Origin of the sequence: Nocardia gipuzkoensis, from assembly GCF_021183645.1 — a bacterium.
GTDB lineage: Bacteria > Actinomycetota > Actinomycetes > Mycobacteriales > Mycobacteriaceae > Nocardia > Nocardia abscessus.
In genome coordinates, this window is sequence record NZ_CP089225.1 from 1149087 (window position 1) to 1258662 (window position 109576).

Here is a 109576-nt window from a genome sequence, read left to right on the forward strand (position 1 = left end):
ATGAACACCGTGGAGGCGGTCCGCACCTACTTGCAGACGTTCCAGCCGTCCTCGATATGCCCGACTCCGCGGATTTCGATCAGTGTGGCGGTGATCGTCGCCGCAAGCGACGAGCAAGCCCAGTGGCTGGCCGGATCGCTCAGAATGAAGATCGCCCGGCGACGGCAGGGCCAACCGATACGGCTACCCAGTCCGAAAGTCGCTGAGGCACATGGGTATTCGAAGAATTGGAACGCACAGCACGAGTTGACCGGCGTGTTCGTCGGGGGAACCGCAACCGTGCTGCCGCAGTTGCGGGCACTCGTTCGTGAGACCGGCGCCGACGAGCTATTGATCAAGACCGACCTATACGATCCGAGCGACCGATGCAGATCCTACGAACTGTTGATGGACGAGAAGCTCACCACCTGCGGTGGGTAGGTAATCGCCAGTGGTGGAGCGCAATCGCGCGTCAGGAAGTCAACCGCGTTGCTCGTCGTGGCGGTGCTGGGCGGCCACGACATCGGCCGTGTGCTGACGGATCCACTCCAGGAACTGCAACAACGACTCGGTGAGCCCCTGGCCGAGGGAAGTGAGTTCGTAGCTGACCCGCGGCGGTGTGGTGGGCTCCACGGTGCGCGCGACAAGCCCGTCCCGTACGAGCGTGCGCAGTGTCTGCGACAACATCTTCTCGCTGATTCCGCCGATCATGCCGTGCAACTCGGAGAACCGTAGTGGACCGCCGCCCAGGGCGGTCAAGATCAGCATGCCCCAGCGGCTGGTGATGTGGTCGAGCACCTCGCGCGCCGGGCACTCACTGTTGAATGCGTCACTCGTCATGGGCCAGGGAGGGTTTCGGACCTGCGAACGTACTGCCATATCCGGAGCTTACCCAGAGGTATGTCCTTACTGATAGTAAACCCGCAGGGCCTACGCTGCCGCCATGGTCACAGTCGTTTTCGGAGCAAGAGGCAATGTCGGCCGCCACGTCGCGGCGGGCCTGATCTCGAGGGGCGAACAGGTCCGTCTGACGAGCAGGGAACCCGAGGGGGCGGACTTCCCGCCGGGCGCTGAGGTCGTCGCGGCTGATCTGGAGCGCCCTGAAACGCTGCCCGCCGCACTCGAAGGCGCGGAGCGCGTGTTCCTCTATGCCAAACCCGACGGGATCGACGGTTTCGTGGCGGCAGCCGAGACCTCCGGAGTACGGCACGTGGTACTTCTGTCGTCCGGGGCAGTCCTGCAAAACGATGCCGACAACCCGATTGCCCGAATGCACACCATCGTCGAGTCCGCCATCGAAAAGTCCGGTCTGGAATGGACATTCATCCGGCCCGGGATGTTCGCCACGAACGCACTCTGGTGGTGGCAGAAGTCCATTCGCGACGAGGGCGTCGTTCGCATGCCGTACGCCGATTCGCGAACAGCGCCGATCCACGAGCAGGACTTGGCAGCAATCGCGGTGACCGCTTTGACCGAGCCGGGGCACCACGGCCACGCCTACTCTGTGTGGGGGCCCGAGTCACTGACTCTGCGTCAGCAGGTGCGGCACATTGGTGAGGCCATCGGCCGCGAGATCGCCTTCGAGGTGGTCTCCGTCGAACAGGCGCGTGCGGCACTGAGCGAGACCATGCCCGCGTTCGCCGTCGAGACCGTCTTGGCCGGATGGAAAGCCGGAACAGTTGCACCGCCGCAGGTGTCGACGATCATCGAGGAGATCACCGGGCGCCCTGCGCGCACTTTCGCGCAGTGGGCGAAGGACCACGCGACCGGCTTCCGCTGACCGGTCGTGCATGCCGGAAGTGTGATCGCCTTGGCTACGCTCGGTCGGCACTCGCGAGGTGACGGCGGAAAGCTCTCTGAATCCGCTTGCTGAAGGGTCGCTACCGACTGCGGTGGCGAGCAATCGGTCGGGAGAGGGCAATGCGGACAATGTCGTGCCACGCGGAACGCCGCAGTGGATTCGCCGCGCGGCCGACCCGCAAACCGCTACCGTCCGAGGTGGGTACAGGGTGCCTACCCCCTGAGGGCACCCCACCCACACCCGGGGGGTGGGCACCCTCCACCCCCCGGGGCTCGGGACCAGCCCATCTCCGTATCCGTGCGGCCAACAACGCTCTATGCGAGATGAGGCCCGCTCCGAGTTCGGTCGTTGCGACGGAACCGCACGGTCGGAGCGAGTCGCTGCCTGGAGGGGTGCCCGTGCATAGCTAAGGCCGCGTGTGCGAAGTGGTCAGGGTCACGGCCGTGGCGGCTGTGATGGCCGCGGCGGCGAGGGCGGCGGTGGCAGGCCAGCCGAACCAGCCGACAGCGGCGGCACCGGCGGCGGTGCCCAAGCTGCCGCCGATGAAGTAGACGACCATGTAGGCGCTGTTGAAGCGGGCCGGTGCGGCCGGCTCGATGGCGAGCACCGTGCTCTGATTCGCCACCTGCGCTGCGAACAGTCCGGCGTCGAAGAGGCCCAGGCAGATGAGGGTTACGACGGTGCGCGGCAGGGAGACGCTCAGGACCACGGCGGCGGCGATGGCGAGCACGAGCCCGGCCAGGATCACTCGATGCGCGCCGATGCGATCGGTCCACGTCCCCGAAATGCGGGTGGCGATAACGCCGAGGAGCCCAGCTGAGGCGTACATGCCGATCCGTTCGGCGGAATACGAGAACGGCGGCTGGGACAGCGCGACCGCGAGTCCGGCCCAGATCGTGCAGAAGGCGAAGAACCAGAGGGCGCCGCGACCTGCCGCCACCCGGAGCGCCGAAAACCGGGTGTACAGTCCGGGAATCTCGCGCAGCGTCGCCAGATAGCCGACGGTGGCACTTCCCGCCGCGGCGGGTAGGACGAAGCGAGCGATGGCAGCGATAGCGGCGCAAGCCACTGCGAAGACGAACAGCATTCCGCGCCAGCCGATCGAATCCGTCAGCCACCCTCCGGCGATCCGGCCCACGAGAATCCCCGCCGAAATGCCCGCTGTCACGATTCCCAGTGCCGTGGCCTGCCGCGATGGTTGCGCGAAACGCCCGGCGATCGAACTCAATTGGGCGCCCGCCGAGGATCCTGCCCCGATCAGGCCGACGACGAAGCCGAGCAGCCAGGGCGAACCGACAACCGCATTCAACGCCAATGCGACTGCCAACGCGCCGAATTGGGCCGATATCACCAGGCGCGGCGCGAACTGGTCGACCAGCGGTACCAGAAGCGCGAGTCCGGCCAGATAGCCGATCGGTCCGCATGCCAGGGCCGTGCCGACCGCCGCGAGTGAGGTGTGCAGCGAACCAGCCACCTCGGCGATGGCCGGTTGCAGCGGATAGATACTGGCGGTACCCAGCGCGGCCGCGAGCGCCATGAACCAGACGACGGGCGTCCGCAACGCGGTGGCGCCCCTTGCGCCGGGAAAGAGATCTGTTTCCATTGCACCGACGCTAAGAACGCCGAGGCTCGGATTCCGGCGGGAAAAGGACGCGATCGTCGCAGGCACAGCGCGGGTCCGGCGCTCTTTCGGCCGCGAACGACGCTCGGCTCAGCCCGCGGGTTCCGCCGATCCGACGGCTTTGTCGTACACCTGGCCCGCGTCGCGGACCTTGGTCGCGAGGAACCGCATACGCTCGGCGGTGAGGTAGCCGCCACCGAAAGCGGTTCGGTCCAGCTCGGCGGCCACCTGGTCCAGCGCCAACCGCGCAAATCGGATCTGATCAGGCATGATCAAGTTCTACCGGCGATTACCGACGAAAACACCGCCCCACGCCGGTGAATCTCGGCGCACATCGACGGATTTACGCCGGACCCGAATATTCCGCTGCGCCGATTCGGAATGCCGGTGACCGATACCGGCGCTTGTGGGCCGCGCTATCAAAGCGTTCACTGCGACACACAAATGGCCTACTACTCGTCACTGCTCAAACCTGAGCCGCACGGCGTTGTGCGTATGCGATGACGTTCTCTGCATAGGCCGACGTGTCCGGCTCCGCGAAGCATGCCTGGTAGCGGACCAGCGCGTCCTCCAGTTGCGGTCCTGGTCCGCGAGAGGCGAGCAGGACGACAATCGCCTCCCAGGTTTCGATCCGCGGGTCCGGGAGGGCCAGCAGTTCGTCGAGGTAGCGGCCCGGTTCGAGCAGTCGCAGCGCCCGGCGCGCGTAGGCGTGCACCCGCCGGGGCAGCTGGGCGCGGATGGCGTCGACGTCGGCCTGCAGCACTTGGCCCGGTCGGGCCGGGTCGACCCGCAGGGCCCACAACTCGGTCAGATCGTCCGGCATACCGTGGTCGTCGATCAGCCCGGGGCCGGTCGCCTGCTCGAGCGGCGCTATCGGGAGACCCAGCTCGGTATTGCGCCGGTTACAGAATTCCCACCAGGCGGTCGGTGTGGCACTCAGGTTCAAACCGAATTTCAGCTCTTGTTGCCCGCCTGTCCAGGTACGCAGGGTCCGGGTGCGGCCGACGGACGCCACACCGCCCGGCACGACCCGCGTCCATCTGGCCTCGGAGCCATCGAAGCCATACGGCTGCAGCAGCTTTCCCGCTTCTCGCGTCAGTCGGCGCAGCGCCGCGTCCGGTCCGACCATGCGAGCAGATTAGCGGTACGCACCGACACGAACAGACGAGCACGCGCCCCATCACCGCTGCGGTCGCCAAGCCCGCGACCGGACTCGCTGACCGCGTCGGGCGGCCGGTGACAGCCGGAACTCGGTTCAATCATTGATTGAATCAATTCTTGAAACATGTTTTACTTCTATGCCGAGCGGGCCGGAGTCTCGCTGATGTAAGGAGGCTCGATGACCGAGAGAACCGTGCTGATCACCGGCGCCGGTGGCGGGCTGGGCGGCGCGACCGCGGCCCTGTTCGCCCGCCGCGGCTGGACGGTGCTCGCCGCCGATCTGCGCCCGCCCGCACCCGCGCCCAACACGATCCCGCTCACGCTCGACGTCACCGACACCGCCTCGGTCGCCGCGGCACTGACCAGCGCCGAAGAGCACGCGCCGGGCGGGCTGGACGCGGTGGTGACCTTCGCCGGGACGATGTTCGTCGGCGCCCTTGTCGAGGTCGACGACGCGGACCTGCAACGCATCTTCGAGGTGAACGTGCTCGGTACCCACCGCGTGGTGCGAGCCGCTTTCCCGCTGGTGCACCGGCGCCGGGGGCGAGTGATCACCATCAGCTCCGAGACCGGGTGGCAGAAGGCCCTCATGCTCAACGGGCCCTACGCCATGACCAAACACGCCATCGAGGCCTACTCCGACGCACTACGGCGAGAACTGATGTTCCTCGGCATCCCGGTCAGCATCATCCAACCGGGCCCCTTCCGCACCGACATGGTGCACGGCATCCGCGCCACCTTCGAACGGGCGCGCGAGCGGTCCACTCACTTCGCCGAACTGACCGGCAAGGTCGCAGCCCTCGCCGAAGGCGAACAGCGCCGTGCCCACCACCCGGATGTCCTCGCTCGCGCCGTATGGAAGGCCGCCACCGCATCCCGGCCGCGCAGGCGCTACTCGGTCCGGCCCGACCCACGGCGGGTGCTCATGCACCGGCTCCCCGACGCACTGCTCGATCCATTGCTCGAGGCGGCGCTGCGACCTCGATGATCGGCTGATAAACGACTGTCAGTCGTTTGCGCGGGCCATCCGGTCACTCCCTTCCATGAGCGAGTTCCAGCGTCCTGGCCCGGTGTTCCAGCGAGTAGATCGCCGACAAGACCTCCGGTATGCGGTGCGCGTTCGCTCGGCTTGTGCACGACCGTGTTTCCCGTGGCCAGGGCCGCGCCGAGCAATCCGCAAGGCACGGCGACAGGATCGTTCCAAGGCGTCAGGGCGACGACGACGCAGCGCGGTTCCCACACCATGAAGTCGGTCGCTTCGTAGTCACCCTGCAAGCTCTTTCCTCGTTGCACCGGTCCCAATTCGGCGTATTGCTCCAACGTCGCGGCACCGGCCAGCACGCCCTCTTTGCTCTCGGACTGCGGGCGTCCGGTTTCGGCATGGTTCAGCTCTGCGAGTTCGTCGGCATGCGCGCGCAGCGCGACGGCGCCGGCACGCAGCGCGGCGGCCCGCTCGGCCGCTGGAGTTCGCGCCCATTCGGACTGAACACGATTGGCCAGTTCTCCCTGGCGCTCGATCTCCGCGACACCGGTCATGGGCACCTTGCCGACAGGGGCACCGGGCATGGACCGGCGATAGGCCATGTCCCCGGAGCGCGGACGAGGTAGCGGCGAAGCGGAGGTGCGCGCTCGCGGGGACATGGTGACCACCCTCGTGATCGCGGAATCACAGCACGAGGCGGTCGAGGAGCAGTTTCTTCTGGCCCGAAATCCGGCGGAACGTCCCGGAGGGCAACGATCTCGCTGACCAGGCGATCACCCAGGAGGGCGAAGCAAAGCGGTTGCTGCAGCGATTGAAGGATTGCGAGCCGGGCAGCGACGTGTTCGAGGATGCGCTGACCCAGTTCATTCCGGCGGCCCGCGCGCACATCGAGTTCGAGCAGTCTCAGGTGTGGCCGCGCTTCGCGGACGCGATATCACCGGAGAAGTCGAACGAATTGGGCCGCAAGATGGCCGCGGCCAAGGCCATGGCCCCGACCAGGCCCCATCCGGGCACCCCATCGAGCCCCGGCGCCCTGAAAACGGTGGGCCTGGTGGCCGCCGTGGTGGACAAAATCCGCGACCTGGTCACCGGCAGGCGCTCGCACTACCCGCCGACTCCGCCCGCGGGCTGAAGCTCGCGCCGCCGGACGGGGCCGCCGCGCCGAAAGCGACGGCGCGCCCCGTCCGCGCCGTCGCTCAGGTTCTCCGGACCGCCCGCAGAGTCGGTGCGGTACGCGCGGCTTCGTGCCGCCGAACAGTGTTCAGCCCTTGACCAGTTCGGGAGTCGTGGGCTCGGGCTCCTCGGCGGCTTCCGGGTCGGCGGACCGGCTCGGCAACAGCACCGCCATGACGATCACGATCAGTGCCAGGGCCGCCGAGACTCCGAACGCCAGGCGCATGCCGTCGAGGTGGGCGGAGACGACATCGACACCGTCCGCCGCGAGCGTGGTGGCGCGCGCCGACATCACCGTCACCACCAGGGCGGTGCCGAAAGCGGCCGCGACCTGCTGCAGGGTGCCGAGCATGGAGCTGCCGTGGGAGTACAGCTGGTGCGGCAGCGCGCCGAGGCCGAGCGTGAAGACCGGGGTGAAGGCCGCGGCCAGCGCCACCATCAGCAGGATGTGCAGGGCCAGCAGTTGCCAGTACGGCATGGTCATCGAGATCTGGGTGAACCCGGCCAGTGACGCCGCGATCCCGATCGAGCCCGGGATCACCAGCCAGCGACCACCGAACCGGTCGAACAGACGCCCGACGGTCGGTCCGAGCAGGCCCATCGCCAACCCGCCCGGCATCACCAGCAAGCCGGTCGCCAACGGGCTCAGGCCGCGCAGGTTCTGCAGGTACAGCGGCAGCAGGATCATCGACCCGAGCATCGCCATGAACGCCACCGACATCAGGATCAGCGCCTTGGTGTAGGTGCCCGACAGCAGGACCCGCAGGTCCAGCAGCGGAGTGCCGGTGCGCTGCAGGCGCAGCTGACGCAACACGAACGCGGCGATCAGCGCCGCGCCCACGGCCACGATCAGCGCCGGGCCTGCCAGGTTGCCGCTCTCGAATCGGCTCAGCCCGAAGACCAGGCCGCCGAAGCCGAGCGCCGCCAGTGCCACACTGGCCACATCGATCTGCCCGGCCTGCGGTTCACCGACGTTCTCCAGCTGACGCAGACCCAGCCAGGCGATCACACCCGCGATCGGCAGCACCAGCACGAAAAGCCAACGCCACGAGGCGATCTGCAGCACCGCACCGGAGATCACCGGACCCATCGCGGGCGCCACCGAAATGGCCAGGGTGACATTGCCCATCACCCTGCCACGGTCGCGCTCGGGGACCACGGTCATCAGCGTGGTCATCAGCAGCGGCATCATCACCGCCGTACCGCCGGCCTGGATGATCCGTCCGATCAGCAGCACCGCGAACGACGGCGCGACCGCGGACAGCGCGGTACCGGCCAGGAAGACCCCCATCGCCGCCGTGTACGCCGTCCTGGTCGAGACACGCTGCAGGAACCAGCCGGTGGTGGGGATGACTGCCGCCATCGTCAGCATGAACGCCGTCGATACCCATTGCGCCGCACGGTCGGTGATGGCGAGATCCTCCATCAGCCGCGGGATGGCGTTGATCATGATGGTCTCGTTCAAGATCACCACGAACGTCGCGAGGACCAGCACCCGGATGACGGTCGGTGTCCGCCCTCCCGAGGCGGGAGCGGATGGTTCGGCGGACATCGGTTACCTCCGGAGTGTGGGTCGTCGTCAGGATTATGTGGCCCGTTGCCCAGTCATCGATTCGCGTCCCGGCGCCACAGTGGTGCAGACGCCGTCAACTGCTCGAACTCATCGGGCGCGGGTCAGTATTCCGGCCTGCACCGACACAAATCACTCGATTATTCCGCCGCCGCACCGCACACAACGACCGCGAACTGCTGGTCAGGACCACTTCTCACAAGCCGCCGACAGCTAATCGTGAGCCTGGTCACCCCTCCTGAACGGCGTCGCGGCCGCCGCTATTTGGACTGCACCAGTTGCTTGGCGGGGTTGGCGTCCGGCGCCACACCGTCGTGGGCGACCATCGCGTCCTGACGGCCGAGGGCGGGGCCGCCGGGCAGCAGACCGACGATCGGCCACGGCGCGGGTTCCGGCGTAGCGTGTTCGGAGTCCATGCCGAGAGCCTTCTGCGCGTCGGCGTCCTTGATGCCGTATCGGACTCCGGTATCCGCGATGTAGAACAGGCTGTCCTTGCGTTGGCTGTCGGGTTCGATACCCGTGGTCTGCACGAACATGCCCGACCCGGGCTTGGTGTAGAACTGGGCCACGTTCGCGCCGGTGCCGTCGGCTTGGGCCAGTTGCACCGGCCGAGCGTTGTCGGGGATCGGCAGCGCGCGCCCGGTGATCAGCGAGAGCTCGGCACGGCGGGTGCCGTCGGCCTTGTCCGATGCGACCGGCAGCGGTTTCCACGAAATGCACTGCACCGGCTGGTCCTTCATGTCCACGATGGCCGGGGCGGTTTCGGGGTAGTCCTGCACGGGCAGCGTGCCGACCAGGTCGGTGTGGGAGCGGGCGTAGTCGGTGATCTCGTAGTTCCCCGCGGTGGGATTGGAATTGCGAATGATGTCGGCGGTCAACGGTGAAATCGGTTGCAGCCCGGTGCTCAGCACCACGTAGTGCTGGTTCACGCTGATGACGCGAACCACGTCGCCGTTGCGACGGTTATCGATGGGCTTCAGCGGGAACCCGCCAGGATCATCGATCTTGGGGCGCTCGATGGGCGGCACTTCGGGAATCGCGTTCAACAGACCCGGGCTGATCGGGCGCGGGGTCATGCCGCGGATCTTCAGCGCGTCGGTGATCGCACGGTCGGCCATGTCCACGCGGGCACGGCGGTTGGCATAGATCAGATAAGCCGAGTCCTTGCCCTGCACCAGCAGGGCGCGCTCCTGCGCCAGCACGCCCACCTTCTCACCGAGGCTGGGATCGCCGGCGATGACCGTACTGCTCAACGCGTTGGAGCCGTCGGTCTTCAGCTCGTCGCACACCGTCCAGGAACGGCCCTTGCCGCTGGTGTCGAATCCCAGCGCGGAAGGCGCGCCCGGGATGCCGATCAGCGTGCCGCGCGGCCGCTTCGACAGCTCCGACTCTTTGACGATGACCGCCTTGGCCGCATCGCCGACCGCCAGGCGAGCCGACGCGAGGTTGAGCGCCGGATGCACCACACCGTCGATCGACGCGTAGACCTGACCGGAATCCTTGCCGATGAGGATCTTGCTGTCGCCGATCTTGTCCTGCGGGCGCAACAGCGCAAGTACGCCGCAGCCCGCGAGCACGACACAGCCCAGGATCAGACCGGCCGCGTACGCGCGCGACTGCGAGCGCATCGGGTCGTGCAGCATGCGCACATCCCGGCGCACCAGGGCATGCTCCATCCGCCGGACCAGAAAGCGGTAACCGCTCACCTGCCAACGCGTAGTGGGTTTTGAAGGCATCAGCGCTCCCCCGAACCAGTGTTCATGACTTGCCGAGCCAACCCTACAAGTTGCCACCCGGCCGAGCGGCCGCGACGCGGAACAGACAGCGCCCGCGCGGCCGATGACCTGAATCCGCCAGTGCCGTCGGGCACACATGGGCAAAGCCGGGCGTGTGGCCGATGACGGCGAACTATGGTGAGGCGGTGCCGCTCGAACCAGGTGACCAGTTTGCGGGATTCATCGTCCAGGCCCGCCTGGGGCATGGCGGCAGCAGCGAGGTGTATCTGGCGCGGGACCCGGACGGATCGCGGCCGGTCTCGCTGAAGATCCTCGGACCCGAGGACAGCCGATCGCCCGAGGCGCGGGCGAGATTCGTGCACGAGTTCGACATCCTTTCGGCGCTGCGGCACCCCGACATCGTGCGGATGTACACGCATGGGGAGAGCGGCGGCAGGCTGTGGTCGGCACACGAGTACGTGGCGGGTGCGACAGGTTCGACTGCGGTGCCGGCGCCGCACCGAGCCCCGGATCTGCGACGGGCGCTGCGCGTCTTGACCCACGTCGCAGCAGGATTGGATTTCGCGCACGCCAACGGCGTAGTCCATCTCGACGTGAAACCGGCGAATGTCCTGGTCGGCACGGACGAGCCCGCGACGGTCAAGATCTCGGACTTCGATTCGGCCCGATGGTTGCACCGGCCCGAACCGCCTTTGGCGACCAACGGTTTCGTCGTGGTATCGGTGCCGTACGCCGCGCCGGAACTGCTCCGGGCGGGCACGGTGTCCCCGGCGACCGACCAATACGCGCTGGCCTGTTCGGCTGTCGAACTGCTCACCGGCCACACGCCGTTCGCCCGCGGCACCCTCATGGCCACCGCGGAGGCCCAGCTGCACGATCCACCACCCGAGATCTCCCGCCGTAGGCGCTGGATCCCGCCGGAAGTGGACGCGATCCTGCACCGGGCGCTCGAGAAGGAGCCCGGTGCCCGCTACGACTCGTGCGCCGACCTCATCGGCCTGCTCACCGAGGCACTTCAGGACGTTGATCCTCGCCCCCTCTCCCCCGTACTGGACCGCGTGAAAGCGGCGTTTCGCCGAGCGCCATCGATGAATGCCACCTTGGGACGGATAGGCGGTACGAAGTTCGGCTCTCGCGTCATACGCTGACGAAATTGTGGCCATCGCCGTCATCCGCTCGGCCGCGTAGGCCGGGTCGAGCAGCGCCACCAGAAATGCGGCGGCCGTGCTTGCCCGAATAAGCGTTCGGACGCCGATTGTGAACCGGGCGGCTGCCCCGCCGGTGACCCAGCGCAGCCAGGTGACGAGTGCTCACACCGGCGGTCCGATCCAGCCCGGCGTCGGCGCGCAGGCGATGCGATAGTCGGCCACCGGGCTCGACAGCCGGTCCGATCCGGGCGAGCGCTGGGACACAACCGCGCTGTACCTGGACGACGCCACCCTCCGCACAAGCTGGGTGAACGTGCTGCGCCGTCGCCTACCCCCGCGCCTGCGACCGCCCACCGAGCGACGTGCTCGACCGCTGCGCAGCTGGGGCGCTTGATTTGCCGGTTTCCTTGCGAGGGAGCCGGTGCGCCGTCACGCTGAAAGTATGCGGACCCGCGATATCGAGGTCGGGTGCACCTATATGGTGCTGGTCCCGCAGCGTCTACCGCGCAGTCGGTACCCCGACTGCGACCAGCCGGGTTCGCTCACCTGGGCATGGTCGTGGCTGCGGGGCGGCCGGTTCCGGCTCACCGTGACCGAGGTCGACGGCACCAGTGATCCGGCCATCGTCGAAGGCTTGCGGATCACCGCGAACTCGCGCATCGCGGTGGTGTTGACCGCCGAGCAGGCCAACGAGCTGGGTCTGCCGGTCGGGGTGTTCCGAGTGCGCGGGACCCTGTTCGACGGCGAGGACCGGCCGGTGCGCCTGCCCGAGGTCGAACCACTACGGGTTCCCGCCCGCTGGTTGCGACCGGTCGAGCAGCCGTGCTTCACCCACCGCGACATCGATTGCTTCCCCTACCTCTGACCGATCGCGGGCCGAGCACCCCTTGGTGGGCACGGTCGGCGCCACCGTTTCAGCGGATACGCGCAGCAGACCATCCACGACAGGCCGGGTAGGCGGCGGCGGCCGATGTCGCTCAGGCGGTGTAGGGCGCGATAAGACGTTCTGCCGCGGCCCAGAGTCCGGCTTCGCGCCGCTGGTCGTAGGACTCCTGCGACGACCGGGACACGCGGCCGCGATCGACGTAGGAGCCGGTGGGGGCCACGGTGGCGCCGAGGACCACGTCCGCGAGGTATCGCCCTGCGGCGGCGCGGCTGGTCGCCAACGGCGTGCCGGCCAGCACCGGCAGGATGCGGCGCATCGCGAACCGGGAGACCGGCCCCGCATTGCGGGCGAGGTCGGTGCCGGGGACGAACCCCGGGTTGAAGCCGATGGCGTCGATCCCGGCGGGCAGGCGCCGCGCGTACTCGTGCACCAGGTAGATGGCGGCGAGTTTGCTCGTCGAGTACGCGGTGCGTCCGGCGGCGGTGGTGCCCGGCTTCGGAAACGCGCCTGGGCGGGCGAGCACGGCCGGTGACTGCCAGACGGGGCCGGGCACCATCCCCAAGTTGTGCCGGAGATCACCGAAATGGGTGTCGCTCACGGTGACCACGATCCGGGCCGGGGCGCGGAAGCGATCCTCGAGCAGGCGGACGAGCAAATGGTTCGCGAGCACATTGACGACAAAGGTGGCCTCCAAACCGTCGCGCCCCGCGGTCAGCGCGTTCGTGTACTGCATTCCCGCGTTGCCCACGAAACCGTGCAGCGGGGGCAGATCGCCACCGTCGAGCCGGGCGCGGATCTCGTCCGCGGCCGACCGCACGCTGTCCAGTGCGCCCAGGTCCACTGTCACGTGCGAGACCCGGCGCCCATCCCCGCCGAGTTCGGCGGCCAGCCGCGCGCCGGTGGACCCGCGGGCGGCGACGACGAGATGCGCCTCCCGCGCCTGGCGAAGGATGTGCTCCGCGGCGACCCGGCCGATCCCGCGACTCGCCCCGGTCATCACGATGGTCGACCGCATGAGGTCCTCCTTCACTGGCATGTGGCAGCGCCCCGGTCGGGCATATCGACCTTCGTCGCCGACCCCCGTCGGCTGCCAGTGCCGCGCCGGTCACTAGGACCGGCAGTACCCAGGCCGGCCGGGCCCGCAGAGGCGAGAATGAACGGGTGGCTACCTCTCGCTCCGCTTTCGGCGAGCTCCTGCACGCCTGGCGCGATCGGCTGTCGCCTGCCGACGCGGGCTTCGCGGTGACCGCCGGCCGTCGCGCCCCTGGACTGCGCCGCGAGGAGCTCGCGCAGCTGGCCGGGCTCTCGGTCGACTACATCCTGCGCTTGGAGCAAGGACGCGCGCGCAACCCTTCGGCTCAGGTGGTCGGCGCCCTCGCCCGCGCCCTGCAACTCTCCCGGACCGAGCGCGACGAGTTGTACCGCAGCGCCGGGCTGCTGCCGCCCCGAGACGGGACGATCGGCACGCATGTGCCCGCGGGCATCCAACGGCTCGCCGCGCGGCTCGGCGATGTCCCGATCGGGGTGTTCACCGCCGACTGGACGCTGGTGTGGTGGAACGGCATGTGGAGCGCCCTGCACGGTGACCCCGCCCTGGTCCCGGCCGCGGAGCGGAACCTCGCGCGCGCCGTTTTCGGTAACGGCGCGGCTCGCGCCGCGGTCCGCCCCTTCCGGTCCGACCGAGCGGAAGACGCCTTCCCGGCGTCGATCGTCGCCGATCTCAAAGACGCGGCGTCGCGCTACCCCGCCGACGACGGGCTCGATCGCCTCGTCCGAGAGCTTCGCACCACGTCCGTCGCCTTCGCCCACCTCTGGGCGACGGCGACGGCGTCCCAGCACACGAGCGACCGGAAGACGATCCGGCATCCGGAGGTCGGTGAGATCACCCTCGACTGCGACGTGCTCGTCGTTCCCGGCGCGGATCTCCGCATGGTCACCTACACGGCGGCAGGCGCGAGCAGCGACGCGGGGAAACTCGACCTCCTGCGCGTCACGGACGGCCGCGCGGCCACCCCGCTCCCCTGAGCCACGGCGCGTCACCGAATTCGTCAGCGGGCCAATCGGTCTCGCCACTCGGACGAGAGCAAGGCGGATCGTCCGGCAGCCGGTCGATCCCATGGCGCCGGATCAGTGGACGAGCTGGTCGGCCCAGGCCTGCGGCAGGGCCGCACTCGACACGTCTGCGATTTCGCGCAAGCGCTGCACGGGAGTTCCCAAGCGGCTCAACTGAATCAGCCCCTGCGCGACCACGACGACCGTGGCGCTGAGGGCGGAGAGCGCGGCTTCGTCGTGGTCTCCGGCGTCGTGCATCGCGGGCCGCAGCCGGTCGGCGACACCGTGCTCCATCGCCGTGGTGGTCCGGGCGCCGATGGCGGCGACTTCGGGGATCCGGGTGCCGAGATGGGCGATGCTGTTGATCATCAAGCAGCCGCGCCGATCCGGCTGCGCGGCACAGTCTTCGATGATCGCCTGATAGAGCGCGCGCACCGCGGATCGCGCCGAACCGCCCGCCGCACCGATGGCCTCGCGGACCAGGCGCGCCCGACCCTCGCAATAGCGTTCGAACGCGGCGAGGAACAGGCCACGCTTGCTGCCGTAAGCGGCGTAGATGCTCCCGTTCCCGATGCCCGTGGCGAGCGAGACATCTTCCACCGAAGTGCTGTCGAAACCCTTCGACCAGAACAGCTCGGTCGCGGCGTCGAGCAGGTTCGATTCATCGAACTGTCGCGGCCGTCCCATGTGCTCACCGTACCAATCGACCTGCGAGGTATCCCACACCCCTTGTTCTGGAGGTGTGCCTCCACAATACTGGTGGACATGTCTTCCAATTTCGCCACCCGGCCCCGCAGACGGGTGGGCGTTCTGGTCTTCGACGGCGTCAAGATGCTCGATTTCGTCGGGCCCGCGGAGGTGTTCGTCGAGGCGAACCAGTCGGTGGCGGGGTACGAGGTGGTCGTGGTCTCGGCCGACGGCAAGGACGCCCAGACCTCGATCGGCGCGCGGGTCGAGGTGAGTTGCGCGGCCGCCGACGCGGGCCGTTTCGACACGGTGGTGATTCCGGGAAGTGAGCTCTCCCTGGGGAAATTCGTGACCCCGGAGGTCTTGGCGGCCGCGCGGCATCTGTCCTGCAACACACGGCGGGTGGCCTCCATCTGTAGCGGCGCGTTCGTCCTCGCCGAGCTGGGGCAGTTGGACGGCAGGCGTGCGACCACACACTGGAAATTCGCGACCGAACTCGCGCGGCGGTACCCCTCGATCGAGGTGGACCCGGATGCGATCTTCGTGCGGGACGGCAATCTCTACAGCTCGGCCGGGGTGGCCGCGGGCGTCGATCTCGCGCTGGCACTGATCGAGGAGGACCACGGGGCCGATGTGGCGCGGCAGGTGGCGCAGTCGATGGTGGTCTACATGCAGCGCGCGGGCGGTCAGTCACAGTTCTCGGCGTCGCTGAGCGGACCGGCGCCGCGCACCCCCCTCGTCCGCGGCGTGGTGGACCTGATCTGCGCCGACCCTGCGTATCCACACACGGTGCAGACCCTGGCCGCCCATGCGCGAGTCAGCGTCCGGCACCTCACCCGGCTGTTCCGTGCGGAACTCGAGCGCTCGCCCGCGGAATACGTCGCGTTCATCCGCTTCGGAACGGCCAGGGACATGCTGCACGCCGGATACAGCGTGACGGAGGCCGCCATGGCGGCCGGGTACGGCACCAGCGAGGCGCTGCGCCGGGCCTTCGTGACCCGCCTGGGCATCTCCCCGCGCAAGTATCAGCAGCGCTTCCGATCGACCGGATCGACCGGCGGGCCGGAGCAGACGATGGCGCGGGCCGTGTCCTGATCAGAGGCTTTTGTGGCCCGTGGGGAGGGGCGCCGGGCGGGCCTTCCGGCCGAGACTGAGTCATCCCCAGCGCCCACCCATCGAGCGCTGGAGAAAGGAACGCCATGTCCGCCCCGGCAAGTCCCACCGTCGTTCTGGTGCACGGCGCGTTCGCCGATGCCTCGAGCTGGTCCCCCGTCACCGAACGGCTGCTCGCTCAGGGCCATCGGGTCGTGGTTCCCCCGGTGTTCAATCGCAGCCTGTCCGCGGACGCGGCCTACATCGAGTCGTTCGTACGGCAGATCGACGGCCCGGTGCTGCTGGCCGGGCACTCCTATGGCGGAGCCGTCATCACGGTCGCCGGTGTCGCCGAGAATGTCGTCGGGCTGGTCTACGTGTCCGGCTACGCGCTGGAAGAAGGCGAGAGCCTGGGGCAGTTGCAGGGCGGATTCCCGGATTCCGACCTGGCCGCCAATCTCGTCTACGCGCCCTACCCGGTCGCGGGCGCCGAGCCCGGCACGGACGTCTCGGTCGACGTCGACGCCTTCCCCGAGGTCTTCGCCGCCGGTCTCGATCCGGCGAAAGCCAAGGTCCTCGCCGTCTCGCAACGGCCGTTGTCGGCGCTCGCGTTCAACGAGCCCGCCTCGGCGGCCGCGTGGAAGACGAAGCCCGCGTGGGGCATCGTGTCCAGCGCCGACCGCACGATCAATCCCGACGTCGAACGCTTCGGCTACAAGCGAGCCGGATTCCGCGCCGTGGTCGAGATCGACGGACCACACCTGGTGATGCAGACCCACCCCGACGCGGTCGTCGCCGTCATCACCGAGGCGATCGCTCGCTCGGCCTGAGCCACAGCAGTTCCCCACCCCCGTAGAGAGAGGCACGATCATGTCAGGAAACCCGCTGGGCATCCCGCTCGAACCCGCGGCGCAGGAGTTCGTCGACGCGACCTCGCAGCCGCCGTTCCTCTACCAGCTCCCGCCCGAAGAGGGCCGCAAAGCGGTGGACGGCGTGCAGGACTCGCCGATCTTCAAGCCCGAGATCGATGAGGAATGGATCACCGTCGAGGGCGGGCCGACCGGCTCGGTGCGAGTGCGGATCGTCAAACCGCAGGGCACCACCGGAACGCTCCCGGTGATCGTCTACACCCACGGCGCGGGATGGGTGTTCGGCGACGCGCACACCCACGATCGCCTGGTGCGCGATCTCGCCGTCGGCGCGCACGCCGCCGTGGTCTTCCCCGAATACGACCGGTCGCCGGACGTGCGCTACCCAGTGGCCAACGAGCAGTCCTACCGGGTGGTCCAGTGGGTCACCGCGGAGGGCGCGCAGAAGGGGCTCGACTCGTCCCGGATCGCGATCGCCGGTGATTCGGTCGGCGGCAACATGGCCATCGCGCTGACGCTGATGGCCAAGGAGCGCGGCGACGTCTCCTTCGTTCAGCAGGTGCTGTTCTATCCGGTGACCGACGCCAACTTCGACACCGGCTCCTACCAGCAGTTCGCCGAGGGCTACTTCCTCACCCGCGAGGGCATGAAGTGGTTCTGGGATCAGTACACCACCAGCGCCGAGGATCGTGCGCAGATCACCGCATCGCCGCTGCGGGCTACCACCGAGCAGCTGACCGGACTGCCGCCTGCGCTGGTCATCACGGCCGAAGCCGATGTGCTGCGCGACGAGGGCGAAGCCTTCGCGGGCAAGTTGCGTGCCGCGGGCGTGCCGGTCACCCAGGTGCGCTACGGCGGCATCGTGCACGACTTCGTGATGGTGAACTCGCTGCACGACACGCACGCCGCCAAAGCCGCGGTGGCGCAAGCCGTCGCCACGCTGCGGGCGGCCCTGCACTCCGCCTGACGACCCGACGATCGAATTCGAAGGAACCCCATTCGTGAGCACCGAGCCCACCAGTTCTCCCGCGCCGACCATCGTGCTGGTCCACGGCGCGTTCGCCGACTCTTCCAGTTGGAACGGAGTCATCGAACGCCTGCGCGCACAGGGGCATTCCGTGATCGCGGCCGCCAATCCGCTGCGCGGCCTCGACAGTGACGCCGCGTACGTGGCCTCGGTCCTCGACTCTGTCGAAGGACCGTACGTTCTGGTCGGCCATTCCTACGGCGGCAGCGTCATCACGGTCGCTGCCGCCGGGAAGACCGAAGTCCAAGCGCTCGTCTACATCGCCGCATTCATCCCCGACGAGGGCGAGAGCGCGCTGCAATTGGCCGACAAGTTCCCCGGCTCGACGCTCGGGCCGACCACCAGGCCCGCTTCCTATCCGCTGCCCGACGAGGGCACCGGCACCGAGCTCTACATCCGGCCGGAGGAATTTCACCAGCAGTTCGCCGCCGACGTGCCCGCCGTCACCGCCGAACTGATGGCGGCGACACAGCGTCCGGTCGCCCTCGAGGCCTTGCAACAGCAGGCGACCGCCGCCGCCTGGCGGACCATCCCGTCGTTCGCGCTGGTCACCAGCGAGGACAAGAACATTCCGGCGGAAGCGCAGCGGTTCATGGCAGAACGCGCGGGAGCCGTGACCGTCGAAATCTCGGCCTCTCACGCGGTCTCGGTTTCCGCCCCGGACGCGGTCAGTGACCTGATCGTCCGGGCAGCCGCAGGCCAGTAGTACCGCCTCGGAGCTCCGCGCGGCAGGAATTCCCTCAGCGCGGGGCTCCGCAGCGCGCCCGGTCCGCGCGACCGGGCGCGATCGAGAGCGCCGGACCACATCGAAGACAGCGGTTATCCGGCTTCGTTCTCAGCAGGTGACCACGGCCGTGGCGAAGCCGTCGAGCACCAGGACGGCGTCGGTGAGCGGTGTGACTCGCAGACCGCTGGAGCCGATCTGTTCGATGGCGACCGGGGCGGACGGGGAAGCCAGGGTGACCGTCAGCGGCGTGCCGGACTTGTTGATCACCGCGAGTTTTCGATCGCCGGACACGGTGACGAAGGCCCGTGCGTGCATCCGCGCATCGGGGAAGGCGGTGGCGGCGGCGGCGAGCTCGTCGCCAGGGCCGAAGTGCCGCAGCAGTAAGGCCAGGGCCTCGTAGCGAAGGTTCTCAGCACCGGTTTCCCAGTCGATCAGCGAGGTGCCGGGGATCATGCCGGGGTAGTCCATGAACTCGGCGATCCCGACCAGATCGGTGCCGAGCGCGACGAGTTCGGCCCAGAGATAGGACTGAACCGCGGCGCTGAGTGCCCAGTACTCCTCGGGGATCTCCGGGCTCGGATTCATCACGTCAGCCGGATAAGTACCGATTTCGTTGATGAACGTTTTCGCGGCCGGGGCGAGCCTGCGCCGGATGCCGTCGATGAACCGCGCTTGCTCCAGAAATCCGTCGGCCCGCGCGAAGAAGATGTCGCGCCAGTGTGCGTACGGCGCGTTGCCCTCCGGGCCGAACGGGTTGCGGATGTCCGGCGACGCATAGAAGTGATAGGAGAACGCGTCGACCGGGACGCCGGGCCTATGGTTGGCCGAATCGAGGAAATGCCAGTAGTACTCGGGCTCGCGGTGGATATGACTCAGCGACAAACCGACGAACTTCATGTCGGGGTCCAGCGGACGAAGACGTTCGACGATCGCGTCGTAGAGCCTCGTGTAGTCCGCCGGTGCGATCCGGTGCCCCAAGTCGGGTTCGCACAACACTTCCCAATAGGCGAAGCGGTAGTGGTGCCCGGACTCGTGACGGCGCCCCAGCTCGTCGGTGAACCCGCCCGCGATGTACCAGCTGGCGAGGCGGTAGAAGTAGTCCGCGACCTCGGTGAACGTGGGGTCGCGGAACTCGGTGCCCCGCTCGTAGTCCCAGTGGATCTCGTCCGGGTCCTCTGCTACGGCAACCGGCTCCTCGGTGCGGAACATCCAGGCCGGGATGGTGGCGAAGTTCGCGACGACGGGCCTGCCGCCCGTGGCCGCCATGAAGTCCTCGACCAGCGGATCGAGCAGCTCGAAGCTCCAGAACGTTTCGCTCGCGGTGGGCGGATTCAGCTCCGCGACGGCGATACGCGGGTGGGAATACCAGGGCAGGAATCGAACGAGGTCGGCATCGAGCGCGCGGAGCGCGTCGAACGCCTTGTCGTGGATCGGTGAGCTTCGGCGCAGTGGCGGCGCTGTCCACAGGTGCGTGGTCAGCGTGGTGCGCGAGACGCCGGTGATCTCGGCCCAATCGACGTGGATCGAATTTACTGGTGCGCCTGTCATTTCGTCCTTCGCTTCGCTGCGGGGGATGGGAATCCGAGTGCCGGGAGCAGGGCTTCGTCGACGATCGCCGCCCGGACGCGCTCGCCGGGCCACTGCCCGGTGTCGATCTGGTGCTTGATCACCAGCGCCTCGCCGATATCACTCACTATCGGCGTGACCAGTGCGGCGTCGATCTCACCGAGCGCCGCGTAGTGGTCGAGAACGGTGCGGGTGAACCGGCCGCCGCGCAGGTCGAAGACATTGCGGTACAACGACTCGACCAACTCGGGCCGCCGCTGCCGCTCGCTCAGGATCGCGGCCGTGGCCGAGCCGGTCGGACCGGACAACCATTCCGTCAACTGCTCCAATGCGCGCAGCAGGTCCCCGCGCAGGTTGCCGCCGGCCGGGGTGGGCACTTCGACGGGGTACGCCTGCGCCAGCGCCTCGATCAGCAACTCCTCGACCGTCGCCCAGTGCCGATACAGCGAGGTCTTGGCGACGCCTGCGCGCCGCGCGACCCCCTCCATCGCCAGACGTCCAACGCCCGCCTCGGCGGCCTCGGCGATGACGGCCTTATGGCAGTCGGCGCGTAACTCGAGCTTGGTGCGGCGGCCCTTCTCGGGGGGCTTCATCGCGTTCACGCCAGCAAACATAGCTACAAACTAGTAGCTATGCAACCGTAGCTACGATTTAGTAGCTTAATGCAGACAGTCCGTGCTCGGATGAAGGACCGAGTCGAGGGCGCGGCAAGACGACCGATACCCGTCTGCCGCGCGGGCTGGGGGGACAGTGCGCCTACCCGTCCAGCGCGCGGCCGGGCACCATGTGGCTGCCCGGCCTAGCGCTCGGCCACGACGCGGCCGTCAGTCGCAGACTGCCCCGATCGATGCCGAGCCCACCAGTTTCGTGTACTTGGCCAGGACGCCACGGGTGTAGCGGGGCGGCAGGGGTTTCCAGCCCTCGCGGCGGCGAGCGAGTTCGTCGGCGTCGACCAGCAGGTCCAGGGTGCCCGCGGCGACCTCGAGGCGGATGCGATCACCGTCGCGCACGAACGCGATCGGGCCGCCGTCGACGGCTTCCGGTGCGACGTGCCCGACACACAGACCCGTCGTGCCGCCGGAGAACCGCCCGTCGGTGAGCAGCAGGACGTCTTTGCCGAGACCCGCGCCTTTGATAGCGGCGGTGATGGCCAGCATCTCGCGCATACCGGGACCGCCTTTCGGGCCCTCGTACCGGATGACGACCACGTCGCCCGCCGCGATAGTGCCGTCCTCGAGAGCGTCCATCGCCAGGCGTTCCCGGTCGAAAACCCGTGCCGTGCCGGTGAAGACGTCGGACTCGAAGCCTGCCGACTTGACGACCGCGCCATCGGGCGCGAGCGAGCCGGTGAGGATGGTGATGCCGCCGGTCGGATGGATCGGCGACGCCATCGCCCGGATCACCTTGCCGTCGGGATCCGGCGGGGTGATGTCGGCCAGGTTCTCCGCCACCGTTTTTCCCGTCACGGTCAGGCAGTCGCCGTGCAGCAAACCGGCGTCGAGCAACGCCTTCATCATGACGGGCACGCCGCCGATCCGGTCCACATCGGTCATCACGTGCTTGCCGAAGGGTTTGACGTCGGCGAGGTGCGGCACCCGGCGACCGATGCGGGCGAAATCGTCCAGGCTCAGGTCGACCTTCGCCTCGTGCGCGATGGCGAGCAGATGCAGCACGGCGTTGGTGGAGCCGCCGAATGCCATGACGACGGCGATGGCGTTCTCGAAGGCGGGTTTGGTGAGGATGTCGGATGCGGTGATCCCCTGCCGGATCAACTCGACCACGGCCGCACCGCTGCGGCGCGCGTAACCGTCACGACGACGGTCGGTCGCGGGCGGCGCCGCGCTGCCGGGGAGCGACATGCCCAGCGCCTCCGCCGCGCTGGCCATGGTGTTGGCGGTGTACATGCCGCCGCAGGCGCCCTCGCCGGGACAGATCGCCCGCTCGATGGCGTCGACGTCGGCACGGCTCATCAGGCCGCGGGAGCAGGCGCCGACCGCTTCGAACGCATCGATGATCGTCACCTCGCGTTCGCTGCCGTCGGAGAGCTTGGCGATGCCGGGCAGGATCGACCCCGCGTACAAGAACACACTCGCCAGATCCAGCCGGGCCGCGGCCATCAGCATCCCGGGCAGCGACTTGTCGCACCCGGCCAGCAGCACCGAACCGTCGAGCCGCTCGGCCTGCATCACCGTCTCGACGCTGTCGGCGATCACCTCGCGCGAGACGAGGGAGAAGTGCATCCCCTCGTGCCCCATGGAGATGCCGTCGGACACCGAGATGGTGCCGAACTGCATGGGAAAACCGCCACCGGCGAAGACGCCGTCCTTACACCCTCTGGCCAGCCGGTCCAGCGACAGGTTGCAGGGAGTGATCTCGTTCCACGAGGAGGCCACGCCGATCTGCGGCTTCTCCCAGTCCTCGTCGCCCATGCCGACCGCGCGCAGCATGCCGCGGGCAGCGGACTTCTCCAGGCCGTCGGTGACGTCGCGGCTGCGGGGCTTGAGATCGGAGACCTTCGTATTCTCGGGCACGGTTCCCCATCATCCTCGGTCCGGCCCGATCGCGGCGGTGACCACGCCGAACCCCTGCACTCCCGCGCCGGAAACGCCCGCTCGTACGCCCAGAGCGTAATGGCGGGCAGACCGGCGGCCCGGGATCGTACGCTCGGACCATGACCGAGCACCCGAGACTTCACTCGATCCCCGGTGGACGCGACGACCGGCCTCGGCAGCCGGAACCGCAGCTGCCCCCGGAACCCCTCTGGCGCGAGGTGCTCGGCGAACAATTGCGCACGCTGCGGCAGGACCGGAGCGAGACGCTGGTCGAAACAGCCCGGCGCGCAGGCATTTCCCCGCAGTACCTCTCGGAGGTGGAGCGTGGACGCAAGGAGCCGTCCAGCGAGATGATCGCCGCCCTGGCCGGGTCTCTCGGCACCACGCTGGGCGAGATCACCGGTCAGGTGGCGGATGAACTCCGCGCCCGGCGCCGGGTCGCCTTCCTGCAACGGTCGGCGCCGCGCTCCGGCACCGGGCCCACGCTCATGTTGCTGGCGGCCTAGCCGGGCGCAGGCCGCGCATGGCCGGAGCGAAGGCGGATGTCGCCGCGTCAGTCACGCCGCCCCAGGACCTGGTCGACGAGGCCGTACTCGACCGCGGCCGACGCGGTGAAGACCCGGTCGCGGTCGGTGTCGCGCCGTAGCCGCTCCACCGTTTGCCCGGTGTGCCGCGACAGGATCGACTCGATCTCCGCTCGCATCCGCACCAACTCGTCGGCCTGCAGGATCAGATCGGGGATCGTTCCCTGCCCGCGCGCGGCGGGTTGGTGCAGCACCACCCTGGCGTGCGGCAGCAGGGCGCGTCGGCCGGGCTCGCCACCGGCCAGCAACACCGCCCCGACCGCGATCGCCTGGCCGACGCAGGTGGTCTGCACGGGCGACTGGATGTGCTGCATGGTGTCGTACACGGCCAGCATCGAGGACAGATCGCCGCCCTCGCAGTTGATGTAGAGGTTGATCTCCTGTTCCGGGCTCTCCGATTCCAGGTGCAGCAATTGCGCGATGAGCGCGTTGGCGACGCCCGAGTCGATCGGCGTGCCGAGGTAGACGATCCGCTCGGCGAGCAGGTGGGAGTAGATGTCGGTGATCCGCTCGCCGCCGCGCGGATGCTGCGCGATCACATTGGGGATGGTGTAGGTGCTCATGCTGTATCCGTTTCCGGCATGAGCGGGGCCTTGCGGGGTCACGCTCCCCTGCCGCCTCCAGTCCTGCCCGCTCATGCTGTATCCGTTTCCGGCATGAGCGGGGCCTTGCGGGGTCACGCTCCGCTGCCGCCTCCAGTCCTGCCCGCTCATGCTGTATCCGTTTCCGGCATGAGCGGGGCCTTGCGGGGTCACGCTCCGCTGCCGCCTCCAGTCCTGACCGCTCATGCCGAGATCCCGATCCGCTGGCGTTGCGGGACGATCTGCCCGAACGAGTCGACGATGTGGTCGATGAAGCCGTACTCCTTGGCTTGCGCCGCGGTGAACCAGCGATCGTGCAGCGAATCCTCGTAGATCCGGTCGAACGGCTGACCCGTGTCCTCGGCGATGATGCCGAGCACCGTGTCCACGGTGTAGCGCAGGTCGTCGGCCTGGACCTCGACGTCGACGGCGGTGCCGCCGATACCCGCCGACCCCTGGTGCATCAACACCCGGGCGTGCGGCAACGCGAAACGCCGGCCCTTGCTCCCCGACGACAAGAGGAACTGACCCGCGCTGCAAGCCAATCCGAGGGCGAGCGTGGAAACTTCACACGGAACCAGCCGCATCACGTCGCGGATGGCGAGCATCGACGGAACCGAGCCACCAGGCGAATGTATCCACAGGGAGACGCCCGCCTCGGGGTCTTCGGCGGCGAGGGTGAGCAATTGGGTCATCAGCAGCGTGCCGTTGTCGTCGTCGAGCGCGCCGTCCAGCACGACTATCCGGCGGCTGAGCAGCTGCTCCCGAGCCCGCCAGCTGAACATCGGGGTCTTGTCATCGTGAGCCATGACCCCACGGTGCCGCATCCCCGGCACGAAACCGGCCCGGCGCTGCCCTGGGCGGATCTGCTCTCAGCAGTCGGGTTCCGGTGCGGCGAAGGGGCGCAGCGCCGGAACCTGTCTCCGAGGCAGCCCTTGCGAAGATCGTCGTCGCGGTCGCGTCGTGCCAGAGGTCCGCACGGCAACGGTACCCCGAGAAACGGCAATGCCCGTCGGCGCGTAATGCGCTGACGGGCATCGTCGATGAAACGCGGCTCGCTAGGACTCGCGGCCCGCGGTCGAGGCGGAGCGCTGCCTGCTGGTGCGGGCGCGGCGGCGTTCGGCCTGCAGTTCGGCGAGTTCCTGTTCGAGGATGTCGGCGACGCGGAACGAACCGGTGTCGTAGATGTCCGGCGTGCGGGCCGTCGGCGGCTGCGCGATGTCGGGCTTGGCGATGTCCTTGCCGTTCTTGGACTCCGGCGCCGGGCTGTCGCTCTTGACGTCGGCGAGCGGGCGTCGGGTGACCGCCGGGATCTCGGCCGTCGGAACCTCGGCCTCGGCCACCGGAGTGCGCGGCTTGGCCGGAGCCGTCTCCCGCACGACCACCTTCGCCGCGGCGGGTTCTTCGGCGGGCACTCGCGTGACCGGTCGCTCGTCGGCCTTGACCGACGAAACCGGCGCGGGCGCTACGGGCTCGCTCGCCAGAGGCTTGTGTCCGTTGGTGGCGGACGCGCCGGTCTTGGCGGCGATCGTGGTGTCCAGGTCCTTGACCTTCACCGTCGCGCTGGGACGCGCCGCGACGACCTCCATCGCGTCGAGGTCTTCGATGGACTCGGGCAGCACCGGCTTGCGCGGCGTCTCGACCGGAGTCCGCTTCTGCTCGGCTTGCACCGCGACCGTGGGCTGTTCGTCGGAATCCTGCGATACGCCGTCGGTTTCGGCAACCTCCGCCACTTCCTGCTCGATGACCTCCACCGGGGCGGCCGCAACGACGGGCTGCGGCTCGTGCTCGACGTATTCGCGCGGGACGGCGGGCGCCTCCGGAGCAACCGGCATCCGGTACCTGGGCAGGGTGAGCCGGATCTGCTCGGCCGGGTCCGGCAGGTCGCGAACCTGCTCGGTGGCCCTGGCGATGGCGAGACCGTAACGGGCACTCGCGGCGTCATGGATGAGCAGCGCGACACCGATCATCACCGGGGCGATAGCGTGCACGGCCGCGTCGTACCACGCGCCCGTGCGCAGATACGGATAGGTGTTGAGGCTGACGGTCAGCGCCAGCAGGGCGACCTCGGCCGCCGCGACCTGACGGCGGTTGTCGACCACACCCCATTCGGCGACCTTGTTGGTGCCGATCATGATGATGATCAGGCAGACGCTGATCATGCCTTCGAGCAGGTAGCTGAACCAGTACAGCGGATCGGTCGCCCCGCCGGGCGCGATGTTCTGCTGGACGTTGACCGCCGACCACAGCATGCCCGCCGCGACGACACCGGCCAGCGCGCGCAGCGACCAGGACCGATGCCGGTAGAGCGAGGCCAGTTTCGCGTGCGGGCTGGATTCGCGTCGCTGCGCGGCAATCGCCTTGCGGGCGAGGAGGAGATCTCGCATGTCGGCCTTCTCGATCGCTTCGGTGGTCTGCCTTGCGCGGTCGGATGCCGCGGCGGCGGCCTGCGCCTCTTTCCAGCGCTGTCCGCGCTCCTGGGTGCGAATCCGTTCGGCGAGCTCACGTTCGGCATGCAGTTCGTCCTCCGACAGCGCCTCGGTGAGCGCGGGATCGAACTGGTAGGCGAGCCGTCCACGGGCCTTCTCGACCCGCCTCGCCAGCTGTGTAACCTCGTCCTCGATGGGATGTTCGATGACCATCAGCGCTCCCCGCACGGGAGAGTCGATGGCAGACAAGTGATCACGAATGGCAACGGCACGTTTCATTCATAGTCGATCCACCGCTACTGGCGAAACTGTTCATTTGCCATCTCACGGAACTATTCGGCGCGCCGCGGACGACACACGCGGCCCGGCGTGATTTCCGCCGGTCGCGAGCACTTCTTCTGCCGCCGCGCAGCAGCCCATCGGCCATGGCCATTCCGGCGAATTCCATCCGAATCGCGGATATCGCGTCCGCGGGTAACTCTCGGACAAGAGCGAACCGGTCAGAGGCGACCGGCCTGTTCGTCCCGCACCGCGTCGAGCACCCGGGACAACGTGCCGAACAGCAGTCGGCCCAGCCCGTCCTGATCGACGTCGTCGCGCGACAGCCACTGCACGGTGAGATCCTCCGCCATCGCCCACCACGAGCGCACCACCAGGCGCTCGGCGGTCGACGGCGCGGGCCCGCCGAGAGCGGCGAACACCCGGTGGGTGAGTTCGTCGTGCATCTGCTCCATGATCGCCTCGAGCACCGGGTCCTGCCCCGCGGCGCGGAGCAGACCCACCAGGGGGCCACTGCGCCTGCGCATGTAGCTCACGAAGTTCGCGATCATCGACGCGAGCGGGTCCGTGGCATCCGGATCGGGGCCGGTGGCGCGCAGGAACCGCTGCGACGCGGCCCGGACGAGCTGCGCGTAGTACTCCTGCTTGGTCGGGAAGTAGTGGAAGAGCAGGCCGCGTGAGATGCCCGCCTGCTGCGCGACCGCGTCGACGGTGATCTGGTGCCAGGGGCGGTCGATCAACATGCCGAGGCCGATGCCGATCAATTGTCGGCGCCGGTCGTCCGCCGAGCGGCGGCCGCCGGGCTCCGCGGCAACCTCGGTCATCCACCCTCCTCTATTGAGCAATGCTCAATAATATGCTACCAATGACTCGACCGGAAGTTGAGCAATGCTCAGCGAGCCTCGAGGATGGGTATGGACTTCACGCATTCCGACCGAGCCGTCCGCCTCACCGATCAGGTGCGGCAGTTCGTGCGCGACGAGATCGAGCCGCGCGACGAGGAGCACGCCGCCTTCCTGCGGGAATCGCCCTGGGCGGTCCCGCCGGTGGTCGAAGAGCTCAAGCAGAAGGCGCGGGCGGCGGGCCTGTGGAATCTCTTCCTGCCCGATCCGGAACTCGGCGCCGGCCTGAGCAATGTCGAGTACGCGCCGATGGCCGAGGCGATGGGCGCTTCCGGCTGGGCGCCGGAGGTGTTCAACTGCAACGCCCCCGACACCGGCAACGCCGAGGTCCTGCTGCACTACGGCAGCACCCAGCAGCGGCAGCAGTGGCTGCGGCCGCTGCTGGACGGCGAGATCCGCTCGGCGTTCTGCATGACCGAACCCGAGGTCGCGTCCTCGGACGCGACCAATATGGCCGCGACCGCCGTGGTGGACGGCGAGGAGATCGTGCTCAACGGCCGCAAATGGTGGAGCACCGGCATCGGCCATCCGAACTGCGCGTTCGTCATCTTCATGGGCCTCACCGACCCGCAAGCGCACCCGTACCAGCGCCACTCCATGGTGCTGGTGCCGGTGGACACACCCGGCGTGCGGGTCGAACGGATGCTCACCACCTTCGGCTATCTGGACGAGCCCTTCGGCCACGGCGAGGTCACCTTCACCGATGTGCGGCTTCCGCTGGACGCCGTGATCGCCGGGCCGGGACGTGGCTTCGAGATCGCGCAGGGCCGCCTCGGCCCCGGCCGCATCCACCACTGCATGCGCGCCATCGGCCTGGCTGAGCGCGCGCTCGAATTGGCTTGCCGCCGCAGTCTTTCGCGCACCGCGTTCGGCAAGCCGCTGGCCAACCTCGGCGGAAACCGGGAGCGCATCGCGAACGCCCGCGTCGCGATCGATCAGGCCAGGCTGCTCGTCCTGCACACCGCCTGGCTGCTGGACACCAAGGGCCTGGCCGGCGCGCGCAGCGAGGTCTCCCAGATCAAAGCGGTCGTGCCGAGGATGACCCAAGAGGTGCTCGACATGGCGATGCAACTGCACGGCGGCGCCGGGCTTTCCGACGACTTCCCGCTGGCACGCGCGTTCGCGGGCATTCGCTCGCTGCGCTTCGCCGACGGCCCCGACGAGGTGCATCTCGGCGTGATCGCCCGTCAGGAACTCCGCAAATACGGAACCGACCGGTGAGCGCCGCGGAGGCCACCGCCGTCCGCGCCGAGGACGCCTTCGACGTCGCCGCCGTGCACGCCTGGCTCGCCGACCAGGTGCCCGGTCTGAGCGAGCCGCCCGAGGTACGCCAATTCTCCGGTGGCGCATCCAATCTCACGTATCTGCTGCGCTACCCGGATCGCGACTTGATCCTGCGCCGCCCGCCCGGCGGCAAGAAGGCGGCTTCCGCGCACGATATGGGCCGGGAGTACCTGGTGCAGCAGCGGTTGCGTCCGCACTATCGCTACGTTCCCCGGATGGTGGCTCGCTGCGCCGATCCCGGTGTGATCGGCAGCGAGTTCTACGTGATGGAGCGGGTGGCGGGCACGATCCTGCGTGGCGATCTGCCGGAGGGGACGAGTCTGTCGCCCGACCAGGCTCGGCGTTTGTCCACCACGGCTTTCGACTGCCTGATCGAACTGCACGAGGTCGACCCGGTCGCGGCGGGGCTCAACGAAATCGGCAAGGGCACCGGCTATGTCGGCCGCCAGGTCGCGGGCTGGTCGCGGCGCTTCGTGGACGCCCGCACCGACAATGTCAGCGATTTCGCCGCGGTGATGGCCTGGCTCGAGGCCAACCGGCCCGCGGACGTGGCCACCACCGTCATCCACAACGACTTCCGGCTCGACAATCTGGTGCTCGACCCGTCGGGCTCGGGCGCGATCGTCGGCGTGCTCGACTGGGAGATGGCGACACTGGGCGATCCGCTGATGGATCTCGGTGGGGCGCTGGCGTACTGGGTACAGGCCGACGACGACGAGACCATGCGGGCTGCCCGCCGTCAGCCGAGTCACCTGCCCGGCATGCTCACCCGCGCGCAGATCGTCGACCACTACTGCGCGCGCACCGGCCGCTCCGCCGAGAACTGGCCGTTCTACGAGGTGTTCGGGCTGTTCCGGCTCGCGGTGATCGCCCAGCAGATCTACTACCGCTACCACCACGGGCAGACCACCAACCCGGCGTTCAAGGACTTCTGGATGCTGATCAACTACCTGGACTGGCGCTGCCGGAAAGTCGCCGGGCTCGAGTAGGGCAGCCCAAGAGCAATCCGACGAGCCTCAGTTCGGCGGCGCGATCTTGACGATGGTCGATTCGCCGCCGGTGTCGGCCACGGTGACGAACTGACGGTAGGTGCGGTTGGCGGAGTCGGGCCGCAGCTCGGTGATGACCACGTCGTAGCGTCCGTCGAGCATCGGCGTGATCATGACGCAATGCTGGGTTCCCGCCGGGACGGAGGCGATGCCCGCGTCGATCACGGCGACCGGTGGCACCGCGGCGTCCGACACCGTCAGCGATCGTGCGACCGCTCCCGAGCGGGTCACGTAATAGGCGTGCTGGAACGCCAGGATCACATCCGGTCCCGAGGCTGTCGAGCCGGTTCCGTTGCCGCGCACCAACTGTTCGCCGCGGGTCGGCTCGCAACCGGGGCCGCCGCCGAGTACCGGGTCCGCCACGGTGGCCGATTGCCGTGGGGCGGAGGCCGCGTCCGTGTAGACGAGGACCAACGCGGCGGCGGCGAGCGAGGCGGCCACACCGACACCGCCGACCAGCCAGGCGCGGCGTGGCCCGCGCCGAGCGCGACGCCGGGAGCGAGGCGCCCGATGCCGGTCCCCGCGCAAACGGGGCGGCGGTTCTTGGGCGGAGAGCATTCCGGGCCAGGTGGGCACGCGTTCGCGCCGGTCACGGCCCGGCCGGGCGCGCAGCAGTCCGTTGTGCTCGGACCTGTTCGACGACATGATCTCGCCGCACCCCCTTTTACGGTGCCTACTCGGCCACCGTGGGTTCCCTCTCAATGCCGTTGCGCAATAACAACATTGCATATCTCCCTGGATTTTGTCGGTCGAATGCTCAACAGGCAAGGATGAGCCACGCACAGCGCCGAAAACCCGCTGATCAGGACCGGGCGGTCGGTGCGGTTCGGTCGCACCGGCAGGCGGGCAACCTGGAGCCTGCGGCGACCGGCTAACCCCAGGTCAGCGGATCCAAGTGGAGGAAGAAACGCTGACGCGCGGCGTCCAGATCGATGCCGTAGCGATCGGCGAAGATCCGGTCGGCGCGTTCGGCGCGCCGTTCGTCCTGCCATGACTCCCGGGAATTGGCCAGCAGCAGAGCGATATCGGCGTACGGATCGGCGATGCCGAGGCGGCCGAGGTCGACGAAACCGGCGACGGTGTCCGTGTCCGGGTCGAGGATGATGTTGGGCAGGCACAGATCGCCGTGGCACACCACGGCTTCGGCGAGTTCCTGCGTCATCCTCGGCTCGAGCTCGGTGGCCAGCCTGGTGAGCAGGACGGTGGGTGGAGTGTCCTGCTGCTCCGCAGAGAGGAACTCGGGATGGACCGCACCTCGGACGACGACGTCCTGGGCGATCGCGAACATCCGTGCCAGGCCCCGGTCGAACGGGCACTCCGCGACCGGCACATCGTGCAGGCGGCGCACCGCGTCCACGATGGATTCCCACGCCTGGGAAAGAGTCTGCGCGGAGACGGCGTCGGCGGCGACGCCGGGGACCGCACCGGTGACCAGGCAGGCGCCCTCGTCGCCGGCCCGCCAGTCCAGCACCCGAGGACCGGGAATATCCCGGCCGTCGAGCCAGGTGATCTTGTCGCGCTCCAGCGCGAGGGCAGCGACCAGGCCGGGGCCGACGCATTTGGCGTAGCGGGATCCGTCGGCGGACCGGAACACGTCGGCGCCGGACTCCCCGCCGCGGACCGGCTCCCATCGGCAATCGGACGGCAGCGCGGCCGGAAAGCGAACAAGCGACTCGGACACGCCATCGACGGTAGCAACGCGCACCGGACCGGCCCACCTCGCAGATCGTCGGCAAACCAGATGTATCGTTGCCGAAAGCAACTAGTTGAGGTTGCTAACTAATCTGCCGGTGGGGAACGTCGAGGTGAGTGTCATGTCCGCAACCGCTCGCGAGCGCCGCGCGTCGGCGGCCGACCTCGCGGCCGCCGACGAACTCGGTCAGCGGATGGTCCGTTTCCTGCGCGCGATCAATCGGTCGAAGTGGCAACCGGCCCGGCCCGGGCCGGAAGGGCTGGAGCGACTCGCCTACGCCGTGCTGTTCTGCCTGGTGCACGAGGGACCACAGCGCGCGGGCAGGCTCGCCGAGTTGCTGCACGCCGAGGCGTCCACCATCAGCAGGCAGAGCAGATCGCTCGTGGCGCACGGCCTGGTGGAGCGCCGCACCGACCCGGTCGACGGACGCGCGTGCGTGCTCGCGGCCACCGAGGAGGGCGTGCGCGTCTTCGAGGAGAACCGCGCGCTGCGCAACCGATGGCTGGCCGACATCCTGGCCGACTGGCCCGCCGCCGACCGCGACACCTTGACCGTTCTGCTCGACCGGCTCACCGCAGGAATAGAGACCACTCCCCGACATCAAGCCGATCCGAAATAGGGCTCATCCATGACGAATTCCACCACCCGGGCTCCGCGGAACCCGGACGCAGGCGCGGACACGTCACTGTCCCACCGGCAGATCCTGACCATCCTGTCCGGGCTGCTGCTCGGCATGTTCCTGGCCGCCCTCGACCAGAACATCGTCAGCGTCGCGATCGTCAAGATCGCCAACAGCCTGCACGGCTTCGACGAACAGGCCTGGGCGACCACCGCCTACCTGATCACCGCGACGATCACCACGCCGCTGTACGGCAAATTGGCCGACATCTACGGCCGCAAGCCGTTCTACCTCACCGCGATCGGGCTGTTCGTCATCGGTTCGGTGGCGTGTACCTTCGCCACCTCGATGTACCAGCTCGCCGCGTTCCGCGCGTTCCAGGGCCTGGGCGCGGGCGGACTGATGTCGTTGGCTTTCACCATCATCGGCGATATCGTCCCGGTGCGGGAACGGGTGCGCTATCAGGGCTATTTCATGATGGTCTTCGGCACGGCGACCGTGCTCGGCCCGGTGCTCGGCGGCTTCTTCTCCGACTACGAAGAACTGGGCGGCATCGAAGGCTGGCGGTGGGTGTTCCTGGTGAACGTCCCGGTGGGCGTGCTGGCCCTGCTCGTGGTGGCCAAGGTGCTCAACGTGCCGCACCAACGCCAGAACCACCGGATCGACTGGCTGGGCGCACTGACACTGACGCTCTGCGTCGTGCCGCTGCTGATCGTCGCCGAACAGGGACGCCACTGGGGATGGTCCTCGGAGCGGTCGCTGCTGTGCTACGGCATCGGGGCGGCGGGGTTGCTGCTGTTCGTGCTGGTCGAGTTCCTGATGAAGGACTCGGCGCTGATCCCGTTGCGCCTGTTCGAGAACTCGACGTTCAGCGTCACCATCGCGGGCGGATTCATCGTCGGTGTCGCGATGTTCGGCGCTATCACCATGGTCCCGCAGTACTTCCAAGTCGTGCGCGGCTACTCGCCGACGAAGGCCGGTCTGCTCATGCTGCCCTTGGTGCTCGGCATCACGGTCGGCTCGCAGGTGGCAGGGCGGATCACCAAGCAGACGGGCCGCTACAAGATCCTTCCGGTGGCGGGCACGTTCATCGTCGCGGTGGGCGCGCTGCTGTACGCCCAGGTGCGCTACGACAGCCCACTGTGGCAACCCCTCGTCTACGGCGCGGTGGTCGGGCTCGGGCTCGGCTGTTGCATGCAGACGCTGATCATCGCCGCGCAGAACGCCGGACCCCGCTCGGACATGGGCGTGTCCACCGCGTCGGCCACGTTCTTCCGGCAGATGGGCGGCACGCTCGGCGTCGCGGTGTTCCTGACCATTCTGTTCAATCTGCTGCCGCACCGGATCATCGACGCGTTCGGCGGCGCGCTGCCGCCCGGGTTCGGCCCCGACCAGCTCAGCGGCATCCAGTCCAACACCAGCGGTATCGCGACGCTGCCCGACGAGGTGAGGATCCCTATCCTCACCGGCTTCACCGACGCGATGCACGGGGTCTTCTACGCGGCGGCCGGGGTCGCGCTGCTGGCCTGCGTGGTGCTGATGTTCATGAAAGAGATCCCGCTGCAAGACGTCCCGGCGCAGGCACCGACCGACGAGGCCGAAGCCGAAGCATCACACTGGGACGCCGACCAGGTCTGGGAGGGCGCCGCGCAGGCGCTGTCGGAGCCGGAACCGGTGCTCGCCGCGGCCGCGAGCGGCCACGCCGCGGGCGATCCCGCGGGCAACGGCGGCTACCGGCATGAGCCGAAGGCGAGCCTCGACGACACCGAGTACGAAAGCCGATCGCTCGGCGGCTACGTCCATCGTGCCGACGGCCGCCCCGTGCCCGCCGCCGCGCTCACCTTGATCGACCACCATGGGCGGCAAGCCGCGCGGACCAGCGGCGGCGGCGACGGCGGTTACCTCGTCAGCGCGCCGGACGCGGGCAATTACGTGCTGATCGTGTCGGCCGCCGGGCACCAGCCCACCGCGGTGAACGTCACCGTGGGTGACCGGCCGCTGCAATTCGACATCACCCTGCTCGGCTCCGGCGAGCTGTCCGGCGTGGTCCGATCCGCCACCCTCGGCGAGCCGCTGCCCGGCGCGACCGTCACGCTGACCGACCTGGATGGCGAGGTGGTCGGGTCGGCGACCGCGGCGGCCGACGGGGCCTACCTGTGCCATGGCGTGGTGCCCGGCACGTACACCTTGGTCGCGGTCGCCGAGCACATGCGTCCGAGCGCGACCGCGCTGACCGTGCCGGACAGCGGGCTGCTGCACCACGACATCGACCTCACGCCGATGGCGGTGCTGGCCGGGTCGGCGTGGTCCGACGCCGGCCGGGCGGTCTCCGACGTGCAGATCAGCGTGCTCGACGCGGCGGGCGTGCTGACCGCCACGACGCGCACCGACGAGAACGGGCGTTATGTCGTCACCGATCTCGCCGAAGGCGACTACACGGTCGTCGCGCGCGGCTACCCGCCGGTGACCAGCCAGGTCACGGTGAGCGGCGGCGAGGTCGCGCACGATGTGCGGCTGGGCTACGAGGACCGGCCGCGTTTGTGATCGCCGAACGGTTCGTCGCGTTCCCGGACCGCCTCGCGGAAACCGGCGGTGGCGGCGCGCGTCTGGAAGGCGTAACCCTCCCTGGTGTGCCGGGAGATGCCGTCGAAGACCGTGCTGATCATGCCTGAGTTGGCCACTCCCTGTGCGTACAGCGCCGAGTTGAGCGCCAGTTTGGCCATCATCAGCTGGTTGATCGGCATGCGCGCGATCCGCGCGACGAATTCCTCGGTGCGCGCGTCGAGTTCGTCGGCGGGCCAGGACTCGATCGCCAGACCCCATTCGACCGCCTGTTTTCCGGTGAGGCAGTCGCCGGTGAACAGCAGTCGCTTGGCGCGCTGGTCACCGAGGCGATGGGCCCACATGCCCGCCGCGGGCACACCCCAGACCCGGGTGGGCGGGTAGCCGATCTTGGCGTCGTCGGCGCAGATGATCTGGTCGGCGAACAGGGCGATGTCGCTGCCGCCCGCCACGGCGAAGCCGTGCACCTTGACCACGGTCGGCTTGTTCGCCTGCAGCAGGCTGGCGAAACCGCGGTTGAACCGGCTCATCATCGCGTAGTCGATCATCGGGTCCCAGGTCTGCGCCGGATCGTGGTTGCGGCCCTGCACCACCGGGTCGACGACCGTCCCCGCCACGTCGCCCGGACCGCCCGCCACCCCGAAACCCTGCTCGGCGAACATGCTCAGGTCGTAGCCGCCGCAGAACCCCTTGCCGCGCCCGGACAGCAGGATCACGTGCACCCGCGGGTCGAGATCGGCGCGTTCGACCGCGTGCGCCAGATCGTGCGGTGTGTCGGGAGTGATCGCGTCGCCCTTCTCCGGCCGGTCGAAGGTGATGCGCGCGATGCGGCCGTCCCGCTGGTAGGTCAGCGTGCGGTACTCGCGGGCGCCGTCCGGCTCGGGGCGTCCGGCCCACGGCGAGTCCGCCGTTTCGGTCCAATTGCGATACCAAGCGCCCGATCCGCCATCGGCCTGGATGTCACTGTCGGTCATCGCTTTCCCTTCGACGCTGGTCCGGAACCGTCCCCCGCAGTCTGGCGCACCCGCCATTTGACAGTCAACAGTGACTGTGAAATTCTCGCGCCGACGGAGGGAGCCGGAATGGCCGGAGTACGCGCGGAGCGGAAACGGGCGACCCACGCCCACATCCTCGACGCCGCCGCCGACCTGCTGGCCGAGCAGGGCTACCGGGCACTGACCACCTTGTCGGTGCAGCGTGCCGCGGGCGTCAGCCGCGGGGCGCTGCTGCATCATTTCCCGACCATCGGCGCATTGATCACCGAACTGGTCAGCCATTTGGTCGCACGCAACGAGGCGGCCGTCCAAGAGATCGCGGCCGGGCTCGGTGACGGGACCGACCCCCTGGTGCGCGCCTTGACCGCGCTGTACGAGTCGATGGCGCGGCCGGCGGCGCAAGCCGAGTTCGAACTGTGGGCGGCCGCGCGGACCGATCCCGCGCTTGCCGAAGCGTTGCGCGCGGCCGAACGAAAAGCCGGGCGCGACTTGCGGCGGGTGGTGGATGCGCTGTTCGGTCCCGACGTCGTCGGCCATCCGCGCTATCCGGCCGTGCGCGACCTCACCATCGCGATACTGCGCGGCACCGCGATGTCCCGCCCGCTGCGCAGCACCGAGCGCGCCGCCACGGCAACCATCGACCAGTGGGCGGAGGCCATGACAGTTCTCCTCGCACAGGATCGATAGCAATCACCGGGCGTCGCCGTAGCCGAATCGCTTGTGACACGCGTCACTTGCGCCTCTGATTGTGCCGTCTCCCACATGGTCGCTATCCTGGCTGCACTTTGAGACCACCGAGTCTCAATGCAGCCTTCGACGGGGCCGGGTTCGACCACCGCGCGGCGCCGGCGGAGGCCGATTCCTGCCGGGGAGCGCCTGCGGCGCGTGGACTACCAGGAGCAAACGCCATGCGATCGAAGTTGATCTCGGCGGCCATCGGTATCGCGGCGATGGCGCTGTCGTGTGCGGGACCGGGCAGCGGACCCGCCGTCGCCGCACCGGATTGCCCGAGCCTGTACGTGGTGGCGATCCCGGGCACCTGGGAGACCTCCGACCAACTGGACGGCGAGCGTCCCGGACCCGGGATGCTGGCCGGAGTCACCCGCGGCCTGCCGCCCTCGACACGCGTGGACTACGTCAGTTACGCCGCGACCGCATTCCCCTGGGAGAGCGAGGTATACGGGGCCTCCAAGCGCGAGGCGACCGACAACGCGCGTGGCATGATCGCGGCGATGGGCAGGGAGTGCGGTGCGACCAGAATCGCGCTGCTCGGCTACAGCCAGGGCGCGGACGCCGCCGGTGATCTCGCCGCCGAGATCGGCACCGGTCTCGGTGTCGTGCCGCCGCACCGGATCGCCGCGGTCGGACTCATCTCCGACCCGCGCCGCTCCCCCACCGACGCGCTGGTCGGGCCGCCGGTGGGCGGCGCGGGCGCGGGCGGTCCCCGCATCGGCGGGTTCGGCTTCGTCACTCCGCAGACCCGCACCATCTGCGCGATCGGCGATCTGTACTGCGCCACGGCCGCGGACGATTTCGTGACCCGCTTCGCGGGCTTCCTGGCCCAGACCTCCCATCCCGATCCGGCCTACCTCTGGCGCTACCAGCTCGAAATGGGCGCCATCGTCGGTGATCTGATGTCCAACGGCGGCATCACGCTGCTGCAGAGCCAGCTGTCGGAATCGGCCAACCAGGAACGGGCTCGGCTGTTCGACGAGTTCTACCGCTCGCAGGCGCACACCGCCTACGGCAGCTATCCCGTCGACGGCGGACAGACCGCGCTGTCGTGGATGCACGACTGGCTGGCATCGCAGGCCTGAGTCAGCGAGCGCGCCGCCGCGCGACCGCGCCCGAAACTTCCGCGACGGCCCCGCTGGGCACAGTGAGCACATCGCCGGACACCCGGCGGACGGTGGCGGCTCGGCCGGCACGACCCGAGCCGCCGCCGTCCCGCGTCGGTGAGCGAAGCGCCCGCGGCACGGCTCGCCGATCCACGCGCCGAGCGCTTCGCACCGCTGTTCGTCGCATTCGGCACGGGCGAGCCGGATCTCGGCGTACTGCGCACCGTTATCGACGGCTACTGGTCCGGCATCGCCCGCCGATCCGTCAGCGCGGCTGACCGTTCGGCTCGGCCGACCGCCAGACTCGGCCGACCGCCAGACTCGGCCGACCGCCAGACTCGGCTGACCGTCCAGGCTGTCATCGGATACGCAGCGCCGTCATCCGCCACCCTGCCGAGCGGGTCCGCACGATGCGTGCCGCCAAGGCGAAACGGCGCCCGCCACGGCCGTACGCGGCGACGACCTCGGCGGTCTTGGCGTCCACGAGAACCACGCTCACCCGGGCCGGCACCGCGGCGCCGAGGGCGCGACCGGGCACGAGACCGGTATCGATCAACGTGCGCACCGCGGCCACGACCGTGGCGTCGGCGACCACGGCGAGTTGCGGCACGGGCCGCCTGCGGTCGAGCACCTCGAGGACGATGCGCACCGCCGACTCGGCGAACCGGCGAGCAGCCGAGTGTGTCTCGTCATCGGTGGGCGCCTGCGACGCGTGACCGCGGCGCACCGCACCGCGCACCCCCGCACTGGACCGAGCGGATGCCGCGTGCGGCCGCGGCTTGCACGTCAGCGCTCGAGCGGGTGCCGGATCGCGCACCGAGCGCTCCGCCTCAGCGCGCCGCCGACTGTCCAACGGCGGCTCCGGATTCGGCGCAGGCGCCAACCACTCGCGATATCCAGCCATACAGATCCCCCTTCGAAACCGGTGGTCGAACCCTTTGTGGCGGCGATTCTGCGGACGGCTCAGGCGGATAGCGCGCGTAGTCGGCTACCCGATTCCGGCCGGACGGACCACCACCGGGAGTCGGCGGGCACGAAGGCGGCCCTATGTTGGAATCGGCAAGCCCCGACACGAAAGCGGAGATCCCGGATGACCGACGAGCGAGGAGCGGACGTGACCGTACCCGGAAAATCCGCGTCCCCTCGTCGAACGGCTCGCGTCGCGCTGCTGACGCTCGCCGGAGTGCTCGCCGGGTATCTCGCGCTCAGCCAACTGCTCGCGGTCGCGCCGGTTTCCTGGTCGATGCCCCTGCTGCGCAACGCGATCGTCCAGTCGGCCGTGCTCCTGCTCGGCGCGGTCCGCGACGCCCTCGGCTCGTGGAACATGGTGCTCGCCGTGCTCGCGACCGGACTCGCGCTGATCGCGTTCCGCACCGGCGGGCGGGGACGGCGCCTCGCGGGCACGGTGACCGGCGTGGCCGCCGCCGGTCTGGTCCTGTCCGTCCTGACCAGTACGACCCTGGTGTTCGCGGCGCGCGACGCCGCGGGCGTCTGGATTCCGTTCGCCCCGCTCGTCCCGTTCAGTACGGTCGGCGACGCGCCCGACGAGACCGTCACGTACGGGACCGTGGACGGGCAGCCGATCCAGGCGGATCTGTACCTGCCCGCGCCCGCACCCGCACCGGCCCCGCTGGTGGTGAGCATCCACGGCGGAGCTTTCGTCACGGGCAGCCGTGGCACCGACGCCTACACGACCTGGCTGGCGGCCAACGGATACGCCGTCCTCGACGTGGACTACCGCCTCTCCGACGACGACCACCACCGCTGGGACACGCAGGACGCCGATATCGCCTGCGCGCTGACCTGGGCCGCGGCGAACGCGCAGCGGTACAACTGGGATATGCGGCGGGTCGCCACGTTCGGCGAATCCGCGGGCGGCAATCTCGCGATCAACGTCGCGAACAAGATCAACGCGGGCACCCTGCGGCCCAGCTGCGCCAGCACCGCCGAGCTGCCGAAGGTGCGCACGGCCATCGCGCTGTACCCCGCGGTCGATTTGGCCGCGTCGGGTACCGAGACCGCGCTCGGCGTCGACGCTGCCCGGCAGTACCTCGGCGGAACGCCGGAGCAACACCCCGAGCGCTACGCCGCGACCAGCTCCGCGGCGCACGTCACCGGGAACACTCCGCCCACGCTGCTGATCCAGGGCGCCGGCGATCATCTCGTGCTCGCCGAGCACACCGCCGCCTACGCCGCCGCGCTCGCGACCGCGCGCATCCCGCACCGCTACGTCGAACTCCCCTTTCTCGACCACGCCTTCGGCACCACTGAACTCGACGCAGGCGCCCAGGTCACGCGCGAGCTCACCCGCACCTGGCTGGCGGAATACCTGGCGTAACCGACGCCACACCGCCACCCCGGGAATACCCGCGCACCCCGCCCGGTTCCTTTGGTTGCCATATCCACCAAATTGAGCCAGACTGAGAACGAAGGAGGCGTCGTGCAGTTCGGAATTTTCACGGTCGGTGATGTGACGACCGACCCCACGACCGGCCGGACGCCGAGTGAGCACGAGCGCATCACCGCCATGGTGACGATCGCGCGCAAGGCCGAAGAGGTCGGGCTGGACGTGTTCGCCACCGGCGAGCACCACAACCGGCCGTTCGTGCCGTCGTCACCCACCACCATGCTCGGCTATATCGCGGCGCGGACCGAGCGGCTCCAGCTCTCCACCGCGACGACGCTGATCACCACGAACGACCCGGTGAAGATCGCCGAGGACTTCGCGATGCTGCAGCACCTCGCCGAGGGGCGCGTGGACCTGATGCTGGGCCGCGGTAACACCGGGCCGGTCTACCCCTGGTTCGGCAAGGACATTCGCGACGGCATCCCGCTGGCGATCGAGAACTACCACCTGCTGCACCGGCTCTGGCGCGAAGAAGTGGTCGACTGGGAGGGCAAGTTCCGCACGCCGTTGCAGTCGTTCACCTCCACGCCACGACCGCTGGACGACGTACCGCCGTTCGTCTGGCACGGCTCGATCCGCAGCCCCGAGATCGCCGAGCAGGCCGCCTACTACGGTGACGGATTCTTCGCCAACAACATCTTCTGGCCGAAAGAGCACTTCCAGCGGTTGATCGCGCTGTATCGGCAGCGCTACGAGCACTACGGCCACGGCTCGGCCTACCAGGCGATCGTCGGGCTGGGCGGACAGGTGTTCATGCGCAAGAACTCCCAGGACGCCGTGCGCGAGTTCCGGCCGTACTTCGACAACGCGCCGGTGTACGGCCACGGCCCGTCGCTGGAGGAGTTCACCGAGCAGACCCCGCTCACCGTGGGCAGCCCGCAGGAGGTCATCGACAAGACGCTCACCTTCCGCGAGTCGTTCGGCGACTACCAGCGCCAGCTGTTCCTGATGGATCACGCGGGCCTTCCGCTGAAGACCGTGCTGGAGCAACTGGACCTGCTCGGTGAAGAGGTGGTCCCGGTGCTGCGCAAGGAATTCGCGGCGCTGCGCCCGGCGCACGTTCCGGACGCGCCGACGCACGCCAGCCTGGTGGCCGCCCGCGAGACAGCGGTGGAGGCGACCCGATGACCCGCATCGCCGTCGTCTCCGCGGGCCTGTCGCAGCCTTCGTCGACCCGGTTGCTCGCCGATCGCCTCGCCGCCGCCACCGGCGCGGCGCTGACCGCGACCGGCGGCGAGGTGACAGTCGACGTCGTGGACGTACGCAACCACGCCCGCGATCTGACCGACAATCTGCTGACCGGGTTCGCGGCCGACGACCTACGCGCGACAATCGATGCCGTGACCGCCGCCGACGGTTTGATCGCCGTCACGCCGATCTTCAACGCCTCCTACAGTGGCCTGTTCAAGACGTTCTTCGACGTCCTGGAGCCGGATTCGCTGACCGGGATGCCCGTGCTGCTCGGCGCGACCGGCGGCTCGGCGCGCCATTCCCTCGCCTTGGAGCACGCACTGCGTCCGATGTTCAGCTACCTGCACGCGGTGGTCGCGCCGACTGCCGTCTACGCGGCGTCCGAGGACTGGGCCTCCGCGGCGGAGGGCGGGCTGAGCACCCGAATAGGCCGTGCCGCAGCGGAATTCGCCGCCATGCTGACCAACACGCCGCGACCGCGTGCCACCGATCCGTACGACGACCCGGTACCGTTCGCACAGCTGCTCGGCACTCACTGATCTCTCCCCGAATTACCCCCGACCGCTCCGTACCGAACTAGTTTAAATCTCAACTATCAAGGAGAACATCATGTCGACCGGAACCACCAACGCTCTGACCGCGGGCACCTGGGCCATCGACCCCGCCCACTCCACGCTCGGCTTCTCGGTACGCCACCTGATGGTCAGCAAGGTGCGCGGCCGCTTCACCGACTTCTCCGGCAAACTGGTCATCGGCGAGGACGGCAGCGCCTCGGCCGAAGCCGAGATCCGGGTCGACTCGGTCACCACCGACAACGAACAGCGCGACGCGCACCTGCGCACCGCGGACTTCTTCCAGGCCGAGCAGTTCCCGGTGGCCACGTTCAAGTCCACCGGATTCCGGGTGAACGGCGAGGACTTCGTGGTGGACGGCGAATTCACCATCCGCGGCGTCACCAAGCCGGTCTCGCTGGAGGTGGAATTCCTCGGCGTGAACCCCGGCATGGGCCATGGGCCGGTCGCGGGCTTCGAGGCCAAGACCGTGATCAACCGCCGCGATTTCGGCATCACCATCGACATGCCGCTGCCCGACGGCGGCGCGGTGATCGGCGACAAGATCACACTCACCCTCGAGGTGGAGGTCGGCCTGCAGGCCTGAGCGCGTCGGACGCCTTCCGCGGGAGCTTCGAGCTTCCGCGGGAGGCGTTCTTCCGGTCAGAAGAGCGTCATCGGCTCCGCCGCGGCGGGCTCGGGCAGCGGGTCGAGCTCGGGCAGCCGGGCCCGGACCTCGTCGTGGAAACGGCGGGCCAGCTCCAGCGAGCCGGCATTGTCCGGCGTGTGCAGGAACACCGTCGGCGACCGGCCTTCCCGCAACCATTCGGCGACCGTGCCGACCCACGGTTGCCAGCCCTCGACGGTGCGCCGCACGTCGTCGCGGCCGTGATACCGCACGATCGGGTATTCGGTCAGCGCGCGCATCCTGCGCCGCACCCGGGGCTTCTTCGCCGCCGCCTCCTGTTCCGCCGCACTGGTGGGCGAACCGTCGAAGAGCACGGTGGTGTCGAACGGAACCCATTCGGCGCCGACCCTGGACAGCACATATTCGAGCCTGCGCGCCGCCTGCTCGTCGGCGAAGAACGCGGGATGCCTGACCTCGACGGCGATCCGGTAGGAGCGCGGCGCCTGCCGCAGGAATCCGGCCAGCGCACCGAGATCCGTCGGACCGAACGAGCCCGGCAGCTGCACCCACAGTGCGTGGATACGTTCCCCGAGCGGCTCCATCACGCCGAGAAACGACCGCAGGTCGTGCTCGGCGCCGACCAGCCTGCGTTCGTGGGTGATCGGCTTGGGCAGCTTGAGCACGAACCGGAACGCGGGATCGCATTGACTCGCCCACGATTCCACCGTTCGCCGCGCAGGCGTCGCGTAGAACGTCGTGTTGCCCTCGACCGCGTTGCACCACGCGGCGTACCAGCGCAGCCGCTCCCCCGGCTCGAGTTGCTTGTCCTGCCAAGCCGCGTGCGTCCACATCGCACATCCCACGTGAAGCCGCATGCTCTCGACGCTAACCCACTGTCCCGACACGAGTGCCGAGCGCTCGCCCCGGCAGCACGCGGCCACGACCCGGACTCATTGCCGCGCCCGCTTCTTCGACCGGACCCAGCCGAAGGTCAACTCGACGGCGCGCTTCCAGTTGTCGTACTCGTCCTCCCGCAACTCGGGGTCCATCCGTGGCACCCATTGGGCGGCGAGGCGCCAGTTGTTGCGCAATCCTTCCAGGTCCGGCCAGTAGCCGACGGCGAGGCCCGCGGCGTACGCGGCGCCGAGCGAGACGGTTTCGGCGACGAAGGGACGCGACACCGGAACGTCCAGGACGTCGGCCACGATCTGCATGAGCAGGTTGTTCGAGGTCATGCCGCCGTCCACGCGCAAAGCCGCGGCCTGCAGACCGGAATCGGCGTTCATCGCCTCGACCACGTCGCGCGTCTGCCAAGCGGTGGCCTCCAGGACCGCGCGGGCGATGTGCCCCTTGGTGATGTAGGAGGTCAGCCCGGCGATGAGACCGCGGGCGTCGCCGCGCCAATGCGGCGCGTACAGACCGGAGAACGCGGGCACCACGTAGCAACCGCCGTTGTCTTCGACGGTGCGGGCGAGGGTTTCGATCTCCGGCGCGCTGGTGACCAGGCCGATGTTGTCGCGCACCCACTGCACGAGCGAACCGGTGACCGCGATCGGGCCTTCCAGCGCGTAGACCGGCTCCGGGCCGATCTGGTAGCCGATCGTGGTGAGCAGGCCGTGCTCGGACCGCACCAGCTCGGGTCCGGTGTTCATCATGAGGAATCCGCCGGTGCCGTAGGTGCACTTGGTTTCCCCACGCGCGAAACAGGTTTGGCCGAACAGCGCGGCATGCTGGTCGCCCAGCGCGGCGGCGATCGGGATGCCGGGGACCACCCGCCGGGTCGTGCCGTAGGACGCGATCGAGGGCTGGATGCGCGGCAGCATCCGAGCGGGGATGCCGAAGAACTCCAGCAGTTCGGCGTCCCAGGTGCGGGTGCTGAGATTCATCAACAGGGTGCGGCTGGCATTTGTGACATCGGTGAGGTGCAGCCCGCCGTCGGGACCGCCGGTGAGGTTCCAGATCAGCCAGGTCTCCATGGTGCCGAACAACACCTCTCCCCGCTCGGCGCGCTCGCGCACCCCGGGCACGGAGTCCAAGATCCAGCGCAGCCGCGGCGCGGCGAAATAGCCGGCCAGCGGCAGGCCGCAGAGTTCGCGGATCCGGGCGGCGCCCGGCTTGCCCTCCAGTTCCCGGACCAGTTCGTCGGTCCGCACGTCCTGCCAGACGATGGCGCGCCCGATCGGTATCCCGGTGCGGCGGTCCCACACCACGGTGGTCTCGCGCTGGTTCGCGATGCCGAGCGCTGCGATGCGGTCGGCGGCGACGCCGGAATCGCGCATCGCCTGCGGCACGATCCGCTCGACATCGCGCCAGATCTCCAGCGCATCCTGCTCGGCCCACCCCGGACGCGGATAATGCTGCCGGTGCCGCCGCTGGGCGACGCCGACCAGCCGGGCACGCTGATCGAACAGGATGCACCGCGTAGAGGTGGTGCCCTGATCGATCGCCAGCACGTAACGCTGCTTCATGCTCGGCTGCTCCTGGTCGAAATCCGCCGGTCGTCCACCCGACGGCGGCGGTCAGTGCCCCGCACCGAGATCCCGTGATACCGCCCGAGCGGCGTCGAGCACCTGACCGACCAGCGCGGGCCGGTGCCGCAACTGGGCGTCGCAGAGCCGGTCCACCGCGCCGGTGATGCCGATGGCGCCGACCACCAGGCCACCGGGCGCCCGGATCGGCGCCGCGATACCCGCCTCCCCCGTCCGGAATTCCTCGGTGTCGCCGGCCCATCCGGCCTGCCGGACACCGCCGAGCGCCCTGGTGAGCGCCGCGCGGTCGACCAGGGTGCGGTGCGTGAGCGGGGCCAGTTCGGCGCCGCGCACCGTGGCGGCCAGGTCGGTGTCGTAGGCGAGCAGGACCTTGCCCAGCGCAGTGGCGTGCGGCGGCAGGAGCTCGCCGAGTTCGAGCGCCTGCTCGGTGTTGTCCGGCCGGAACACGTGGTGGACCACGACCACCGCGCCATCCATCGGCGCGCCGATCCGGACCGACTCGCCCGTGCGCGCCGCCAGCGCGTCGGCCCAGTTGATCGCGCGGGAGCGCAACTCGTTCGCGTCGAGGTAGCTGGTGCCCAGGTGCAGCAGCGCCGCACCGAGCTGGTACTTGCCGGTAGCCGGGTCCTGCTCGACGAACCCGACACCCTGGAGGGTGCGCAGGATGCCGTGCGCGGTCGGCTTCGGCAACTCGAGCGCACCCGCGATGTCGCCGACGCCGAGACGCCCGGAGCCGCGGGCCAGCAGCCGTAGGACGGCCGCCGCCCGCTCGATCGATTGGATCGCACCCGGCATGTCGGGAAACCTATCCCCCGCGACGTGATTCGACAATGTCGAACGGTTGGTGATACCTGGGCAACATCAGTGAAACCCAGTGTGAGCTGCGCCATACATCCTCCTAGCGCGTCGGACGGTAGTGGCGCTGCCTTCCGGCAACCAGTCGGGCCGTTCGACATTGTCGAACGGGTGCCGTATCCGGGTCCGGCATTCCGCCGTAATTTCCGTTTCACGCACGGTCGCGTCCGCGGCCTGCGGGGTGAACGGAGGCTCAACGATGAACTTCGGCTCGATCTTTCTCAGCGAAGCACTCGGCACGGGAGTGCTGGTACTGCTCGGGGTCGGCGTGGTCGCGAACGTATTACTGACCAAGTCCAAAGGTTTGGACGGCGGCTGGCTGCTGATCAACGTGGGATGGGGCTTCGCCGTTCTCGCCGGCGTCTACGTCGCCTACAAGACCGGCGGCCACCTCAATCCCGCGGTCACCGTCGGCATCCTGTTCAGCGGCGCCGACGAGTTCGCCCCCGGCATCGCGATCTCCGGCTCCGCGACGCTCGCGTACCTGAGCGGCCAATTCGTCGGCGCGTTCGTCGGCGCGACGATCGCCTACGTGGCCTACAAACGCCACTTCGACGCCGAGACCGACGCGGACAAGAAGCTCGCCGTGTTCGCCACCGGACCCGCGATTCGCGCCCTGCGCTGGAACTTCGCCACCGAAGCGATCGGCACGTTCACCCTCGTCCTGGTGATCCTCACCTTCGGCCACACCCCGAGCGGGCTCGGCCCGGCCGCCGCCGCACTCCTGGTCGTCGGCATCGGCGCTTCACTGGGCGGCCCTACCGGATACGCCGTCAACCCCGCTCGTGACCTGGGTCCGCGGCTCGCGCATGCGCTGCTGCCGGTACGCAAGCACGCCCCCGCCGAGGCGGTCATGGTGCCCGCGGGTGCGGGCGCTCCCGCGCCGACCGCATCTGCCGATGCCCACGCGACACCGGGGCCCAAGGACTCCGACTGGGGATACGCCTGGGTGCCGGTGCTCGGGCCGCTCGTCGGCGGAGCGCTCGCCGGTATCGCCGCTCAGTTCCTGTTCTGAATCCTTCTCTCCGACAGCACTTTCCGAAAGGACCGCGATGAGCAAGTTCGTCGGCGCCATCGACCAGGGCACTACGAGCACCCGCTTCATGGTGTTCGACCACAGCGGCAACGAGGTGGCCCGCCACCAGCTCGAACACGAGCAGATCCTGCCACGTCCCGGGTGGGTGGAGCACAATCCGACCGAGATCTGGGAGCGCACCCGCGCGGTCATCCAGACCACGCTGACCAAGGCCGATCTCGTCGCGAGCGACCTCGCCGCGGTGGGCGTCACCAACCAGCGCGAGACCACGGTGGTGTGGAACCGCAAGACCGGGCGGCCCTACTGCAACGCCATCGTCTGGCAGGACACCCGCACCGATCGCATCGCCGCCGAACTGGAGCGAGCCGGGCACGGCGACACCATCCGGCGCAAGGCGGGCCTGCCTCCCGCCACCTACTTCTCCGGCGGCAAACTGCGCTGGATCCTGAGCAACGTGCCGGGGGTGGCCGAGGACGCCGAACGCGGTGACGCGCTCTTCGGCACCACCGACACCTGGCTGCTGTGGCAGCTGACCGGCGGGGTCGACGGCGGCGTGCACGTCACCGATCCGACCAACGCCAGCCGCACCATGCTGATGGACCTGGAGACACTGGACTGGGACGACGAGCTGTTGTCGCTGTTCGGGGTCCCGCGCGCGATGCTGCCCAGGATCGCGCCCTCCGCGAACTCGGAGCTCTTCGGCACCACTCGCCCCGACGGTCCGTTCGGCGGCGCGGTCCCGCTGTCCGGCGTGCTCGGCGACCAGCAGGCCGCCACCGTGGGGCAGGTCTGCTTCCGCCCCGGCGCGGCGAAGAACACCTACGGCACCGGTAACTTCCTGCTGCTCAACACCGGAACCGAGATCGTGCGGTCGCAGCACGGCCTGCTGACCACGGTCGCCTACCAGTTCGGCTCGGAGAAGCCGGTGTACGCGCTGGAAGGTTCGATCGCGGTGACCGGCTCGGCGGTGCAGTGGCTGCGTGACCAGCTCGGCATCATCTCCGGCGCGGCGCAGAGCGAATCACTGGCCCGGCAGGCCGAGGACAACGGCGGGGTGTACTTCGTCCCCGCGTTCTCCGGGTTGTTCGCGCCGTACTGGCGTTCGGACGCGCGCGGCGCGATCGTCGGCCTGTCCCGCTACAGCACCAACGCCCATCTAGCGCGGGCGACGCTGGAATCGATCTGCTATCAGACCCGCGACGTGGTGGAGGCGATGCAGGCCGATTCCGGCGTGCGGCTGGACGTGCTGCGGGTGGACGGCGGCGTCACGGCCAACGAGCTGTGCATGCAGTTGCAGGCCGACTTCCTCGGCGTCCCGGTGTCGCGTCCGGTGGTCGCGGAGACCACGGCCCTCGGCGCGGCCTACGCGGCGGGGCTGGCGGTCGGCTTCTGGAGCGACACCGACGAACTGGAGCGGAACTGGAACGAAGCCAAGCGCTGGAGCCCGACCTGGTCGGACGAGCAGCGCGAGCGTGGCTACGCGCGCTGGAAGAAGGCCGTCGCCCGCACCCTCGATTGGATCGACGTCGACGAATGAGGGGCGACGCCGTCCTACCCGAATAACACCGAAACAAGGAGAGATACCGCTGTGTCCGCACGATTGGACCTCCAGTACCGCGCCCGCGCGGTGAACTCACTCGGCGACACCGAGATCGATGTGCTCGTCATCGGCGGCGGCGTGGTCGGCGCGGGAGCCGCCCTCGACGCCGCCGCCCGCGGCCTGACCGTGACCCTGGTGGAGGCCAGGGACTTCGCCGCGGGCACCTCGAGCCGCTCCAGCAAGCTCATCCACGGTGGACTGCGCTACCTGGAGCAGCTCGACTTCTGGCTGGTGCGGGAGGCGCTGAAGGAACGCGGCCTGCTGCTGCACCGGCTCGCCCCGCACCTGGTGCGCCCGGTGTCGTTCCTGCTGCCGCTGCGGCATCGGGTGTGGGAGCGCGCCTACATCGGCGCGGGCGTCGCGCTGTACGACACCATCGGCGGCGCCCGCGCGCTGCCGATGCACCGGCACTTGTCCCGCACGCGCGCGCTGGAGCTGGCACCCGCGCTGCGCGAAGACGCGCTGACCGGCGCCATCCGGTACTTCGACGCGCAGGTCGACGACGCCAGGCACACGATGATGATCGCGCGCACCGCGGCACAGCACGGCGCGACCGTGCTCACCCGCACCAAGGTGACGGCTCTGCTGCGTGACGGCGAACGCGTCGTCGGAGCGGAGGTCACCGACCTGGAGACCGGCCGCGTGCACACCGTGCGCGCGCGGCGAGTGATCAGCGCGACCGGCGTATGGACCGACGAGATGAACCGGATGACCGGCGTCGAGTTCCCGTTCCACGTCCGGATGTCCAAGGGCGTGCACATCCTGGTGCCGCGCCACCGGCTGAACCTGGACACCGGCCTGATCATGCGCACGGAGAAGAGCGTGCTGTTCGTCATCCCGTGGCACGGGCACTGGATCATCGGCACCACCGACACCGACTGGTCGCTGGACAAGGACCACCCGGCCGCCAGCGACGCCGACGTGCAGTACCTGCTCGACCACGTCAACCGGGTGGTGCGCGAGCCGCTCACCCGGGACGACATCGTCGGCACCTATGCCGGACTACGCCCGCTGCTGTCGGGCGCGTCGGCCGATACCGCGACGCTCTCGCGGGAGCACGCGGTGGCCGAACCGGCTCCGGGGCTGTTCGTGATCGCCGGGGGCAAGTACACGACCTACCGCGTGATGGCCGCCGACGTCGTGGACGCGGCGGTGGCCGGGCTCGGCCGGGCGGTGGCCCCCTCGGTGACCGAACACCTGCCGATCCTCGGGGCGGTGGGATACCAGGAACTCGCCGCCGACTCCGACAGCCTCGCGCAGCGCGCGGGCCTGCCGAGGGCGACGGTGCAGCGTCTGCTCGGCCGTTACGGCTCGGCGATCACCGACCTGTTCGACCTGATCGCCCGCGAACCCGAACTGGGCAAGCCGCTCACCGGCGCACCGGGCTACCTCGGCGCCGAGGCGGTGTACGCGGTGACCCACGAGGGCGCCCTGCACCTGGACGACGTGCTCACCCGCCGTACCCGCGTCTCCATCGAAGCGGCCGACCGAGGGCTGGCCGCCGCCCCAGAGGTGGCCTGGCTGATCGGCGCTCACCTCGGCTGGGACGCCGCCGCCACCGAGCGTGAGATCACCCGCTACCGCGACCGGGTGCACGCCGAACTGGCCGCCAATCAGGCGGCCGACGACGAGTCCGCGAACGCGGCCCGGCTGGTCGCCGTCGTCTGAGTCCGTCGCGTGGCACGGTCCCGCACGCCGGCCGTGCCACGCGTTGCTACTCGTCCGATCCGCTGTGCCCGCGCGGAGTCGACTCGTCGGTCTCGAGCTCTTCTCCGGTGGGGTGCTCATCGGCGTGCGTCGGCTTGGTGTGCTCGTCGGCGAAATCCGCGTCCTGCTGCATCGACTCCGCCGTCGTCGGATCGACATTCGGTGTGCTCATAAGGCGCGCGTACCCACCCACGCCGCTCCGACGCAGACTCGGCCCACCTCGACCAGACCTGGTCAGAGCATCGCGCACTTCGGGGTCTGCGCGGGACAGCTCGGGCGCGCCTCGGACGGCGTGGCAGGTTGACCTCGAGTGGGGTTGAGGATGGACAGTGGTTGCATGACTCGTCCAGCGGATTTCTGGAATACCGTTTACGACAACGACACCGCGCCCTGGGTGATCGGCGAGCCGCAGCCTGCCATCGTCGCGCTGGAGCGCGAGGGGGGTATCCGCGGCCGGGTGCTCGATCCGGGCTGTGGCGCGGGTGAGCACACGATTCTGCTGACCAGGCTCGGATACGACGTGCGTGGGATCGATATGTCGCCGAGTGCGGTGGCGTACGCGCGCGCCAACGCGGCCGAGCAGGGTGTGCCCGCCGCCGCGTTCGAGGTGGCCGACGCGCTGGCGCTCGGCGACCGGCCGGATTTCGCCGGTGACCCGCCCGGTTCGGCGCCCGCGTTCGACACGATCGTCGACAGCGCGCTGTTCCATGTCTTCGGGACCGAGGACGAGGCGCGCGCCGCGTACGTCCGCAGCCTGCACGCGGTCTGCAAGCCGGGCGGCACCGTCCATGTGCTCGCGCTCTCCGATGCCGAGCCGGGGTTCGGCCCTCGGATCAGCGACACACTGATTCGGGAGTCGTTCCGCGACGGTTGGGTGGTAGAAGACCTGCGGGAAGCCCGGTACCGCGGACGAGTCACCGACCTGGTGGCTCAGGAAGCGGCCGAGCTGGAGATCTCCGAGTCCGGACAGGTCGACGCCGCCGCGTGGCTGGCCCGCATCCGCCGTCTCTGAACCGCCCGCGTCACACTCCCTTGGGCGCCTTGCTTCCCATGAAGCCGAACAGGTAGCCCGCGACACGCCGCATCTGGATCTCCTCGGCGCCCTCGGTGATCCGGTAGCGCCGATGGTGGCGGTAGATGTGCTCGAACGGCTTGTGCCTGGAGTAGCCGAGGCCGCCGTGGACCTGCATGGCTCGGTCGGCGGCCTCGCAGCACAACCGGTTGGCCCAGTAGTTGCACATCGAGACCTGCTCGGAGACCGCGAATGTGCCGTAGGTGTCCATCGACCACGCGGTCTTGTGGATGAGGGCGCGCAGCATCGCGCACTGGGTGTGCAGTTCCACCAGGGGGAATTGGATCGCCTGGTTGGCGGCCAGCGGCTTGCCGAAGGGCTTGCGCTGCTTGGCGTAGGCCACCGACTCATCGATGCAGTACTGCGCCGCACCCAGGCTGGACGCGGCCTGGCGGATCCGGTTCTCGTTGAAGAAGTGCTGGACCACCGCCAAGCCGCGTCCTTCGCCGCCGAAGACGGCGGTGTCCGGCACCCGGACGCCGTTGAGCGCGACGCGGGCGTGATCGGTGGGCATGTTGAAGGTCCAGAGATACTCCTCGACGACGAAGCCCGGCGCGTCGATGGGCACGAGGAACGCCGTGACGCCCGCCGCGTCGCCGGGGCCGCCCGAGGTGCGCGCGAAGATCAGGTCGGCGTCGGCGATGTGCACGCCGGTGTTCCAGGTCTTCTGTCCGGTGATCACCCAGCCGTCGCCGTCGCGGACCGCCGAGGTCTCCATGTGGGTGGCGTCGGAGCCGTGCTCGGGCTCGGTGATGCCGAAGGCGAAGAACTTCGTCCCCGCGGCCAACCCGTCCACCCACTGCGCCCGCTGAGCGGGCGTGCCGTATTCGAGCATGAGCAGCAGGCCGACGTTGTTGGCCACGATGGCGTGCTCGTTCTGCAGGTCGCAGTGCAAGCCGAGACCGCGCCGGGCCAGGTGCTCGCGGATCACGGCCATGCCCAGATTGGTGCCGTCCCGGCCGCCGTATCGCGCCGGGAACGCGTAGCGCAGGTGCCCCGCGGCGTCGGCGCGCCTGCGGACCTCGGCCAGCAACTCCTCCCATTCCGCGTTCGGCAGGCCGCCGCGCTCCCAGTCGGTGCGGGCGTCCTCGCGGCGGTGGTCGAAGAACCGGATATTGTCACCGGTCTGCTCGAGCGGCGTGATCTCCCGTTCGATGAACGCGTCGAGTTCGGCCAGGTAATCGACCAGTTCCGCGGGTAACTCGAAATCCATCGCGGCACCTAACCTTTCGCAGTGGGTCGGATCTGCATCAGCAGGTCCCATTCGATTTCCGACACCCGGCGACCGCCGGCCGCCATCACGATGTCGCGCACGCTGCCGTCGGAATGCGCCGCCGCCTGCCCGGCGAGTCCGGTACCCCAGGCCAGCGTGCACATCACCTTCCACCAGCGGAATCGGTCCTCGTCGAAGTCGCCGCCCCCGCGGGAGTAACCGCGCACGAACGCCGCGCGACCGGCGAGGCCGCCGAACTCCCGCTCGTCCGCGCGGAAGCGCCACATGCGCAGCGCGGGCCAGGCCACGTCGCGCATCGGGTCGCCGTGGCGCTGCGCGCCTTCCCAGTCGAGCACCGCGCGCAGGCCGTCGGGACCGACGACGATATTGCCGTTGCGCATGTCGGTGTGCAGCAGCGCCGTGCGCGACGGCGGCGGTGGGCAGTGGCGTTCCAGCCAGCGCAGGGCAAGGGCGAACACCGGCCGGTCCGCCAAGAGCGCGCGCACCTGCTCGACGGCCTCGCTCAGCTGACGCTCGGGATCGGCGGCCGCCGTGGGCAGCCGAGCGGGCGCGCTCGCCGGGTCGATGGCATGCAGGCGCCCCATGGCCTCGCCCAACTGCTCGGCGACTCGTTCGCCGAGGTCCGCCGCCTCGGTCAGCCGTAGCACTCGGCGCGGCACGGTCTCTCCGTCCACCCGCTCGGAGACCACGAACGGCCCGCCGGCATAGGCGCTGTCGGTGCAGATCGCGACCACGGGCGGCACCGGCACACCGTGGGTGCGCGCGAGTTCCCGGACGGCGGCCTCCACGTCCACCGGGACCAGTTCGATCGCGCTCGGCACGATGGTCGCGACCAAGCGTCGTGTCCCGCTTCCGGTAACGGCGTCGAAGGCGACGTTCCGGCGGCGAGCGCCCGCGGAGAGGACTTCGACGTTCGACACCGTCACCGGCCGGCCGCTCCCCGCCGTGAGGAATTCGGTCAAACCGCGTGCCAGATCGGCGCTCACTCGCCCGCCCAGGCGTCGTACCCGGGTTTGGCGATCGCGAGATCGGCCCGCACCACGGAAACCAGCGCCTCCCAGAGTTGTTCGTCATCCCCCTCGGCCACCGCGGCGAGTAGCGCACGCTCCTGCTCCGCCGCGGCGGGGCCGGATTCGATCTCCCGGCGCACGATCCTGGCGAGATTGGCCCCGACCCGCGCCTTGTGCTGCAGCCCCGCGGGCAGGGCGGGCAGCAGCGTCTGCTCGAGCAGTTCGGCGAGCGATTCCAGCAACTCCGCTGCCGATGGGCGATTCTGCATTCGTTCCCCTCGGTCGACTCCGGCCCTCAGCATGGCACGCACCGCTGCCGCCCCGATCGGTACTTTCGGCCGTCACCCTTGGCCGCGCAGTCGCACCAGCCCCGCTGCGGTGGGCCGGAAACGGCAGGCATCGAAGTAGAACGGCGCCAACCGATCCTCGAAATCGACGTGCAACCAGGTGCAGCCCGCCGCCCGCGCACCCTCCGCCGCCCGGGCCGCGAGTTCCGTGCCGATGCCGCGGTGCTGCCATTCGGCCCTGACCTTGGGATCGAGGAGGAACGCGTGGTCGCTGCCGTCCCACGCCACGTTGACGAATCCGGCCGGCGTGCCGTCAGCGGCCCGTGCGGTCACCCAGCCGAGACTGTGCCGTGCGGCGCGGTCCCACCATCCCGGGTCGGGGATGCCGCCGTGCGACCTGGTCAACTCCACCATTTCGCCGTCGGCCAGCGCGCCTCGCCATTGGTAGTCGATCTGCATGCGCCGTGACGTTATGGCGCACGGGCGCCGGTAGCCACCGGTTATCGCTTGCTGTGTGGCGGCTGGGAATCTGCCGTGGGTCGCTCGTCGGACGGGTTCCGTCGGTGCTCGGTCGGTAGACTGCGAGGGGGGATAGCAAGGCGCGGATGCGCCATTCGTTGCGCTGGGCGAAACACAGGAGAATGCATGGCGGCCAGTCGCGTCCGATCCGCGGCCATAGCAGGGTTCGCCCTGGTCATGGCGGTGATCGTGGCGGCGTGCTCGTCCTCGTCTACGCCGGATGGCGCACCCGGAGCCACCGGTTCGGCGCCCGTGCCGATCGCCATCACGCCCGCCTCCGGCGCGGGCGAGGTCGATCCGCTGGCACCGGTGCAGGTGAGCGCAACGGAGGGCCAGCTGACCTCGGTCACCATGACGAACGAACAGGGCAAGGTGATCGACGGGGTGCTGACGCCGGACAAAACGGCCTGGAAACCCACCGAACCGCTCGGCTACGGCCGCACCTACACCGTCACCGCGGAAGGGCTGACGGTCACCGGCAAGACCGGCCCGAGGACCGCCACGTTCTCCACGTTGACGCCGAACAACCAGACGAAGGTGTCGCTGACCACCACCGGCGGCACGCCACTGTCCGACGGCGGCACATTCGGCGTCGGCACCGTGGTGGTGGCGCACTTCGACGAGGACATTCCCGACCGCGCCACCGCCGAGAAGCACCTGTCGGTCACCACCGGCCCGCCCGTGCAGGGCTCCTGGTACTGGCTGGACGACCGCAACGCGCGCTGGCGTCCGAGGCAGTACTACACGCCGGGCACCAAGGTCACCGTGGCGGCGAACATCTACGGTCAGGAACTCGGCCGAGGGCTCTACGGCCAGGAGGACACCGAGACCACGTTCACCATCGGCGCCTCGCACGTCTCCATCGCCGACGACGCGACCAAGCAGATCCAGGTCTTCGACGGCGGGCGGCTGATCCGCACCATGCCGACCTCGATGGGCATGGGCGGCAGCGAGGTCGTGGCGGGCAAGACGATCACGTTCTGGACCCAGCCCGGGATCTACACGGTGATGGACAAGGCCAATCCGGTGATCATGGATTCGTCCACCTACGGCCTCCCGATCAATTCCCGCCTCGGCTACAAGGAGGCCATCGGCTGGGCAACCCGGATCAGCACCGACGGCATCTACCTGCACCAACTCGACTCCACCGTGTGGGCGCAGGGCAACACCAACGTCTCGCACGGGTGCCTCAACCTCAGCGGCGAGAACGCCCAGTGGTTCTTCAATTTCTCCGTCCCCGGCGACGTGGTGGAGATCCGCAACACCGGCGGCGCCCCGCTCGAGGTCTGGCAGAACGGCGACTGGGGCCTGCCCTGGGAGCAGTGGGTGCAGGGCAGCGCGCTGCGGTAGCCGCCGCACGCCGACACGCGGTCCGGTCTTGCCGACGTCCTCTACCTGAACTACATTCCTGCACTCGCGAGACCACCCGGTCTCCAATCCCTGCGCGACGTACCCGCGACGGCACGGCGTGGGACCCGCGTTGACGATCGGAGCCGGCTCGATGGCGATGCTGCTGTACTACCTACTGCTACCGCTGTACCTGGCCGAGGCTTTGCTCAACGCGCTGGATTGAGCCCGGGTCACTCGGCCTGTTCAGCGCCCGGAGGTTGGTGGAATCCGGGGCCCGCCTTGGGTTCGACGTCGCGCGGGTCGATCGGTTCGCGGCAGTGGTCGCAGACCAGCATCGGCGAGGTCTCCTGCCCGCAGCTGCGATGTTCCAGGACGATCGGCCTGCCCTCCGGTCCGACGAGATGGTTGTCGCCCCAGACCATCATCGCCGTGACGATGGGATAGAGCTCGCGGCCCGCGGCGGTCAGGTGATAGTCGACGCGCCCGCCGCCGTGGTCGGTGCGGGTGAAGATCCCCGCGTCGATCAGCATGCGGAGGCGGCTGGTGAGCAGGTTGCGATTGGTGATGCCGATATTGCGGGCGAAATCGCTGAACCGGTGCACCCCGAAGAACGCCTCGGCGATGAGCAGGATGGTCCACCGGTCGCCGAGCAGTTCGACGACGCGGGTGACCGAATCGTCGACCGGGCGCCGCAGTGTCATGGCGACATCTTCGCATCTCCGCCCGGTATTGCTTTCCTACTGATGGTATCGGAATAATACCACCAGGACCGATGCCCCCTCCGGGCCGGACGACTGGGAGTGTCGATGACGACCACGAACCACCCGACCGACGACTACGTGCGCCTGCTCGACCCCGCCGTACGGCCGGATCCCTATCCCCTTTTCGCGCGACTGCGCGACGCCGGTTCGTTCCGGATCGGCACCGCCCCGGTGGTCGTCCTGACTCGCTACGCCGACTGCGCCGCCATGCTGCGCGATCCGCGCGCGAGCGTCGACCGGTCACTGGCCCGGTTGCAGCTCGGCTCGATGCCGATCTACGACGCGACGCGCGAAGACGGCGCGGCGCGGGCGAAGCCCTCGTTCCTGTTCCTCGATCCGCCCGATCACACCCGCCTGCGCCGCTTGGTGGCCAAGGCGTTCACCCCGCGCGTGGTCCGGCGGCTGGAGCCGCGGGTCACCGAGGTCGTGGACGACTTGCTCGACCAGCGTGCCCGCCAGGGGAGCTTCGACGCCGTCGACCACTTCGCCTATCCGCTGCCGGTGACCGTCATCTGCGAACTGCTCGGCGTCCCGCTCGCGGACGAAGCGCGGCTGAGCGCCTGGTCCGCGCTGTTGTCGCGCACACTCGACCCGACTTCCCGCGCGGCACCGCAATTCCGCGCCGACCCGGCGCAGATCCAGCGGGCCGGCACCGAACTGCACGCCTACTTCGAAGATCTCACCGATCGCCGTCGCCACACACCGGGCGAGGATCTGCTGTCCGAACTCATCGCGGCCGAAGACGCCGGCGACGCGCTGACGCATGCGGAACTGATCTCGACCTGCGCCCTTCTGCTGGTCGCCGGGCACGAGACCACGGTGAACCTGATCGCCAACGCGACCCTCGCCCTGCTGCGCAGGCCGGAGGAACTCGCCGCGCTGCGCGCGGATCCGGCCCGGGCGGCGGGCGTCATCGAGGAGACGCTGCGCTTCGATCCGCCGGTGCAGTTGATCCCGCGCATCGCCGCCGACGATCTGACCATCGGCGGCACGGACATCCGACGCGGCGATCTGGTGGTGCTGCTGATCGCCGCCGCGCACCGCGACCCCGCGGTATTCGCCGATGCCGACCGATTCGACCCCGCGCGCGAGAACCGCCACCTGGCCTTCGGCCTCGGGGCGCACTTCTGCGTCGGCGCTCCCCTGGCCCGTTTGGAGGCGCGAGTGGCGTTGACCCGGTTCGCGCAACGGGTCGATTCCCCGGCGCTGACCGTGGACCCGCCGCCGTATCGGGAACACGTCAATCTGCGCGGGCCCGCGCACCTGCCCATCGAATTCGCGGCGATCCGGCCCCGGTAGCGCGGCAGGTCACCGCCCGGGTCCGGCGGCTGTGAACCGGGATTATTCGACGACGGCCTTGATCCGGTTCAGCGTCTCGCGCATCCCCTCGACATTGGTCTTGTTGCGCGTCCATCCGGCGAACAACCAGTACAGCCGCAGCACGGGGTTGTCGTGCAGCTGGAAGGACTCGGTGACGTCGGTGCCGCCGTCGACCGGCTCGAGAACATAGCGCCACGTGTTGATCGGGATGCCGCGCGGGCCGAGCACGGTGAACGCGAACTCGCGGCCGGGCTCGCAGGCGATGATCCGGCACACCGTCGCGTATTTCAGCCCCCACCCGTTGCGGTTGACATGACCGCGGAATTTCACACCCACCGCGGGACCGGTCGCGCCGCCCAGCCACTCCGCCGCGAATGTCTCCGGGCTGAACCGCCCGGTGTTCTCGATGTCGCTGACCAGTGCCCAGATCTTGTCGGCGGGGGCGGCCATCCGAACCGTCACGCTGTCGTGCATGCGCCGAACGCTAGCAGGCGGCCCGGCCGTCGCGTCCGGGCCGGACCGAGCCGCGGCGAGCCGGGCCGCCCAGCCGTCCACGCCCGCCAGCCACTGGCCGGGTACCAGCACCCAGCAGGCCGCGAGCAAATCGTGGCCGTAGTGTGCGACGGCCGTGTGCTCCGGCCAGTATTCGCGGGTCCAGTCGGGGTCGTCGGCCGCCGAGTCGATGCCGCTGCGGACCACGCCGACCAGCTCGAATTGCAAGTGCTGGACCAGCACCCAGGCTTCGGCGTCCATCGGCTTGCGGCGCAGCCGGTCGAGCAGGTCACGGGCGGCGGTGCGCACCCGGTGTTCCAACCAGTGGAAGGTACGCCGGTGCCCGCGCGGCGCCACGCCGTGCAGCGCGAGCACGGCGACGGCGACACCGAGCACGGTCTCGAGCAGCCGGTCCCGGATCACCGGTCCGATCGGCCCGCCCGTGGTGGCGACCCCGCCCGCGATCAGCGCGACCGGCGTGATGAAGACGACGGCCAGGGCGTAGTTGCGCGGCACGAACAGCTCGATGCAGAACTGCAACGCGGCGATCAGAACGATCAGCGCGTACCCGGTCGGCCCGAGCTGGTAGATGAGCGCGAACAGTCCGAGGCCCGCGATCGTGCCGACGAACCGGTGGATGGCACGCACCTGCCCGCGCACCCGGTCCGGCCCCGTCTGCAACACGATCAGGGCACTGAGCACCGCCCAGTGCGGCCGCTCCAGACCGAGCAGCGCGCTCAGCGCACCCGCGCCCAGGCAACCCGCGGCAACGCGTATCGAGCTGATCGCCGCGTGCGAGGACAACGACAGCGAACGCCCCAGCCGGAAGCCGATACCAGGGCGGGCGAACGAGACCAAGGGATCGACCAGCAGATCTTCGGTGTCGTCGTCGGCGGGAGCGTGCCCGGCGAGCCTGCGCCGCGCGTCCTGCAGGGTGGCCAGCAGCGCGGCCTCCCCGGGGTCCGAGGGCGGACCGGCGTCGTAGACCGCGGCCCACGCGTCCGCCATCGCGGCACCTGCCCGGTGGCGCAGCTCGATGGCGGGCGTCCCCGCTTCCCGTGCCGCCACGTAGGCGTCCACCGCGCGCACCGCGGCCTCGACCACCGTGCGTTCGGGTTTGCGGCGGTCACGCAGCACCCCGGCCATCGAAACGATGATCGACGCGACGACACCGCATGCCGTACTGACCAACAGCGTCGCCACCGCGGCCCCGGACTCGACGGCTTTCATCGCGCCCGCGCAGACCAGCGCGAAGAACAGCGCACCCGGCGGCCCCAGCCGCAGCGCGTCGATGACGAAGACGGCCACCACCGCGATCGCGGACACCACGATCACCAAGAGCAGGGACGCACCGAGTCCGGTGTCCAGCACGGCGCCGACCACCGCGCCGACCGCGCAGGCGGCCAGCAGGGCCAGGCCGGCCGCGAGGACGACCCAGCCGCGCACCCGGAACGGCCGTCCCTCGCCGTAGAGCACGGCGAACGCGCCGAACATGACGAACACCGCCGTGTCCGGACGGCCGAGAGCGGTGAGGATCGCGGCGGGTGCGGCGAACGCCACGGCAGCGCGCAGCGCCACACTCCACCGCCGCCCCGCGGGTGGCAGGGCGAACAACAGCGAGCCCACCCGACCCTTCGGTGGCACCGGATCCGGGTATGTCGCGGCCACCTGCTGTCCTTTCTGGTCTGGACGAACTGCCTGGTGCACACATTAGATTCGGGAGATGACCGCCGACGCTCAAATACCGCTACCCCCGCGCGTCCACGCCTTCGCCGACGACGCGCTCGCTGATCACGACGCCGTCCGCCTGGCCGAGTTGGTGCGCGACGGGGCGGTTGCACCACACGAACTCACCGCCGCCGCCGTGGCGCGCGCCCAGCAGGTCGAGCGGCTGGCGGCCGTCGCCTACCCGAGCTATGCGAATCCACTGCTGCCCGCCGAGCGGACCGGCACGTTCTACGGCGTGCCCAGTTTCGTCAAGGACAACACGGACGTGGCGGGCATGCCGACCAACCAGGGCACGGCCGCGTTCCGCGCGAGACCCGCCCGCGCGCACAGCGGCTACACCCGGCAGTTCCTCAGCACCGGCCTCACCGTCCTCGGCAAGAGCGCCATGCCCGAGTTCGGCTTCAACGCCAGCACCGAGCCGCCGCACGCCGCGCCCACCCGCAACCCGTGGCACACCGGCTATTCGGTGGGCGGCTCGTCGGGCGGGGCGGCCGCGCTGGTGGCGGCGGGCGTCGTCCCGATCGCGCACGGCAACGACGGCGGCGGATCGATCCGGATTCCGGCCGCCTGCGCCGGGCTGGTCGGCCTGAAGCCGACGCGGGGACGGCACGTGGTCTCCGGGCTGGCCCGCGCGCTGCCGGTCGACATCGTCAGTGAAGGAGTGCTGACCAGAACGGTGCGCGACACGGCGGTCTATGCCGAGGCGGCCGAACGCTACTGGCGCAATCCCGCGCTGAAGCCGATCGGCCGCGTCGAGGGACCGTCGACCCGGCGAATGCGGATAGCGCTCGTGCTCGACAACCTCGCGGGGCCGCTCGCCGACGGTCCGACGCGGGCAGCCGTCGAACGGGTCGCGCACGTCCTGGAATCCAGCGGCCATTCGGTCGAGCCGGTGCCCCTGCCGTTCGACGCGGCGATCGAAACCGCGTTCCTGCACTACTGGGGTCTGCTCGCGGCCGCGATCAGCACGACGGGAAGATTTCTCGACCGCCGGTTCGACGCGCGCCGGGTGGACGATCTGACCGTCGGCCTCCGTGCGCTCTTCCTGCGCCGTGCCCTGCACGCGCCGCTCACGCTCTACCGGCTGCGGGCAGCGGCGGCCACGTACGAGCGGGCGCTCAGACCCTACGATGCGCTGCTGCTGCCGACGCTCGGTCACACCACGCCGCAACTCGGCCATCTCAGCCCGGCGGTGCCGTTCGAGGAGCTGATCGACCGCCTGCGCGCCTACGTCTGTTTCACCCCGATCAACAACATCACCGGAACGCCGGCGATCACCGTTCCGGCCGGCCTGACCGAGGGTGGGCTCCCGATCGGAGTCCAGTTCGCCGCTACGCGCGGCAACGAGCGCACCCTGCTGGAGCTGGCCTACCTGATCGAGTGCGAGCAGCCGTTCCCGCGCCTCGATCGCTGACTCACCCGGCCCGAATTAGGTTAGGCTAAGTTTGCTTGGTTCGAGTATCGCGAGCGGACACGGCCGAGGGCCGGAGAGGACGAAATCATGGGCGCCGACGTCGAATTGGCAGGAGTCCCGGAGACCATGCTGTGGACGCTCTACAACCGGGCGTCGGAAGCGAAACGGGCGGACGGCATCTTGCGCGACCCGGACTGCGTCCAGATCTTCGACGCGCTCGACTACGACTACGCGCGGGCCTTCGGCGCACCCGACGGCACGCACGCGGTGCGGTCGCTGCGTTTCGACCAGACGCTGCGTCCCTGGCTGGCCGCGCATCCCGGCGGCACCGTCGTCGAACTCGCGTCGGGGCTGGAAACCCAATTCCAGCGGTGCGACGACGGACAAGTGCGGTGGGTGTGCGTGGACGTGCCCGAGGGCATCGCGCTGCGGGAGCGGTTCCTGCCGCCGAGCGAGCGCTGTCGTCATCTGCCGATCAGCGCGCTCGACCCGGCCTGGCTCGATGAGATCGACGCCGGACGCGGAGTCTTCGTCACGGCGCAGGGCCTGTTCATGTACTTCGAGCCCGACGAAGTACGGCGCCTGTGCACCACGATCTTCGACCGGCTGCCCGGTGTGCAGCTGATGTTCGACATCATCCCGCCGTGGTTCTCTCGCAAGACCATGCGGGGCTTCCGCAAAACGCCGCACTACACCGCGCCGCCGATGCCGTGGGGAGTCGAGCGCAGCCGCGCGGCGCGGCTGCTGCGCGAATGGAGCCCTCGGGTGGCAGAGGTGACGGTGTCGTCCTTCGGCCCTTCCCGCGGTCCTCTCGCGGTGAGCCTTCCCCTCTTCGAGCGCCTTCCGGTGCTGCGCGACATCCCGCCCGGCATCGTGCACGCGCGTGGCGCCCGGTAGATCAGGGCGCGCCGATACCCGCCGCGGACGACGGACGGTCGCGGTGCACCGGGCCGTGCGCGTCGTCGCAGTGGTCCTCCAGCACCGGCAGCAGCAGGCGCTGCACGTCCGCGGCCGGCGCGGCGTCGACCGCGTGGGTGTGGTCGACCTGCAGCGTGGTGTGGGTGATGCCGTAGTCGTGGTCGAGCACCTGCTCGATCCGCTGGCGCAGCCCGTGGCAGTCCGCGCCCGCGCGGACCAGCACGTGCGCCGAAAGGGCGATGTCGCCGGAGGTGATCTGCCAGACGTGCAGATCGTGCACCTCGTCGACACCCTCGATGTCCACCAACCTGCGCCCGAGCGCGTCCGGGTCGACCCCGGCGGGCGCCGCCTCCAGGAAGATCCGGCCGGATTCGCGCACCAGCCCGAGCCCCGCCTTGACCATCAGCGCCACCACGATCAGCGTGGCGATGGCATCCGCCCTGGCGAAGCCGGTGGTCAGCACGACGAGCCCGGCAACGGCGGTGGCGATGAACCCGTACAGGTCGTTGAGCACGTGCTGGAACGCGCCCTCCACGTTGAGGCTGGAGCGGTTGGCCTTGCTGATGGCCCAGGTAGCCGCGATATTGACCACGATGCCGGCCAGCGCGGTCACCAGCACGAGACCACCGGTGACCTCGGGTGGCTCGAGCAGGCGGCGCACGGCCTCATAGGTGAGCCAGCCCGCCAGCACGAGCAGCGTGACGCCGTTGGCCTGCGCCGAGAGGATCTCGGCGCGCTTGTAGCCGTAGGTGTACTTGCCGTTCGCGGGCCGTGCCGCCAGCCGGATCGCGATGAGCGCGAGCACAATGGACGCGGCGTCGGTGAGCATGTGCGCCGCATCCGACAGCAGGGCCAGCGAGTTCGCCAGCACGCCGATCACGACCTCGACCGACATGAATCCGACGATGAGGGCCAGCGCGATGGTCAGCCATCTGCGGTCGGCCTCACCGGACACTCCGTGTCCGTGCGCGTGACCATGTTCGTGTCCCATCGGTCCAGCCCTTCCCGTCACCGAAATGTATGCGCATATTTGCATCTGTCGACCCAGAGCTTAGCCGACCCTGACCGGCTCGCGGTAGGCCGGCCGAGTGAACTGGATCACGTCCCATATCGGTTCGGCGAAACCGGCCTGGTCAGCCGAACAGGGCGTGCACCGCGGCGTAGGTGGACACCGTGGCGACCAGTCCCGCACAGACACTGACGATCACGTTCAGCGCCGCGAAGAAGTAGGCGCCCCGCTCGGTCAATCGCACCGTCTCGTAGCCGAAGGTGCTGTAGGTGGTCAGGGCTCCGCAGAATCCGGTGCCGAGCAGCGCGAACAGCGGCGCGGCCAGCGCGGTCCCCGCTCCGCTGAGCGCGCCGAGGATCAGGCAGCCGATCAGGTTGACCAGGAACGTGCCCCAGGGGAACAGGCTGTCGCGGCGATTCTGCACCGCCCGGTCGATCAGATACCGCAGCGGCGCGCCGATCGCGCCGCCCGAAAGAACCAGCAGCACGGTCATTTCGTCCTCCTTCGCGCGCGCTCGTAACCCGCCCTGGTGAGCCACATCGCCGCGAGCGTCGCGAGCAGAGCGCAGATCAGGGTGCCCGCCAGATAGCAGGCCGCGGCGACGATCGTCTCCGGACGCATGAGCTCGCGGATCTCGTTGACATATGTGGAGAAAGTGGTGAATCCGCCCAGCACGCCCACGCCGAGGAACGGGCGCAGCAACCGGTGTGCCGTCCAGATCTCGGTCACCGCCACCATGAGTACGCCGATCGCGAAGCAGCCCGAGACATTGGTGACGAAGGTGGCCCACGGGATGTGTCCGGCCCGGCCGGGCAACCCTTGGGCCAGACCGTAGCGGGCCAGCGCGCCCAGCGCGCCACCCGCGGCGACGACCACCAGCACCACACCTTGGGAGCGCCGGAATTCCCGCCATCGCGCGCGGCTTCCGGCGCGCTCGGCGGTGTGAATCGGCTCCTCGGTCAGTTCACCGGCCACGCACATCTCTAACACGACCGGCCCGGCGCGGCGCCACCGCCGTCACGACGCGGCGCCTCACCGGCCTTCGGGCGGTCCGTCGCCGTCGTGCGCGACCAATACCGAACAGCCTGCGTGCCGTGCGGCCTTCTCCGCGGTGCTGCCCATGAACCGGCCCCAGATGCCCGAATGCCCGCTGCGGCCGAGAACCAGCAGGTCGGCTTGGTGCTCGGCGGCGGCCGTGGCCAACTCCTTCGCCGCTTGGCCCGCGCGAATCTCAGGCTGCACCGCGATGCCGCGCTGTTGTGCGGATTCCGTGGCGGCGCCGAGCCACCGGCGGCAGGTCTGCTCGCCGATCGAGCGTTCGTCCTCGATCTCGCCGACCACCGGGCCGTAGTGCGGCAGATACTCTTCGACCGCCACCACCGTGAGCGCGGAGTGATGCACCGTCGCCAAGTCGAGCGCCATCGTCAAGGCGGCTCTGGCGCCGGGTGAGTCGTCGTAACCCACCACGATCCGCTGGAACACCTTTCCATTGTGATCCCTCGGCTCGGCCGGAGCCAGCGTTATGGCGACCCGTCGGCAATCACGCGGTGGCCGCGGATCGGTCCGCCGCGAGCACCTCGGCGGCCGCGCGCTCGCCCGATCGGATCGCTCCCTCGATGTAGCCCGACCACTCCATGGCGGTTTCGCTTCCTGCCCAGTGGATCGCGCCGACCGGATGGCGCAAGGCCGAACCGAGGGTGGTCAACACGCCCGGCGGGAAGAAGGCGCCGTAGCCGCCACGCGTGTACGGGTCGTCGGCCCAGACCTTTTCGTGCCACTCCAACGGCTCGCGGGCGGCGTGGCCGAAGGCGCGCACGAGCGAGCCGACGATCATGGCGCGCCGCTCGCTCGCGGGAAGCGCGGCCAGCCGCTGCGCCGCCCGGCCGGGCACCAGCGCGCCGAGCACGCCGGGACCGCCGGGACGGGTGGCGTCGAAGGTCACCGGTACCGGATCGTGCAGGTTCAGCGCCTGGCCGGTGAGCCGGTCGTCGCGCCAGAAGGGGCGCTCGTAGACCGCGAAGGCTTTCAGGACCGAGCCCATCGGCATGCGCTGGGTCAATTGGTCGCGCGCGGCGGGCAGCGGCGGATCGTAGGCGATGCGTCCGGCGAGGGTGGGCGGCACCGCCACGATCACGTGCTCGGCGCGCACGTCACCGGATGCCGCGCTCACCCGGACGCCGTCCGCCCGCTGACGGATACTCGTGACCGGTGCGCCGAGACGCACCGCGTCCCCGAGTTCCGCGGCGATGGCCAGCGCAGGCCCGTCGGCGCCGTCCACGAACAGGCGGGTGACCGTCTCGGCGGTGATCCCGGCCTCGACACCGCCCGCCGAGCGGATCGTGGTCAGCAAACCGAGCATCGAGATGCTGCCGACGTCTACGCACAGCTCCTCGCCGATCATCACCTCGGCCAGGTTCCGCGCGCGCCGCTCCGGCACATTCCGGCGCAGCCAGGTCGCCGCGGTCATCGCGTCCAGCCGATCCGCGCCCGGCGTGGTCCACGGGCGCGCGAGGTCGATCCGGGCGGCCATGCGTTCCAGCCGCCACATGGCCTGGGCGAGCACGACCAGGACCAGCGCGGGCAGTGGCGGCCGCGCTCCGATGAACGGTCGCCGGACCACTCCCTCGACGAGCAGGTCGATCCCCTCCGGCGGTGCGTACATCGCCGCGCCGTACTCCTCGGCCAGCGCGGCGAATCGCGTGTGCGCACCCGAGATCCACTGGCCGCCGAGATCGACTGCCCATCCGTCGCCGACGCGCGCGGCCAGGGTGCGACCGCCGACGCGATCGCTCGCCTCCAGGACGACGACATCCCGGCCGGACGCCCGCAAGGTCCGCGCCGCGCACAGCCCGGCATATCCCGCACCGACGACAACGACGTCCGCACGGTCCATGGTGGCCTCCCGTCGCCGCACCGTAACTCGACAACCACTGTTGATCACCCATCGCAGATCCGCAACCGGCACGGGCATCGACCCAGCACCGTTACTCGGGACTCCGCGCCCGGGCCCCCGCGCAGTCCCGAGTCCGGTTGTACCCACCCGGGCTCCGCGCGGTCCCGAGTCCGGTATTCGCCGAATCCGATCCTGCCGCTCCGGTGTGATCGACCACTCGTCCGAGCGTCGACCTCGCGGATCGGGGACCGCTCGACCGGCTGTCGAACCGCTCCAGGACCACGAGTTCGTCGCACCGATGTCGAAACACGCTGCGACGACCCAGCTTCAGGTATCCGCGACCTGAGTCCCGGCGAGCGGTCGGCGAATCAGCGTGGCGAGCGCGGCGAGCGCGGCATCCTGGAAGGTCGCCGTCAGTGTGCGCGGCGGCGCCGAAACGCGTCCGCGCACCCATTGCCTGCAGTACTCCTGCGCCGGTCCAACGCAGATCGCATGGGCCACCGGATAGCCGTCGCCGCCCACGTCCGCGGTTGCGAGCAGCTCACGGTAGCGGCGCTCCAGCGCGCCGAAGAAGGTTCGATTGTGCTGTGCCAGTTCGGGCTCCGCACTGCGCGCAACCTCGTCCGGAAGCGTGGCGAACAGGAACCGGGCGAGTTCACGATGGTCCTCCACCCAGCCCAGATGGGCCGCGAGCATCGCGCGGATCGCCTGCTCGGCGTCGATGCCGGGCGCGTCGAGGCGGTCCAGCACCGCGCGCTGATAGTCGAGCATCCCGGCGACGTAGACGGCGGCCGCCAGTTCGGCCTTCGAACCGAACGCGTGGAACATGCTGCCGCTGGACAAACCGAGCCGATCGCGCACGCCCGCCACCGTGAACGCCGGATAGCCTTTGGCCAGCAGCTGTTCGGTCGCTTCGGCCAGGATCCGCTCGCGGGTGCGCACGAGCGGCTACGCCCCGAATTCGGCGTCGATGCCGGACCGCACCGCGGCGAGCACCTGGGCACGTACCCGCAACTTCGTGCCGGTATGCGCGGCGAAGTCTATGCCGGTCAAACGCTGCGCCTCGGCGGTCGCACGCTCGCGCAGATCGTCGGCGTCGGCGGCGAGCACGTCGAGGAAGCCCAGTTCCCTGGCTTCCTCGGGACCGACCAGGACACCGGTGTCGGCCGCCCGGTCGAAGCCCGGTGCGGTGAGCCGATGCCGCGCCGCCTCCACGCCGTAATGCGGGATGGTCAGTCCGATCGCGACCTCGTTGAGACCGTATTTGAAGTCCCCCGCGACGCCGAACCGCACGTCTGTGGCCAGCAGGGTGAACGCGCCCTGGGCGATCGCGTGCCCTGGGCACGCCGCGACGACGGGATAGGGGAACCCGAGCAGCCGATGGACCAAGTTGCCTCCGGCACGCAGGGTGCGGCGGATGTCGTCGGCGGAACGGGAGAACGTCGCCAGGTCGTAGCCGGCGGAGAACATGCGAGGGCGGCCGGTCAGCAGGACGACGGCCCGGTCGGCCTCGGCTCGATCCAGGGCGGCGGCGATGGCTCCGATCATGGTTTCCGACATCACATTCGCCTTGCCGTCGTCCAGCGTGATCGTGGCGACCCCGGCGTCGAGCCGGTAGGTGACGAGTTCGGTCATTCCAGCCTCCTCTAGAGCAGGGCTCTAGAGTATCACTCTAGACGCGTGGCAGCTAACGCTGGGCTCCCCGCCGGGGCGTCTGGTCCAGGCAAGGTGTCGTTGTGGCAACGACGCGAAACAGCGGTCCTCCATCTCCCGATACAGGACACAGATGATGCTGCCGAAAGAGCCTGGCGCGTCCGGGCTTCGGACTAGCCTCTGGGACAGGCTCAGGTGGAGGAAGCGACATGACCGCAGCAACCGTCATCCGTCCGCTGGCACCGAGCGAGGCGATCTTCGCCAACAGCGAAGTCCTCGTCGGCTATTCGATCCGGGTCGACGGCCGGTTGGATCTCGCCGCGCTGTCGGCGGCGTTCGAAGCCGTGGTTCGCTCCCGCCCGATCCTCGGCGCCCATCTGGAGCCGGACGGCCACGGCGGGCACCTCCTGCTCGAATCCCCGGACGCCGCAGCGGAGATGACCGTCGCCGAGGGCGATCCCGAGCGGTTGCTCACCGGCGCACGGCTGGATCAGCGCAGAGCGCTCGGCTCGCTGTGCGTGGTCCGCGACGGCGCCGCCGCCGGTGTCACCTTGGTGACCCACCACAGTGTCGCGGATGCCTATCATTCGCTGGCGGTGTTCGACGAGCTGTGGTCGTGTTACACCGACCTCGTCCGTGGCCGCCCGCCCGAACTGGAGCCGCACGGCTTCCCACGCTCGGTGGAAGACCTGCTCCGCGAGCGCGGCGTGCGCAAGACCGACCCACCCGTGATGCCGCACCGCCCGATGGGCGTCGCCCAGATGTATTCCGGCCCGGACGATCCCGACTACCTTCTGCCCCGCACGGCACGGTGCAGGCTGACCCGCGAGCAGACCGCCGCGTTGGTCGAACTGGGGCATCGGGAGAACACCACGATCAACGGCCTCGCCTCCGCCGCGATCATGCTCACCGAGGCCGAGCTGCGCAGGCTGCCCCTGGCCGACCTGGCCTACACCTACTCGGTCGACCTGCGCACCCGGGTGACGCCGCCGATCGCGGCGACAGAAGGCACCAACGTACTCGGCTTCGCGAACTTCGTCCCGGCACCGCGGACCGGCACGTCGCTCGTGGAGCTGGCTCGCGGCATCAGCGACACGCTGCGCGCCGGAGTGGACGCGGGCGTCGTGCAGCAGACCCCGCTGCACATCCCCGAGATCGCCGCGGGCCCTCCGCCGCGCGCACCGGGAATCGTGCTCGCCACCAACTGGGGACGCGTGCGCAGACCGCGGGTTCCGGACGACCTGCGCATCACCGACTTCCGCTCGATCATGCTCGGCAAACCGGACAAGACCGGGCACCGGCTGCAGCAGCCGAGCGGCACCATCATCATCAGCACCTTCGACGACCGACTGAGCATCGAGATCCATCACCCCGAGGAAACCACCGACGAACAACGGGTGCGGGTCCGGCTGCTCGCCACACACCTGTCGCAGTTCAGCGCGGCAGGCGCCGTATAACGCCGGTCGCGTCCGCACCTGCCCGTCAGGCGCGCGCGGCGGACGTGCGGGACAACGTCTGCAACGGATCGGTGAGCACATCGGTGAAGGCCAGTTCCGCGGCGCCGATCAGGGTCGCGTCGCCGCCGAGTGCGCTGGTGCGCAAGCGAACCCGTTCGCGAACGGCTTGCAGGCCGTGCACAGCAAGCCGGCTGCGCACCTGCGCCGCCGACGCCAGATAGATCTCCCGCAACACGCCGCCGAACACCACCACCGACGGATTGAAGACGTTCACCAGATTGGCGACGCCGTATCCGAGCCATTCGCCGACCTGGCGCAGCGCGTCCCGTGCTGTCGTGTCGCCGCGGGCGGCGGCATCGACGATCGCGTCGACCGCCGCCTGCCCAGGGGGATCGCTACGGCCCGCCGCCGCGATCAACCCGAGTTCGCCCGCTTCGGCCTCGAGGCAGCCCCGGGAACCGCAGGCGCAGGGCCGCCCACCCGGATGAACGATCATGTGCCCGACTTCTCCGCCGTAACCGCCTTCCCCGCCGAGCAACTCGCCGTTGACGATGATTCCGCCGCCGATGCCGACGTCACCGTGCAGGTAGATCAGATTGGCCAAGCCGACGCCGACGCCGCGTTCCCGCTCGGCCAGCGCGCCGAGGTTGGCGTTGTTGCCGACCGCGACCCGCAGGCCGAGATCGAGTTCCCTGGTCATCGCGGCGCCGAAGGCGACGTCCACCCAGCCGAGGTTCGGCCCGTACCGCACCACGCCGTCCTCCTCGCGGACCATGCCGCAGAACGCGACGCCGACGCCGACGCACACGGCGTCCGGCGCGGCCGCGGCGATCATCGCCCGCGCCATGGTCACCAGCGCGGCGATCACATCGCCGGGGTCGAACGCGCCGCGGGGACGGGTGCTCTCGGTGCGATCGAGCACCGAGCCGCCCAACCCGACCCGAGCGGCGGCGAGGCGGTCCGCGCTGACATCCAGCGCGACGACGTACACCCGTTCCGCCCGCGGGCGCACCACCAGCGATGGCCTGCCTGCCCGTCCGGTCTGGCCGGGCAGTTCCTCACTCACCAAGCCCGCCGCGGCCAGGTCCGTGGTGAGCGCGAGGATCGTGCTGCGGTTCAATCCCATTCGCTCGGCGAGCGTGGCGCGCGACATTGCCCCGTCACGGTGGACGTTCCGCAGCAGCGCGGCGAGATTGCGCGTGCGGATCTCCTCGGGAGAAGGTGCTGCTCGCATTCACCGGGCTTTCGTCACGGGGCTGGGTTTCATCGATGCAGGAGCGCACGCTTACGCGAGAGCGCGTCCACTCCGGCGGCCAAGAGCAGCACAAATCCTGTCACAACGAATTTCGTACCGGCGCTGTAGCCCATCAGCCCCATCCCGTTGTTGATCACCGCGACCACCGCGGCGCCGAGCACCGCGTCCAGCATCCGCCCGCGGCCGCCGAACAGGCTGGTGCCGCCGATCACCGCCGCGCCGACCGCCGTGAGCAGCACGTCGCTGCCGCCGGTGTTCGGATCGACGGAGTTCGCGCGCGAGGCGGCGATCAGCCCGCCCACCGCCGCCATCGTCGAACACAGCACGAAGGCGGTGATTTTCACGCGATCCACCGCGATGCCGGCCCGCCGGGCGGCCTCGGCGTTGCCACCGACCGCGTAGATGTGCCTGCCGAACGCGGTGCGGTCCAGCACGAACGTCCACAGCAGCAACAGGGCCACGATCAGCGGCACCACGATGGGCATCCCCGCCAGCGAGTGCAACGCCGGATTGCGGCTGCGCTCGCCGTTGAGCACCAGCACCGCAGCACCCGCCACGAACGCCAGCAGCGCCACACGCACCACGACGGTGCGCGCCGTCGTGCCGGTGAGCCCGAGTTTGCTGCGGGCCCGCAATTTCCGGTACTGGACGAGCGCGAACCCGGCGACCAGCATCGCGTACAGCGCCCAGCCGATCGCAGGCGGGACGTTCTTGTTCGCGATCGCGACGATCGTCTCGTCGCGGATGGAGATGTTGCGGCCGTTGTCCATGATCTTCAGTGCGACGCCCTGCAACGCGAGGAACGCCGCCAGCGTCACCACGAACGACGGTATCCCGATCTTCACCACGACCGTGCCGATCACGAGTCCGATCGCCACACCGGTGAGCAGCGCGACCAGCACCGCGAGATACCAGGGCCACCCTTTGTCGGTGAGCAGTACGGCGAGCACGGCCGCGCAGACGCCGCTGGTGAATCCGGCCGACAGGTCGATCTCGCCCAGCAGCAGCACGAAGATCAGTCCCATCGCGATCACCGCGATCGCCGCGCCCTGGGTGAACAGATTGGCGAAATTGGCCTCGGACATGAAGACCGGGCGCGCCGCCCAGAAGATCGCCGAGAGCACGACCAGCGCGATCACCGACGGCAGCGCCCCCATGTCGCCACCGCGCACCCGGCCGACGTAGTCGCTCACCAGGTCGGTCACCGGCGCCGCCGCCGGGCGCCGCTGGGTCGCCACCGCGGTCATCGGGCGACTCCGCTCGTCTCGAGACCGAGCGCGCCACTGCGGCCCGCCGTGATCAGTTCGACCACCTGCGCGTGCGTCACGTCGGAGGTGCGGACCTGAGCCGCCATCCGGCCGAGGTAGAGCGCGGCGATCCGGTCGGACACCGCGAAGACGTCGTTCATGTTGTGCGAGATCAGCACCACCGCCAGACCCTGGTCGGCGAGCCTGCGGACCAGTTCGAGCACCTGCTGGGTCTGTGCGACGCCCAGCGCGGCCGTCGGCTCGTCGAGGATCACCACCTTGCTGTTCCACAGCACGGCTTTCGCGATGGCCACCGTCTGGCGCTGACCGCCGGACAGGCTCGAAACCTGCTGCCGGACCGACTTGACGGTGCGTACCGACAGGCCGGCCAGCGTCTTTCCGGCCAGTTCCTCCATCGTGTATTCGTCGAGCACGAGACCGCGCCTGCGCTCCCGGCCGAGAAACATGTTCTGGACGATGTCCAGGTTGTCGCAGAGCGCGAGATCCTGGTAGACGATCTCGATGCCGAGCGCGGCCGCGTCGCGCGGGCTGTGCACCTGTACCGGCGAGCCTTCGAAGAGGAACTCGCCCGCGTCGATCGGATGGGTGCCGCCGATGCATTTGACCAGCGTGGACTTGCCCGCGCCGTTGTCGCCGACGAGGGCGGTGACCTCGCCGGGATAGGCGCTGAAGGCGACCTCGTGCAGGACGTGAACGGGGCCGAAGCTCTTTTGGACTCCGCGTAATTCTATGACCGGCAGTTCGGACATGGGGTAACTCCTCGAGCAGGAATGGAGCCCCCTCCGCAATCCCCTCATCGAACTGCGGAAGGGGCGTGCGATATCAGATCCCGTTGTCCGCGCAGAGTTTCGCGAACTCGCCGGTGCACAACTCGGCATTGGTGACATACCCGTCGGCGACCACATCCTTGACGTCGCGCGGGTAGATCGCCTTCGGCTCCAGCAGCACCGACGGCACGTCGGCATTCGACTCCGGATCGCGCACCGCGCCGTTGGTCGTGCCCTGTTCCCCCTTCACCAGCGCCACCGCGAGTTTCGCGGTCGCCTCCGCCTCCTTCTGGATCGCCTTGTAGACGGTCATGCACTGGTCGCCCGCCAGCACGTTCTGCAGGCCCTGCACCGTGGCGTCCTGCCCGCTGACCGGTACCTGACCGTTGAGCTTCTGCTTCTTCAGCACCGCGATCGCGGCGTTGGCCAATCCGTCGTTGGCCGCGACGACGCCGCCGATGTCCGGCCGGCCGGTGAGCATCTGCTCGAAGATCGTGCCCGCTTTGGTGTTGTCCCACTCCGGGACAGCCTGATCAGGCCCCTTGACGTATTGTCCGGCGTCGAACCGGGGCTTCAGCACTCCGTCGTAACCGGTCTTCAGCAGGGTGGCGTTGTTGTCGGTCGGCCCGCCGTTCAGGTACGCGACCACCGGGCGCGCGGCATTGCGGTCGGTCAGGCACTGCGCGACGCCCTCCCCGAGCAGGCTGCCGACCTTCACGTTGTCGAAGGAGACGTAGTACTGGGCGCCGCCGCCGAGGGTGAGCCGGTCGTAGTCGATCACCGTGACCCCCTGCGCTTTCGCCTTCTGGATAACGGCTTTGCCGGTGCCGCTGTCCAGGTTCGTCATCACCAGCACCGCGGCGCCGTTGGTGATCATCTGGTCAGCGATGGTCTGGAAGGCGTTCTTGTCGCCCTGCGCGTTCTGGATATCCGCCTTGACGCCCGCGGCTTCGAAAGCCTGCTGCAGATACTTGCGGTCCGCGGTCTCCCAGCGTGCGGAGGTCTTGCTGTCCGGGAGGATCACGCCGATCTGGGTTCCGCCGCCGGATTCCGCGGAGTCGTCGCCGCACGCGGTGAGCGTGGCGGCGAGCAGCGCGAACGACAGCGCCGCGGCGCTGAACATGCCCTTACGCATGAGTGGGCCTTTCATCACCGGCCCCGGGAAGTCCCGGGGCCGGTCGGAGTGGAGCGAATGTTGTTCACAGCAACATATTCGACTGTGACACAGGGCACAACAGCTAATTTGTTGTTTCGCATAACAATCTCGATACGTGGGCATCCGCTCAGGTGGGGGCCGTCGAGGAGGGCTCGTGAACAGGGAGGTCGGCCCACCGCGCGACGCCACGTCCGCGCTCTCGGACGGATCCGGCAGAGATCGCGGTGGGCGGCCCGGACGCCGCGGGCGGCGGTCGCGGGGAACAGACCACCGAGGATCGGGCGCATAGCAGCCCTCCGGCACAGTACGCTTGGCGGTGAATCTTGGCGCGGCAGCGACAGACTGGGATCCGGGAGGGGAACAGTGGACACGCTCAGGCTCGACCCGGCGGCGGTGGCCGCCTACACCGCGATAGCGGACGCGGTGTCGAAACAATTGGCGTCGGCGGCCACGGTCGCCTCCGGCGCGGTGGATCCGGATCGGCTGGCCGCCGATCTCGGGCTCGTCGGCGCGGAATTCGCGGCGCGTTTCTCCGCCGCCGTATCCGAACACGCGGAAGCGTTGTCGACCGCGGGGCAGTTGGTCGGTGCCTACGGCCAGGTGCTGCGCGGTTACAGCGAGGACGCCCAGGATGTGGACGCCGCGACGGCCGCCGCGATCACCCGCTCCGGGGAGGCACTGGCATGAGAAGCCTGATGGGACTGCGCAAACGCGCGCACGCCACCCAGCCCGCCGCCGAGGCCACCCGGCCGCAGAGCACCGAACCGGGCGCCGATCCGCCGATCATCGCCGCGCTGGTGCGCCCACTGCTGACCTTGCGGTCCTCGCTCGGCACCGGTGTCGGCGTGCCGAGCGCGGCTGCGACCGGCGCGCTCGCGGCCGCGTCCACACAGGTGGCCGATACCGAAGGTCCGCACCGCGAAGGCTTGTACGCGCTGGAGTCGACCTGGACCTCCCGCGCCGCCGACAACGCGGTGCCCGCGCTGCGCACCACGCAGACCCAGATCGGCGACATTTCCGATCGGGGGCCCGCCTATCTGTCCGTCCTCGCCGACGCGCACGCCACGTCCGGGCGCGCGGCACGGCGGGTCGACCAGATCATCGCGGACTTCCGCCGCGACGCGCGGGAGATCCTGGACAACGCGAGTTCGGCGCCGGAGACCGACGCCGTCATCGCCCGCGCCAGCCTGGCGCTGCGCGACGCGCTCACCACCGTGACGGCCGCGCGCACCGAAATGGACGATCACACCAGGAAACTCGATGAGATGGGGCCGCTCACGGTCACCAGCCCGTCCGGTGTCAGTGTCAGCCAAGGTCAGGCCACCCACTCCGGCGGCACCGGGCCCCACCCCAGCGGCACCGGGCCCTACCCCGGCGGCACCCAGCAAGTCGTACCGGGCACCACTACGCCCGCCACCACGCAGCCCATGGACCCGGCGCTGGCCGCCCAGCTCCAGCTGCAGCAGGCGCTGATCTCCGCGGGCGTGCAACTCGGCACCACGGCCATCAACGCGGGCGTCGACATCGGCACGCACATCATCGACAAGATCGCCGAGGTCGGCATCCACGGCATCGATACGGTCGCGGCGGCCGCGGACAAAGCGATCCCGGAACTGATCAACCCCGGCTCCACCACCAACTCCGGCACCGGCGGCGACGATTCGAAGAACTCCTCGAAGCTGTTCGACTTCGGCGGATCGCAGGACCACAAGCCGTCGTCCACCGGTCCCGGTTCGGTGAACCCGCCCGGCAATTCCGCGCCCGCCGCGCGGCCGGACGTGCCCAAGCCGGAAAGCAGGCCCGCCCCCACGGTCGCGCCGTTCGCCGACTCCACGCCGCCTGCGCCCGCGAGCCGTCCGGACCACCCCGGTCAGCCCGGTCACAGCGGCGGCATGGTGCTGCCGCCCGCTCCGCCGCCCGGCGGCAACGATCACGAGCACAAGCCGCGCGACGGACAGCTCGGTGTGACCATCCCGTCCGCTGTGACAGCGGTCGTACCGGTGCTGGGCGAATTCGACGATGACACCCCCTGACCGGGACCATCCCAGTCAGGGCGCGAGCCAGAGCAATCCGTTCGACACGGGGCTGCCGATGCTGCGCATTCCCGCGAGCAAGCCGTCGAAGCGACGTCGTTCGCCCGGCCGTCGCAAGCAGGTCCGGCGCCGCGAGCCGGAGTACGAGGCCGCGGAGCCGTCGCGCGAGCCGGAGCGGCAGAGTCCCCGGCCGCACTTCGGCGAGTGGGAACAATGGCTCGATCCCGCGCCACCGGCCGTGCGAGCGCCGCGACCGCAGGCCGCGCAGCAGCGCAGCGCGCCCGTTGCCGCGGAACCGCCGGGGGTCGAGGACGGCCTTGTCAAGGCGCCCGCCATAGTCAATCGATCCGGTCGCCATCCCGGCACCCCGGTGCGCCATCCGCGGCGCACGGATCAACAGCGCGGCAATCGCACGCTGACCGTCTTGATCGTCCTCGCCATCGTGGTCGCCACCGTCTCGATCGGCCTGGCCATGATCTACGGTTCCGGTTCGAATTCGCGTAAGGCGGCGGTCACGTCGCCCGCACGCGCGGCCGGACCCGCCGCGGTCCCCTCCACGTCCACGTCCCGGGTGAAGCCACCGTGGGCCATCGCGACGCCGGGATGCGAGCAGAAGCGCACCGCCGATGTCGTTTCCGGCACCGATCCGGGCGGCACCGGCAGCGGCCCCGACGCCATCTTCGCCTTCGAGTACGCCTATTACGCCGAGCGGTCGGGATACCGGGCCCGCGCGGTGGTCGCCCCCGACGCGGCGGTGGCGCCCGCCGATCAGATCCAGCGCGGTATCAACCAAGTGCCGGCGGGCACCCGGTACTGCGTCCAGATCTCCCGGGCCGGTGACGGCCCCGACGGCCAAGCGCGGTGGGAAGTCCGGTTGACCCAGCAGTTTCCCGACGAGGACCCGAACACCTTCACGCAGTTCATCACGACCCGGACCGGTACCGACCAAACGCTGATCACCGGAATCACCGCAGGCTGATCCGCTCGGCTCGGCGCTACCGGGCAGGAACATGCTGGTGGCGCATAGCAGAGCGGCCTGCGCCGAGATTATTTGCGAACAGCACTGTTCACAGAGCCCTCCGTGCTCTAGATTCAGTTGTGAGAGTGAACATTTCGATACGACCGCAGAGTGAAAGGTCCGATCGTTGCGTCGCCTGAGCCGGATTGCCCTCGCCATCGCCACCGCCATCGCGGGCCTCACCGTGCCATTCCTGTCCGTTCAGCCCGCCCAGGCGGCGCCGACGGTGCGCTGGGAGACCCGGGTCAGCGACCGGATTCTCGACATCGGGCTCTCCTCGCCCGACCTCGAGGGCCCGGACTGGTCGGTCAAGGTGGTCCGGCTGCTCCTCCCGCCGGGCTGGTCCAAGGACGCCGCCCGGACCTGGCCCACCGTGTGGGTGCTGCACGGCGGCTTCGACGACCACAAGTCCTGGACCGACAAGGGCGATCTCGAGGCGCTCACCGCGGGCAAGGACGCGATCTTCGTGCTGCCCGAAACGAGCTGGTGCAGCGCCTATTCCAACTGGTACAACGATGGTCGCGGCGGTCAACCCGCATGGGAGAGCTACCTCCTGGAGGACGTGCGCACCCTGCTGGAAACGGGCTACCGCGCCAATGCGACACGCGCCGTCGCGGGTAATTCCATGGGCGGCCTCGGCGCCATGAAATTCGCCGCGGCGCACCAGGGTTGGTTCCGATCGGCCGCTTCCTTCAGCGGCAACGTCGACCCGCTGCACGACTCCGGCGCGCCCGGCGAACCCGACAAGCCCGGCCAGGGCTGCGCCGCGGACTGGAAACGGGTCTGGGGCGACTACGCCGTCCACCGCGATATCTGGGTCGCCAACAACCCGTACAGCCGGGCCGCCGACCTCACCGGCATTCCGCTGTTCGTCTCCTACGGCAAGGGCGATCCGGTGGAGTCCGCCGCCTACGAGCAGAACTTCCGCTTCGCGGACCGTCTGCAACAGCTCGGGGCGCGGGTGGACGAGCGGTACGTCCCGGATCAAGGTCACAACTGGGACGCCTGGAAGATCCAGATGCGCGCCGCCCTGCCCATGCTGCTGTCCTCGGTGGGCGTGGCGTAGTCGGCTGACGGGCGCGAGCCGTGCGCGCAGCTACCGAGCGGGTGACGTTCGGCCACCTGGCACGCCCGTGCCTCGGTCAGCGCGGGGTCAGCTTGACCACCGGAATCACCCGGTCGGTCTTCTCCTGGTACTCGGCGAAACCCGGCATGACCTCGACCATCGCGGCGTAGAGGCGATCGCGCTCCGGCCCCTCGGTGACCGGAGTCGCCGTCGCCTCGAGCGTTTCGGTGCCTATTTCGAGCGTGACCTCGGGGTTGGCCCGCACGTTGTGGAACCAGTCGGGGTGGGTGGGAGCGCCTGCTTTGGAGGCGATGACCACGATGTCCGCGCCGTCGCGGATGAAGGCCAACGGATTGGTGCGCGGCAGACCGGATTTGGCGCCGGTGCTGGTGAGCAGCAGTAGTTCGCGGCCCGCGAAGGGACCGCCGACCTTGCCTTGGTTGGCGCGGAATTCCTCGATGATCTGGGCATTCCAGTCGCCTGCCATGACGTGTCTCCTGGGAGTCGGGTGCGCCGGGTCGTCACGAGCCTACCCAGAAGACCTGCCCGGCCACCTGAACTAACAGCCACCCAACAGCGGAAGGGGGCACGATGGCGGGGTGCGGGTGCTTGTGGTCGAGGACGAGAAATTGCTGGCCGACGCGATCGCCGACGGGCTGCGCCGCCACGCCATGGCGGTCGACGTGGTGTACGACGGCGGCGCGGCACTGGAGCGCGCAGGCGTCAACGACTACGACGTGGTGGTGCTCGACCGAGATCTACCGGGGGTCCCCGGCGACGCGGTGTGCGGCACGCTGGTCGAGTCCGGCGGCGCCGCTCGGATCCTGATGCTGACGGCCGCGAGCGCCGTGGCCGAACGGGTGGCGGGTCTGGGATTGGGCGCGGACGACTATTTGACGAAACCGTTCGCGTTCGCCGAGCTGGTGGCCCGGATCCAGGCGCTCGGGCGCCGCGCGCGCAGCGCCGCTCCCCCGGTGCTGGAACGGTCCGGCATCCGGCTGGACCCGCACCGCTTCGCCGTGTCCAGAGACGGCGAGCCGGTCGCGCTGTCGCGCAAGGAGTTCGCGGTGCTCGCCGAACTGCTGCGGGCGGACGGCGGCGTGGTCTCGGCCGAGCATCTGCTGGAGAAGGCCTGGGACGAGCACATCGACCCGTTCACCGGCGTGGTGCGGTACACGATCATGAACGTGCGACGGAAGCTGGGCGACCCGCCGGTGATCGAGACCGAGCCCGGCGTCGGATACCGGATCCGATGAGCGGGCGCACCATCCGGCTGCGGCTCACCATGCTGTACGCGACGGCGTTCTTCCTGGCCGGCGCGGTGCTGATCGCGCTGATGTACTTCTATCTGAACCAGTTCCTGGAGCGACGGCCCGGCGTCGGCGCGCAGCAGGTGGTACGTGAGTATCTCGTCGAACGTGCGGAACGGAACCGGGCTCCGGTCTCCACGGACCTGTACAAGGCGCTGACCGAGCAGGCCCAGCGGAATCGGCGGGACACATTGCGCGCCATGCTGATGTGGTCGCTGGTGTCCCTGGGCGCCGTCGGCATGGCCGCGGGCGGGTTCGGCTGGTTGCTGGCCGGACGCGCGCTGCATCCCCTGCAGCGGATCACCGCGACCGCACGACGGGTGGCCGACACCAGCCTGCACGAGCGCATCGCCCTCGACGGTCCGCAGGACGAGATCAAAGATCTGGCGGACACGTTCGACGCGATGCTGGAGCGCCTGGACCGGGCGTTCGACGGCCAGCGCCGGTTCGTCGCGAACGCCTCCCACGAGCTGCGCACCCCGCTGACCATCAACCGAACGTTGATCGAGGTGGCATTGGAAGACCCGGACGTGCCGGAGTCCACCCGCAGGCTCGGCGCCACGCTGCTCGAAGTCAACCACCGCCACGAACGGCTGATCGACGGCCTGCTGGTGCTGGCCACCAGCGAACAGCGGCTGACCGAACATCGCCGCACCGACCTCGCCGAGATCGCGGCCGACGCGGTCGGGACGCTCGCCGATCGACCGGGCGCAGGCATCACCGCAGACCTACAGCCCGCACCTGCGCTCGGGGATCGACTGCTGCTGGAACGCCTCGTCCACAATCTGCTCGACAATGCCGTGCGCTACAACCTTCCTGAGGACGGCTGGGTGACGATCCGGTCCCGGACGATCGGTGGGCGCGCGGTACTCACGGTGGAGAACAGCGGCCAACCGATTCCGGCATTCGAAGTCGACGGTCTCTTCGAACCATTTCGCAGACTGACCTCCTCCGAGCGTCTGGCCGACTCCGGCGCCCGCGGCGCGGGACTCGGTTTGTCGATCGTGCGCTCGGTAGCGCAGGCCCACGGCGGCACGGTCCGCGCGGCGGCGCGCCCGGACGGCGGGCTCGCGGTGACCGTCGAACTCCCCTCCGCCGGAGGGTAGCGCGGCTACCGCCCGCTGCCACACGGGCGAGTCCGACACCTCGCCCGTGCCCTGCTCAGTAGTTGTGGCAGGTGTCGGCGAGGACGCGCAGTTTCTCGCGATGCTGCTGAGCCTGCGGGGAATCGCGCCGCTCCTCGAACCTGCCCTTCGCCTCTGGGTGCTTGTCCAGGAACTCCTTGGCGCGTTGCTTGCGCTGGTCGACCGGGAGGCCGAGGAATTCTCCCAGCTTGGCCTTGCGTTCGGGGTGCGCGTCGAGTTTTGCTGCCAGATCGGGGAACTGGGCATGCACGGCGGCGTCGATCTGCGCGAAACTGCACGTCGTCTCGAGCAGCCCGCCCGGGCCCGGCTGCGCGGAGGCGGTCGCCGGAACCAGCAGCGCACCCACGGCGGCCAGACCGCCGAGAGCGATGGTGACTCGAACGAATCTCGTCATGTCGGATAACCCTTTCGATTGGACCTTCGGGCCACCGCGACGTGACCCGGCGTCCAGTCCAACAGGAGGGGTGTTTGGGCAGCGCTAGGTCATCGTGGAGCCCGGCTGTCCTTCGCCCGCTACCGTGGATGTCGCTGTCGTGTACCGATCACCTCTGCTGGAGGCGTCTTGCGCACCATCGCTCGCGTACTGCTCGTCCTGGCGGCCCTCGCCTGCGCCGCCGTATCGATACCGCCCGCGGCGCTCGGCGCGCCACCGGCCGGGCACCTCGACGACGCCACCGCGCGCAAGCTCGACGAATTGCTTTCGGTGCGTGCACAGGCGCCCGCATCGGCGAGCAAGGCGGAGTTGATCGAGCTGCTGTCGCGGCCGTTCCTCGGTACGCCGTACGGCGCGAACATGCTCGTCGGGTCGGCGACCGAGCCCGAGCGGCTGGTCATCGACTTCCGCCGGGTGGATTGCTTCACCTATCTCGACTATGTCGAGGCGCTCAGCAGATCGGCCGATCGCGATCAGTTCACGACGAATCTGATCGAAACCCGGTATGCCGGCGGCCGAGTCGATTTCCGCCAGCGCAAACACTTCTTCAGCGATTGGTCCCACACCGCCCGAGTCGCGGCCACCGACATCACGGCTACCCTGAGCCCCGGGGCGGTGACGGTGACCAAGCACCTCAACGCGAAAGCCGACGGCGGTGACCATCTGCCCGGATTGCCCGTGGTGGATCGCGCCATCACCTACGTGCCCAGTGCCGCGGTCGACCAGGACGTCGTGAGCAGGCTTCGCACCGGCGACTACATCGGCGCCTACACCGACCAACCGGGCCTGGACGTCACCCACGTCGGCATCTTCGTCATGACCCCCGCGGGCGCGGTCTTCCGCAACGCGTCTTCGCTCGCGGGCAACAACAAGGTGGTGGACTCGCCCTTCGCCGAGTACGTCCGGTCCACCCCGGGCATCGTCGTTCTCCGCGCGGGATAGGTCGCGCCCCGCACGCCTGCCGAGCTAGGCGACCGGCACCGGCCGGCGCACCGCCGATTTCGGCGTGGCGGTGAGCGTCTTGTCCAAGTCCGTGCGCAGCGTGGTGGCCGAGTCGAGCAGGTAGTTCTGCCGCACCTTCCACGGATGACGATCGCCCTGGCGCGGGAAGTCGCCGATGGAGCGCTGGATGTAACCGGAGGCCAGGTCCAGCAGCGGGTGCTCGGCGAGCTCGCCCTGCGGCCGCGGCACCACGGCGGCGTAGCCCTTGCGATCCATGTGGTTGAGCACCTTGCAGATCAGCCGGGAGGTGAGATCTGCGCGCAACGTCCACGAGGCGTTGGTGTATCCGATGCACACGGCGAAGTTGGGCACGCCGGTGATCATGGTCCCCTGCCAGACGAATTGCTCGGACAACTCGACTCGCGCACCGTCGACACTGGGAGCGATACCGCCGAAGGCCAGCAGTTTCAACCCGGTCGCGGTGATCACGACGTCCGCCTCCAGCACCCGGCCCGACTTCAGCCGGATACCCTCCGGCACGAAGGTATCGATGTGGTCGGTGACGACCTCGGCCTTGCCCTTCTTCATCGCCTTGAAGAAGTCCGCGTCGGGGACCGCGCACAGCCGCTGGTCCCACGGGTTGTAGCTGGGCGTGAAGTGCTCCGCGACGGCCTTGTCGTCCTTCAGGATGCGCGTGGTGAGGCCGGTGAGCAGCTTGCGCGCCGCGTCCGGACGCCGTCGGCAGTACTGATAGAAGCCGATGCCGAAGAGGATGTTCTTGGTGCGGATCACGCGATGTGCCAGCCGCGGCGGGAGGAGTTCGCGGACCTTGTCGGCCACTTTGTCCCGGCCGGGTACGGCGCTGATCCAGGTCGGCGTGCGCTGCAGCATCGTCACCAACTGCGCCTGCTGCGCCATGGCCGGAACCAGCGTGACCGCGGTGGCGCCGCTGCCGATCACGACGACGCGCTTGCCGCGGTAGTCGAAGTCCTCGGGCCAGAACTGCGGGTGCGCCACCTCGCCTGTGAAGGAGGAGATGCCGGGAAACTCCGGCGTGTACGGCTGCTCGTAGTCGTAGTACCCGGCGCAGGCGTAGAGGAAGCCGCAGGTGAGCGTGCGCGTCTCGGTGCCGCCCGACGCGTCGCGCTGCGCGAGCGTCAACGTCCAGCGGGCGGTGCCGCTGTCCCAGTCGGCGGCGAGCACCCTGGTGCGGTAACGGATGTGCCGGTCGATGCCGTGCTCGGTCGCGGTCTCGGTGATGTAGCGCAGGATCGACGGACCGTCGGCGATCGACTTGGCGTCGCGCCACGGCTTGAACGGGTAGCCGAGGGTGAACATGTCGGAGTCCGAGCGAATCCCCGGGTAGCGGAACAGGTCCCAGGTGCCGCCCAGCGCGTCGCGGGCCTCCAGGACGGCGTAGGTCTTGCCCCGGCACTCGGTCTGCAGCCGGTAGGCCGCGCCGATACCGGAGAGTCCGGCGCCGACGATCACGACATCGAGGTGTTCCGGTACTGCGACGGTCTCGGTCATGTCTCCAGTGTGCGAGCCGTGCGGATGGCTTCCTTGACTTTGCGCGACAAGTATTTGATCCTCGACGACATGTCGGTGATTCGGTCCGCGGGGTTGCGCGGGTTCCGCGCCACCGTGGCCGAGCTGGGCGGGGACGCCGAAGCGCTGGCCACGGCGTGCGGCTTGCCGGTGGCCGCGCTGGACGCCGACGACCTGCTCGTGCCCGACGAGCGGGTCGCGGGCGTGCTGGAGCTGGCCGCGCACCAGCTGCGCTGCCCCGACCTGGGCTTGCGGATCTCCCAGCGACAGGACCTGGACATGCTCGGCCCGCTGGCGCTGGCCATCCGGAATTCGCCGTCGCTGGCCGACGTGCTCGAATGCTCGGCGCGGTATCTGTTCCTGCACGCGCGCTCGCTCAGCCTCACGCTCGAACCGGACCCCTACGGCGATCGCGGAGTGATCGCGCTGCGGTACGGCATGCAGCCTGGATTGCCGACCCCCGTCCAGGGCACCGACCTAGGGCTGGCGTTCGTGCATCGCACCATTCACCGTCTGGTGGACGACCGCTACGGATTGCGCTCGGTCGAGCTGCCCTATCGGCCGGAGGCGCCGCTCGCCGACTACGAGGAGTTCTTCGGCGCCCCGGTGCGCGTCGAGCGGCCGTTCGCGGCGCTGCGGGTGCCGAGCAGCCTGGCGAGCAGGCCGCTGACCGGCGGTGACGAGAACCTGCACCGGCTGGCCATCGCGTTCCTCGCCGAACAGTCCGGCGGCGCGGACGCGGCGATCAGTCCGAAGGTGCGCGCCGCCGTCCGGCAACTGCTCGGCACGTCCACGCCCGAGATCGGCGCTGTCGCCCGGCTGCTCACCGTGCACCCGCGCACCCTGCAACGACGTCTCGCGGCCGAGCGCACCTCGTTCGCCGCGATCCTGGACGAGGTCCGCCGTGACGCGGCGCGCCGGTATCTCACCACGACGGATATGCCGATGAGTCAGGTCGCCTCGCTGATCGGGCTGTCGGAGCAGGCGACGTTCACCCGATGCGCCCGAAGATGGTGGGGCACAACGCCTACCGCGTTGCGCCGCACCGGATCGCACGGAAGAACATAGTCGCACAGCACTTTCGGGTGACGAGTCGACAACGGTCCGGCGTCCGATTCGCCCGATTCGGTAACGGTTGGCGCGGAAAGTGATCGGTCCATTCCCTCCTCGACGCCGGGTCTTTACCGTCGAAGACGAGGTATGTGTGCACCGAAGGGGGACCCATGAGCACCGATACCTGGCTTGCCCGTGTCGCGGACACGCTGGCCCGCATCCCCGGCTTCACCTCGCATCAGGGAGCATTCCTCGCCGACGCGCTGGCACAGCCGGGGCGGTACCTGCTCGTGCACCGGGACGCGGGGCGCGTGCCTGCCGACCACGCGCATGCGCTGCTGGTCTGCGGCACGGGCCTTTTCGCGTTGCGCTTCGTCGACAACGTACCTGCCGAGCTCGACGACATCCGTCGCGACGTCGAAGCGAGGTTAGGCAAGTTGCAGTTCGGGCGGGAGAAGGTGGTCGCCCACGACGTGCAGATCGTCCTGCTCGTCCCGGCCGGAGTCGGCCTGCGCGAGGACGGCCGGTTCGCCGTCGCCGGGCCCGGCGAGCTCGATCGGGTGATCCGCGCACGAAGCCGGCGGCTGCGCCCGAGCCGGGTACAGGCGATCGCGAACACGATCGCGCATCAGTCCGCGCGCGAATACGACCTGCTGGAGATCGAAGAGGACGGCCCACCCGATCTCGCCCTGCTCGAACGGTCGGAGGTGCTTGCTCCGCAACGGGACACCGCGCTGCGGATGCCGTTCCAGCACTGGATGACCTTCCTGGATCCCGAACAGGAACTCCTGGTCAACCGCACGTACACCGGCCCAGCACGGGTGACCGGGCCAGCGGGCACCGGGAAGACGGTGGTGGCGCTGCACCGCATGGCGAGGCAGGCCAAGCGATCCACCGGACGTCAGCTGTACACCACGTTCGTCAAGACCCTGGCGAACTGCCAGGAAACCTACTTCCGCCGGCTCGCACCGGGGACCGAGGGCCGGGTCCAGTTCGCCGGACTGCATTCCTGGGCGCTGGATTTCCTCGGCCACCGGATAGCGGCGCCCAGACTCGATCCGCACGGAGCCGATCAGGTCTTCGGCCGCGTCTGGGAGCGCGCGAGAGCGGACTTCGAGGACATCGAGCCGCACGGGAGCTACTGGCGGGAGGAGATCGACCGGGTCATCAAGGGCCGGGAGATCGATGATCTCGACGTCTATCAGCGCACCGAGCGCTTCGGACGCGACGGCGTGCGCCTCGACGCCGACCGGCGCGCCGAGGTATGGCGCAAGCTCTACGTCCCCTACGTGACCGAGATGCGCAGACGCGGCATCTCCGACTACAGCGACGTGATCGCCGTCGCGCTGGCCGAGATACGCAACGAACCACTGGCACAACCGTACGACGCGGTCGTCGTGGACGAGGTGCAGGACATCACGCTGGCCGGGCTGCGGCTGGCCCACGCCATCGCCGGGGGCAACGGATCGAGTCCGCTGCTGCTGCTCGGCGACGGGCAGCAGCAGGTGTACGCGGGCGGCTGGCGGATGGCCGACGCGGGCATCAGCCTGCGCGGGCGCGGGGAGATCCTGCGGGTGAACTACCGCAATCGCCGCCGCGTGTGGGAGAACGCGGCCGGCATCGAAGCGGTGAACGCACTGGGCGATTTCGACGACGCGCCCGGTGTGCTGTTGCGTGACGCCGACGTCGCCCTGCCCGACGGACTGGTGCACATCTGGCGTGGACCGGACCAGTACCTGGAGGCCGCGCTGGTGCACGGCATCCGCGAGTGCGGGAAACCACTGTCCGACATCGCCGTGCTGACCAGGACACGCCATTCGGCCGACCGGCTCGCCGGGGCGCTCGACGCCGTCGGCATCGCGACGCTGCGCCTCGAGGAGTACGACGGCACGCCGGTGGCCGCGGTCAAGGTCGGCACGGTCCACCGCGCCAAGGGCCTCGACTTCGCGGCCGTCTTCCACCCGACCTGGTCGGGCGGCGGCCGGCCCGGCGCGGGCGCGAGCCGCGAACGAGCCGAACTCGCCGACCGGCAGAAGCTCGTCGCGATTACCCGGGCGCGCGACTACGCGTGGATCGGCATCCGAGACGATCGTGCTGGCCGCGACCGGGCCTAGCGGGTCAGCCCGAGCACCGGGGCGAATCCGAAGGCCGTGACCAGATCCGGGTCGCCGAATGCGGTGATCCGGATGATCGAGTCCTGCGTCGTGGTGAGCACCGCGACGCCGAAAGCCCGGTAGTCGCAGCCGGATTCCCGGTGATAGGCCACCGCGGCAAGTTGCCCGTTGGCCGCGGCCGGGAACAGCATCCACTCGCCGGGGCTCCCGAGGACCTGCTGGGCCAGGTAGTCGACGCACGTCTTCTTGCCCGCGAACCAGGTGCCCGACGGCGGCATCTCCAGAACGGCGTCGCGGTGCAGCAGTCGTTCGATGGCCGCCGGATCGGCACGGCGGAACGCGATCAGGTACTCCTCGAGCAGCGCGCGCTGTCCCGGATCGCTCGGCGCCACCGCCTGCTCGGCGACCGACGAGACCTCGGCGAGCCGGGCCCGGGCACGCTGCAACGTGCTCTTCACCGCCGCGGTACTGGTGTCCAGCAGGTCGGCGACTTCGGCCGCGGGCAGTCCGAGCACGTCGCGCAGCAGCAGCACGGCGCGCTGCCTGCCGTTCAGGTGTTGCAGGCAGGCGATCAGCGCGAGGCGCAGGCTGTCGCGAGCTACGGCCACACCGGCCGGGTCCGCCGACTCCGGCGTCACCAGCGCGTCCGGCAGGGGCTGGAGCCACCGGACGTCCGCCGCGGCGGCGACCGGCGGCGCGGACGGGTCCGTGCCCGGTGCGCCGAGACCGGAGGGCAGCACGCGCCGCCCGTGGTGCCCGAGCGCGGTCAGGCACGCATTCGTGGCGATCCGGTACAGCCAGGTCCGCACCGAGGAACGCCCCTCGAAGGTGTCGAAGGAGCGCCAAGCCCGCAGATAGGTCTCCTGCACCAGGTCTTCGGCGTCGTGGACCGAGCCGAGCATGCGGTAGCAGTGCGCGAGCAGTTCCCGGCGATACGGCTGGGTGCGGCGAGTGAATTCGGCGTCGGGCAGCGCGCTGGTCGTGGTCATCCGCAGGTCCTTTCCCGGTCCACCGAGCGTGAGCCGTCACAGATGAGACCGAGCGGGACGCGAAAAAGAATCGCTTACCCCGATTCCTCCGGCTCGCGACGGAAGTCCACCTGACGGGGATCACCGTGATTCCCGCATCGACCGAGGAGAATTCCCATGCCACTCGACGACATCGTGCGCACCCTGATCGACGGCCCCCACGCCGCCGTCCTGGCCACCGCGAACGCGGACGGCCGTCCGCAGTCCTCGGTGATCTTCGTCGACTACGACGGCGACACCCTGCTGTTCAGCACGATCGAGGGAAGGCTGAAAACCCGCAACATGGTGCGCGATCCCCGGGTGAGCCTGCTGGTGCTCAGCCGCGCCGACGGCCGGTACGTGGAGGTGCGCGGCCGGGCCGAGATCACCGACGACCCGGACAAGACCCTGCTCACCGCGATGTACGCCAAGTACATGGGCGGCGCCACGCCTCCGCCGGAACCCGAGGCGCACCGGCTGATCGTGCGGATCGTCCCGGAGCGCGTCTACGTCTTCCCACCCGCTTGAATCGCCACTGGGAAGGCACGATTCGGCCGCTAGACTCCTGGAACGACTGGGAAGGGGGCCGCATGGACGCGGTTATCAAGGAGGTCGCCGAGGAGGGCAAGCGGCTGATCGACCGAGCCTGGCTCGGCGAACTGAGCCGCGACCAGGCGGTGCACATGTTCGTCCAGGTCGGCGACGGCATGGTGCGCTACGAGACGGCGCTGACCATCATCGACGACGGCGTGCAGCGGCTGGCCGCCAACGCCAGGCGGCTGCGGATCCTGCGCTGGTGCGCTCTGCTGGAGTTCCCCGTGTTCGGTGGGTTCGCGGTGCTGGCGATGTTGCTCGGGGACTACACCACCGCCGCGCTCTCGGTCCTGTTCCTGCTGATCCTGCAGATCATCCACCGCACGATGCTTCCGCAGCCGCCGGCGGTTCCCCGTCAGCCGGGCGGTTGACCGATCACCCGGGGCGGCACGGGGGTCCCGTCCGCGCGTCGCGGTGTCATTAGGGTGCATTCATGGCTCGCACGAACAGCGCCTCCGGCGCCCATCCGCACGAACCGCACGGCGACGGCTTCGCCGCCAAGCTCAACTGGCTGCGCGCGGGTGTGCTCGGCGCCAACGACGGCATCGTGTCCACGGCGGGGCTGGTCGTCGGCGTCGCCGCGGCGACAACCGACACCGCGGCGTTGTTCACGGCGGGCATCGCGGGTATTTCGGCGGGCGCGATCTCGATGGCGGTGGGCGAATACGTGTCGGTCAGCACCCAGCGTGATTCGGAGCGGGCCCTGCTGGCGAAAGAACGCCGCGAACTGCGCGAGGAGCCGGACTACGAGCTGGCAGAACTCACGGGCATCTACCAGGCGAAGGGGCTGACGCCGGAAACGGCGCGGAAGGTCGCCGAAGAACTCACCGCGCACGACGCGTTCACCGCGCACGCGGAGGCCGAACTCGGCCTGAATCCCGCCGAGCTGACCAACCCCTGGCAGGCGGCGTTGTCCTCGGCGGTGGCGTTCACCCTCGGCGCGCTGTTGCCGTTGCTGGCCATCCTGCTGCCGCCGGTCACCGCGCGCATTCCGGTGACCTTCGCGGCCGTGCTCACGGCCCTCGCGCTCACCGGGTCGGTCAGCGCCCGGCTGGGCGGAAGCTCACGGGGCCGGGCGGTGCTGCGGGTGGTGCTGGGCGGTGCGCTGGCCATGGCCGTCACCTATGGCATCGGGCAGCTCGCCGACGTCGCCGGAATCTGACTCCGGCGCAGCGCTGTTGCGCATCCGTCCCGACGCACGCCGATGCCGGGCGGAGGCTGTCGGCCTTCGCCCGGCACCGGTCGCCGGTTACGCGGTCAGCGCTTGAACGCGCCCCGCAGTTTGTCCGCGGCCCGCTTGACGTTGCCGCGAGCCTGCTCACGCCGTCCCTCGGCCTCCAGCCGGGAGTTCCCGGTCGCTCTGCCGAGAAATTTCTTCATGCTGCCCCTGGTCGCTTGCACCTGGTGCGCGAGGCGATCTTCGAACTTCATGGCGAATTCCTCTAGTAGTACCAGCGGCGGCCGCCCACCGGACGGCCCACCGAACCGGCCACCAGCAGTACCAGCCCGATGATCAGCACGATGATGCCCGCCGTGGTGAGCAACGAAATTCCGAGCAGCCAGCCCAGAACCAGGAGGATGAGGCCGAGAATAATCATTGTCGTATTCCTTTTCTCGATAACTATTTCGCGGTCACGGGTTTGGAGGTCGATACCGTCGCGCCGCGATCGGTCCGGGTGCCGCCCGAACCGGGTGTACGCAGCCACCGCCGCCAGGCCGGTTCCTGGGCAGTGCCCTTGACCGGTACGGAGGTGTCTGTCGCCAGATCACGCCGTACCGCCGCCATCTCGCGACGGGACTGCGCCAGCTCACGACGCGCGACCATGCCGCGGCGGGTCACCCGCCAGGCACCGGTCAGGACGAGCGCCAGTCCGAACATCCCGATCGCGCCGAGCGCGACCCCGTAGCCGAACAGCGCTCCGCTGGAACCTTGGAAGTGGTAGTCGAATACCGCGAAATCGCTCGTCAGTTGCTGAGCGGGGCCGGTGTTGCCGACTACGGCGGCAACTCCGATGATCACGGCCGCGATCAGGGCGACGAGCCCGATGATGATGATCATGACAATCCCTGTGGCGTCGAGTCGTATGACAACACCGCAATTCCCGGGGTCCAGGCGATCAAACGCGGCGAAAAGAAAAGTTTGATCGGGACGAATCGGGCAATGCGAAATGCATGACGTACACAGTTACTCTGCACAACGTTACCCGCGAGTCCGCGTCGGCGATCGAATCTTCACTGCGCGGCGTCAACGGCATCGACTCCGTCGACATCGACGTCCCGTCGGAACGCGTGCTGGTGAACTCCACGACGCTGACCTACGGCGAGGTTCTCGACGCGATCCGCCAGACCGGAGCCTCCGCCTCCTGATCGGAGCGTTCCGCCGCACTCCACGGCATCGCCGGCCCATGCGGTAACCATCGGCCGCCCGTGCGCACCATACGGTGCGCGATGATGACCGGGTGACGGACGTGTTCGACCCCGAATTCGCGCGAGACCCGTGGCCCACGCTCGATCGGCTGCGCAACACCGGGGGCGTACACCGCGTCCGGACGCCGGACGGTCCTCCGGCTTGGCTGGTGACGCGCTACCGCGACGTGCGGGCCGGACTGCTGGATCAACGGCTTTCCACTCAGGCCCGGCACGCGCAAGGGGACGACTACCGAGGTTTCCCCGTCCCGCCACCGCTGGACGAGATGCTCAACGCCGCCGCGGCCGACCACGCCCGGCTGCGCAGCATGGTCACCGCCGAGTTGTCGCCGCGCAGGCTGGCCGAGTGGACCGCGCTCGCTCCGAGCCTGGTGGATTCGCTGCTGCGCGCGGGTGATCCGGGCGGGACGGTCGATCTGGTCGAACGGTTGGCGGTACCCCTCCCCGCAGCCGTGCTGAGCGAGCTGCTCGGCCTCGACGACCCGGTCTCGGAACGTCTTCGCGACTGGGCGAATTCGACACTGCTTCCGTCGCAATCGCCACCGCGCGCCCGCGACACCCTGGCCACCATGCACGCGATCATCACCGAGGCCACCGCGGCGGCGCGGCCCGATACGGCGCTCGGCCGGTGGGTCGCCGCGCACCGGAGTTCCGGCTCGCCGACCGCCGACGAGCTGGCCGGACTGCTGTTCTATCTGCTGTTCGTCTGGTACGAGGTGCTCGCCGACCTGATCGCCGGTTCGGTGCTCACGTTGCTGGGCCATCCCGATCAGTTGCGGGTGTGGCGTGCGACAGAAGACAAACAGTCCGCCGTGGACGAACTGCTGCGCTACCTGTCGCCGCAGGTGCTGGCCGGGCCACGGTTCGCAGTGACCGAGCTGACCATCGGCGACACGACGATTCGCGCGGGACAAACCGTTCTGCTGTGCCTGGCCTCGGCCAATCACGATCCCGAGATCTTCGACCGGCCCAGGGAATTGGAGCTCAGGAGAGACCGCGGCGCCCAGCTCGCGCTCGGCTACGGCGTGCACGCCTGCCTGGGCAACGCGCTGGTGCACACCGTCACCGCCGCGGCCGTCGATCACGTCTTCGCCCGGTGGCCGGATTCGGCCCTGGCGGTGGACGAGCGAGAGATCGTCTGGCGCTCCGGCTTTCGTCATCGAGGTCCACTGGCGCTGCCGGTGGATCTGGCGATGAGATGGGGCGAGCGACGATGATCGCCCCACCTGCTCCCGCTCTCGGATGCCGGGCCTCTCGCGGTCACCCACCCCTTCGGGGCGACCACACCGGCATGCGCCGGCGGAGCACGGACGAGTATGATCTACGACACACACGCTGTCAACTACAGGAGACACGCTGATCATGGGGGAGGATGCACACCCGTTCACGCGGGCTCTCACGACGCTCATCAACGGAATGCACCCGCCGGCGAGCAAAGACGGACGGCCGCAAGAGATCACCCATCGAGCGCTCGCCGAGGACATCCACCGCACCACCGGGGCGAGCCTGTCCGCCAACTACCTCTGGAAGCTGCGCACCGGACAGGCGGTGAACCCGTCCTACGAGACGCTCGAGGTGTTCCGGGGCTACTTCGGGCTCGACAGCCTGGACCCGTTCACCGATCCGCAACTGGCGGCGGCGCGGGGCAGCGAGCTGGCATTGATCAACGCGCTCAAGGGAAATGCCGAGCACGAGGTGCTCGAGCTGGTGCTGCGCGACGGGCTGCAACAGGGTACGGTCCGCGCGGAGTCGGTGCTGGCGATGCTGGATGTCCTGCGGCGCATCGAGAACGAACAACGCGAGTGAGCGATGCGGGTCGCGGCGTGGAGCAAGGACGGAGGTGACCAGCCGGTGCTGGATCGTCGCTGGCTGCGCCGCCAACTGCGCGGTCTCGGGCTGCCCGGCCGGTTCACCGTCGGCGAGCTGGCCGAGGCGGTGGCCGAGCGCCGCGCCCGGCCGCTGCGCCTGCGTCCGGAGAGCTTCCCGGTCACCGGACTCACCGGCGGCCTGCTGGTCACCGACGCGATCGACTTCATCGCCTACCAGCGCAACACCTCGAAGGTGCACCAGGACCACATCGTCTGTCACGAGCTCGGCCATCTGCTCGCCGGGCACCGCACCGTCGACGTCGGCGGCGGCGAAGCGGTGCGGCTGCTCGCGCCGAACATCGACCCCGCCGTCGTGCGGCGGATGCTCGGGCGCACCAGCTACGCGCAGCCCCAGGAACGCGAGGCAGAGCACATCGCGAATATGTTGATGGCCCACCACATCACGCAGTGGACCGCCAGGGAGGAATGGGTCCTGCCCGATTCCGCGCCGGTCGCCGCGCGCCGCCTGCTGGACGCGCTGGGCCCGGGGCAGGGCTGAGCCGATGTGGTTCGGACTGGTCTACGGCGGCGTGGCCGCCTTCGCCTTCGCCGCCTTCCTCTGGCGGGTCACCCTCGCCGTTCGCAACCCGGGTAGTGCCGCACGCTGGGCCGTCGCATTCGCCATTCTCGCGGCGGGGATCGGATTCGAAGCGGCTGTGCCGCAGACCTATACCTGGATCGGGAACGTCTCGGGCATTCCCAATCTCGCTTCGCTCGTGGTGTACGGGGCCATCGCCGGTGCCGTGCTCGCTCAGGTGGTGTGGACCGGGTTCATGGTGGCGCCCCAGGAGCCGGACGGCGGGACCGGGCGGCGCGTCCTCATATTGCCGGTGCTCGTGCTCGCGGTGTTGGCGGTGCTGTTCGCCGCGGCCCCGGTACACGACGAGAGCCATCCAACCGACTTCGACGCCCACTACGCGAAGGTCCCATCGGCGGTGGCTTTCCTCGGCTTCTACCTCGCGGTGTACTCCGCGGCGCTGATCCGCATCATCGTGTTGTGCCGCAGGTGGATCGGCGAGGTCGACCGGCTCTGGTTGCGGCGGGGCCTCCGGCTGCTCGCGGTCGGCAGCGCCGTCGCGCTGGGCTACAGCGCGGGCAAGGTGATCGCGGTCGGCGCGGCGTGGTTCGACCTCGATCTGCGCCGCCTCAACACCGACGTCGCGCCCGCGTTCGCGAGCCTGGGCGCGACCGTCATGCTGGTCGGTTATCTGTGCCCCTCGCTGGCGCCGTGGCTGCTGCACACGATCGCCCGGCTGCGGGCGCTGCCGCGGCTGCGTCCGCTGTGGCTGGCCCTGCGTGAGGTGGACCCGGAACTGGCACCCACACCGGACCGGAGCACGGCGGCCCGAGACCGGGTATACCGCAGGGTGATCGAGATCCGGGACTGGCTGTTGCGCCTGCAACCGCACCTGTCCGCCGAGGCGACGGCGATCGCCGAGCGCCTGGCCACCGAACTGGCCGTACCGTGGTACACCCGGGCCGCCGCGATCGAGGCCGCCCGCATCGCCGCCGCGCTGCGGGCGCACCGGCTCGGCCTGCCACCCGCCGGCGACGACGAATCCTTCGCCGAGCCGAGCCAACCCACGCTGGCCGCCGAGCTGGCCTGGCTGGTCGAGGTCGCCGTGCAATTCGACACCTCGCCGCTGGTTTCCACGACGCTGGCCGCGCTGGAGAAGACCGGCGATCCCGCCGCTGGGCGCTGAGTTCAATACCGACGGCTCGGCACCCGCGCCCGCCGGATCGGCACCACCGTCCACCAGGTGACGCACCGCCACACCCATTCCAGCGGGCCGTACTCGAACAACCGCAACCACCCGGCGCTGAACACCGCCTGCACCGCGACGATCGTGACCGCCAGCCCGAGCACCGTCGCGTAGTCGTCGGAGCCGGTCAGTCCCAGACGCGGTGCGGCGAGCAGGATCAGGGCGGTGGCGCCGACGTAGTTGGTCAAAGCCATGCGGCCCATCGGCCGCAACACCTCCGCCAGCACTTGGCCGGGTTCGATGCGCAGCAACAGCAGCAGCCCGGTGAGATAAGCCAGTGCGCCCATCAGGCCCGCCACAGCTATGGCAGGGGTGGACCACAGCTCGAGATACGGCGTGCGGTACTCCCACCTGCCCGCCACTATCGCGGCGGGCAGGGCGAGAGCGAAGACCGCAAAGATCTGCCAACCCCGCTCGTCCAAGGTGTCCACGATCCCGGCGCGTGCGGTGGCCAGGCCGAGCAGGAACAACCCGGGCACCAGGGCCAACCCGCCGCCGAGGGCCAGCGCGACGCCGAAGGTGCCTGCCAGGCCCGCCAGCAGCACCACCCAGTTCGGCAGCGCCGACGCGGGCACCAGGATCACCAACCCGGCCAGCGCGTACGGCAGCAGCGCCTCGCCCGGTTGGAACTGCTGATGGATCAGGCCGACGACGCCGAGCGCGAGCAGGCGGCGGATCAGGACCAGCCGCGGCCGCTCGCCGCGCTCCGCCGCGGTGTCCATGAGCAGGGCGAAACCGATCCCGAACAGGAACGCGAAGATCGGGAAGAAACGTCCTTCGAACAGCACCGACAGCGCGTGCCGCACCGGGATCACCACGCCCGATTCGTCCGTCGTCGCCATCCCGGTGAGCTGCCAGATGTTCACCACGAGGATGCCGCACAGCGCGAACCCACGCACCGCGTCCAATTCCTCGATGCGTAGCGGACCCGGGTGGTTGTCCATGGATTTCACGGTATCGAGCACCCGCCGCCGTACCGGGATCTCGAGCGGAGATGTCGCGCACATCAATTAACGCACTAACTGTTCATGCGCTAACTTGGAGCGCGGACAAGGAGGACCGATGGAGACCGAGATCGACGATCCCCTGCGCTTGGACCGGCAGGTGTGCTTCGCGCTGGCGGTGGCCAACCGCGCGGTGCTCGCCGTCTACCGGCCGCTGCTCGAGCCGCTCGGGCTCACCCACCCGCAATATCTGGTGATGCTCGCCCTGTGGGGCGAGGCGCCGATGTCGGTCAAGGCGATCGCCGAGGCCGTCCAGCTCGACTCCCCCACCCTGTCTCCCCTGCTGAAACGCCTGGAAGCGGCCGGGCTGATCAGCCGCGAACGGGACAGCCGGGACGAGCGCAACCTGGTGGTGAACCTGACCGGGGCCGGAGCCGAACTGCGCGAGCAGGCCGAGCGGATCCCGCCCGCCGTCGTGCGCCGCCTGGGCGTGACCATGGCCGACCTCGAGGAGCTGCGCGACGTCCTCACCCGGGTGAACGAGGCGGCCCGCCGATCGGTGCTCGCCGAGTCCGGCTCCCCCGCCACCGACCGAGGAGTGCAGGCATGACCCGACAGCGACGACGGCCCGATCCGCTCCAGTGGCTCGGCTACGCCTTCGGACGCCGCCTGCCCGATTCGATGCGCGAGTGGGTGCGCGACGACCTGACCGGAAGGTTCGCGGCCATCCGGCACATCGCACGCGGGATGGTGCCGTTCACGCCCCTGTTCGCGGCGTTCCTGCTGTTCCCCGGCGAACTGTGGCTGCGCGGCGCGATGGTCCTGCTGGCGCTGCTGCTGGCCCTGTTCTACACCGTCGCGTTCATGCCGATGAACCGCGCGCACCGGCTCGCGAAACACGGGCTGCCCGCGGATCTGGAGAACCCGCGGCGGGCCCGGCGCCGCGAGCTGGAACGGGCGAGATACGCGGCGCAATACCCGCACTGAGCTGTTCATTCCGTCGCGAGTGCGAGGCGGCGATGTGGATCGTGCAGCGCCCAGCACGCGTGGGCCGACCGCTTCGTGGTTCCGCGTTCACCGGCGTCAAGGGCTGGCGGCCAGGCCGACGAAGGCCGCGAACACAGCCAGGTGGACGCCGCCCTGCAGCAAGGTCGCCCTACCCGGAACGACCGTCAGCCCGCCCACCACGACGGTGAGGGCCAGCAGCACCATCTGGGTCGCGCCGAGGCCGAGCGCCAAGGGGCCCTCCAGCCAGATGCTCGCCACCGCGATCGCCGGGATGGTCAGGCCGATGCTCGCCATGGCCGAACCCAGGGCGAGATTGAGACCGATCTGCACCTGGTCGCGGCGCGCGGCGCGCACCGCGGCCAGCGTCTCGGGCAGCAGCACCAGCAGCGCGATCACCACACCGACCGCCGATTGCGGCAGGCCCGCCGACTCGACGGCCGATTCGACGGCGGGCGAGACCACCTTCGCCAGCCCCACCACGCAGATCAGGGCGATCAGCAACAGACCGAGGCCCGCCAGCGCGGCGCGCGCACTGGGCAGCTCGGCGTGCTCGTCACCCTCGGCGACGACGCCGTCCGCCTCGACCGGCAGGAAGTCGTCCGGATGACGCACCGTCTGCACCATCACGAACAAGCCGTACAGCGCGAGCGAGGCCAGCGCGGCGAAGGCCAGCTGCGCGGGCGAGAACTCCGGACCGGGCTTGCTCGTGGTGAAGGTGGGCAGCACGAGACTGAGCGTGGCCAAGGTCGCCACGGTGGCCAGCGCCGCACCGGTGCCTTCCGCGTTGAACACCGCCACCCGCCTGCGTAGGGCGCCCACCAGCAGGCAGAGACCGAAGATGCCGTTGCAGGTGATCATCACCGCGGCGAAGACCGTGTCGCGGGCCAGGGTGGCGGTTTTGTCGCCGCCCGAGCCCATCAACGTGAGGATCAGGGCGACTTCGATCACGGTGACCGCGATCGCCAGCACCAGCGAGCCGAACGGTTCACCGACCCGGAGCGCGACCACCTCCGCGTGGTGCACCGCGGAGAGCACCGCCCCGATCAACGCCACCACCACGATCGTCACCGCGACACCGGGCAGACTGCGGCCCCAGGTGACGGCGAGGGCGAGCACGGCGAGCAGTGGTACGAGTACGGTCCAGCGGGCGGTCAACACACGGATCATGCCCACCATCGTCCCAGCAAACTATCCGCATCCCGGGCGGGTGATCAATCTCTACGCACCCGGCCCCGGGCTCAGTCGTCCAGATCGATGCGGAGGGTGAGCAGATCGGTGCCGACGAGCCGGACGGCCGCGCTGTTGGCCCGCGGCAGGGCGGCGAGACGGGCACGCGGATCGTCGTCGGGCAGCAGGTGCGCGGTGCCCGTGTGCCACCGCCCGTGCAGCCGCAGCCGGACCCGGTTGTCCGCCTTGATGTTCCGGACATACTGCGAGCGCTCGCCGAACTCGGCGACCAACCAGAATTCCCGCCCGATCTTCCGCCCGCCGATGGGGGTGGTCCGTGGCTGTCCGCTGACCCGGCCGGTGGTCTCCAGCAGGGTCTGCCCGGGCAGCGTGCGAAGGATCGGGTTGCCGACCCGGCGCTGGAACGCCGTCACCACCCGATGCTGAATGTCGCGCAAGTTCGGCATGCCGCGACGGTAACACCGGCAGCATTCGCGGGCAGGCTTCGCGCCTGCGCGATTCGGGCGCTGAGCAGGGCTCGGGCAGACGCGCGCACGGCCACCGCGCGCACAGGCACCGGATCGCAAACACTTGATCGCGGCACCGGGCAGGATCGACCGTCCGCGCCGCCGCCAGGGGGCAGGGCGGGGCATGCGGTGAGCAATCGGACGAGTCGGCGTGCGCCGCAACGACTCTCTGTGATGTGCGCCATAATTCTCCGGTCCGGCAATAACTCTCCGCAACTCGTCCCGGTCCGCGCCGACCAGCCCGATCGCGCAGCGTGGACGCGCGCGACTGCCTCGGTCCCGTGCGCCGAGCCGGTGGCTGCGCCGACGCCCGCTCTGCCCGAAAAATCCGCAGGGCCAGGGTTTTCCACGCGACCCAAGCGCCCGCGCCGCGCGGTCGGCGATCGCGGCGTGGCCTCGGGCGCCGAACCGAGGCGAGGTCGTTACCGAAGAACATCCGGCAAGGAATCGACCCCGCACCGGTCGATAGGTGAGAATTTGGCGGTGCGCACTCAGTTCACTGCCGAGCTCATCGCGTTGACGAAAGATCTGACGCTGATGTGCACGCTCGCCCACGACGCCGTCGAGCGTGTCACCGACGCGCTCGTCGACGCCGACCTCACCGCGACCTACGAGGTCTTCGCGCTCGACGAGCAGTTGCAGAAGATGTACGGCGCGTGTGAGGCGCGCACCGTGGTGCTGCTGGCGTTACAGGCGCCGGTGGCGCGCGACCTACGGCACGTGGTGACCGCGATCCAGATCGCCGGTGAACTGTCCCGCATCGGCTGGCTCGCCAGCCGGGTCGCCGACCAGGTGTACCGGAGTCATCCGGGACACGTGGCGACGCAACCCATCCTGGACGTCCTCGCCGCGATGGGGCAGTTGGCGGCGCAGCGCACGGCGTCGGCCGCGCAGGCGGTCGCGGGCCACCAGGCGCAGGCCGAGGAGCAGACGCCGACCGCGCGCCCGATGGAAACGCTGCACCAGCAACTGCATGCCATGCTGCGCGAGCCGGAGTCCCAACCGTCCACCGAGGTCGCGATCGATATCGCGCTGCTGGGCCATCACCTGGAACGCTGTATCGACCACACGGCACGCATCGATCGGCTCATCCGCTTCCTCGACACCGGGGTTCCGCCGACCGCCCAGCCCACCGACGACGAGTAGACCGGGCGCAGAGCCGATCGCCGCGGCGCGAGCCGAGCCGGTCACTTCTCGTCGAGCAGAGGGAAGCGGCCGGAACCGAGCAGCCCCGCGATGGCGTCCATCTTCGCTTGCGGCGCGGCGTAGTCCGGGTGCGCGCGCAGCACCGACGCCGCATCGTGCAACCGGATCATCTGCTGTTCGGCCGCGACCGCGGTGCGCCCGCCCGGGCTGACCGGATGGCGCGCGTACACCGGACGGCGCTGGTCGACCCGTCCCAGCGCGAGCGCGCGGTCCACCCGGCGCGAGCAGCGGCAGAACGCTTGCGGGTCGACCAGGCCGCAGGTCGCGTTGAGGAAGTTCCCGAGCCGTTTCTTGGCGCGCTCCAACCGCTTTCGGTAGGCGGCGGGAGTGACGTCGAGAATCCAGGCGGCCTCGGACGAATTCAGCTCGAAGACCTCGCCGAGCACGAAGGCGACCCGTTCGTCGCGGGCCAGGCATTGCAGCATGCCCTGGCTGCAGGTGAGCCGCACTTCCGCGGTCAGCAGCACCGCTTCCGGTCCGCGATAGTCCGCCTCCGACAAGCCGTCGGCCAGCCCGTCCCGGTAGGCGTCCAAGCTCACCTGCGCGGCCTCCTGTGGAGTCTGCCGCCGCAGGTTCAGCAGGTGGTTGACGCCGATGCGGTAAGCCCAGGTGAGCAGCTTCGCTTCGGCGCGCCAGGTGTGCAGATGGCCGAGAACGCGCACCAGGATTTCCTGCGTCGCGTCTTCGGCCTCGGCGGGCCGCCAGACCATCCGCAGCGCCAGCCGGTAGAGCGGGTCCTGCAGCAGGCGCACCACCTGGGCGACGGCGTCCCGGTCGCCCGCGACCGCGCGGGCGACCATGACCTGCTCGTCCGCGGCGCCCCGCTCGTGCTGCGTGCTCATCCGGCCATCATTCGGCCTGCGTCGCGGTCGACGCAAGCAGCGCCGGGTCACCCCGTGGCGCGGGTCACGAGCCGGCGGCGGCCCCGATCAGGGCGTGCCGGTCCAGCCACGCCGCGACGGCCCGGCCGATCTCGTCCGGCCGGTCTTCCGGCGCGTGGTGCCCGGCCGGACCGATCGGCGCGACCTCGGCGCTCGCGAATGAGCTCGCGGCCCAGTCGATCACCTCCGCCGCCCCCATTCCGACGCCGTTCTCCAGCGCCATCAGCAATTTGGGCACCTCGGGTGTCGCGGCCGCCCAGGCGCCGTAGTTGCGCACCAGAGCGACCACGTCGGCGGGCTCTCCGTCCAGCGGGAATTCGCGCGGCCACACCAGCAGTGGCTTGCGTGCGGCCGGTGTGGGGTACGGCGCCCGGTACACGTCGTGATCCGCGGGCGACAGGTCGGCGACGCCCCTCGGCAAATTGAACTCGATGAAGGTGTTCTCCTCCAGCACCATTCGCTCTCCTTCCGCCGAGCGGAACTTCCGGAACAACTCGGCGCCGAGCGCAGGCAGCTCGTCCCAGCGCATCGGCCGCAGGAACGTCTCGATCAGCGCGACTCCGCGCACCCGCCCCGGGTGCCTGGCGGCCCAGTCCATGCCCAGCGCGCCACCCCAGTCGTGGCCGACCAGCACCACCTGATCCAGCCCGAGTGCGTCGAACCAGGCGTCCAGGTATGCGGCGTGATCGGTGAACCGGTAGTCGCCGCCGGGCTTGCCCGATTCCCCCATACCGATCAGGTCGGGCGCCAGCGCCCTGGTCCGGTCGGCGACGTGCGGAATCACGTTGCGCCACAGGTACGACGAAGTCGGATTGCCGTGCAGGAACACCACAGGGGTGTCGCCCACACCGGTATCGCGGAAGTGGATGAAGGAGTCGAGTACGTCGACGGTCGGCATGATGTGGTCCTTCCGGGTCCAGGTCTGCTTGCCTGCACCCGTTTCGACACACGATTTCGCTTGTCTGTGACCGGACATGACGTGAGCATCGTCACAGGATCGAGCGGGTGGACGACGCCCGCGCTGCGCCGTCATCTCGAGGAGACATCCGTAGTCATACAGTAGATGCATGGTCGAAACTGAAGATCGGCTGAGAAATCTTTTGAACCATCAGAACGAACTTGCCAATCTACTTCTCGCCTATCTACTGTCTTGGTACGTAGAATCAAGCGAGATCGAGATGGAGCGAATGCGTGCCGGCGCCCAATAGGGTACGGCCTCTCGGGTCACCGGCACCGACCGGATCCCGATCGCCCTGATCGTCACGAGCGAGTCCGGAACAGGCGCGGCTCGACACCTCGGGACCTCCCCCTCATCAGCCCCGTGGTGTCGTCCCAGTGCGGAATTCGGAGTGGACAACCATCCGCACAACCGCGCGGCTCCACAGGTCTCCTCGTGATAGACCGCCCCCGAATCGGCGCCGGCACGGCGATTCGGGGGCGGGCCCACTTTCCGGCCCGGTGGCCTTGTGGGCCGCCGGATATCGACCGCCTGTGCCGAATCTCATACGCGCCAATCGGTTGTGCGAACACCCGGACTGGATACTTTGACGCCGGTTACAGTTTCAAGTGGATTCGGCGTTAGGAAGTTCGATGAAGTCCACAGCGCAGCGGCTGGCTCTGATCGGTGTCATGGTCGCGACTTCCATCGGACTCGTCGGATGTTCCTCCATCCGGCCCAGTGAGTCGACGGCGGCACGGTGCGGTTCCGACGGCCGGGCCTGCGCCGACGCGCCCGCCGCGATTCCAGGACGGGACGCTCTCGCCCTCCTGAACTCCCTGCGCGTCGCGGATCGCGCACCCAAAACCGGCTACAGCCGAGACGAATTCGGGCCTCCGTGGTCGGACAATGTCTCGGTGCCCGGCGGCGGCAACGGCTGCGACACCCGCAACGACATCCTGCAGCGCGACCTGACCGACGTGACCTTCAAGTCGGGCAAGTGCATCGTCGCCACCGGGACCCTCGCCGACCCGTACACCGGCAAGACCATCAACTTCAAACGCGGCACGAAGTCCTCCGACGACGTGCAGATCGATCACGTCATCGCGCTCTCGGACGCCTGGCAGAAAGGCGCACAGCAACTGTCCGCCGAACGCCGCCGTGACCTGGCCAACGACCCACTGAACCTGCAAGCCGTGGACGGGCCGACCAACCAGTCCAAGAGCGACTCCGACGCGGCCGAATGGCTGCCGCCGATCAAGGGGTATCACTGCGCCTACGTGACCAGGCAGGTCCAGGTGAAGGCGGCTTACCAGCTCTGGGTCACCCCGGCCGAGAAGGACGCCATGGTGCGGATCCTCACCGCCTGCCCCTGAGACCTGGGGAACTCGAAATCCGCTCGGCTGTCCGCAGTTCGCCACCGCCGCGCGGGCGATGGTCGAGACGGTCTCGCCCGGCCGCGCCGGACGCGGCGGTCGACCCGTCCGCGCCCCGTGACGGATCCTGGGGATAGACAACGGCATTCGTCACGCGACGCCGATGTACTGGTGATCCCACCGGATCCGGCCCTCGTCGTCGAGTGCGATCACGTCGTACCCGCCGCCGACGACGGCCCCGTCCGCCTTCGCCACCATGTGCCAGGTGAGGCCGATCAGGTTCACCGACAGCCGCACCGCGGGGCCCTTCCCCACGAAGACGTGCTCGCCAGGGGCGACGAACTCGTCGTACGCGCGATCGACGCGACGGTCCAGCGCTTCGTAGCCGCGGATCTGTACGGTCGGGATCGGGAAGGACAACTGGGCCAATGCCTCCCGCATCGCCTGCGGCGGGTCCACCAGCACCTGGGCGCCGTCCTCGCTCCACAGACGCCTGATCTGCTCGTGCCTGGCCTCGGCGTCGGCCTCGTTCCACAGCGCGATGTACCGCTCGGTGAATCGCGACAGTTCCTGCTCATCGAGTTGCTTGCTCATGCCGCAGAGTTTTGCCGTCGTCCGGCCCGTGTGCGATTCCCCGCAGGGTATGGCCAAGGACCGGCCACCCGCCCGATACTGCTGCTATGACGACGGCGGTCCAGTCCACCGGGTTCGCCCGGCAGCTCAAGCATTGGCGGACCCTGCGCCGGGTCAGCCAGCTCGACCTCGCGATCCGCGCCGACACCACCCAACGACATCTGAGTTTCCTGGAGCAGGGCCGCTCGCGCCCCGGTCGCACCATGGTGGTGCGGCTGGCCGAATCACTGGAGCTGTCGCTGCGGGAACGCAACGGACTGCTGCTCGCCGCGGGCTACGCGCCGATCTTTCCCGAATCGGAACTCGACACCGTGGAACTGGCGCCGGTGCTGGAGGCTCTGCGGGCCATTCTGGACGGTCATCTGCCCTACCCGGCGCTGGTCGTCCGGCCCTACGGCGTCCTGCTCGCCGCCAACGCCGCCTTCGACGTGCTCACCGAGGGCGCCGCCCCCTGGCTGCTGGAGCCTCCGGTCAACGTCCTGCGGCTCGCCCTGCATCCCGACGGCTTGGCCGCCCGCGTGCTCAACCTGCCGGAATGGGGCAGGCATGTCACCGAGGCGCTGCGCAACCGGCTGACCCGCAGCCCCGACCCCGCCCTCGACGCACTGATCGACGAGCTGGAAACCTATCTGCCGCAAGCCGAACCCGGGCCGGACCACCTCGGTTTCGCGGTGCCCCTGCGCCTGCGCTGCGACGAAGGCGAATTGCGTCTGATCACCACGCTCACGTCGTTCGCCACCGCCGTCGACGTCACCCTCGCCGAATTGCAACTGGAGGCGTTCCTGCCCGGCGACGAGCAGACCACGCGGATCCTGCGCGACCGCGCGGCAGGCCGCTGCGAGGGATGACGCTCACCGAATGAGCGATCCCGCCGGTCGGCCGGACCGGCGGGATCGCTCAGCAGGACTCAGACCGCCGCGAATTCGCCGTCGGCGGGCGCGTCCCAGTCGATCCGGTAGCGCTGCTCGGGACCCATGGACTTCTCCGGTTTCATCACCGTCTTGGCCATCAGCGGCATGAGCAGCTGCATCATCTTGCGCCCCACCGGCCCCGGCGTCTTGCTGTGGTTGATCTTCGCCGCGCGAGCCGCGACGCCCTCCACGCGGTCGCGGCGCAAGCGCTCGTAGACGGCGAACGCCTCCGCGGCGGGCAGATCACGCAGGCAGCGGGCCAGCTGCACGGCGCTCTCGATCGCCAGCGAGGCCCCCTGGCCGGAGCTGTTCGACGGGGCGTGCACCGCATCGCCGACCAGCACCATCCGCCCGCGATGCCAGTGCGGCACCGGCGGCATGATGTGCAGCGCGCCGACCACCTCCAACTGCTCCTCGGTGGTGCGACGAGCGAGTTCGCCGCCAGGAGTGTCGTCGCGATAGGTCTCGCGCAGGATCTCCAGCCAGTGCGCGTTCGGCACCGCCCGCGCCGCGGTGAGCGACAGATACTGCTTGTGCGGCAGGTTTGCTCCCCACGCCACCCGTCCGTCCCCGACCGGCCAGTACAGGTAGTACGCCCGCTTGCCGAACGCGAAAGTCATGGTGTCGGGCGCGATGTCGGCGTCGCACTCGGTGATCGCGCCGAAGCCGAGCATGCCGGTGTAATCGGGCCCCGGCGCGTTCGGGTCGATCAGCGTGCGCACGGCCGAGCGGATACCGTCCGCGCCCACCAGCACGTCGGCGGTGGCCGTGCTGCCGTCGGCGAAACGGGCGGTGACGCCCGACGCGTCCTCGTGCACGTCGACCAGGCGCTTGTCGTACTCGAACGGAACGCCCGCGGCGATCGCGTGCCGGTGCAGGACTTGGTGCAGCTCGCTGCGATCGACCAGTTGCAGCGGCGGCACGTCGGAGAGGCCCGGCAGCGCCAGCACCTTGTCTCCTACGGCCATGTTCATCTTCGTCACCGGCTGCGCGATCGCGCGGACGGGATCGCCCGCCCCGATGATGTCGAGGGCGGCGATGCCGTTGGGCGCCAGCGCGAGCCCGCTGCCGATGCCGTAGGACGGGCCGGGATAGGCCTCGTGGACGCGGGCTTCGATACCCGCTTTGAGCAGGGCCGTCGCGACCACAGGGCCGGCGATGCCGCCACCGATCACCAGGGCGGTACGTGTTGTGGACATAGGTGTCTCCAGGATTCGTGCGATTCGGGTTTTCGGTTCCCCGAACCGACCCACGCGCCACCCACCCGGTTATCCTGTGGTTGCCAGCCTTGTAGCCGGGTGCGCGTTCGCGGGCGCGGTTCGAGACTGTTCGATCGGGCCCGGCGGCGGTGTTGCCGCACCTCGCCGGGTCCGGTCTCGGCTAGTTCTCGGCCATCCCCCTCTCCACCAGCTCGGCGACCTCGGACTGACGCATGCCGCGTTCGTGCCATTCCCGCCACTGCACCAGCCCGGGGAAGGCGCCCTCGGTCAGCTCGTCGCGCAGCGAACGCGTCCACGCCGCTTCGGCTTCCAGCATGGCCAGCCCGAATTCGGACTCGATGATGAAAAGGCGCGGCAGCGTGCCCGCCAGTTCGCCCAGTTCGCGGCGCACGGTCTCGATGGTCCGCGCCAGCGCTTCGAGCCGGGTACCGAGCAGTTCGACCACTTCGGCGGGCGGAAGCACCGCGAGCATCGACAGACCCGCGACGAACCGGTGCGGTTCCGGTTCCGGACTCGACAGCAGCTCCCTGGTCCAATCGGCCATCTCGGCGCGGCCCGCGTCGGTGATCCGGTAGATCACCCGCTCGGGCCGGGCGCCCTCCCGTTCACTGCCGACGACCTCGAGAAAACCCACCTTGGCCATGTTCTGCACAACCGTGTACAGCGAACCCCACTTGATCGCCATGTCATGGTCTTTGCCCCGGTCGCGCAACGTCTGCGCGATCTCGTACCGGTGCATCGGGCGCTCGACGATCACGGACAGCACCGCGAGCGCGAGCAGGTTGTCCACCTTGCGTTTCTTCATCGCGGCGCCTCCTTACTCGTCTACGAATATACGTGCACGAGTATTCGGGCGCAAGCAGTCAGACGCGCGCCGTTTCCTGCTCGCGCGCTTCGTCTTCCAGCAACTTCGTGGCGATGTTCGTCAGCGCCCGATCCAGCAGCGCGCGGTCGACAGGATCGGCTTCGTTCCAGTCGTCGAGTCTGCGGTCGAGCCAGCGTCGCCAAGCCGCTTTGATCCGATCCATCTCGGCCGCACCGGAGTCGGTGAGCCGCAACCGGTCCGCGTCCCGCGTCAGATACCCCTCCGCGCCGACCTGGTCGTAGATCGGCTCGATCACCTCCTCGGGGAGGCGGTGCGCCCGCGCTATCGCCGCGAGCGTGGCGTCGCCCGTGACCCGCTCGCGCAGATACACCTGCCCGAGAGCCCATGCCTCGCCCCGCGTGAGATCGCTGTCCGCCTCGGCGAGGATGCGCGGTCCGATCACGTCCCCGGCGCGCGCCTTGCGCACGGTGCCCGCGATCGCGCGCTCCAGTTGCACCAGCCGATCGGGAGAGTCGGGCACCGAGAACCCCTCGCCCACGTCCCCCGCGCCCGCCCGCGCGCTGTCGCGCAGCGGCACCTCGGGCAGGAACCACGCGATCACGAATCCGGCGAGCGCGACCGGCACGACCCAGAAGAACACGTGGCCGATGGAGTCGGCGTACGCGTCGATGATGGGGGCCGACTGTTCGGCGGGCAGTGCGCGCAAAGCTTGCGGGTCGGCCGCGACGCCCGGCGGCACCACACGCACGCGGGCCAGCGCAGCGGCAAGGTTCGGCTCGATTTCGCTGCTGTACAGCGTGCCGAAAATCGCCGTGCCGAAGGCGCTTCCGAGCGTGCGAAAGAACGTGACGCCGGAGGTCGCGGTGCCCAACTGGGCATAGGGCACGGTGTTCTGCACGACTATGGTGAGCACCTGCATGGCCAGACCGAGGCCGAGGCCCAGGATCAGCATGTACAGCGACTCCAGCCACGTGGCGGTGGTCCGGTCCATGGTCGACATCGAGTACAGGCCGAGCGCCATGACCAGCGTGCCCGCGATCGGGAAGTACCGGTAGCGCCCGGTCTTGCCGACCACCTGCCCGGACAGGATCGAGGTGGCGAACAGGCCTGCCACCAGCGGCAGGGTGCGCACGCCGGACATGGTGGCCGAAACCCCGTCGACGTACTGCAGGTAGGCGGGCAGGTAGGTCATCGAGCCGAGCATCGCGAAGCCGACGATGAAGCTGAGCAGGGAGCAGACCGTGAACACCCGGCTGCGGAACAACCCCATCGGCAGCATCGGTTCCGCGGCCCGCAACTCCACCGCGACGAATGTGGCCAGCAGGAACACCGCGGCAGCGAACAATCCGATAATCGTCGGCGAACCCCACGCGTATTGCTGTCCGCCCCACTCCAACGCGAGGATCAGGCTGGAGACGCCGAGGGCCACCAGACCGATGCCCGCGTAGTCGATGATCGGCTTGGCCGCGGCGCGCACCCGTGGGAGGGTGCGCGCCGCCAAGGCGATCATGACCACGGCGACCGGCACGTTGACGTAGAAGCACCAGCGCCAGCTGGCGTGATCGGTGAACAAGCCGCCCAGCGTCGGGCCGATCACCGTGGTCACGCCGAACACGGCCCCCAGCGCGCCTTGGTACTTGCCGCGCTGCCGCAGCGGGATGATGTCGGCGATCAGCGCCATCGAGGTGACCATCAGCCCGCCCGCGCCGAAGCCCTGCACGCCGCGGGCCAGCACCAGCAGCAGCATGCCGTTGGCCAGACCGGCGAGCATCGAGCCGACAATGAATATCACCGCGCTGACCTGGAACACCAGCTTGCGGCCGAACAGGTCGCCGAGCTTGCCCGCCAGCGCCGTCGCCACCGCCTCGGCCAGCAGGTACGACGTGACCACCCAGGCCATGTGCCCCGCCCCGCCGAGGTCGGCGACGATGGTGGGCAGCGCGGTGGAGACGATGGTCTGGTCCAGCGCCGCCATCAACATGCCGAGCACGATCGTGCCGAACACGACGTTGGTCTTGGCCCTGCCCATCGGGGCCGCTGGGTCCGCGGCGACAGCAACCGAACCGGCCATCAGCCCAGTATGGGACTTCGCCGCTTCGATGGACATCCAGCGACACGGCAGCGAATCAGCCGAGCAAGCCCTCCAGCGCCTTGGCCCGCGCGGGCTGCCGCAGTTTCGTCATGCCTTTGGCCTCGATCTGGCGAGCACGCTCGCGCGACACTCCGTAGGTCTTGCCGACCTCGTCGAGCGTCTTCGGCTCCGCGCCGCCCAACCCGAAGCGCAACGCGATGACCGCCGCCTCCCGGTCGGTCAACCCGCCGAGTGCCCGGTTCAGCTGATCGCGCAGCGCCGACGCGGCCACCGACTCGGACGGGTCCGGCCCGGTATCGGCGATGAGCGCGCCGAACTCGGTGGCATCGTCGCCGACCGGGGTGTGCAGCGACAGCGGTTCGCGAGCGAGATCGAGCAGTTCGCGCACCTTTCCCGCGGACAGTTCCAGCTCCGCGGCGAGTTCCGCGACCGTGGCCGCGCGACCCAGCTGCTGGGCCAGCGCCCGCTGCGCCCGGTTCAGCCGGTTGAGCACCTCGACCACGTGCACCGGAATGCGGATGGTGCGGCTCTGATCGGCCAGCGCTCGGCCGATCGACTGCTTGATCCACCAGGTCGCGTAGGTGGAGAACTTCAACCCGCGCCGGTGATCGAACTTCTCCACCGCGCGCATCATGCCCAGCGTGCCTTCCTGGACCAGGTCCAGTAGCGACATGCCGGTCGGCGTGGGATACCGCTTGGCGATCGAGACGACCAGGCGCAAGTTGGCCTCGACCATACGGTCCCTGGCGCGTTCGCCGTCCGCGATCCGGCGGCGCAGTTCCCGGCGCTCCCGCACGTCGAGGTCGGCGGCCGCACCGGCATCGCCGAGGCGGAGCGCGGCTTGCTCGCCCGCCTCGATCCGCTCGCCGAGTTCGACCTCCTGCGCGGCGGTGAGCAGCGGGGTTCGGCCGATGAGCCGCAGATAGTCCTTGATCGGGTCGTCGCTGACGGTGCCGGCGAAGCGGACGGGGCGGGTGCACAGCTGGGTCATGGAACGTCCTTCCTGGCGGAGCGAACCGTTCGGCGGCGTGCGGGGACACGCCGCCGAACGGTGGGTTGGAGCGGCGAGCGGTCAGCCACGCCCCGGGATACGCAGCGGACGCTGCGGCTTGGCGCGATAACCGCTGGTGCCCCGGCTCGGTTCGACACCCTTACGTTCGCGGCGCCGCGGCCTCGGATAGGAGCGCGCGGGCGGCGCGGTGCGCACGGCGCCGGTGAGGCGGGGAGCGCCGGTCGCACCGTCTCCTTCGGAGAGGAGCAGGCGAACCGCGGTTTCGACGACGGTGTGCGCGGTGGCCTTGTCGGCCATGACGACTGGTCCCTTTCGGTCGGTGCTGGAGCTGATGTGAGCCGAGGTCGCTTCGACAAGTCCGTGGCGCATGGTGCCGTCCCTTCGTTCCGATAACGAGCACAAACTTAGAACGAACATAAAAATATGTCAAGACGATTTTTAGGTCGACTTCAGCTAGAGTGGCGGCATGACCGCGCAGGACCTCGGGCTTCGTGCCAGAAAAAAGCAACAGACCAGGGACAACATCTCCCACCACGCGACCTTGCTGTTCCTCGAGCACGGCTTCGAGAAGGTGACCATCGCCGACATCGCCGCCGCGGCGCAGGTCGCCAAGATGACGGTCACCAACTACTTCCCCCGCAAGGAAGATCTCGCGCTCGACCTGCACGAAGTATTCGTCGACCAGCTCGCCCGCGTGGTGCGCGAGCGCGCGTCCGGCGAGTCCGCGAGCGCGGCGCTACGGCGGGACTATCTGGCCGCTGTGGCCCGGCACGATCCGGTGGTCGGCTTCTCCGGACCCGAGTTCGCCCGCATGATCACCGACAGCCCCGCGCTGGTGGCCCGGCTGCGAGAGTTCCACGACGAGCGCGAACGAGCACTGGCCGCCGCGCTCGCCGCGGAAACCGGCACCGCCGACACCGATATCACGCCCCGGGTGGCAGCCGCGTTGCTCGGCGGCGTACATCGCGTGCTGTTCGACGAGACCCTGCGCCGCACATTGGACGGCGAATCCAACGACGACATCGCCACGGCTCTCACCCGGTA

General features: G+C 69.3%; 113 protein-coding genes and 1 pseudogene (2 of these 114 only partly in view). 54 read left to right on the forward strand and 60 right to left on the reverse strand.

The features are described 5' to 3' along the window. Positions 1-420, forward strand: the end of a protein-coding gene (locus LTT66_RS05280; RefSeq protein WP_233064611.1) for an LLM class flavin-dependent oxidoreductase. It extends 600 nt beyond the left edge of the window; 420 of the gene's 1020 nt are visible here — the last part of the coding sequence; the start codon falls outside the window, past its left edge; the stop codon is at positions 418-420. A 39-nt stretch (positions 421-459) separates the two neighbouring features. On the opposite strand, the gene LTT66_RS05285 is transcribed toward LTT66_RS05280, so the two are convergent. Beyond that, positions 460-819, reverse strand: a complete 360-nt coding sequence (locus LTT66_RS05285; RefSeq protein WP_233064614.1) for a winged helix-turn-helix transcriptional regulator — start codon at positions 817-819, stop codon at positions 460-462. A 103-nt stretch (positions 820-922) separates the two neighbouring features. Here LTT66_RS05285 and LTT66_RS05290 point away from each other — a divergent pair, with 103 nt between their 5' ends. Next, positions 923-1759 carry an NAD(P)H-binding protein gene (locus LTT66_RS05290; RefSeq protein ID WP_233064615.1) on the forward strand — a complete coding sequence of 279 codons (837 nt, stop codon included), beginning with the start codon at positions 923-925 and terminating at the stop codon, positions 1757-1759. Positions 1760-2186: 427 nt separating this feature from the next. Here the strand turns inward: LTT66_RS05290 and LTT66_RS05295 are convergent, their stop codons facing one another. The 3 genes from LTT66_RS05295 to LTT66_RS05305 all read right to left on the reverse strand — a co-directional run bounded on the left by LTT66_RS05295 (position 2187) and on the right by LTT66_RS05305 (position 4530). Next, on the reverse strand, positions 2187-3383 hold the full coding sequence (locus tag LTT66_RS05295; protein WP_233064617.1) for an MFS transporter: 1197 nt from the start codon (positions 3381-3383) through the stop codon (positions 2187-2189). A gap of 108 nt (positions 3384-3491) precedes the next feature. Then, positions 3492-3671 carry a hypothetical protein gene (locus LTT66_RS05300; protein ID WP_195065534.1) on the reverse strand — a complete coding sequence of 60 codons (180 nt, stop codon included), beginning with the start codon at positions 3669-3671 and terminating at the stop codon, positions 3492-3494. Positions 3672-3867: 196 nt separating this feature from the next. After that, positions 3868-4530, reverse strand: coding sequence for a hypothetical protein (locus LTT66_RS05305; RefSeq protein WP_233064620.1), 663 nt, complete (start codon positions 4528-4530; stop codon positions 3868-3870). Positions 4531-4740: 210 nt separating this feature from the next. Here LTT66_RS05305 and LTT66_RS05310 point away from each other — a divergent pair, with 210 nt between their 5' ends. Continuing rightward, the gene (locus LTT66_RS05310) at positions 4741-5550 is read left to right on the forward strand and encodes an SDR family NAD(P)-dependent oxidoreductase (RefSeq protein WP_233064622.1); all 810 of its coding nucleotides are present in this window, start codon (positions 4741-4743) and stop codon (positions 5548-5550) included. Here the strand turns inward: LTT66_RS05310 and LTT66_RS05315 are convergent. Then, the gene (locus LTT66_RS05315; protein ID WP_332909665.1) at positions 5454-6203 is read right to left on the reverse strand and encodes an aldehyde dehydrogenase family protein; all 750 of its coding nucleotides are present in this window, start codon (positions 6201-6203) and stop codon (positions 5454-5456) included. The genes LTT66_RS05310 and LTT66_RS05315 overlap by 97 nt on opposite strands. A 140-nt stretch (positions 6204-6343) precedes the next feature. On the opposite strand from LTT66_RS05315, the gene LTT66_RS05320 reads away from it, so the two are divergent. Continuing rightward, a complete protein-coding gene (locus tag LTT66_RS05320) occupies positions 6344-6676 on the forward strand; it encodes a hypothetical protein (protein ID WP_233064624.1) in 333 nt (110 codons plus the stop codon). 129 nt (positions 6677-6805) lie between these two features. Here the strand turns inward: LTT66_RS05320 and LTT66_RS05325 are convergent, their stop codons facing one another. Both LTT66_RS05325 and eccB read right to left on the reverse strand, forming a co-directional pair. Beyond that, complete coding sequence (locus LTT66_RS05325; protein ID WP_233064626.1) at positions 6806-8269, reverse strand: MDR family MFS transporter; 1464 nt, start codon at positions 8267-8269, stop codon at positions 6806-6808. A 278-nt stretch (positions 8270-8547) separates the two neighbouring features. Beyond that, positions 8548-10023: a type VII secretion protein EccB gene (gene eccB, locus LTT66_RS05330; protein WP_233069011.1), complete on the reverse strand. Its 1476-nt coding sequence runs from the start codon at positions 10021-10023 to the stop codon at positions 8548-8550. A 185-nt stretch (positions 10024-10208) separates the two neighbouring features. Between eccB and LTT66_RS05335 the strand changes: the two genes are divergently transcribed. Next, entirely contained in the window at positions 10209-11171 is a 963-nt protein-coding gene (locus tag LTT66_RS05335) for a serine/threonine-protein kinase (protein WP_233064635.1), read from the forward strand. Positions 11172-11613: 442 nt separating this feature from the next. Further along, complete coding sequence (locus LTT66_RS05340; RefSeq protein WP_233064643.1) at positions 11614-12036, forward strand: cupredoxin domain-containing protein; 423 nt, start codon at positions 11614-11616, stop codon at positions 12034-12036. Between the two features lie 112 nt (positions 12037-12148). Here LTT66_RS05340 and LTT66_RS05345 read toward each other — a convergent pair whose 3' ends face one another. Continuing rightward, complete coding sequence (locus tag LTT66_RS05345; protein ID WP_233064652.1) at positions 12149-13072, reverse strand: SDR family NAD(P)-dependent oxidoreductase; 924 nt, start codon at positions 13070-13072, stop codon at positions 12149-12151. Between the two features lie 146 nt (positions 13073-13218). Between LTT66_RS05345 and LTT66_RS05350 the strand changes: the two genes are divergently transcribed. Then, positions 13219-14082, forward strand: a complete 864-nt coding sequence (locus tag LTT66_RS05350; RefSeq protein WP_233064661.1) for a helix-turn-helix transcriptional regulator — start codon at positions 13219-13221, stop codon at positions 14080-14082. 102 nt (positions 14083-14184) lie between these two features. Here the strand turns inward: LTT66_RS05350 and LTT66_RS05355 are convergent, their stop codons facing one another. After that, a complete protein-coding gene (locus LTT66_RS05355; protein ID WP_233064663.1) occupies positions 14185-14796 on the reverse strand; it encodes a TetR/AcrR family transcriptional regulator in 612 nt (203 codons plus the stop codon). Positions 14797-14874: 78 nt separating this feature from the next. Between LTT66_RS05355 and LTT66_RS05360 the strand changes: the two genes are divergently transcribed. The 4 genes from LTT66_RS05360 to LTT66_RS05375 all read left to right on the forward strand — a co-directional run bounded on the left by LTT66_RS05360 (position 14875) and on the right by LTT66_RS05375 (position 18490). Then, positions 14875-15891: a GlxA family transcriptional regulator gene (locus LTT66_RS05360; RefSeq protein ID WP_233064665.1), complete on the forward strand. Its 1017-nt coding sequence runs from the start codon at positions 14875-14877 to the stop codon at positions 15889-15891. Positions 15892-15995: 104 nt separating this feature from the next. Then, entirely contained in the window at positions 15996-16718 is a 723-nt protein-coding gene (locus tag LTT66_RS05365) for an alpha/beta fold hydrolase (protein ID WP_195065558.1), read from the forward strand. A gap of 40 nt (positions 16719-16758) precedes the next feature. Continuing rightward, positions 16759-17724, forward strand: coding sequence for an alpha/beta hydrolase (locus LTT66_RS05370; RefSeq protein WP_233064667.1), 966 nt, complete (start codon positions 16759-16761; stop codon positions 17722-17724). Positions 17725-17758: 34 nt separating this feature from the next. After that, a complete protein-coding gene (locus tag LTT66_RS05375; protein ID WP_233064676.1) occupies positions 17759-18490 on the forward strand; it encodes an alpha/beta fold hydrolase in 732 nt (243 codons plus the stop codon). Between the two features lie 129 nt (positions 18491-18619). On the opposite strand, the gene LTT66_RS05380 is transcribed toward LTT66_RS05375, so the two are convergent. The 3 genes from LTT66_RS05380 to ilvD form a co-directional block, all read right to left on the reverse strand. Further along, on the reverse strand, positions 18620-20059 hold the full coding sequence (locus tag LTT66_RS05380; protein WP_233064678.1) for a hypothetical protein: 1440 nt from the start codon (positions 20057-20059) through the stop codon (positions 18620-18622). Next, positions 20056-20670, reverse strand: a complete 615-nt coding sequence (locus tag LTT66_RS05385) for a TetR/AcrR family transcriptional regulator (RefSeq protein ID WP_233069012.1) — start codon at positions 20668-20670, stop codon at positions 20056-20058. The genes LTT66_RS05380 and LTT66_RS05385 overlap by 4 nt, the downstream gene beginning before the upstream one ends. 231 nt (positions 20671-20901) lie before the next feature. Further along, positions 20902-22608, reverse strand: a complete 1707-nt coding sequence (ilvD, locus tag LTT66_RS05390) for a dihydroxy-acid dehydratase (RefSeq protein WP_233064680.1) — start codon at positions 22606-22608, stop codon at positions 20902-20904. Between the two features lie 140 nt (positions 22609-22748). Between ilvD and LTT66_RS05395 the strand changes: the two genes are divergently transcribed. Next, positions 22749-23135: a helix-turn-helix domain-containing protein gene (locus LTT66_RS05395; RefSeq protein ID WP_233064682.1), complete on the forward strand. Its 387-nt coding sequence runs from the start codon at positions 22749-22751 to the stop codon at positions 23133-23135. A gap of 47 nt (positions 23136-23182) precedes the next feature. Here the strand turns inward: LTT66_RS05395 and LTT66_RS05400 are convergent, their stop codons facing one another. The 4 genes from LTT66_RS05400 to LTT66_RS05415 all read right to left on the reverse strand — a co-directional run bounded on the left by LTT66_RS05400 (position 23183) and on the right by LTT66_RS05415 (position 27326). Continuing rightward, positions 23183-23776 (reverse strand): ClpP family protease, encoded by a 594-nt coding sequence (locus LTT66_RS05400; protein ID WP_043688379.1) that lies wholly within the window; start codon positions 23774-23776, stop codon positions 23183-23185. A 221-nt stretch (positions 23777-23997) separates the two neighbouring features. After that, positions 23998-24603, reverse strand: coding sequence for a ClpP family protease (locus LTT66_RS05405; protein ID WP_233064685.1), 606 nt, complete (start codon positions 24601-24603; stop codon positions 23998-24000). A gap of 249 nt (positions 24604-24852) precedes the next feature. Then, positions 24853-26436 carry a hypothetical protein gene (locus LTT66_RS05410; RefSeq protein ID WP_233064687.1) on the reverse strand — a complete coding sequence of 528 codons (1584 nt, stop codon included), beginning with the start codon at positions 26434-26436 and terminating at the stop codon, positions 24853-24855. A gap of 287 nt (positions 26437-26723) precedes the next feature. Further along, complete coding sequence (locus LTT66_RS05415) at positions 26724-27326, reverse strand: TetR/AcrR family transcriptional regulator (protein WP_233064689.1); 603 nt, start codon at positions 27324-27326, stop codon at positions 26724-26726. A 90-nt stretch (positions 27327-27416) separates the two neighbouring features. On the opposite strand from LTT66_RS05415, the gene LTT66_RS05420 reads away from it, so the two are divergent. Both LTT66_RS05420 and LTT66_RS05425 read left to right on the forward strand, forming a co-directional pair. Beyond that, entirely contained in the window at positions 27417-28625 is a 1209-nt protein-coding gene (locus LTT66_RS05420) for an acyl-CoA dehydrogenase family protein (RefSeq protein WP_195065566.1), read from the forward strand. Next, a complete protein-coding gene (locus LTT66_RS05425; protein ID WP_233064691.1) occupies positions 28622-29677 on the forward strand; it encodes a phosphotransferase family protein in 1056 nt (351 codons plus the stop codon). Before LTT66_RS05420 ends, LTT66_RS05425 begins: the two co-directional genes overlap by 4 nt. 27 nt (positions 29678-29704) lie before the next feature. On the opposite strand, the gene LTT66_RS05430 is transcribed toward LTT66_RS05425, so the two are convergent. Next, positions 29705-30382, reverse strand: a complete 678-nt coding sequence (locus LTT66_RS05430; RefSeq protein ID WP_233064693.1) for a hypothetical protein — start codon at positions 30380-30382, stop codon at positions 29705-29707. Between the two features lie 226 nt (positions 30383-30608). Then, positions 30609-31418, reverse strand: coding sequence for an APH(3'') family aminoglycoside O-phosphotransferase (locus tag LTT66_RS05435; RefSeq protein ID WP_233064695.1), 810 nt, complete (start codon positions 31416-31418; stop codon positions 30609-30611). 133 nt (positions 31419-31551) lie between these two features. Here LTT66_RS05435 and LTT66_RS05440 point away from each other — a divergent pair, with 133 nt between their 5' ends. Both LTT66_RS05440 and LTT66_RS05445 read left to right on the forward strand, forming a co-directional pair. Beyond that, positions 31552-32049, forward strand: a complete 498-nt coding sequence (locus LTT66_RS05440; protein WP_233064718.1) for a MarR family winged helix-turn-helix transcriptional regulator — start codon at positions 31552-31554, stop codon at positions 32047-32049. Between the two features lie 9 nt (positions 32050-32058). Beyond that, on the forward strand, positions 32059-34593 hold the full coding sequence (locus tag LTT66_RS05445) for an MFS transporter (RefSeq protein ID WP_233064726.1): 2535 nt from the start codon (positions 32059-32061) through the stop codon (positions 34591-34593). Here the strand turns inward: LTT66_RS05445 and LTT66_RS05450 are convergent. Then, the gene (locus LTT66_RS05450) at positions 34569-35585 is read right to left on the reverse strand and encodes a crotonase/enoyl-CoA hydratase family protein (RefSeq protein ID WP_233064729.1); all 1017 of its coding nucleotides are present in this window, start codon (positions 35583-35585) and stop codon (positions 34569-34571) included. The two genes, LTT66_RS05445 and LTT66_RS05450, sit on opposite strands and share 25 nt — an antisense overlap. A gap of 108 nt (positions 35586-35693) precedes the next feature. On the opposite strand from LTT66_RS05450, the gene LTT66_RS05455 reads away from it, so the two are divergent. Both LTT66_RS05455 and LTT66_RS05460 read left to right on the forward strand, forming a co-directional pair. After that, positions 35694-36293, forward strand: coding sequence for a TetR/AcrR family transcriptional regulator (locus LTT66_RS05455; protein ID WP_233064731.1), 600 nt, complete (start codon positions 35694-35696; stop codon positions 36291-36293). A 221-nt stretch (positions 36294-36514) separates the two neighbouring features. Further along, a complete protein-coding gene (locus tag LTT66_RS05460; RefSeq protein WP_408638747.1) occupies positions 36515-37423 on the forward strand; it encodes a cutinase family protein in 909 nt (302 codons plus the stop codon). Between the two features lie 379 nt (positions 37424-37802). Here the strand turns inward: LTT66_RS05460 and LTT66_RS05465 are convergent, their stop codons facing one another. Next, entirely contained in the window at positions 37803-38348 is a 546-nt protein-coding gene (locus LTT66_RS05465; protein ID WP_233064741.1) for an Rv3235 family protein, read from the reverse strand. Between the two features lie 210 nt (positions 38349-38558). Here LTT66_RS05465 and LTT66_RS05470 point away from each other — a divergent pair, with 210 nt between their 5' ends. From LTT66_RS05470 to LTT66_RS05485, 4 genes are all read left to right on the forward strand, one after another. Next, on the forward strand, positions 38559-39782 hold the full coding sequence (locus LTT66_RS05470; protein WP_233064743.1) for an alpha/beta hydrolase: 1224 nt from the start codon (positions 38559-38561) through the stop codon (positions 39780-39782). Between the two features lie 102 nt (positions 39783-39884). Further along, positions 39885-40979: an LLM class flavin-dependent oxidoreductase gene (locus tag LTT66_RS05475; RefSeq protein WP_233064745.1), complete on the forward strand. Its 1095-nt coding sequence runs from the start codon at positions 39885-39887 to the stop codon at positions 40977-40979. Then, the gene (locus LTT66_RS05480) at positions 40976-41581 is read left to right on the forward strand and encodes an FMN reductase (protein WP_233064747.1); all 606 of its coding nucleotides are present in this window, start codon (positions 40976-40978) and stop codon (positions 41579-41581) included. The genes LTT66_RS05475 and LTT66_RS05480 overlap by 4 nt, the downstream gene beginning before the upstream one ends. Before the next feature lie 70 nt (positions 41582-41651). Continuing rightward, complete coding sequence (locus LTT66_RS05485; protein WP_233064756.1) at positions 41652-42200, forward strand: YceI family protein; 549 nt, start codon at positions 41652-41654, stop codon at positions 42198-42200. 56 nt (positions 42201-42256) lie between these two features. Here the strand turns inward: LTT66_RS05485 and LTT66_RS05490 are convergent, their stop codons facing one another. From LTT66_RS05490 to LTT66_RS05500, 3 genes are all read right to left on the reverse strand, one after another. Then, entirely contained in the window at positions 42257-43096 is an 840-nt protein-coding gene (locus LTT66_RS05490) for a DUF72 domain-containing protein (protein ID WP_233064758.1), read from the reverse strand. A gap of 75 nt (positions 43097-43171) precedes the next feature. After that, positions 43172-44689, reverse strand: coding sequence for a glycerol kinase GlpK (glpK, locus tag LTT66_RS05495; RefSeq protein ID WP_233064768.1), 1518 nt, complete (start codon positions 44687-44689; stop codon positions 43172-43174). Positions 44690-44740: 51 nt separating this feature from the next. Next, positions 44741-45505, reverse strand: a complete 765-nt coding sequence (locus tag LTT66_RS05500; RefSeq protein ID WP_181719924.1) for an IclR family transcriptional regulator — start codon at positions 45503-45505, stop codon at positions 44741-44743. Positions 45506-45764: 259 nt separating this feature from the next. Here LTT66_RS05500 and LTT66_RS05505 point away from each other — a divergent pair, with 259 nt between their 5' ends. The 3 genes from LTT66_RS05505 to glpD are packed head-to-tail and all read left to right on the forward strand — an operon-like array spanning position 45765 to position 49869. Then, positions 45765-46580 (forward strand): MIP/aquaporin family protein, encoded by an 816-nt coding sequence (locus LTT66_RS05505; protein WP_233064785.1) that lies wholly within the window; start codon positions 45765-45767, stop codon positions 46578-46580. Between the two features lie 37 nt (positions 46581-46617). Beyond that, positions 46618-48138 (forward strand): glycerol kinase GlpK, encoded by a 1521-nt coding sequence (gene glpK / locus LTT66_RS05510; RefSeq protein WP_233064787.1) that lies wholly within the window; start codon positions 46618-46620, stop codon positions 48136-48138. 51 nt (positions 48139-48189) lie between these two features. Beyond that, complete coding sequence (gene glpD, locus LTT66_RS05515) at positions 48190-49869, forward strand: glycerol-3-phosphate dehydrogenase (protein WP_233064796.1); 1680 nt, start codon at positions 48190-48192, stop codon at positions 49867-49869. A 46-nt stretch (positions 49870-49915) separates the two neighbouring features. Here glpD and LTT66_RS05520 read toward each other — a convergent pair whose 3' ends face one another. Continuing rightward, positions 49916-50080: a hypothetical protein gene (locus LTT66_RS05520; RefSeq protein WP_169334161.1), complete on the reverse strand. Its 165-nt coding sequence runs from the start codon at positions 50078-50080 to the stop codon at positions 49916-49918. A gap of 165 nt (positions 50081-50245) precedes the next feature. Here LTT66_RS05520 and LTT66_RS05525 point away from each other — a divergent pair, with 165 nt between their 5' ends. Further along, positions 50246-50920 carry a class I SAM-dependent methyltransferase gene (locus tag LTT66_RS05525; RefSeq protein WP_233064798.1) on the forward strand — a complete coding sequence of 225 codons (675 nt, stop codon included), beginning with the start codon at positions 50246-50248 and terminating at the stop codon, positions 50918-50920. Between the two features lie 10 nt (positions 50921-50930). Here LTT66_RS05525 and LTT66_RS05530 read toward each other — a convergent pair whose 3' ends face one another. The 4 genes from LTT66_RS05530 to LTT66_RS05545 all read right to left on the reverse strand — a co-directional run bounded on the left by LTT66_RS05530 (position 50931) and on the right by LTT66_RS05545 (position 53970). Next, positions 50931-52193, reverse strand: coding sequence for an acyl-CoA dehydrogenase family protein (locus LTT66_RS05530; protein ID WP_233064801.1), 1263 nt, complete (start codon positions 52191-52193; stop codon positions 50931-50933). 8 nt (positions 52194-52201) lie between these two features. Beyond that, a complete protein-coding gene (locus tag LTT66_RS05535) occupies positions 52202-53200 on the reverse strand; it encodes a phosphotransferase family protein (RefSeq protein WP_233064803.1) in 999 nt (332 codons plus the stop codon). Beyond that, positions 53197-53493: a DUF6285 domain-containing protein gene (locus LTT66_RS05540; RefSeq protein WP_233064805.1), complete on the reverse strand. Its 297-nt coding sequence runs from the start codon at positions 53491-53493 to the stop codon at positions 53197-53199. The genes LTT66_RS05535 and LTT66_RS05540 overlap by 4 nt, the downstream gene beginning before the upstream one ends. Positions 53494-53565: 72 nt before the next feature. Further along, positions 53566-53970: a GNAT family N-acetyltransferase gene (locus LTT66_RS05545; protein WP_233064807.1), complete on the reverse strand. Its 405-nt coding sequence runs from the start codon at positions 53968-53970 to the stop codon at positions 53566-53568. A 186-nt stretch (positions 53971-54156) separates the two neighbouring features. On the opposite strand from LTT66_RS05545, the gene LTT66_RS05550 reads away from it, so the two are divergent. Beyond that, positions 54157-55380 (forward strand): Ig-like domain-containing protein, encoded by a 1224-nt coding sequence (locus tag LTT66_RS05550; RefSeq protein WP_233064809.1) that lies wholly within the window; start codon positions 54157-54159, stop codon positions 55378-55380. Between the two features lie 230 nt (positions 55381-55610). Here the strand turns inward: LTT66_RS05550 and LTT66_RS05555 are convergent, their stop codons facing one another. After that, positions 55611-56081, reverse strand: a complete 471-nt coding sequence (locus LTT66_RS05555) for a winged helix-turn-helix transcriptional regulator (protein ID WP_181719934.1) — start codon at positions 56079-56081, stop codon at positions 55611-55613. A gap of 105 nt (positions 56082-56186) precedes the next feature. Between LTT66_RS05555 and LTT66_RS05560 the strand changes: the two genes are divergently transcribed. Continuing rightward, positions 56187-57440, forward strand: a complete 1254-nt coding sequence (locus LTT66_RS05560) for a cytochrome P450 (protein WP_233064811.1) — start codon at positions 56187-56189, stop codon at positions 57438-57440. A 42-nt stretch (positions 57441-57482) separates the two neighbouring features. On the opposite strand, the gene LTT66_RS37205 is transcribed toward LTT66_RS05560, so the two are convergent. Together LTT66_RS37205 and LTT66_RS37210 are read right to left on the reverse strand one after the other, a co-directional pair. Continuing rightward, positions 57483-57935, reverse strand: coding sequence for an SRPBCC family protein (locus LTT66_RS37205; RefSeq protein ID WP_181720018.1), 453 nt, complete (start codon positions 57933-57935; stop codon positions 57483-57485). Between the two features lie 447 nt (positions 57936-58382). Then, positions 58383-59447, reverse strand: a pseudogene (locus LTT66_RS37210) (FUSC family protein); the annotation flags it as partial. A 229-nt stretch (positions 59448-59676) separates the two neighbouring features. Between LTT66_RS37210 and LTT66_RS05570 the strand changes: the two are divergent. Together LTT66_RS05570 and LTT66_RS05575 are read left to right on the forward strand one after the other, a co-directional pair. Then, the gene (locus tag LTT66_RS05570; protein ID WP_233064817.1) at positions 59677-61095 is read left to right on the forward strand and encodes an amidase; all 1419 of its coding nucleotides are present in this window, start codon (positions 59677-59679) and stop codon (positions 61093-61095) included. A gap of 87 nt (positions 61096-61182) precedes the next feature. Then, on the forward strand, positions 61183-61992 hold the full coding sequence (locus LTT66_RS05575) for a class I SAM-dependent methyltransferase (protein WP_233064819.1): 810 nt from the start codon (positions 61183-61185) through the stop codon (positions 61990-61992). 1 nt (position 61993) lies between these two features. Here LTT66_RS05575 and LTT66_RS05580 read toward each other — a convergent pair whose 3' ends face one another. The 7 genes from LTT66_RS05580 to LTT66_RS05610 form a co-directional block, all read right to left on the reverse strand. After that, a complete protein-coding gene (locus LTT66_RS05580; protein WP_233064820.1) occupies positions 61994-63004 on the reverse strand; it encodes a cation diffusion facilitator family transporter in 1011 nt (336 codons plus the stop codon). Positions 63005-63146: 142 nt separating this feature from the next. Continuing rightward, complete coding sequence (gene crcB / locus LTT66_RS05585; RefSeq protein ID WP_233064822.1) at positions 63147-63515, reverse strand: fluoride efflux transporter CrcB; 369 nt, start codon at positions 63513-63515, stop codon at positions 63147-63149. Then, positions 63512-63997, reverse strand: a complete 486-nt coding sequence (locus tag LTT66_RS05590) for a fluoride efflux transporter FluC (RefSeq protein WP_332909667.1) — start codon at positions 63995-63997, stop codon at positions 63512-63514. The genes crcB and LTT66_RS05590 overlap by 4 nt, the downstream gene beginning before the upstream one ends. Before the next feature lie 57 nt (positions 63998-64054). Next, positions 64055-64504: a universal stress protein gene (locus LTT66_RS05595; protein WP_181719940.1), complete on the reverse strand. Its 450-nt coding sequence runs from the start codon at positions 64502-64504 to the stop codon at positions 64055-64057. A 58-nt stretch (positions 64505-64562) separates the two neighbouring features. Beyond that, a complete protein-coding gene (locus tag LTT66_RS05600; protein ID WP_233064823.1) occupies positions 64563-65915 on the reverse strand; it encodes a flavin monoamine oxidase family protein in 1353 nt (450 codons plus the stop codon). Between the two features lie 327 nt (positions 65916-66242). Then, positions 66243-66857, reverse strand: a complete 615-nt coding sequence (locus LTT66_RS05605; protein WP_233064825.1) for a TetR/AcrR family transcriptional regulator — start codon at positions 66855-66857, stop codon at positions 66243-66245. A gap of 6 nt (positions 66858-66863) precedes the next feature. Beyond that, positions 66864-67550: a crotonase/enoyl-CoA hydratase family protein gene (locus LTT66_RS05610; RefSeq protein ID WP_233064830.1), complete on the reverse strand. Its 687-nt coding sequence runs from the start codon at positions 67548-67550 to the stop codon at positions 66864-66866. A gap of 227 nt (positions 67551-67777) precedes the next feature. Here LTT66_RS05610 and LTT66_RS05615 point away from each other — a divergent pair, with 227 nt between their 5' ends. Further along, on the forward strand, positions 67778-69025 hold the full coding sequence (locus tag LTT66_RS05615) for a phthiocerol/phthiodiolone dimycocerosyl transferase family protein (protein WP_233064832.1): 1248 nt from the start codon (positions 67778-67780) through the stop codon (positions 69023-69025). Positions 69026-69050: 25 nt separating this feature from the next. Here LTT66_RS05615 and LTT66_RS05620 read toward each other — a convergent pair whose 3' ends face one another. The 4 genes from LTT66_RS05620 to LTT66_RS05635 form a co-directional block, all read right to left on the reverse strand. Then, on the reverse strand, positions 69051-70259 hold the full coding sequence (locus LTT66_RS05620; protein ID WP_233064833.1) for an ROK family transcriptional regulator: 1209 nt from the start codon (positions 70257-70259) through the stop codon (positions 69051-69053). 29 nt (positions 70260-70288) lie between these two features. After that, the gene (locus tag LTT66_RS05625; RefSeq protein ID WP_233064837.1) at positions 70289-71527 is read right to left on the reverse strand and encodes a sugar ABC transporter permease; all 1239 of its coding nucleotides are present in this window, start codon (positions 71525-71527) and stop codon (positions 70289-70291) included. Further along, positions 71524-72297, reverse strand: coding sequence for an ATP-binding cassette domain-containing protein (locus LTT66_RS05630; RefSeq protein ID WP_043688337.1), 774 nt, complete (start codon positions 72295-72297; stop codon positions 71524-71526). Before LTT66_RS05630 ends, LTT66_RS05625 begins: the two co-directional genes overlap by 4 nt. Positions 72298-72370: 73 nt before the next feature. After that, a complete protein-coding gene (locus LTT66_RS05635) occupies positions 72371-73465 on the reverse strand; it encodes a sugar ABC transporter substrate-binding protein (RefSeq protein ID WP_233064839.1) in 1095 nt (364 codons plus the stop codon). A 369-nt stretch (positions 73466-73834) separates the two neighbouring features. On the opposite strand from LTT66_RS05635, the gene LTT66_RS05640 reads away from it, so the two are divergent. The 4 genes from LTT66_RS05640 (at position 73835) to LTT66_RS05655 (ending at position 77588) form a co-directional block, all read left to right on the forward strand. Further along, complete coding sequence (locus LTT66_RS05640) at positions 73835-74158, forward strand: hypothetical protein (RefSeq protein WP_181719947.1); 324 nt, start codon at positions 73835-73837, stop codon at positions 74156-74158. After that, complete coding sequence (locus tag LTT66_RS05645; protein WP_233064841.1) at positions 74155-75504, forward strand: hypothetical protein; 1350 nt, start codon at positions 74155-74157, stop codon at positions 75502-75504. Before LTT66_RS05640 ends, LTT66_RS05645 begins: the two co-directional genes overlap by 4 nt. Further along, positions 75491-76483: a hypothetical protein gene (locus LTT66_RS05650; RefSeq protein WP_233064844.1), complete on the forward strand. Its 993-nt coding sequence runs from the start codon at positions 75491-75493 to the stop codon at positions 76481-76483. The genes LTT66_RS05645 and LTT66_RS05650 overlap by 14 nt, the downstream gene beginning before the upstream one ends. A 166-nt stretch (positions 76484-76649) precedes the next feature. Further along, positions 76650-77588, forward strand: coding sequence for an alpha/beta hydrolase (locus LTT66_RS05655; RefSeq protein ID WP_233064854.1), 939 nt, complete (start codon positions 76650-76652; stop codon positions 77586-77588). Between the two features lie 76 nt (positions 77589-77664). Here the strand turns inward: LTT66_RS05655 and LTT66_RS05660 are convergent, their stop codons facing one another. Then, entirely contained in the window at positions 77665-78075 is a 411-nt protein-coding gene (locus tag LTT66_RS05660; protein ID WP_195065604.1) for a nitroreductase family deazaflavin-dependent oxidoreductase, read from the reverse strand. Between the two features lie 112 nt (positions 78076-78187). Here LTT66_RS05660 and LTT66_RS05665 point away from each other — a divergent pair, with 112 nt between their 5' ends. Together LTT66_RS05665 and LTT66_RS05670 are read left to right on the forward strand one after the other, a co-directional pair. After that, positions 78188-78844: a response regulator transcription factor gene (locus tag LTT66_RS05665; protein WP_233064863.1), complete on the forward strand. Its 657-nt coding sequence runs from the start codon at positions 78188-78190 to the stop codon at positions 78842-78844. Next, positions 78841-80004 (forward strand): sensor histidine kinase, encoded by a 1164-nt coding sequence (locus LTT66_RS05670; RefSeq protein WP_233064865.1) that lies wholly within the window; start codon positions 78841-78843, stop codon positions 80002-80004. The genes LTT66_RS05665 and LTT66_RS05670 overlap by 4 nt, the downstream gene beginning before the upstream one ends. A gap of 55 nt (positions 80005-80059) precedes the next feature. Here the strand turns inward: LTT66_RS05670 and LTT66_RS05675 are convergent, their stop codons facing one another. Next, the gene (locus LTT66_RS05675) at positions 80060-80437 is read right to left on the reverse strand and encodes a hemophore-related protein (protein WP_233064868.1); all 378 of its coding nucleotides are present in this window, start codon (positions 80435-80437) and stop codon (positions 80060-80062) included. A gap of 168 nt (positions 80438-80605) precedes the next feature. Here LTT66_RS05675 and LTT66_RS05680 point away from each other — a divergent pair, with 168 nt between their 5' ends. Then, positions 80606-81418 carry a DUF1460 domain-containing protein gene (locus LTT66_RS05680; RefSeq protein WP_233064871.1) on the forward strand — a complete coding sequence of 271 codons (813 nt, stop codon included), beginning with the start codon at positions 80606-80608 and terminating at the stop codon, positions 81416-81418. A 24-nt stretch (positions 81419-81442) separates the two neighbouring features. On the opposite strand, the gene LTT66_RS05685 is transcribed toward LTT66_RS05680, so the two are convergent. Then, the gene (locus tag LTT66_RS05685; RefSeq protein ID WP_233064873.1) at positions 81443-82948 is read right to left on the reverse strand and encodes a flavin-containing monooxygenase; all 1506 of its coding nucleotides are present in this window, start codon (positions 82946-82948) and stop codon (positions 81443-81445) included. A 24-nt stretch (positions 82949-82972) separates the two neighbouring features. On the opposite strand from LTT66_RS05685, the gene LTT66_RS05690 reads away from it, so the two are divergent. Next, positions 82973-84034: an AraC family transcriptional regulator gene (locus LTT66_RS05690; protein ID WP_233064882.1), complete on the forward strand. Its 1062-nt coding sequence runs from the start codon at positions 82973-82975 to the stop codon at positions 84032-84034. Between the two features lie 155 nt (positions 84035-84189). Next, complete coding sequence (locus LTT66_RS05695) at positions 84190-86133, forward strand: UvrD-helicase domain-containing protein (protein WP_233064884.1); 1944 nt, start codon at positions 84190-84192, stop codon at positions 86131-86133. Here the strand turns inward: LTT66_RS05695 and LTT66_RS05700 are convergent. After that, on the reverse strand, positions 86130-87122 hold the full coding sequence (locus tag LTT66_RS05700; protein WP_233064886.1) for a sigma-70 family RNA polymerase sigma factor: 993 nt from the start codon (positions 87120-87122) through the stop codon (positions 86130-86132). The two genes, LTT66_RS05695 and LTT66_RS05700, sit on opposite strands and share 4 nt — an antisense overlap. A gap of 156 nt (positions 87123-87278) precedes the next feature. Between LTT66_RS05700 and LTT66_RS05705 the strand changes: the two genes are divergently transcribed. From LTT66_RS05705 to LTT66_RS05715, 3 genes are all read left to right on the forward strand, one after another. Beyond that, entirely contained in the window at positions 87279-87668 is a 390-nt protein-coding gene (locus LTT66_RS05705) for a PPOX class F420-dependent oxidoreductase (protein ID WP_233064896.1), read from the forward strand. A gap of 62 nt (positions 87669-87730) precedes the next feature. Next, positions 87731-88105 carry a hypothetical protein gene (locus LTT66_RS05710; RefSeq protein ID WP_233064898.1) on the forward strand — a complete coding sequence of 125 codons (375 nt, stop codon included), beginning with the start codon at positions 87731-87733 and terminating at the stop codon, positions 88103-88105. A 62-nt stretch (positions 88106-88167) separates the two neighbouring features. Beyond that, positions 88168-88896, forward strand: coding sequence for a VIT1/CCC1 transporter family protein (locus LTT66_RS05715; protein WP_233064900.1), 729 nt, complete (start codon positions 88168-88170; stop codon positions 88894-88896). Positions 88897-88991: 95 nt separating this feature from the next. Here LTT66_RS05715 and LTT66_RS05720 read toward each other — a convergent pair whose 3' ends face one another. The 3 genes from LTT66_RS05720 to LTT66_RS05730 are packed head-to-tail and all read right to left on the reverse strand — an operon-like array spanning position 88992 to position 89793. Beyond that, on the reverse strand, positions 88992-89165 hold the full coding sequence (locus tag LTT66_RS05720) for a CsbD family protein (protein WP_233064902.1): 174 nt from the start codon (positions 89163-89165) through the stop codon (positions 88992-88994). Between the two features lie 11 nt (positions 89166-89176). Then, positions 89177-89332, reverse strand: a complete 156-nt coding sequence (locus tag LTT66_RS05725; protein WP_085994835.1) for a DUF6131 family protein — start codon at positions 89330-89332, stop codon at positions 89177-89179. 23 nt (positions 89333-89355) lie between these two features. Beyond that, entirely contained in the window at positions 89356-89793 is a 438-nt protein-coding gene (locus LTT66_RS05730) for a hypothetical protein (RefSeq protein WP_181719964.1), read from the reverse strand. Between the two features lie 113 nt (positions 89794-89906). On the opposite strand from LTT66_RS05730, the gene LTT66_RS05735 reads away from it, so the two are divergent. The 5 genes from LTT66_RS05735 to LTT66_RS05755 all read left to right on the forward strand — a co-directional run bounded on the left by LTT66_RS05735 (position 89907) and on the right by LTT66_RS05755 (position 93732). Beyond that, the gene (locus LTT66_RS05735; RefSeq protein ID WP_233064903.1) at positions 89907-90101 is read left to right on the forward strand and encodes a hypothetical protein; all 195 of its coding nucleotides are present in this window, start codon (positions 89907-89909) and stop codon (positions 90099-90101) included. Between the two features lie 92 nt (positions 90102-90193). Then, positions 90194-91378: a cytochrome P450 gene (locus LTT66_RS05740; RefSeq protein WP_233064905.1), complete on the forward strand. Its 1185-nt coding sequence runs from the start codon at positions 90194-90196 to the stop codon at positions 91376-91378. Positions 91379-91523: 145 nt separating this feature from the next. Further along, positions 91524-91967 carry a hypothetical protein gene (locus tag LTT66_RS05745; protein ID WP_195103334.1) on the forward strand — a complete coding sequence of 148 codons (444 nt, stop codon included), beginning with the start codon at positions 91524-91526 and terminating at the stop codon, positions 91965-91967. Between the two features lie 3 nt (positions 91968-91970). Beyond that, entirely contained in the window at positions 91971-92528 is a 558-nt protein-coding gene (locus tag LTT66_RS05750; RefSeq protein ID WP_233064907.1) for an ImmA/IrrE family metallo-endopeptidase, read from the forward strand. Positions 92529-92532: 4 nt separating this feature from the next. Beyond that, positions 92533-93732, forward strand: coding sequence for an MAB_1171c family putative transporter (locus tag LTT66_RS05755; RefSeq protein WP_233064909.1), 1200 nt, complete (start codon positions 92533-92535; stop codon positions 93730-93732). A 2-nt stretch (positions 93733-93734) separates the two neighbouring features. Here the strand turns inward: LTT66_RS05755 and LTT66_RS05760 are convergent, their stop codons facing one another. After that, positions 93735-94736, reverse strand: a complete 1002-nt coding sequence (locus tag LTT66_RS05760; protein WP_233064911.1) for a DUF418 domain-containing protein — start codon at positions 94734-94736, stop codon at positions 93735-93737. A 118-nt stretch (positions 94737-94854) separates the two neighbouring features. On the opposite strand from LTT66_RS05760, the gene LTT66_RS05765 reads away from it, so the two are divergent. Both LTT66_RS05765 and LTT66_RS05770 read left to right on the forward strand, forming a co-directional pair. Then, positions 94855-95346, forward strand: coding sequence for a MarR family winged helix-turn-helix transcriptional regulator (locus LTT66_RS05765; RefSeq protein ID WP_233064913.1), 492 nt, complete (start codon positions 94855-94857; stop codon positions 95344-95346). Next, the gene (locus LTT66_RS05770) at positions 95343-95723 is read left to right on the forward strand and encodes a DUF5313 family protein (RefSeq protein ID WP_233064922.1); all 381 of its coding nucleotides are present in this window, start codon (positions 95343-95345) and stop codon (positions 95721-95723) included. Before LTT66_RS05765 ends, LTT66_RS05770 begins: the two co-directional genes overlap by 4 nt. Positions 95724-95819: 96 nt before the next feature. Here LTT66_RS05770 and LTT66_RS05775 read toward each other — a convergent pair whose 3' ends face one another. Further along, positions 95820-96911, reverse strand: a complete 1092-nt coding sequence (locus tag LTT66_RS05775) for a calcium:proton antiporter (protein WP_233064924.1) — start codon at positions 96909-96911, stop codon at positions 95820-95822. A 71-nt stretch (positions 96912-96982) separates the two neighbouring features. Beyond that, positions 96983-97378 carry a nitroreductase/quinone reductase family protein gene (locus LTT66_RS05780; RefSeq protein WP_181719972.1) on the reverse strand — a complete coding sequence of 132 codons (396 nt, stop codon included), beginning with the start codon at positions 97376-97378 and terminating at the stop codon, positions 96983-96985. Between the two features lie 543 nt (positions 97379-97921). On the opposite strand from LTT66_RS05780, the gene LTT66_RS05785 reads away from it, so the two are divergent. Continuing rightward, positions 97922-98584: a phosphate signaling complex PhoU family protein gene (locus tag LTT66_RS05785; RefSeq protein ID WP_233064926.1), complete on the forward strand. Its 663-nt coding sequence runs from the start codon at positions 97922-97924 to the stop codon at positions 98582-98584. Between the two features lie 41 nt (positions 98585-98625). Here the strand turns inward: LTT66_RS05785 and LTT66_RS05790 are convergent, their stop codons facing one another. Then, positions 98626-99486 (reverse strand): RNA polymerase sigma factor, encoded by an 861-nt coding sequence (locus LTT66_RS05790; protein ID WP_233064935.1) that lies wholly within the window; start codon positions 99484-99486, stop codon positions 98626-98628. A 64-nt stretch (positions 99487-99550) separates the two neighbouring features. Next, a complete protein-coding gene (locus LTT66_RS05795; protein ID WP_233064937.1) occupies positions 99551-100423 on the reverse strand; it encodes a haloalkane dehalogenase in 873 nt (290 codons plus the stop codon). Positions 100424-101115: 692 nt separating this feature from the next. Between LTT66_RS05795 and LTT66_RS05800 the strand changes: the two genes are divergently transcribed. Continuing rightward, positions 101116-101838, forward strand: coding sequence for an HNH endonuclease family protein (locus LTT66_RS05800; RefSeq protein ID WP_233064939.1), 723 nt, complete (start codon positions 101116-101118; stop codon positions 101836-101838). A 150-nt stretch (positions 101839-101988) separates the two neighbouring features. Here the strand turns inward: LTT66_RS05800 and LTT66_RS05805 are convergent, their stop codons facing one another. Continuing rightward, positions 101989-102432, reverse strand: coding sequence for a hypothetical protein (locus tag LTT66_RS05805; protein WP_181719975.1), 444 nt, complete (start codon positions 102430-102432; stop codon positions 101989-101991). Positions 102433-102518: 86 nt separating this feature from the next. Here LTT66_RS05805 and LTT66_RS05810 point away from each other — a divergent pair, with 86 nt between their 5' ends. After that, a complete protein-coding gene (locus LTT66_RS05810) occupies positions 102519-103319 on the forward strand; it encodes a helix-turn-helix domain-containing protein (RefSeq protein WP_233064941.1) in 801 nt (266 codons plus the stop codon). Positions 103320-103378: 59 nt separating this feature from the next. Here the strand turns inward: LTT66_RS05810 and LTT66_RS05815 are convergent, their stop codons facing one another. The 5 genes from LTT66_RS05815 to LTT66_RS05835 all read right to left on the reverse strand — a co-directional run bounded on the left by LTT66_RS05815 (position 103379) and on the right by LTT66_RS05835 (position 108829). Beyond that, positions 103379-104581, reverse strand: a complete 1203-nt coding sequence (locus LTT66_RS05815; protein WP_233064943.1) for an FAD-dependent oxidoreductase — start codon at positions 104579-104581, stop codon at positions 103379-103381. Positions 104582-104762: 181 nt separating this feature from the next. Beyond that, the gene (locus LTT66_RS05820; RefSeq protein WP_195103351.1) at positions 104763-105407 is read right to left on the reverse strand and encodes a PadR family transcriptional regulator; all 645 of its coding nucleotides are present in this window, start codon (positions 105405-105407) and stop codon (positions 104763-104765) included. Positions 105408-105465: 58 nt separating this feature from the next. Continuing rightward, positions 105466-107499: an MDR family MFS transporter gene (locus tag LTT66_RS05825; RefSeq protein ID WP_332909668.1), complete on the reverse strand. Its 2034-nt coding sequence runs from the start codon at positions 107497-107499 to the stop codon at positions 105466-105468. A gap of 55 nt (positions 107500-107554) precedes the next feature. Then, complete coding sequence (locus tag LTT66_RS05830) at positions 107555-108511, reverse strand: sigma-70 family RNA polymerase sigma factor (protein ID WP_233064945.1); 957 nt, start codon at positions 108509-108511, stop codon at positions 107555-107557. Positions 108512-108592: 81 nt separating this feature from the next. Further along, positions 108593-108829 (reverse strand): hypothetical protein, encoded by a 237-nt coding sequence (locus LTT66_RS05835; RefSeq protein WP_233064947.1) that lies wholly within the window; start codon positions 108827-108829, stop codon positions 108593-108595. Between the two features lie 169 nt (positions 108830-108998). Between LTT66_RS05835 and LTT66_RS05840 the strand changes: the two genes are divergently transcribed. Then, positions 108999-109576, forward strand: the 5' portion of a protein-coding gene (locus LTT66_RS05840) for a TetR/AcrR family transcriptional regulator (protein WP_233064949.1). It continues 61 nt past the right edge of the window; the window shows 578 of its 639 coding nt (coding positions 1-578); its start codon is at positions 108999-109001; the stop codon falls past the right edge of the window.

What these genes read in the sequence shown, in the direction of transcription:
- LTT66_RS05520 (WP_169334161.1), bottom strand. Translation starts at nt 50,080, where the DNA reads ATGAGCACACCGAATGTCGATCCGACGACGGCGGAGTCGATGCAGCAG.
- LTT66_RS05720 (WP_233064902.1), bottom strand. Translation starts at nt 89,165, where the DNA reads ATGAAGTTCGAAGATCGCCTCGCGCACCAGGTGCAAGCGACCAGGGGC.
- LTT66_RS05460 (WP_408638747.1), top strand. Translation starts at nt 36,515, where the DNA reads ATGCGATCGAAGTTGATCTCGGCGGCCATCGGTATCGCGGCGATGGCG.
- LTT66_RS05620 (WP_233064833.1), bottom strand. Translation starts at nt 70,259, where the DNA reads ATGCGAGCAGCACCTTCTCCCGAGGAGATCCGCACGCGCAATCTCGCC.
- LTT66_RS05715 (WP_233064900.1), top strand. Translation starts at nt 88,168, where the DNA reads ATGGCTCGCACGAACAGCGCCTCCGGCGCCCATCCGCACGAACCGCAC.
- LTT66_RS05650 (WP_233064844.1), top strand. Translation starts at nt 75,491, where the DNA reads ATGACACCCCCTGACCGGGACCATCCCAGTCAGGGCGCGAGCCAGAGC.
- LTT66_RS05600 (WP_233064823.1), bottom strand. Translation starts at nt 65,915, where the DNA reads ATGGACCGTGCGGACGTCGTTGTCGTCGGTGCGGGATATGCCGGGCTG.
- LTT66_RS05690 (WP_233064882.1), top strand. Translation starts at nt 82,973, where the DNA reads ATGGCTTCCTTGACTTTGCGCGACAAGTATTTGATCCTCGACGACATG.
- LTT66_RS05545 (WP_233064807.1), bottom strand. Translation starts at nt 53,970, where the DNA reads ATGCAGATCGACTACCAATGGCGAGGCGCGCTGGCCGACGGCGAAATG.
- LTT66_RS05710 (WP_233064898.1), top strand. Translation starts at nt 87,731, where the DNA reads ATGGACGCGGTTATCAAGGAGGTCGCCGAGGAGGGCAAGCGGCTGATC.
- LTT66_RS05290 (WP_233064615.1), top strand. Translation starts at nt 923, where the DNA reads ATGGTCACAGTCGTTTTCGGAGCAAGAGGCAATGTCGGCCGCCACGTC.
- LTT66_RS05570 (WP_233064817.1), top strand. Translation starts at nt 59,677, where the DNA reads ATGACCGCCGACGCTCAAATACCGCTACCCCCGCGCGTCCACGCCTTC.
- LTT66_RS05625 (WP_233064837.1), bottom strand. Translation starts at nt 71,527, where the DNA reads ATGACCGCGGTGGCGACCCAGCGGCGCCCGGCGGCGGCGCCGGTGACC.
- LTT66_RS05735 (WP_233064903.1), top strand. Translation starts at nt 89,907, where the DNA reads ATGACGTACACAGTTACTCTGCACAACGTTACCCGCGAGTCCGCGTCG.
- LTT66_RS05615 (WP_233064832.1), top strand. Translation starts at nt 67,778, where the DNA reads ATGACCGCAGCAACCGTCATCCGTCCGCTGGCACCGAGCGAGGCGATC.
- LTT66_RS05770 (WP_233064922.1), top strand. Translation starts at nt 95,343, where the DNA reads ATGACCCGACAGCGACGACGGCCCGATCCGCTCCAGTGGCTCGGCTAC.
- LTT66_RS37205 (WP_181720018.1), bottom strand. Translation starts at nt 57,935, where the DNA reads ATGCACGACAGCGTGACGGTTCGGATGGCCGCCCCCGCCGACAAGATC.
- LTT66_RS05685 (WP_233064873.1), bottom strand. Translation starts at nt 82,948, where the DNA reads ATGACCGAGACCGTCGCAGTACCGGAACACCTCGATGTCGTGATCGTC.
- LTT66_RS05485 (WP_233064756.1), top strand. Translation starts at nt 41,652, where the DNA reads ATGTCGACCGGAACCACCAACGCTCTGACCGCGGGCACCTGGGCCATC.
- LTT66_RS05420 (WP_195065566.1), top strand. Translation starts at nt 27,417, where the DNA reads ATGGACTTCACGCATTCCGACCGAGCCGTCCGCCTCACCGATCAGGTG.
- LTT66_RS05810 (WP_233064941.1), top strand. Translation starts at nt 102,519, where the DNA reads ATGACGACGGCGGTCCAGTCCACCGGGTTCGCCCGGCAGCTCAAGCAT.
- LTT66_RS05560 (WP_233064811.1), top strand. Translation starts at nt 56,187, where the DNA reads ATGACGACCACGAACCACCCGACCGACGACTACGTGCGCCTGCTCGAC.
- LTT66_RS05305 (WP_233064620.1), bottom strand. Translation starts at nt 4,530, where the DNA reads ATGGTCGGACCGGACGCGGCGCTGCGCCGACTGACGCGAGAAGCGGGA.
- LTT66_RS05830 (WP_233064945.1), bottom strand. Translation starts at nt 108,511, where the DNA reads ATGACCCAGCTGTGCACCCGCCCCGTCCGCTTCGCCGGCACCGTCAGC.
- LTT66_RS05285 (WP_233064614.1), bottom strand. Translation starts at nt 819, where the DNA reads ATGACGAGTGACGCATTCAACAGTGAGTGCCCGGCGCGCGAGGTGCTC.
- LTT66_RS05675 (WP_233064868.1), bottom strand. Translation starts at nt 80,437, where the DNA reads ATGACGAGATTCGTTCGAGTCACCATCGCTCTCGGCGGTCTGGCCGCC.
- LTT66_RS05705 (WP_233064896.1), top strand. Translation starts at nt 87,279, where the DNA reads ATGCCACTCGACGACATCGTGCGCACCCTGATCGACGGCCCCCACGCC.
- LTT66_RS05455 (WP_233064731.1), top strand. Translation starts at nt 35,694, where the DNA reads ATGGCCGGAGTACGCGCGGAGCGGAAACGGGCGACCCACGCCCACATC.
- LTT66_RS05410 (WP_233064687.1), bottom strand. Translation starts at nt 26,436, where the DNA reads ATGGTCATCGAACATCCCATCGAGGACGAGGTTACACAGCTGGCGAGG.
- crcB (WP_233064822.1), bottom strand. Translation starts at nt 63,515, where the DNA reads ATGACCGTGCTGCTGGTTCTTTCGGGCGGCGCGATCGGCGCGCCGCTG.
- LTT66_RS05540 (WP_233064805.1), bottom strand. Translation starts at nt 53,493, where the DNA reads ATGCAGAATCGCCCATCGGCAGCGGAGTTGCTGGAATCGCTCGCCGAA.
- LTT66_RS05555 (WP_181719934.1), bottom strand. Translation starts at nt 56,081, where the DNA reads ATGACACTGCGGCGCCCGGTCGACGATTCGGTCACCCGCGTCGTCGAA.
- glpK (WP_233064768.1), bottom strand. Translation starts at nt 44,689, where the DNA reads ATGAAGCAGCGTTACGTGCTGGCGATCGATCAGGGCACCACCTCTACG.
- LTT66_RS05340 (WP_233064643.1), top strand. Translation starts at nt 11,614, where the DNA reads ATGCGGACCCGCGATATCGAGGTCGGGTGCACCTATATGGTGCTGGTC.
- LTT66_RS05405 (WP_233064685.1), bottom strand. Translation starts at nt 24,603, where the DNA reads ATGGCTCACGATGACAAGACCCCGATGTTCAGCTGGCGGGCTCGGGAG.
- LTT66_RS05490 (WP_233064758.1), bottom strand. Translation starts at nt 43,096, where the DNA reads ATGCGGCTTCACGTGGGATGTGCGATGTGGACGCACGCGGCTTGGCAG.
- LTT66_RS05835 (WP_233064947.1), bottom strand. Translation starts at nt 108,829, where the DNA reads ATGGCCGACAAGGCCACCGCGCACACCGTCGTCGAAACCGCGGTTCGC.
- LTT66_RS05750 (WP_233064907.1), top strand. Translation starts at nt 91,971, where the DNA reads ATGCGGGTCGCGGCGTGGAGCAAGGACGGAGGTGACCAGCCGGTGCTG.
- LTT66_RS05580 (WP_233064820.1), bottom strand. Translation starts at nt 63,004, where the DNA reads ATGGGACACGAACATGGTCACGCGCACGGACACGGAGTGTCCGGTGAG.
- LTT66_RS05400 (WP_043688379.1), bottom strand. Translation starts at nt 23,776, where the DNA reads ATGAGCACCTACACCATCCCCAATGTGATCGCGCAGCATCCGCGCGGC.
- LTT66_RS05630 (WP_043688337.1), bottom strand. Translation starts at nt 72,297, where the DNA reads ATGTCCGAACTGCCGGTCATAGAATTACGCGGAGTCCAAAAGAGCTTC.
- LTT66_RS05480 (WP_233064747.1), top strand. Translation starts at nt 40,976, where the DNA reads ATGACCCGCATCGCCGTCGTCTCCGCGGGCCTGTCGCAGCCTTCGTCG.
- eccB (WP_233069011.1), bottom strand. Translation starts at nt 10,023, where the DNA reads ATGCCTTCAAAACCCACTACGCGTTGGCAGGTGAGCGGTTACCGCTTT.
- LTT66_RS05755 (WP_233064909.1), top strand. Translation starts at nt 92,533, where the DNA reads ATGTGGTTCGGACTGGTCTACGGCGGCGTGGCCGCCTTCGCCTTCGCC.
- LTT66_RS05300 (WP_195065534.1), bottom strand. Translation starts at nt 3,671, where the DNA reads ATGCCTGATCAGATCCGATTTGCGCGGTTGGCGCTGGACCAGGTGGCC.
- LTT66_RS05635 (WP_233064839.1), bottom strand. Translation starts at nt 73,465, where the DNA reads ATGAAAGGCCCACTCATGCGTAAGGGCATGTTCAGCGCCGCGGCGCTG.
- LTT66_RS05415 (WP_233064689.1), bottom strand. Translation starts at nt 27,326, where the DNA reads ATGACCGAGGTTGCCGCGGAGCCCGGCGGCCGCCGCTCGGCGGACGAC.
- LTT66_RS05310 (WP_233064622.1), top strand. Translation starts at nt 4,741, where the DNA reads ATGACCGAGAGAACCGTGCTGATCACCGGCGCCGGTGGCGGGCTGGGC.
- LTT66_RS05465 (WP_233064741.1), bottom strand. Translation starts at nt 38,348, where the DNA reads ATGGCTGGATATCGCGAGTGGTTGGCGCCTGCGCCGAATCCGGAGCCG.
- LTT66_RS05775 (WP_233064924.1), bottom strand. Translation starts at nt 96,911, where the DNA reads ATGATCCGTGTGTTGACCGCCCGCTGGACCGTACTCGTACCACTGCTC.
- LTT66_RS05645 (WP_233064841.1), top strand. Translation starts at nt 74,155, where the DNA reads ATGAGAAGCCTGATGGGACTGCGCAAACGCGCGCACGCCACCCAGCCC.
- LTT66_RS05345 (WP_233064652.1), bottom strand. Translation starts at nt 13,072, where the DNA reads ATGCGGTCGACCATCGTGATGACCGGGGCGAGTCGCGGGATCGGCCGG.
- LTT66_RS05525 (WP_233064798.1), top strand. Translation starts at nt 50,246, where the DNA reads ATGACTCGTCCAGCGGATTTCTGGAATACCGTTTACGACAACGACACC.
- LTT66_RS05370 (WP_233064667.1), top strand. Translation starts at nt 16,759, where the DNA reads ATGTCAGGAAACCCGCTGGGCATCCCGCTCGAACCCGCGGCGCAGGAG.
- LTT66_RS05795 (WP_233064937.1), bottom strand. Translation starts at nt 100,423, where the DNA reads ATGCCGACCGTCGACGTACTCGACTCCTTCATCCACTTCCGCGATACC.
- LTT66_RS05700 (WP_233064886.1), bottom strand. Translation starts at nt 87,122, where the DNA reads ATGACCACGACCAGCGCGCTGCCCGACGCCGAATTCACTCGCCGCACC.
- LTT66_RS05575 (WP_233064819.1), top strand. Translation starts at nt 61,183, where the DNA reads ATGGGCGCCGACGTCGAATTGGCAGGAGTCCCGGAGACCATGCTGTGG.
- LTT66_RS05550 (WP_233064809.1), top strand. Translation starts at nt 54,157, where the DNA reads ATGGCGGCCAGTCGCGTCCGATCCGCGGCCATAGCAGGGTTCGCCCTG.
- LTT66_RS05610 (WP_233064830.1), bottom strand. Translation starts at nt 67,550, where the DNA reads ATGACCGAACTCGTCACCTACCGGCTCGACGCCGGGGTCGCCACGATC.
- LTT66_RS05450 (WP_233064729.1), bottom strand. Translation starts at nt 35,585, where the DNA reads ATGACCGACAGTGACATCCAGGCCGATGGCGGATCGGGCGCTTGGTAT.
- LTT66_RS05355 (WP_233064663.1), bottom strand. Translation starts at nt 14,796, where the DNA reads ATGGGACGGCCGCGACAGTTCGATGAATCGAACCTGCTCGACGCCGCG.
- LTT66_RS05445 (WP_233064726.1), top strand. Translation starts at nt 32,059, where the DNA reads ATGACGAATTCCACCACCCGGGCTCCGCGGAACCCGGACGCAGGCGCG.
- LTT66_RS05380 (WP_233064678.1), bottom strand. Translation starts at nt 20,059, where the DNA reads ATGACAGGCGCACCAGTAAATTCGATCCACGTCGATTGGGCCGAGATC.
- LTT66_RS05815 (WP_233064943.1), bottom strand. Translation starts at nt 104,581, where the DNA reads ATGTCCACAACACGTACCGCCCTGGTGATCGGTGGCGGCATCGCCGGC.
- LTT66_RS05440 (WP_233064718.1), top strand. Translation starts at nt 31,552, where the DNA reads ATGTCCGCAACCGCTCGCGAGCGCCGCGCGTCGGCGGCCGACCTCGCG.
- LTT66_RS05805 (WP_181719975.1), bottom strand. Translation starts at nt 102,432, where the DNA reads ATGAGCAAGCAACTCGATGAGCAGGAACTGTCGCGATTCACCGAGCGG.
- LTT66_RS05765 (WP_233064913.1), top strand. Translation starts at nt 94,855, where the DNA reads ATGGAGACCGAGATCGACGATCCCCTGCGCTTGGACCGGCAGGTGTGC.
- LTT66_RS05360 (WP_233064665.1), top strand. Translation starts at nt 14,875, where the DNA reads ATGTCTTCCAATTTCGCCACCCGGCCCCGCAGACGGGTGGGCGTTCTG.
- LTT66_RS05730 (WP_181719964.1), bottom strand. Translation starts at nt 89,793, where the DNA reads ATGATCATCATCATCGGGCTCGTCGCCCTGATCGCGGCCGTGATCATC.
- LTT66_RS05670 (WP_233064865.1), top strand. Translation starts at nt 78,841, where the DNA reads ATGAGCGGGCGCACCATCCGGCTGCGGCTCACCATGCTGTACGCGACG.
- LTT66_RS05760 (WP_233064911.1), bottom strand. Translation starts at nt 94,736, where the DNA reads ATGGACAACCACCCGGGTCCGCTACGCATCGAGGAATTGGACGCGGTG.
- LTT66_RS05505 (WP_233064785.1), top strand. Translation starts at nt 45,765, where the DNA reads ATGAACTTCGGCTCGATCTTTCTCAGCGAAGCACTCGGCACGGGAGTG.
- LTT66_RS05430 (WP_233064693.1), bottom strand. Translation starts at nt 30,382, where the DNA reads ATGTCGTCGAACAGGTCCGAGCACAACGGACTGCTGCGCGCCCGGCCG.
- LTT66_RS05295 (WP_233064617.1), bottom strand. Translation starts at nt 3,383, where the DNA reads ATGGAAACAGATCTCTTTCCCGGCGCAAGGGGCGCCACCGCGTTGCGG.
- LTT66_RS05325 (WP_233064626.1), bottom strand. Translation starts at nt 8,269, where the DNA reads ATGTCCGCCGAACCATCCGCTCCCGCCTCGGGAGGGCGGACACCGACC.
- LTT66_RS05695 (WP_233064884.1), top strand. Translation starts at nt 84,190, where the DNA reads ATGAGCACCGATACCTGGCTTGCCCGTGTCGCGGACACGCTGGCCCGC.
- LTT66_RS05790 (WP_233064935.1), bottom strand. Translation starts at nt 99,486, where the DNA reads ATGAGCACGCAGCACGAGCGGGGCGCCGCGGACGAGCAGGTCATGGTC.
- LTT66_RS05500 (WP_181719924.1), bottom strand. Translation starts at nt 45,505, where the DNA reads ATGCCGGGTGCGATCCAATCGATCGAGCGGGCGGCGGCCGTCCTACGG.
- LTT66_RS05395 (WP_233064682.1), top strand. Translation starts at nt 22,749, where the DNA reads ATGACCGAGCACCCGAGACTTCACTCGATCCCCGGTGGACGCGACGAC.
- LTT66_RS05385 (WP_233069012.1), bottom strand. Translation starts at nt 20,670, where the DNA reads ATGAAGCCCCCCGAGAAGGGCCGCCGCACCAAGCTCGAGTTACGCGCC.
- LTT66_RS05825 (WP_332909668.1), bottom strand. Translation starts at nt 107,499, where the DNA reads ATGGCCGGTTCGGTTGCTGTCGCCGCGGACCCAGCGGCCCCGATGGGC.
- LTT66_RS05365 (WP_195065558.1), top strand. Translation starts at nt 15,996, where the DNA reads ATGTCCGCCCCGGCAAGTCCCACCGTCGTTCTGGTGCACGGCGCGTTC.
- LTT66_RS05660 (WP_195065604.1), bottom strand. Translation starts at nt 78,075, where the DNA reads ATGGCAGGCGACTGGAATGCCCAGATCATCGAGGAATTCCGCGCCAAC.
- LTT66_RS05820 (WP_195103351.1), bottom strand. Translation starts at nt 105,407, where the DNA reads ATGAAGAAACGCAAGGTGGACAACCTGCTCGCGCTCGCGGTGCTGTCC.
- LTT66_RS05745 (WP_195103334.1), top strand. Translation starts at nt 91,524, where the DNA reads ATGGGGGAGGATGCACACCCGTTCACGCGGGCTCTCACGACGCTCATC.
- LTT66_RS05800 (WP_233064939.1), top strand. Translation starts at nt 101,116, where the DNA reads ATGAAGTCCACAGCGCAGCGGCTGGCTCTGATCGGTGTCATGGTCGCG.
- glpK (WP_233064787.1), top strand. Translation starts at nt 46,618, where the DNA reads ATGAGCAAGTTCGTCGGCGCCATCGACCAGGGCACTACGAGCACCCGC.
- LTT66_RS05530 (WP_233064801.1), bottom strand. Translation starts at nt 52,193, where the DNA reads ATGGATTTCGAGTTACCCGCGGAACTGGTCGATTACCTGGCCGAACTC.
- LTT66_RS05780 (WP_181719972.1), bottom strand. Translation starts at nt 97,378, where the DNA reads ATGCCGAACTTGCGCGACATTCAGCATCGGGTGGTGACGGCGTTCCAG.
- LTT66_RS05315 (WP_332909665.1), bottom strand. Translation starts at nt 6,203, where the DNA reads ATGTCCCCGCGAGCGCGCACCTCCGCTTCGCCGCTACCTCGTCCGCGC.
- LTT66_RS05725 (WP_085994835.1), bottom strand. Translation starts at nt 89,332, where the DNA reads ATGATTATTCTCGGCCTCATCCTCCTGGTTCTGGGCTGGCTGCTCGGA.